Source organism: Mesorhizobium helmanticense, assembly GCF_003034915.1.
Taxonomy (GTDB): domain Bacteria; phylum Pseudomonadota; class Alphaproteobacteria; order Rhizobiales; family Rhizobiaceae; genus Mesorhizobium; species Mesorhizobium helmanticense.
Genome location: NZ_PZJX01000047.1, coordinates 1 through 111,257, shown reverse-complemented (window position 1 = coordinate 111,257; position 111,257 = coordinate 1). Strand labels below are relative to the sequence as shown.

Below are 111,257 nucleotides of genomic sequence, written 5' to 3'. Positions count from 1 at the left end.
CTGCTGCCGAATCGCTGCTTGCATGGCAAGGCAATAGAGCTTGCGGTCGGCCTGGGTCCGCGGCCCACGCACCGCCGGCCCCTTGCGGCGGTTGAGCAGCCGGAACTGGATGCCGGCCGCATCGGCGACGCGGCCCATCAGCCCGTCCATGGCGTCGATCTCGCGGACCAGATGGCCCTTGCCAAGGCCGCCGATCGCCGGATTGCAGGACATGACGCCGATCGTGTCGAAGCGCAGCGTCACCAGGGCAGTCCGCGCCCCGGCGCGCGCGGCAGCACTCGCCGCCTCGCAACCCGCGTGGCCGCCGCCCACCACAACCACATCATAGCGATCGGTCATTCCAGTGTTCCAGTTTCAGAGTGGTCGACACATGTCCCCGCTGGGCCGCGCTGTCAAGGACGCAGGGCAAGCTCGTTTCACGTGAAACAGTGCAACTTCGTCATCCTAAGGCGAAGCAAGGAGCGCAGCGACGCAGCGCAGACCCTAGCATCCATGCCGCGACATCAATGGCAAACGAAGGCCTGCCCGAATCGAGTATTTTTTCTGCGCGTCAGTTCAACGACAAAGGCGTGCTGCGGCAGAGACCATTCCGAATCGCTGCGTCGTTCGGCTGAGGTAACGGCATGGATCCTTGGGTCTGCGCTCCGCTTCGCGTTCGCTAAGCCCTAGGATGACGAGCGATAGCAGTCGCCCATGTTTCACGTGAATCCCTAACCCGCCGCCGCTCTGCAATGTTTCACGTGAGTCATTTCCCAATGCAGAACTGCGAAAAGATCACATCCAGCAAATCCTCGACGTCAACCGACCCGACGATTCGTCCAAGTCGATCCGCCGCCAGGCGCAACTCCTCCGCCCGCAACTCCTGCCCGCGCCCGTCCTCGGTCAACGCCGCCAGCAGAAAGCGCCTGGTCTCGTTAAGAAGTTCGACATGCCGCAGCCGCGACGGCAGGATATCGCCCGCTTGACTGATTTCTGCCTCAGCGCGACGTCCGATCTCTGCCAGCAACTCAGGCACACCTGTGCCATCCCTGACCGAAATCGCAGCATCATAATCTGCCGCCAGCAACTGCGGCTCGATCAAGTCAGCCTTTGTTCCAATCCTTAACACCGGCGCGTCGGTCGGTATCGCGCCGACTGGAACCGGATCGGCCATGTCCTCCAGCACGAGCAAGAGGTCGGCGCCATGGGCCTTGGCGCGCGCCTTCTCGATGCCGATCGCCTCGACCTTGTCCGGCGCTTCGCGCAGACCGGCCGTATCGGTGACCCTGACCCGCACACCACTGAGATCCAGCACCACTTCAAGCAGATCGCGGGTCGTGCCGGGCTCATCGGTGACGATCGCTGCCTCGCGCCGGGCCAGCGCATTGAACAGGCTGGATTTTCCGGCATTCGGCGCCCCGAGGATGACGACTTCGAACCCGTCGCGAATGATCTCGGCGGCCCGGAACCCTTCGACATGGCGGCCGATCTCGTCGACCATCGCCCTGACATCCTCCCAGACCGCGTCCGCCACGGAACCAGGCACATCGTCCTCGTCGGCGAAGTCGATCTCGGCTTCGATCATCGCGCGCGCATGGATGAGCCGCCGGCGCCAGCCGAGATAGAGTTCGCTCTGCGCGCCCTCGGCATTTTGTACGGCAAAGCGCCTTTGTGCCTCGGTCTCTGCGTTGACCAGATCGGCCAGCGCCTCGGTTTCGACCAGATCGACCTTGCCGTTGAGAAAGGCGCGCCGGGTGAATTCGCCGGGCTCGGCATGCCTGACACCGTCGAAGCCCGCGATCGTCTCCAGCATTTTTGCCGCGATGGCCCGTCCGCCATGAACATGGAACTCGGCGACATCCTCACCGGTAAAGCTGTTTGGAGCCGGGAAGAAGACCACCAAGCCGGTGTCGAGCAAGGTTCCATCCGCTGCCCGCAGCTTTCGCAACGTCGCGACGCGGTCCTTAACCATACCGCCGGCAATCGTTTCGACAACGAATCGAGTCCGCGCCCCCGAAATGCGGATCACGGCAATGCCGGCGGGCAGGCGGCCGCTGGAAAGAGCAACGATGGAATCGCTTGAAATCATTTGCCCGCTCTATTCAACCGCCCTAGCTTCCCGGAGAACCGTCCCACAAACCGAGTTGCTCCGTGACGTTGCCTGCGCAAAACCTGCTTGCCGAAGAAGCCAGCCCCTATCTGCAGCAGCATAGCGGCAATCCGGTACACTGGCGGGCCTGGTCGCCCGCGGCCCTTGCCGAAGCCAGGGCGCTGGACCGGCCGATCCTGCTCTCCGTCGGCTACGCCGCCTGCCACTGGTGCCACGTCATGGCGCATGAGAGCTTCGAGAACGACGGAGTGGCCGCCGTCATGAACCGTCTCTTCGTCAATATCAAGGTCGACCGCGAGGAGCGGCCCGACATCGACCAGATCTACATGGCCGCGCTGTCCTCTATGGGCGAGCAGGGCGGCTGGCCGCTGACCATGTTCCTGACCCCGGACGGCAAGCCCTTCTGGGGCGGCACCTATTTTCCGCGCGAGGCACGCTACGGCCGCCCCGGCTTCATCCAGGTGATGGAAGCGGTCGACAAGGCCTGGCGCGACAAGCGGCCGAGCCTCAACCAGAGCGCCGACGGCCTGACGAGCCATGTCGAACAGCGGTTGGCCGGTGGCCATGCCAAGACCGCGCTCGACCGCGCTACGCTGGAAAACCTAGCCAGCGGCATCGACGGTATCATCGATAGGGATCTGGGCGGCCTGCGCGGTGCGCCCAAATTCCCCAATGCGCCGTTCATGCAGACGCTCTGGCTGTCCTGGCTGCGCGACGGCGCCGCTTCCCATCGCGACGCCGTGCTGCTCAGCCTCGAAAAGATGCTGGCCGGCGGCATCTACGATCATGTCGGCGGCGGCCTGAGCCGCTATTCGACCGATGCCGAGTGGCTGGTGCCGCATTTCGAAAAGATGCTCTACGACAATGCCCAGTTGATCCGCCAGTGCAACTGGGCCTATGCGGCATCGGGCAATGATTTGTTCCGGGTACGAATCGAACAGACGGTAGGCTGGCTGCTGCGCGAGATGCGCGTCGAGGGCGGCGCCTTCGCCGCGAGCCTCGACGCCGATAGCGACGGTGAGGAGGGGCTTTTCTACACCTGGGACAGGGATGAGATCGAAACCGTCCTCGGCAACGAATCAGCCTTGTTTTTCAAATACTTCACGCTTTCTGCCCCGCATGGCTGGGAGGGCGAGCCGATCCTCCATCAGACAACGGCCCAGCAGGCGCAAAGCGTGGCCGATCGCGACCGGCTGGTTCCGCTGAAGGAACGGCTGCTGGCAACGAGAGAAAGCCGCGTCAAGCCTGGGCGCGACGGCAAGGCCCTGACCGACTGGAACGGCTTGGTGATCACGGCCTTGGCCGAGGCGGGGCGATCCTTGGACAGGCCCGACTGGATCGAAGCGGCTGAGATTGCTTTCGCCCATATCGCCAATGCCGGGCAGGACAAGCGACTGCCGCATTCGATGCTCGGCGCCAGGAAGCTGTTTCCGGCTCTGTCCAGCGATTATGCCGCCATGACCAACGCCGCGATTGCGCTGTTCGAGGCCACAGGCAACTCGAACTACGTCGATCGGGCACGGCAATTCATCGAACAGCTCGACCACTGGCACCAGGACGAGAACAAGACCGGCTACTATCTGACCGCGTCGGACAGCACCGATGTGCCGATCCGCATCAGGGGCGATGTCGACGAAGCCATTCCTTCGGCCACCGGCCAGATCATCGAGGCTCTGGTCCGGCTGTCTTCGGTCACCGGCGATCTCGACCTGCTGGAGAGGGCCTGGACAATCGCCGAACACGCGGCCGGCCGTGCAGCCCACCAGGCCCATGGCCAGGCCGGCATCGTCAACGCCTGCGCTTTGGCACTCGAACCATTGAAGCTGGTGATCGTCGACAGTCCAGTGAATCCAATGCTTGTTCCGGTTGCGAATCGAAATCCAGACCCGCGCCGGGTGGATATCGTTGTGCCCATTGGTACGGACGCGAATCGGCCAACATTGCCCGGCGGCATCCTGCCGCCAACCGACAAGCCCGGCGCCTGGTTGTGCACGGGGCAGGTCTGTTTGCCGGTGGTGAAGGAAGCCGAAGAGCTGGAGCGCCTGCTGCGCCGGTAAGCCTCGCGCCGCTCTTCCTTCTCCCCTTGTGGGAGAAGGTGGCCGACCGAAGCTCGGTCGGATGAGGGGTGTTCCAGCTTGGCACCAACAACGATCCGGCCAGCACCCCTTAACCGTCTCGGCGCTGCGCGCCGATCCACTTTCTCCCACAAGGGGAGAAGGACAGGCCGGGCACAGCCCGACCCTTACGTATTCATCGAATCGAAGAAATCCGCATTCGTCTTGGTCTGCTTCAGCTTGTCGATCAGGAACTCGATCGCGTCGGTCGTTCCCATCGGCGCGAGAATCCGGCGCAGCACGAAGACCTTCTGCAGGTCCTGCTTGGAGACCAGAAGGTCTTCCTTGCGGGTGCCGGACTTCAATATGTCCATGGCCGGGTAGATGCGCTTGTCCGCCACCTTGCGGTCGAGCTGGATTTCGCAGTTGCCGGTGCCCTTGAACTCTTCGAAGATGACTTCGTCCATGCGGCTGCCGGTGTCGATCAGCGCGGTGGCGATGATGGTCAGCGAACCGCCTTCCTCGATATTGCGGGCCGCACCAAAGAAGCGCTTCGGCCGCTGCAGCGCATTGGCGTCGACACCACCGGTCAGCACCTTGCCCGATGACGGCACCACGGTGTTGTAGGCGCGGCCGAGGCGGGTGATCGAATCGAGCAGGATGACGACGTCGCGGCCATGTTCGACCAGGCGCTTGGCCTTCTCGATCACCATTTCGGCGACCTGGACGTGGCGTACCGCCGGCTCGTCGAAGGTCGAGGAGATCACCTCGCCCTTCACCGAGCGCTGCATGTCGGTCACTTCCTCCGGCCGCTCGTCGATCAGAAGCACGATCAGGTAGCATTCCGGATGGTTGGCCGTGATCGAATGCGCGATATTCTGCATCAGCACGGTCTTGCCGGTGCGCGGCTGTGCGTTGATCAACGCGCGCTGGCCCTTGCCGATCGGCGCCACCAGGTCGATGACGCGCGCCGAGATGTCCTTGCTGGTCGGATTGTCGATCTCCATCTTCAGCCGTTTGGTCGGATAAAGCGGCGTCAGATTATCGAAGTGGATCTTGTGGCGGATCTTCTCGGGGTCATCGAAATTGATGGTGTTGACCTTGAGCAGGGCGAAATAGCGTTCGCCTTCCTTCGGGCTGCGGATCGGCCCTTCGACGGTATCGCCGGTCTTCAGCGAAAAGCGGCGTATCTGCGAGGGCGAGATATAGATATCGTCGGGACCCGGCAGATAATTGGCATTGGCCGAGCGCAGGAAGCCGAAGCCGTCCTGCAGCACCTCGACGACGCCGTCGCCGATGATCTCGATCTCCTGCGCTGCCAGCTTTTTCAGGATGGCGAACATCAGCTCCTGCTTGCGCATGACGCTGGCATTCTCGACCTCGAGCGATTCGGCATAAGCGATCAGCTCTGGTGGTTTCTTGTTCTTGAACTCGGTGAGTTTCATTTCTTGCATAGACGGACTCTGAATCGGATTTGGGAAAAAAGATCGGCGGGATGCGACAAATGCCGGGCGCGGCCGAAAGCGATGAAGGGGCGGCGCATGACGGGAAGGAAGACCCGTCTTTTATCGTCGGTCGGGTGAAAGAGCAAGCCGCCTTTTGCTGGTCACACCAGCAGCGCCATAATGCGTCAGAACGGCTTCACGATAACCAGCACGACAATGACGATCATCAGCAATGTGGGGATCTCATTGACGATCCGCCAGTGCCTCGCCGGTTTTTCGTTGCGATCCTCGGCGAATTTGCGCACGGCGCCGGCCAGATAGCCGTGAACGGCGGAGAGGCCAACCACCCCCGCTATCTTGGCATGCAGCCAGCCGCCGTGGAAACCGAAGCCCTTCCAGGCAAGCCAGAGGCCAAACGCCCAGGTGACGACCATCGCCGGATTGATGATGCCGCGCAGCAGGCGGCGCTCCATCACCTTGAAGGTCTCCGACTGCACCGAACCCTTCTGCGCATCGGCATGATAGACCATGAGCCGCGGCAGATAGAGCATGCCCGCCATCCACGAAATGACGGCAATCACATGGATCGCCTTCGCCCATGGATAGAAATCATCCGGCCCGAACAAGAACAGCAGCCCGGCAAGAACGAGGAAAACGGCAATCGCGATTGCCGCCCGGCGCATCGCCGTTCCGCCCCCATTGGCGCCGCCTTCCTGGCCGCCTTTGCCCATCATCGTCATGATGCGCTCCTCACCAGCTTCACCATCTGCTCGACATGCGCCAGCGGCGTCTCCGGCGTGATGCCATGGCCGAGGTTGAAGATCAGCGGCCCGTTGCCCAACGCCTTCAGGATCGCTTCTACGCCCTCGGCAAGCGCCTTGCCGCCGACCACCAACCGCAGCGGATCGAGATTGCCCTGGACAGCGCCATCTCGCTGCAACTCTCGCGCCGCTGTCAGCGGCACGGTCCAATCGAGACCAAGGCCGGTCACACCGGTCTTCTGCCGATAGCTGCGGTAGTGATCGCCAGCGCCCTTGGGAAAGCCGATGATCGGAACATCGGGATGAACGGCTCGAACCTGCCTGACGATCTCGGCCACCGGTTCTACGCAAAACAATTCGAAGGACGCCTCGTCGAGCACGCCGGACCAGGAGTCGAAGATCTGCACCACATCGGCGCCGGCTTCGATCTGGCGAATGAGGTAGGCGGCGGAATGATCGGCCAGCACCTTGAGAAGTCGGGAGAAAGCCGCCGGCTCTCGATAGGCGAACAGCCGCGCCGGCGCCTGGTCGGGCGTGCCGTGGCCGGCGATCATATAGGTCGCCACCGTCCACGGCGCGCCGCAGAAGCCGATCAGCGTTGTCTCTCCAGGCAATTTCGCGCGCAACCGGCGCACCGCCTCGTAGACCGGTTCGAGATTCACGTGAAACGTTTCGCCATCGAGAGCCGAAATCTCCACGGCCGAGATCGGCGTCAGCAGCGGTCCACGGCCTTCCTCGAAGCGCACGTCGCGGCCCAGCGCATGCGGCACGACCAGGATATCGGAAAACAGGATCGAGGCGTCGAAGCCGAAGCGCTCGATCGGCTGCATCGTCACCTCGACGGCAAGATCGGGATTGTAGCAAAGATCGAGGAACGAGCCGGCGCGTTTGCGCGTCTCCCGGTACTCCGGCAGGTAGCGGCCGGCCTGACGCATCATCCAGAGCGGCGGCGGCGATACCGTCCTGCCCTTCAGCACGTCCAGCATGATGCGGTTCTCAGGCATTCAGCGCTCGCCTCTCCCGGCTTCTCTATAATCAAATATTCTATTTCTAAGAATCTTCTGATTCTAAGAGTCTGTTGGTTGTGGTGGTTGTCACCTGTCCCGCTTTACCCCGGCAAAGACCAGCCAGCATATTGTCGCGTGCTTCTCCATCGGGATTGTAGGACTTTGTGGAAGGCCGGGAATCGCCCACTGGAGTCAATGGCTTATCGCCGCCCCGGGGAAAACGGCCCTGTGGATGACACGAAGGCAAAAACACTCGTCCACGGATTTGTCCCCAGCGGCCCGGCGAAGTCGACAGCGCATCGAATTGTGGACAAACTGCCATCTGATACAGTCGCCCCCGGCCGGCAGCCCTTTCCGTCCAGCCTTATCCACATCGGCCCACAGCCTGGAATGACCCCTGTGAACAAACCGCAGAGCTTCTTTCACCTCCATTTGATTTCCGATGCCACCGGCGAAACGCTGCTCGCCGCCGGCCGCGCCGCGTCGGCGCAATATAAGGACGCGCGCGCCATCGAGCATATCTACCCACTGATCCGCACCGAAAAGCAGGTGGCGAAGGTGTTCGAGGATATCGAGGAGGAGCCGGGCATCATCCTCTATACCGTCGTCGACCAGAAGCTCGCCCGCGGCATCGACGAGCGCTGCGCCACCATGGGCCTGCCTTGCGTCTCGGTGCTGGAGCCGGTGCTGACCGTGTTCCAATCCTATCTCGGCACCCCGGCCGGCCGCCGCGTCGGCGCCCAGCATGTTCTCGACGCCGACTATTTCCGCCGCATCGATGCGCTCAACTTCACCATGGAGCATGATGACGGCCAGCTGCCGGCCAATATGGATGATGCCGACATCGTGCTGATAGGCATCTCACGCACTTCCAAGACGCCGACCAGCATCTATCTCGCCAATCGCGGCATCAAGACCGCCAACATTCCGATCGTGCTTGGCGTGCCGGTGCCGGAAAGCCTGGTCAATGCCAGGACGCCGCTGATCGTCGGGCTGATCGCTACCGCCGAGCGCATCTCGCAGGTTCGCCAGAACCGCATCCTGTCCAACACCACTTCCTACGAGCCGACCGACTATGTCGACCGCGCCGCGATCAACGAGGAGCTTGCCTATGCCCGCCAGATCTGCACCCGGCATGGCTGGCCGATGATAGATGTCAGCCGCCGCTCGATCGAGGAAACGGCCGCTGCCATCGTTGCCCTGCGCGGGAAGAACAGATAGGATTCGAGCGCTTGTGCTGTGGGCGGCTCTTTCCTTCTCCCCTTGTGGGAGAAGGTGGCCGCGAAGCGGTCGGATGAGGGGTGTTCCAGCTTGACACCGATCGCTCCGTCCAGCACCCCTCAACCGTCTTGGCGCTGCGCGCCAATCCACCTTCTCCCACAAGGGGAGAAGGAAAGATCGGGCGAAAAAATGACCGAAACAATCATCCTCGCTTCGGGCAGTCCGTTCCGCAAGGCTATGCTCGTCAATGCCGGCGTTGCCATCGAGGCGGTCCCGGCAGAGGTCGATGAGCGGGCGGTGGAAGCGCCGTTGCAGGACAGCGGCATTTCGCCGGAGGATGTCGCCCTGGTGCTCGCCGAAGCCAAGGCCACCGAGGTCAGCGAGCGCAGGCCCGGCGCCCTGGTGCTCGGCTGCGACCAGACGCTGTCGCTGGGCGACGAACTGTTCCACAAGCCGGCCGATATGGAGGGCGCGCGCCGCCATCTCCTGGCGCTGTCGGGCAAGACCCATCAGTTGAACAGCGCCGCGGTGCTTGCCCGTGACGGCGATATTCTGTGGCGCCATGTCGGTGTCGCCAGCCTGACCATGCGAAAACTCGATCCGGCCTTCATCGGCCGCCATCTGGCGCGCGTCGGCGCCAAGGCGCTGGCCAGTGTCGGCGCCTATCAGATCGAGGGCGAGGGCATCCAGCTTTTCGAAAAAATCGAGGGCGATTACTTCACCATAGTAGGCCTGCCGCTGTTGCCGGTGCTGGCGAAGCTGCGCGAGCTCGGAGCCATCGATGGCTGAAGGGTCAAAAAAAGCCTTCGTCACCGGCCATCCGATCGCGCATTCGCGGTCGCCGAAGATCCATGGCCATTGGCTGGCCAAATACGGCATCGACGGCAGCTACCGGGCGATCGATGTCGCGCCGTATGACTTTGCCGAATTCGTGCAAACACTCGCGGCAAACGGCTACCGGGGCGGCAACGTCACCATTCCGCACAAGGAGGCGGCCTTTGCTCTTGTCTCGCGTCGCGACGATGCGGCCGATGCGATCGGCGCGGTCAACACGCTGTGGTTCGAGGACGGCGCCCTGTGGGGCGGCAATACCGACGGCCACGGCTTTGCCGCCAATCTCGACGAGCACGCGCCGGGCTGGGCTTCCAATGGCCCGGCCGTGGTGCTCGGCGCCGGCGGCGCGTCGCGTGCGGTCATCCACGCTCTGATCGAGCGCGGCGTCAGCGACATCCGCATCGTCAACCGGACGCTGGCGAGGGCTGAGGAGCTCAGCCATCGCTTCGGCAGCAGCGTGTCCGCGCATGGCGTGGCGGCGACAGGCGAGTTGCTGGCCGATGCCGGCCTGCTCATCAACACCACCGCGCTCGGCATGCATGGCAATGAAGGCCTTTCCGCCGACCCGGCGGGATTGCCGGCCCATGCGCTGGTCACCGACCTCGTCTATGTGCCGCTGGAGACGCCGCTTCTGGCTGCCGCCCGGGCGCGCGGCCTGAAGACGGTCGACGGGCTCGGCATGCTGCTGCACCAGGCCGTGCCCGGCTTCGAGCGCTGGTTCGGCGTGCGGCCTGAAGTCACCGCCGAACTCAGGCGGATGATCCTGGCCGATATCGGTGCCAAATGATCGTGCTCGGTCTCACCGGATCGATCGGCATGGGCAAATCGACGACGGCAAAGATGTTTGCCGAGGCGGGCGTGCCCGTCCATGATTCCGACGAGGCGGTGCACCGGCTCTATGCCGGCAAGGCCGCGCCGCTGGTTGAGGCCGCCTTTCCCGGCACCACGGTTTCCGGTGCGGTCGACCGCGCGAAGCTGGCCGGGCCCGTGCTCGGCGATGCAGCGGCGCTGAAACGGCTGGAAGCGATCATCCATCCGCTGGTGCGGGCCGATGCCGATGCCTTTCTGGCCAGGAATCGCGCCGCCGGCGCGCCGCTTGTGGTTCTCGATATCCCGCTGCTGTTCGAGACGGGCGGGCGGGGCAGGGTCGACAAGGTGGTGGTCGTCACCGCGCCGGCCGACATCCAGCGCGCCCGCGTTCTGGCGCGGCCGGGCATGAGCGAGGCCAAGCTGGCGGCGATCCTGGCCAGGCAGGTTCCCGACGCCGAAAAACGTCGGCAGGCCGATTTCATCGTCGATACCAGCCAGGGCTTTGACGTCGCGCGGGCGTCGGTGAATGCGATTATCGCCGAACTGACCGGGGATAAGTCGGGCGCCTGACGCCAGCTTTTCCATTGCCATTTTGTTCTGGTGTATGATCTGCTCGTTCAGGACGGACTGATTCGATGCGCGAGATCATCTTCGATACGGAAACCACCGGTCTCGATTCCCGCGAGGACCGCGTCATCGAGCTCGGCGGCGTCGAGCTGGTCAACCGCTTTCCGACCGGCCGCACCTTCCATCATTATATCAATCCGCAAGGCCGCCCGATCCATGCGGAGGCGCAGGCCGTGCACGGCATCAGCGCCGCCGACCTCGTCGGCAAGCCGACCTTCAGCGACATCGCCGAGGAATTTCTCGCCTTCATCGACGGCGCCAGGCTGGTCGCCCACAATGCGACGTTCGATATCGGCTTCCTCAACCTCGAATTCGGCCGGCTCGGCCACCCGGCCATCGATCCGGGTCTTGTCGTCGACACGCTGGCGCTGGCGCGCCGCAGGCATCCGATGGGTCCCAATTCGCTGGACGCGCTGTGCCGGCGCTACGGCATCGACAATGGCCGCCGCACCAAGCACGGCGCGCTGCTCGATTCGGAATTGCTGGCCGAGGTCTATATCGAGCTCATCGGCGGCAAGCAGGCAGCACTCATCCTGGATAGCGTGGCGGTGCAGGTCAACGGTGCGGGCGAGGTCGCCGACATCGACATCTCCATTGCCGCCAGGCCGACCGCCCTGCCGCCGCGCCTGACCGACGCCGAGCGCGCCGCCCATGCCGGGATGGTGGGTTCGCTGGGCGAAAAGGCGCTGTGGTTGAGGGTTGCGGCGGGGTAGGCGGCACGACGAAGCGAGGATCGTTTCGGCTAGTCTCGAACGTTGGTGCGCAATCCAGACAACAAAAAGCCCGGCGCGAAGCCGGGCTTTTCAAAAGCTACCGGGCAATCAGCCTCAGCTTACCTGGACCTTGCCGGCGGCCTGGTCTTCGGCCAGCTTCTGCTGGAACATCTGCGCGAAATCGATCGGGTCGAGCATCAGCGGCGGGAAGCCGCCATTGCGCGTCGCCTCGGCGATGATCTGCCTGGCGAACGGGAAAAGCAGCCGCGGGCATTCGATGAACAGGATCGGCAGCATATGTTCCTGTGGGAAGCCGCTGATGGCGAACACGCCGCCATAGACCAGCTCGACATTGAACAGCACTTCCTGGTCGAAGGACGCCTTGGCGTTCAGTGTCAGGTTGACGTCGAACTGCTTGTCGGAAAGCGGGTTGGCGTTGACATTGACGTTGATGGCGATGCCGGGGGCCTTGTCGCGGCCGCGCAGCGAGTTCGGCGCGCCGGGGCTTTCGAAGGAAAGATCCTTCACATACTGGGCGAGTACGTTGAGCGAGGGCTGCGCCGTGTTGCCATTGCCATTGGCCGCGCCGGTCGGCGCGTCGTCATTGCTGGCCATTAGCCGTTGTCCTTTTGCCTCGGCGGCATTGCCGCCGGATTGAAATCGGGCGTTCGCTACCATGGCCGGCATGACAAGACAAGTTTTGCAGGCGCTATTCGTCCTTGAGGCGGCGCCACGGAGAATTGTGATCGGGGCCACGGGTGTAATCGTCGCCGCGCGAATAATCGCCATCGTCCAGATCGATGACCTTGTCGCGGGGCCGGGGCCGGAACCCGCCGGCGCCGAAATCGGTGGCCACCACGATGCGGCCTTTCAGCAGCCGCCAGGCGAGATCGCGAACCATTGGCAGCAGCAGCAGAATGGCGAAAATATCGGTGATGAAGCCGGGGATGATGAGCAGGATGGCGGCCAGCACGATCATGGCGCCATGCGCGAGCTGGCGGCTTGGGTCGCGTCCGGCGTCCATTTCGGCGCGCACGCGCGCCATGACGCCAAACCCCTGGTGTCGGAGCAGCAGCATGCCCGCCACGCTCGAAGCCAGCACCAGCCCGACCGTCGCCAGCGCGCCGACCTGGCGGCCGACTACGACGAAGCCAGCGATCTCCAGCAGAGGGAGCGCAAGCAGGAAGAGGGGAAGCAGCGAAATGCGCAAGTCGTGACCGATCGTTTCCATGTTTTGCCGGCCGGCGGGCAATCGCCGCTGGCAGTGGGCCATTTAGATAGGTATGCCTGCCTTTGATTTGAATGATTGCAGCTTGCGTTCTATATGCTTTGGATGTTGAACGCTATGCGACCGCCGCTCTTGCTTGGCGCGCGGTCCGGCCGGAGTAGGGATTGATTGGCGGAAGATATGGGATTCTTCGACTTCGGCACGATTTTCTTTCTGATCGCGGCGGTGGTGATCTTTTTCCAGCTGCGCAATGTGCTCGGCCGCCGCACCGGCAGCGAGCGCCCGCCTTTCGATCCCTATACGGCAAGCCGCACGGGCGACAAGGACGCTGCCAAGAAGCCCGAGAACGTGGTCTCGCTGCCGCGCAAGCGGGCGCCGGGAGAGCCGGCGGACGACATCTATGCCGCGATCGACGCCTTCGCCAAGCCCGACACCGATCTCAACAAGGGCCTGCGCGCGATCAAGGACAATGATCCGACGTTCGAGCCGAAGACCTTCGTCGACGGCGCCAAGATGGCCTATGAGATGATCGTCATGGCCTATGCCGACGGCGACCGCAAGACGCTGAAGAACCTGTTGTCGCGCGAGGTCTATGACGGTTTTGTCGCGGCCATCGGCGAGCGCGAGGCGAAATCGGAAAAGATCCAGTCCTCCTTCGTCGGCATCAACAAGGCCGACATCGTTTCGGCCGAGATGAAGGGCGGCGAAGCGCATATTACGCTGCGCATCGTCAGCGAACTGATTTCGGCGACCCGCGACAAGGCCGGCGCGGTTGTCGACGGCGATCCCGAGACCGTCGCCGAGGTCAAGGATGTCTGGACCTTCGCCCGCGACACGCGCTCGCGCGACCCGAACTGGAAGCTCGTCGCCACCGAAGAAGAAGATTGATTCCAATGCATGTCGCCCAAAAGTGCGCAGCGGTTTTTGGGGTTAACGACATGCATCAAGCAAAGAAGCATGTCGCCCAAAGGTGCGCTTCGGTTTTGGGATGACGACATGCATGAGAGGTCGGCTGCGAGGCCTGTCGTGTCGCTATCTCAGGCTTTCAGCCAAAAAACGTTCGATGAGCTGCCCGGCTGGGCCGAAGACGATCATCTCCAAGCCTTTGCTGCCTTTCGCCGTTCTGCCTTCCATGTCCTGACCAGGCCCTATCGCTCCGGCGCCCTCGGCGTCGATTTCAGCGCCTTTGCCCAGGCCTATGCGGAAGCGCGCACCGTTTCGTTGGCGAATCGGTTGCCATCTTTGGATCGGAAGGAGGCGCGGGACTTCTTCGAGCGCCATTTTGTTCCCGCGCATATCCGGGCCGAGGATGGCGGCGCCGGCCTCGTCACCGGCTTCTACGAACCCGTGGTCGAAGCCTCGCCGGTCCGCACCGGGCGATTTGTCGTGCCGCTGCTGTCCCGCCCGGCCGATCTCATCGACATCGACGACGCCAACCGGCCCTCCGGCATGGATCCCTATCTCGCCTTCGGCCGCGACACGCCGGACGGACCGGTCGAATATTTCGACCGTGGCGAGATCGAACGCGGTGCGCTGGATGGCAAGGCCCTGGAAATCGCCTGGCTCGCCGACAAGGTCGACGCTTTCTTCATCCATGTGCAAGGATCCGCACGGCTGAAAATGACCGACGGCCGGCTTTGCCGCGTCACCTATGCCGCCAAATCCGGCCAGCGCTTTACCGGAGCGGGCAAGATCCTGGGTGCGTCAGGCGAAATCCCGCTGGAAAAGGTGACGATGCAATCGATCCGCGCCTGGTTCAAGGCGCATCCGGACCGCGTCGACGAGATCCTGTGGCAGAACCGCTCCTATATCTTCTTCCGCGAGGCAGCCGTCGACGACCGGGAGCTCGGCCCGATCGCCGCCGCCAAGGTGCCGCTGACGCCGGGGCGTTCGGTCGCGGTCGACCGTCTGCTCCATACATTCGGCACGCCCTTCTACATCGACGCGCCGTCGCTGACCGCTTTCGACGCAAAACCGTTCCGGCGGCTGATGATCGCGCAGGACACCGGCTCGGCCATCACCGGACCGGCGCGCGGCGACCTGTTCGCCGGCTCGGGCGATGCCGCCGGCGAGATCGCCGGCGTCGTCCGCAACCCCGCCGACTTTTATGCGCTGATCCCGCGCTCGCTTGTTGGGCGCGCACGATGACCAGGCGCAACGACAGGCTGAGCGAGGACGACCGGGTGCTGTGGAACCTGGTGGCGCGCACGGCCAAGCCGCTGAAGGGCAGGCTTGCCGTCGATATTCCCGAAATTGCTGCTGAGGCGAGGCCGACACCATCGCAATCGATCCAGGCCGCCGCCAGTCTGGCAGGTGCCGCAAAGCCGAAAACGCAGCATGTTTCGCACGCGCTCGACGAACCGACGCTAGACAAACTGTCCAAGGGCCGGCTGCCCATCGAAGGCCGCGTCGACCTGCATGGCCTGACCCAGGACGAAGCCTATTCGCTGTTGTTCTCCTTCCTGCACCGGGCGCATGCCGGCGGCGTCCGCTATGTGCTGGTCATCACCGGCAAGGGGTCGTCCTCGGGCGGCGACGGCGTCTTGCGGCGCGCCGTGCCGGCCTGGCTGTCGACACCGGCCTTCAGGCCGCTCGTCTCCAGCCACGACCATGCCGCGCGCAATCATGGCGGCTCGGGCGCACTCTATGTCCGCTTGCGGCGGGTGCGCTGATGACCCCGTTCGGCGAGAAGCTGCGCCAATTGCGTGGTGAACGCGGCGTCAGCCAGAAGGCCATGGCCGAGGCGATCGGCGTCAGCGCCGCCTATCTGTCGGCGCTGGAACATGGCCGTCGCGGCGCGCCGACCTGGACGCTGATCCAGAAGATCATCGGCTATTTCAACATCATCTGGGACGATGCCGAGGAATTGGCGCGGCTGGCCGAGAGCTCGCACCCGCGGGTGAAGCTCGACACGTCGGGCCTTACGCCCGCCGCCACCGAGCTTGCCAACCTCCTGGCCGAAAACATCGAAAAACTGGACGAGGCCGAGCTTCGCCGTATCACCGCATCGATCCGCGCAGCACTCGGCCGACGGCCGTAGGTTACTCCAAGGGCGCCGGCTCCACTATAAAGCGATGCCCGCCGGCGGGGAGCCAGCGGGCATGTGGCGAGATTACTTTGCGCCGGCCTGGCCGCCGCGGCCGCCACGATCGCCATGGTCGCGACCGCCGTTTCCACCGCCCAGGCAGTTCGAGTCGCCGTCACCGCAACAGCGGCCGCTCCACAGCTCGTTGGTCGAGGTCTTGCCACAGCTGGTGATGGTCTGGTCGGCCAAAGCGGATCCGGCCAGCGACGATATCGCGACGGCGGCGAGAACTGTATTTCGCAAAAGTGCAGTCATCTGAATTCTCCGTGGTTGTGTTTTCCGTCTACGGCCATGTGTCGCTGGCCAATGCGGTTTGGTTCACGGAGAGCGCGAAATTTTTCGGAGGCGATGGGATGCGTGGCTGGGGTTACGGATCGCCTTGGCCCGGTCGAGCGCGCCGCGCTTTAGCGATATGCCGAAGTGAAGGATTGCGGGTGCCTGTCCCTGCGCCGCAGCGGTTTTGGCGTCGCGGCATGTATTCCAGGGTCTGCGCCGCGTCGCTTCGCTCCTTGCTTCGCCCCAGGATGACGAGGCGCGCTACTGAACCGCGCCGACCAGAACCTGCTGGCCACCACGGATCGAGACCCAGCGGCCGGTGTTGTCGATCGCCTGCCGTTTGAGGAAGCGGTAACCGGTCTGGTCCCAGGACAGAACCTTGGTGGACAGATTGTCGAGGACGTAGTCGCCCTTGGTGGTGCGCACCGTCAGCACCGCGTGGCCCTCGCCGTCGGGCTTGCGCACGACGGTTATCAGCAGGTCGGAGAACGACACGCCGAGGCGGTTTAGCTCGCGGCGCTTTTCCAGGACATAGTCCTCACAGTCGCCGACGCCCTTGTCGGGATAGGCCCAGACCTCGTCCTTGCCATAGATGTCGTAGTCGCTCTCCGGCTTGACGGCGGCGTTGACCCTGTCGTTGACGCCGATCAACTTGCGCCAGAGCGAGTTGGTCATCGCGGCGGGATCGAGATCGGCCGGGCGGATCGAACACTCGCCCGGACTGGTCTTGCAGAAGTCGTAATGACCGATCGGTTGCGATGTCGGGCCACCCGTCACCATTGGACTGGCTGCCAGAGCCGCCGTCGCCCAACCTCCCGAAATCGCCAGCCCGGCCACGACGTACCGGCACAGCTTTCGCGCCACCCTTGAGGAAATCATTGTCCCCGCTCGTCCCTTGTTGTTAACGAAACGTTAAGGGCGATTTACACTCCGTGTCAATTATGCAAACGGCGAGAATTTCGACATGGTTACCGGCAGGGCCGAAAAAGCGGCTATTGTGCAACAGCCTACCCCCTTCGGCCTACCACGCCTTCCCTAGCGCTTGGCGGCGCGCACCAGCCTCGGTTTCACCGCAACGCGGGTCTGGCGGCCATAGCTGGTGATGAAGTCGACGATGCGCGGCACGATTTCGGAGCGGAAGCGCGAGCCGTTGAAGACGCCGTAATGGCCGACCGCCGGCTGCATGTAGTGGGCGTGCCTGTCGGCGGGGATGTTGACGCACAGATCGTGCGCGGCCTTCGTCTGGCCGAGGCCGGAGATATCGTCATTCTCGCCCTCGACCGTGAACAGGGCGACATTGCGGATGTTGGACGGATCGATTGCCACGCCGCGATGCATCATCTCGCCCTTGGGCAGGGCATGGCGGACGAACACGGTGTCGACGGTCTGCAGGTAGAACTCCGCCGTCAGGTCCATCACCGCCAGATATTCGTCGTAGAAATCGCGGTGCTTCTCGGCATTGTCGCCATCATGCTTCACCAGATGCATGAAGAAGTCCTTGTGGGCGATGATGTGGCGGTCGAGATTCATGCTCATGAAGCCCGAGAGCTGCAGGAAGCCGGGATAGACCTCGCGGCCGAAACCCGGCACCGGCCAGGGCGCCTGCAGGATGACATTGTCGCGGAACCAGTCGATGCCCTTTTCCTCGGCCAGAAGGTTGACCGCGGTCGGGTTGCGGCGGGTATCGATCGGCCCGCCCATCAGCGTCATCGTCGAGGGAACGAACGGGTCGCCCCGCGTCTCCATCAGCGCCACCGCCGCCAGCACCGGCACGGAAGGCTGGCACACCGCCATGACATGGGTGTCGGGCCCCAGCGCATGCAGCATGTCGACGATGTAATCGATATAGTCGTCGAGGTCGAAGCTGCCATCGCTGAGCGGCACCATGCGGGCGTCGACCCAGTCGGTGATATGCACGTCGGCATGGGGCAGCATCGCCTCGACCGTGCCGCGCAGAAGCGTCGCGTAGTGGCCGGACATCGGCGCCACGATCAGCAGCTTCGGATCGGGCTTGCGGCCGGCCGGAACGGCCCGCTCGAAACGGACCAGATTGCAGAAAGGCCGCGACCAGACGGTCTTTTCGCTGACCTCGACATTCTTCCAGTCGACGACCGTCTTCGCCAGGCCGAAGCGCGGCTTGGAGTAGCGGCGCGTGGTGCGTTCGAACAATTCGGCCGCCGCCGCGACCGAACGGCCCCAATGCGTGTGCGAAAACGGATTGAGCGGGTTGGTGTAGAGCAGCCGCACCGCATCGGCATAGAGGCGCGCCGGCTGCAGGGCGGCGTGGTTCAGTTCATAGAGCTGGTAGAACATCGGGAACCCCGCGGCTGCAGTACCAAGAGGACGACGGGCAGCGCCGAACCCTGAAATGTCTGCCGGGGAGGTTAGCAACAAATTGCTGCAATGCAATACGTCAAGCGCCGTGATCTATGCACTTCTTTCTGCCAAGGCCTTGGGAATCAGCGCTCGGCAGCCAGAGCCGGCTCAATGTGCGCCTGCGAAAACAGGGAGTGGTGTCCGGCGGGACTCTGCTTCTCCGCCGGAGCAGAATTTCCAGGCAGGCTCAGACGCGTGCCATGCACACGGACGTGTGACCCGAGCCGATGAAGCCGAGCCGGCTGGCGGCGCCCTTCGACAGGTCGAGCACACGCCCCTTGATGAACGGGCCGCGATCGTTGATGCGCACGACGACGCTGCGGCCATTGTTGCGGTTGGTCACCTTCAGCCTTGTGCCGAAGGGCAGGCTGCGGTGCGCCGCGGTCAATGCCGAGGGATTCATGCGCTCGCCGGATGCGGTCTTGGAATGCAGCGCGTACCAGGAGGCACGTCCGCACTGGGCGGCGGCGGAGGAGGTGGATGCGCCGACCATCAGGCCAGCCGCTATCGTCACCGCGACAAGCGCGGTCTTGTTGTTCTTCTTCATTTGGAAAGGCTCCGTTGACAGAACCGCGCCGTTAGGTGGCGAATAAGGCAGTAAATGCGGCAAACCTCCGGCAGTTCCGTGGCAAGAGCACACGTTTGGAGTCGCTGCGAAACAGTCTGTCAGAGTTTTTCCGTCATTGGAGCACGAGTCTTGGCTGATATCCGGATCGATATCGCAGATGTCTTCAGCAAGATCGCGCGCCGGAACATAAGTGTAGACGAGCGCGTTCGGATCGCTTCCTTAGGAATATCATCGCGGTCATGGCGAACGCGATCGGCAGAGCCAGGATCGACTTGGCAAGGAGATTCATAATGACCAGATTGATCAAGAACCTGCTGGCGCTGCTCGTGATCGCCATCGGCGTGGTGTGGTCGCTGCAAGGCATGGGCGTGGTCCAGGGCAGCTTCATGACCGGCCAGTCGCAATGGCTTTATGCCGGTATCGTCACCGCGCTGGTCGGCCTGGCGGGGCTGATCTGGGCGAATCGTTGACGCCCGTGAACCGGTCAGGAAGTCGGTACCTGACCCGCGCTCCGTGACCAACAACCGGAATTTCATTCCGCATCTCGCCGGGCGATTGGCACGATCTATCTTCTTTCGGACTGCAAACGGCTGGAAAAGACGATAGGCTGACCACCTCGCCGGAGGCGGTCGCTCGCCTGTTACCACGGAGCATCTGATATGAGCGAGCACAAGACCGCCGCACCCGACGCTGGCCTGCAGCGCCTGCGGCCGCCCTACGCCTCGGTCCTCGACCTGATCGGCCAGACGCCGGTCGTCGAGCTGACCAGATTCGACACCGGCAAGTGCCGGCTGTTCATCAAGCTCGAAAGCCAGAATCCCGGCGGCTCGATCAAGGACCGCATCGCGGTGTCGATGATCGCCGCCGCCGAAAAACAGGGCAAGCTCAAGCGCGGCGGCACCATCGTCGAGGCGACGGCCGGCAATACCGGCCTTGGGCTGGCCCAGGTCGGCATTCCCAAGGGCTACCGCATCATCCTGGTCGTGCCCGACAAGATGTCGCGTGAAAAGATCCAGCATCTGCGCGCGCTCGGCGCCGAAGTGCGGATGACACGCTCCGATGTCGGCAAGGGCCATGCCGAATATTATCAGGACATGGCCGAAAAGATCGCCGCCGAACTGCCCGGCGCCTTCTACGCCAACCAGTTCGCCAACCCCGCCAATCCGCTGGCCCACGAAACCACCACTGGTCCCGAGATATTTCAACAACTCGAAGGCGATGTCGACGCGGTGGTCGTCGGCGTCGGCTCCGGCGGCACGCTGACCGGGCTTGGCCGCTACTTCGCCAAGGTGTCGCCGAAGACCGAAATGGTGCTGGCCGATCCGGTCGGCTCGGTGCTGGCGCCGCTGATCAAGACCGGCAAGATGGAAGAGGCCGGCAGCTGGACCGTGGAAGGCATCGGCGAGGATTTCGTCCCGCCCAATGCCGATCTGTCGCTGGTGAAAAAGGCCTACTCCATCACCGACAAGCAGAGCATGCTGGCGGTGCGCGACCTGCTGTCGAAGGAAGGCATCCTCGCCGGCTCGTCCTCGGGCACGCTGCTTTCGGCCGCATTGCGCTATTGCCGCGAGCAGACGACGCCCAAGCGCGTCGTCACCTTCGTCTGCGACAGCGGCAACAAATATCTGTCGAAAGTGTTCGACGATTTCTGGCTGGCCGAGCAGGGCCTGGCCGAGCAGGAGCAGCATGGCGATCTGCGCGACCTGGTGATGCGCTCGCACCGCACCGGCGACACGGTGTTTGTCGGTCCGGAAGAAAGCCTGCTCAACGCCTATGGCCGCATGCGCCGCTCCGACGTTTCGCAACTGCCGGTGCTGGACGAGGGCAAGCTGGTCGGCATCGTCGACGAAAGCGATATCCTCGCCCATGTCGACGGCCCCTATGACAGCCGCTGGGACCGCTTCAAGGCCCCGGTCCGCACCGCCATGACCTCCAATCTGCACACACTGCAGGCCAGCCAGACGCTGGACGCGCTGCTGCCGGTCTTCGACCGCAACGAGGTCGCCATCATCTTCGACGGCGACGAATTCGTCGGCCTGATAACCCGCATCGACCTGATCAACCATTTGAGGCGCGCTCGATGACCATCAAAGCAACCGTATCGGGCAAGAACCGCCTGGCCTTTTCGACGCGCACCATCCATGGCGGCCAGACCCACGACCCGCTGACCGGCGCGGTGATGGTGCCGATCTACGCCACCTCGACCTATGGCCAGCAGTCGCCCGGCGTGCACAAGGGTTTTGAATATGCCCGCAGCCAGAACCCGACCCGTTTCGCCTTCGAGCGCGCGGTGGCCGATCTCGAAAGCGGCACCGCCGCCTTCGCCTTCGCTTCCGGGCTGGCGGCGATCGCCACGGTGCTCGAACTGTTCGATTCCGGCGCCCATGTCGTCGCCACCGACGATATCTATGGCGGCTCCTTCCGCCTGATGGAGCGGGTGCGCAAGCGCTCCGCCAATTTGCAGGTCAGCTTCGTCGACTTCACCGACCTTGCCGCGGTCGAGGCGGCGATCCGCCCGGAGACGAAACTGCTCTGGGTCGAGACGCCGACCAACCCGCTGCTGCGCATCGTCGACCTCGAAGGTGTCGCCGCGCTGGCCAAGCGCAAAAACCTTGTCTCGGTCGCCGACAATACCTTTTGCAGTCCCTATCTGCAACGGCCGCTGGAGCTCGGCATCGACATTGTCGTCCACTCGACGACCAAATACCTCAACGGCCATTCCGACATGGTCGGCGGCGTCGCCGTGGTCGGCGACAACAAGGATCTGGCCGACCGGTTGAAATTCCTGCAGAACGCCGTCGGCGCCATATCAGGCCCGTTCGACAGCTTTCTGGCGCTGCGCGGCATCAAGACGCTGGCGCTCAGGATGGAGCGCCATTCCACGAACGGCCTGAAGATCGCGCAGTGGCTGGAGACCCGCAAGGATGTGCGCCGCGTCATCTATCCCGGTCTCGCCAGCCACCCGCAGCACGCCATCGCCGTCCAGCAGATGCACGCCTTCGGCGGCATGATCTCCGTCGACCTCGACCGCGACTTGGCGGGCACAAAAAAGTTTCTCGAACGCACGCAGCTGTTCACCCTGGCCGAAAGCCTCGGCGGCGTCGAAAGCCTGATCGAGCACCCGGCGCTGATGACGCACGGGTCGATCCCGGCCGGGAAGCGGGCGGAGATCGGGATTTCGGATTCGCTGGTGCGCCTGTCGGCGGGGATCGAGGATGGTGATGATTTGATTGCGGATTTGGATCAGGCGCTGAGGGGTTAGAAGGCGCCAATTGGCTGTCGAAGCTGGCGCCGCCCCTCATCGCCCTGCCGGGCACTTCTCCCCGCGCGGGCAGGGTTATCGCATATGGCGCTCCCCCTCTCCGTCTCGGCTTCGCCGAGCCACCTCTCCCCCACTTTATGGGGGCGAGGAACCCAAGCTTTTCAAGCCGCGACCTCGGCGGTTGGCGTTTTCCTCGCCCCCATGGAATGGGGGAGAGGTGGCCGCGCAGCGGCCGGAGAGGGGGCAGCGCAGACGCCTCCCGACATGGATCCGCCACCACTCGGTTGACCCAAGCCGCATCTGCCTGAATTGTAGTGAGCCGATCCTCCTGGTTCCGGAAGCTATGAACAACCGACAACGCACCCAGCCTGCGGCAAACGAAGCCCCCCTCACCTTCGCCGTGCTCGTCTTCCCCGGCTTTCCGATGATGGCGTTCAGCTCGGTCATTGAGCCGTTGCGCGCCGCCAATGTGCTGGCGAAGAAGAATTGCTATCGCTGGATCATCGTCGGCGCCGACAGCGGCGCGGTCGAGGCTTCGAACGGCGTCGTCATCCAGCCCGGCTTCTTCGCCGGCGCTGCGCCGAAGGTCGACCGCATCGTCGTCTGCTCGGGCGGCGACGCCGATCATCTCGTCGCCGAGGACGCGGTGAGCTGGATCCGCAGGAGCCTGCGCGGCGGCGCCCATATCGGCGCGGTGGCCGATGCCGCGTTCTTTCTCGCCCGAGCCGGTCTGCTCGACGGCCATGCCTGCACCTTGCACTGGACCAGCCAGGCCGCCTTCACCGAGGCCTTTCCCAATATCGAGCTCAGGCGCGATCTCTATGTCATCGACCGCAAGCGCTTCACCTCGGCCGGCGGCGTCGGCAGCCTCGACATGATGCTGGAGATCGTCGCGTCGGACTATGGCGCCGAGCTTGCCGCCGGCATCGCCGAATGGTTCGTGCACAGCCCGCTTCGCTCGAGCGTCGACCGCAAGATGATGCCACTGCGCTTGCGCACCGGCGTCCGGAACGAGCTGGTGCTCTCGGCCATCGCCATCATGGAGGATGCGGTGGAGGAGCGGCTCGGCATGACCGACCTTGCCGCCAGGCTCGGCGTCTCCTCCGACAAGCTCGAGCGGAATTTCCGCGCTGAGCTCAGCATCTCGCCCAACGGCTACTACCGCCGCCTCAGGCTGAAGCGCGCCGCCGATCTCCTGGCGCACTCCAAGCTGATGGTGCGCGACGTGGCGCTGGCCTGCGGTTTTGCCTCGATGTCGAGCTTTGCGCGGGCGTTTCGTGAGGAGCATGGGCATGCGCCGAAGGTTATGCGGCGGCATTAGGTCTTGCGAGACGTCGGCGGGACAGCACCCCCCTCTGCCCTGCCGGGCATCTCCCCCTCAAGGGGGGAGATTGGACGTCACTTCAGCTTTCGCCAATCTCCAAGGTTGCTGAGTGAGCGCTGCGTGCGAAGCTGCCATCTCCCCCCTTGAGGGGGAGATGGCCGGCAGGCCAGAGGGGGGTGCTGTCCCGCCAACCTGTCTACGGCATCCGGCACGACATTTGCGGTTTTCCGCACAATGCCGGTACGTCGTTTGCGCCATGGTCTGCCTTTCCAGGAGGCGCCCATGAGCATCGTCGTTTTCGACCCCGACAGCACCGAGGATGTGGATTTCAAGGACCGTATGCGCCACCCCGCTGCGGCCGACCCCGCCGGCGGCATGTGGCTGTCCGACACCGAACCGTCCTTCATCGACGCCGACGCGCTGCGCAAGGGGCGGCTCGCCAGGCTGCGCGCCTGGATGCGCGAGGCCGGCTATGGCGGTGTCGTCCTGTTCGACCCCTATAACCAGCGCTACGCCACTGGCTCGCGGAACATGTTCGGCTATTTCCTGCGCAACTCGACGCGCTACTTCTTCATCCCCACTGAAGGGCCGATCGTGCTGTTCGAATATCCGCAGAGCTACCATGTATCCATGGTGCTCGACACGATCGACGAGGCGCGGCCCTCCAAGCTGGTCTGGTCTTCCGTATCGGGCCGCGACGACGAAACCGCCGGTCCCTTCGCCGATGAGATCACCGAACTCCTGAAGCAGCACGGCGGCGGTTCGATGAAGCTCGGGCTCGACCGCTGCAGCCATTTGCAGGCCCTCGCCTTGGAAAAGCGCGGCTGCGAGGTCAGGGATTGCCAGGGCGAAATCCTGGCGGTGCGCGCCGTCAAGACGCCGGAGGAAGTGAAATGCCTGCAAGTGTCGATGGCAGGTGCGGAAGCCGCCGTCTATGCAGTGCGCGAGGCGATCAAGCCCGGCGTGTCCGAAAACGACCTGTTCGCCATCATGTATGGCGAGGTGATCCGCCAGGGCGGCGAGTTCATCGAAACCCGGCTGCTCACCTCCGGCCAGCGCACCAATCCCTGGTTCAACGAGGCGAGCGGCCGCAAGATCAGGCCGGGCGAACTTCTGGCGCTCGATACCGACACGATCGGCTGCTACGGCTATTATTCGGACTTCTCGCGCACCTTCCGTTGCGGGCCGGGCAAGCCGACCGATTATCAGAAATCGCTCTACCGCATGGCGCATGACCAGGTTCAGCACAATATCGGGGTCGTCAGGCCTGGCATGGCGTTTCGCGAGATCGCCGAAAAGGCCTGGAAGATCCCCGATCGTTTTGTCGACCAGCGCTATACTTCCGTCATGCATGGTGTCGGCATGCATGGCGAGACGCCGTTCATTGCCCATGCCATGGACTACGAGACCTATGGCCGCGATGGTATCATCGTTCCCGGCATGGTGGTCAGCGTCGAGAGCTATATCGGTGAGAAGGGCGGCCGCGAAGGTGTCAAGCTGGAGGACGAGATCCTGATCACCGAGACCGGCACCGAACTTCTGTCGCGCTTCCCCTATGAGGACGATTTTCTGGAGAAACAGGTTTGACGCCCCATCGCTTCGTCATCCTGGGGCGCAGCAAGGAGCGCAGCGACGCAGCGCAGACCCCAGGATCCATGCCGTTACATTTCGGCTTTCCGACGGTGCAGAATTCTGTTCCGCTGCAGTCTTCGCTAGAGGTAACGGCATGGATTCCAGGGTCTTCGCGACGCCGCTTCGCGGCTGCTTCGCCCTGGAATGACGAAGTTCAGGCATCCGCATGAAAACGCCCATCGCCATCAAACGCGGCGCCGTGGCCGCCATCTTCATCGACCTGCAGGAGGAGCACCGGCAGGACCAGCGCTATCTCGTCGACGGCTATGAAAAAATCCTGGCCAATGTCCAGCGCCTGCAGGCGGCGGCGCGGGCGAGCGGCGTGCCGCTCTGGCACTGGGCCTATATCGTCGATCTCGACGCCCAGGACCGGCCGTTCCACCCGGTCGAGGCCGATGGCAAGTCGGCCTTCTCCGATAAGGACGACCCGTTGACCGCGATCTGTCACGAGGTCGCGCCAATAGATAGCGAAACCTTGCGGATCAAGGCCGAGGCCAGCGCCTTCCGCAGCGGCCCCGCCGCGGGCGAGCTCAAGGCGCGCGGCATCGAATGGCTGGTCGTTGCCGGGGTCTGGACCGAGGCCTGCATCGACGCCACCGTCAGGGATGCGGTCGCATCGGGCTTTCGCGTGCTCCTGGTCAAGGACGCCTGCGGCAGCGGCAGCGCCGCCATGCACCAGACCGCCATCCTCAACCTTGCCAACCGGCTCTATGGCGGCGCGGTCACCGACACTGACGGCGCCTGCCGGCTGCTTGCCGGCGAAAGCGTAACCGCCTGGCAGGTCGAAGGCTCGGTGCCTCTGCGCTTCACCTACGAAAATGTGGCCCGGCTCTACGGCGAGCTTTGACTCTGGTGCGGACCGCGATGGCCATGGATGTCGAGCGCCCCGGAAAGACCAGCCGAGGGAAATACGCCACCCGGCTTGATCCCGAGCTCTGGGACTACATTGACCGGGTCAATGGCTGGTACCCGCCCGAGATTTCCGGCCTGCCGATCGACAGGCAGCGCGCGGTTTATGACGCGATGTGCCGGGCGTTCCGTGAGGCCTACCCGGCCGGGGTCGAGGCCAGCGACAGCACGGTTGCCGCCGGCGACCATACCATTCCGGTTCGGCGCTACCGGATGGCGGGCGGGACGCCACAGGCGATCGTCGTCTATTATCACGGCGGCGGCTTCATCCTCGGCGGGCTCGACAGCCACGACGACATCTGCGCCGAGATCTGCGCCGGCACCGGTTTTGACGTTCTCTCAGTCGACTACCGGCTGGGGCCCGAGCATTTGCATCCGGCCGCCTTCGACGACGCACTCACCGTGTTCGAATGGGCCACTGCGACGTCAGATCTGCCGATCGTGCTCTGCGGCGAAAGCGCCGGCGGCAATCTTGCCGCAGGAGTGGCGCAGGCCTCGCGCAACCACCCTCGCCCCGCGATCGGCCAGGTGCTGATCTATCCCGGCCTCGGCGGTGACGAGAGCGCCGGCTCCTATGTCGAGCATGCCGAAGCGCCGCTGCTGACGCTGGGCGATATCGAGTTCTACCGCAACGTCCGCTCCGGCAAGACGCAGTCGCCCGATGATCCGACCTTTTCGCCGCTCCGAGACAGCAATTTCTCCGGCCTGCCGCCGACCTTCATCCTCACCGCCGAATGTGATCCGCTATCGTCTGACGGCCAGGTCTATCGCGACCGTATCCTAGCCGCCGGCGGCCGCGCCTGGTGGCGCGAGGAGCCGCGCCTGGTGCACAGTTTCCTGCGCGCCCGCAAGATCGTGCCCCGGGCCGGCGAAGCCTTTGCCCGCATCATCGCGGCCATCGCCGCGCTCGGCAAAGGCGACTGGCCGTACTGAGCGCGCTTGCGGAACGGCGCACAAGAACTGCGGAAGTCCGAACACTCCCTTGCGGCAGCCCGCCCTATCATCCCCTCCGAGGCAATGGCGCTCCGGCGATCGCACCCGTCCCCCGCGTCTGCCGGTCGGCCGGGGCGCCCAACAACAGGGGAACGACAATGAAGTTCATGTTGACCGGCAGATCATTGCATCCGCAGGCCGAACCCGTCGCCGACGGGTTCAAGAAGGGCCAGATGAACCGGCGCGAATATCTCGCCACCATGGCAGCCCTTGGCGTCAGCGCCGCCGGCGCGCTGGCGCTGGGCGGCCTGGCGCCATCTCCGGCCAGGGCCGAGGAGCCGAAGCGCGGCGGCGTGCTGCGCGTCGCCATGAACGTCAAGGGCTTCAAGGATCCGCGCACTTTCGACGGCGTCGAAATGTCCAACATCGCCCGCCAGTGCAACGAATATCTGGTCCGCTGGAACCGTGATTTCACCTTCGAGCCATGGCTGCTCGAGAGCTGGGAGACCAGCGACGATGCCAAGACGCTGACGCTGCATGTTCGCAAGGGCATCACCTGGTCGAACGGCGACACCTTCAACGCCGACGATGTCGTCCATAATCTCACGCGCTGGTGCGATGCTTCCGTCGCCGGCAATTCGGTCGCCGCGCGACTGGGCGCGCTGATCAACCCCGACACCAAGAAAGCCGTCGATGGCGGCATCGAGCGTGTCGACGACTTCACCATCAAGCTCAATTTGCCGAAGCCCGACATTTCGCTGATTGCCGGTGTGGCCGACTATCCCGGACTGATCATGCATCGCTCCTACGAGGGTGGCGACGATCCGCTGAAGGCGCTGGCGATCACCACCGGGCCTTGCGAACTGGTGTCATGGGACGCCGAGACCGGCGCCGAGGTCCGCCGCAAGGACAAGCCGTGGTGGAAGGGCGACTTCTACCTCGACGGCATCAAATGGGTCGACTACGGCTCCGATCCCAATGCCATGCTGTCAGCCTTCGAATCGGGCGAGATCGACACCAACCACGAAACCGCCGCCGATACGGTGTCGCAGACCGAACAGATGGAGCTCGAGAATTCGGAACTCGCCACCGGCTCGACCCTGGTTGCGCGCTTCAATGTCGGCAATCCGCCCTATGATGACGTCAAGGTGCGGCGCGCCGCCCAGCTCGCGGTCGACAATTCAGCGGTGCTGATGCTTGGCATCGACAATCGGGGCAAGCCGGCCGAAAACCACCATGTCGGGCCGATGCACGCCGAATATGCCGATATCGGCCCGGCCGTGCGCAAGGTCGACGAGGCCAAGAAGCTGCTCGACGAGGCCGGCAAGGCCGATCATGAATTCGATCTCATCTCGGTCGATGTCGACTGGCAGAAGACGAGCGGCGATGCGATTGCCGCGCAGATGCGCGAGGCCGGGCTGAAGGTCAAGCGCACCGTGCTGCCGGCGGCGACCTTCTGGAACGACTGGAGCAAATATCCCTTCTCCTGCACCGAATGGCTCGGCCGGCCGCTCGGCGTCCAGGTGCTGGCGCTCGCCTATAAATCAGGCGCCGCCTGGAACGAAAGCGCCTACGCCAATCCGGAATTCGACACTTTGCTCGACAAGGCGCTGGCCACCCCCGATGCCGCCGCCCGCAAGGAGATCATGGCCAGGATCGAGCAGAACCTGCGCGATTCCGGCATCATCATCCAGCCCTACTGGCGCTCGGTCTTCCGCACCTATCGCAAGGGCGTGCATGGCTGCGAGCAGCACCAGTCGCTCGAGCAGCATTTCGAGAAGGTCTGGATTGAGGCGTGATTGCGCTCTTTATTCCTTCTCCCCTTGTGGCGCGCAGCGCCAAGACGGTTGAGGGGTGCTGGACGATGCGATCGGTGCCAAGCTGGAACACCCCTCATCCGGCCGCTTCGCGTCCACCTTCTCCCATAAGGGGAGAAGGGAGAGCCACGCCCGAGTTCGAAATCTCCCGCCCAAGTCGAACCGTTTCCCGCACCAGCAGGTCCAGATCCTCGCGCCGGGTGCGGTGGTTGTTGATCGCCACCCTGAGGCAATGCTGGCCATGCACCGTCGTGTCCGAGAGGACGGCGATGCCTTCTTCCTGCAGCCTCAGCATGATCTCGGTGTTGAGCGCCTTCAGCGCCTCGCCTGTCAACTCGTCGCCAGCCAGCCCGTCGCCGCGATAGCGAAAGCAGACGATGTTGATGCTGGTCGGCGCCGTCAACTCGAGCGTCGGCTCGGCCTCGATCAGCCCGGCGAGCGTGTGGCCCTGGGCGATGTTCTGGTCGATCAGCCGGCCGAATTTCTCGACGCCGTGCTCCCTCAACGCCATCCATACTTTCAGCGCGCGAAAACCGCGCGACGTCTGCAGGCCGTAATCATGCAGCCATTGTCCGGAGGCGAGCCCGCGTGGCGTCGATTCCAGATACTCCGGCGTCACCGCAAACGTATCGCGATGCGAGGCGCCGTCCCTGACCAGGGCGCAGCCGACCTCGAACGGCGCGTGCAGCCATTTGTGCGGATCGAGCGCGATCGAGTGAGCGCGTTCGATGCCGGCGACACGCTGGGCATTTTCCGGCGCGATGGCGATCAGGGCGCCGATGCAGCCGTCGACATGGAACCAGAGGTCCTCTTCGGCCGCAACCTTTGCCAGCCCCTGCAGATCGTCGATCGCGCCGGTGTTGATGGTGCCTGCCGTGCCGATGACGCAGGCCGGCTTGAAGCCTGCCTTGCGGTCCTCGGCGATCACCCTGCGCAACGCGTCGATGTCGATCCGCAATCCGGCATCGGTCGGGATGCGCCGCAGCGCCCGGTTGCCGAGGCCGAGCGCTTCCATCGCCTTGCGGTGGCAGGAATGGATCTGGTCCGAGCCATAGAAACGCAGCGGCTTGGCGATTGCCGAGACGCCATATTCGCGCACGTCGACGCCGGCCTTGGCATTGCGCGCCACGGTTAGGCCGATGATATTGGCCATCGAGCCGCCACTGACCAGCGTGCCGCTGGCGGATTGGGGAAAGCCCAGCATCTGCTTCACCCAGTCGACCACCTGGCTGTCCATCAGGGCGGCGGCGTGGTTGCCGCCGCCGAGATTGGAGCCCTGGATCGCCGCCAGGAAATCGCCGAGTGCGCCGGTGAAATTGCTCGACCCCATGTACCAGGCCCAGAAGCGCGGATGGATATTGCCCATCGGATAGGCCATCAGTCTCTCGACGACGTCGCCATAGATTTCGGCCAGCGGCGTTGGTGATTGCGGCAGGGACGCGGTGAAGAAGTCCCTCACATCTCCAGGCATCTCCTGCCACACCGGCCGTTCCCTGACATCGCGCAGGTAAGCGACGGCATCGTCGACGATCCGATGCGACAGGACCTGCACATCGGCCCAGTCCGAGGGGTCAAGCGTTTCCTCGGTGGTCGTGGCGGTGAATCCAGACGGCGTGTCCATGCAGGTCGCTCCCTATATGCCGCCGTCACGCCGGAAACTGGCAGCCGGGCGTCGACTGCGAGAGCGCGATCTCCTCGGCGTCCATCTCGGCCTCGATGCCGTCGAAAAGCGGCGTCGTCATGTAACGCTCGCCGGTGTCGGGCAGCATGCACAGAATCACCGAACCGGGCGCTGCTTTTTCGGCGACCTGAAGCGCCACCGCGAAGGTGGCTCCGCCCGAAATGCCGGTGAAGATGCCTTCCTTCTGTGCCAGCGCCTTGGCCCATTTCATGCCTTCCGGTCCGGGAATGGGCATCACCTCGTCGTAGAGGCTGGCGTCGATCGCCTCCTGCAGCACGTCAGGGATGAAATCCGGGGTCCAGCCCTGGATCGGGTGCGGCTCGAAGGCCGGGTGGCTGGCGGCGGGGGCGCCACCGGCGCCGCGCTCCTGCGCCGTGCCGCTGCCGATGAGCTGCGCATTGGCCGGCTCGGCCAGCACGATCCGCGTCTCCGGCCGTTCGCGCCGCAGCACGCGCCCGACGCCGACGACCGTGCCGCCGGTGCCATAGCCGGTGACGAAGCAGTCGAGCCGCGCACCGGCGAAATCGTTGATGATCTCGCGCGCCGTCGTCGCCTCGTGGATGGCGGCATTGGCCTTGGTTTCGAACTGGCGGGCTAGGAACCAGCCATTGGCTTCCGCCAGCTCCACCGCCTTCTTGTACATGCCGAAGCCTTTCTGGGCGCGCGGCGTCAGCACCACCTTGGCGCCCAGCATGCGCATCAGCTTGCGCCGCTCGACAGAAAAACTGTCGGCCATCGTCACCACCAGCGGATAGCCCTTCTGCGCGCAGACCATGGCCAGCCCGATGCCGGTGTTGCCGCTGGTCGCCTCGACGACGGTCTGTCCCGGCTTGAGCGCGCCGCTGCGCTCGCCTTCCTCGATGATGTTGAGCGCCAGCCGGTCCTTCACCGAGGCCGCCGGATTGAAGAATTCGGCCTTCACATAGATCGTCGCATGGGCCGGGCCGAGATTGTTGATCCGGATCACCGGCGTATCGCCGACCGTGTCGAGAATGCTGTCGAACAGGCGGCCGCGACCGGCCGTGGTTCTGATTTTCTGTTTATGCAACATGTTGATCTCCTCGATCTTGTTGTCATGGTTCGTGGTCACGCGCCGGTTACAGACCGGCGGACTGGGCGACGAGGTTTCGAGACCTTGCCGCGCTAAGGTGACTTGACGGCATATGCCGCAACGGGCGCGTCCGGCACGGAAATACGCCGACGGGTGCACCTTGTCATTTTGAATGATAGAATATCGGCCGACGGCCAGCGTGGGAGCAGGCGTGGAAACGCACGTGGAATCCACTCGATCGAGCCTGGATGGCGGCACGGCAGGGCTTAGCGTGCGCCTGTTCGGGCCGCTGACCGTCGTCCGCGACGGCGCCACGGTGCAACTTCCGGCCTCGCGCAAGCTGCGCGCTCTCTTCGCCTATCTGGCGCTGGCCCCGCATCCCGTGGGCCGCAGTCGCTTGTGCGAGCTCTTGTGGGATGTGCCGAACGACCCGCGGGGCGAGCTTCGCTGGTGCCTGAGCAAGCTCAGAGGCATTCTCGACGACCCCGCCAGGGTCGAGACCTCGGACGATACGGTCGCGCTTGATCTCGGCGGCAGTTTCGTCGACGCGATCGACATTGCCTCGGCCGCAGCCAAGGGCGTCGAGACGCTCGATCTGGAGCGGCTGCAAGCCTTGTCCGAACAGTTCGCCGGCGATTTCCTCGAAGGCCTGGAGATCGACCGCAGCCCGTATTTCATGAGCTGGGTGACCGCGCAGCGCCGCCGCTTCTCCTCATGCCATGCCGCCATTCTGGAGCATCTCGTCAACAATCTTCCGGCGGGCTCGGGACGCGTGTCCGCCCATATCGAGAAATGGCTTGCGCAGGCGCCTTTCGACGGGCGCGCGCATGTCGCATTGCTGGAAAATCTGGCCAGGCGCGGCCAGATCGGCGCCTGCGAGGATCATCTTGCCGCCGCCGCACTGCTCTTCCAGTCCGAGGATCTGGATTTCGCTCCGGTCCGCGACGCCTGGCGGGCGATCAAGGAACGGCCATCGGTAGCCACGCCCTGCGCGCGCTCGATGGTCGCCTTGACGCCCCCGGTCGCGCTCGCCGAACCCGACGCCGTTCCGTTGCGCCGGGCTTCGCTGGCGGTGATGCCGTTTGTCGAGGAAGCCGGCATCGGCCTTCCCCGTGGAGGCCTGGCCGATGGCTTCACCCACGACATCATCACCCGCCTGGCCAAGCTCAGGGATTTCTTCGTCATCGCGCGCGGCTCGGTCTTCGCGCTGGCGGAAAGGAACATCGCGCCGGAGGATGCCGGCCGGCGGCTCAACGTCGATTATGTCGCCACCGGCACGGTGCGCAGCCAGCCGGGCCGCGTCGTCGTCAGCATCGAGCTCGTCGAGGTGCGCACCGCCAGGATCGTCTGGGCCGAGACGTTCGAGCGCCGGCCCGACGACGTCTTTGCCGTGCTGGACGAGATCGGCAACGCCATCGTTTCGTCGATCTCGAACGAGATCGAGACGGTCGAGCGCAACCGCGCCATGCTGAAGGCGCCGAACTCGCTCAACGCCTGGGAGGCCTACCATCGCGGCCTCTGGCATATGTACCGCTTCACCCGCACGGAGAACGAGCAGGCCCGGCATTTCTTCGACATGGCCTTGAAGCTCGATCCGACTTTCGCCCGCGCCTATGCCGGCCTGTCCTTCACCCATTGGCAAAGCGCCTTCCAGCGCTGGGGCGATCGCGATCAGGAAAGCGCACTGGCCTTCGAGGCGGCCGGGCAAAGCCTTCTGGTCGACGATCACAACCCGGCCGCGCACTGGGCCATGGGCCGGGCGCTGTGGCTGCGCGGCGAGCAGGACGGCTCGCTCATCGAGCTGGAACGGGCGGTCGACTTGAGCCCCAACTTCGCGCTCGGCCACTACGCTCTCTCCTTCGTGCATTCCCAGTCGGGCGACCCGAAATCGGCGATCGGCTCGTCCGATCATTCCAGGCACTTGAGCCCTTTCGACCCGCTGCTGTTCGGCATGCTCGGCTCCCGCGCCATGGCGCTTGCCCGGCTCGGCCAGTTCGACGAGGCGGCCGAGTGGGCGCTGAAGGCTGCCGCCCGTCCCAACGCCCACGTCATCATCCTGGCCATCGCCGCGCACTGCCTGGCGCTGGCCGGACGGCAGGACGAGGCCCGAAATTTCGCCGCCGCGCTGCGCAAGACGCACCCAAGCTACTGCGCCGACGATTTCATCGGCACCTTCCGCTTCGAACCCGACGCCGAGGCGCTGTTCCGGCAGGGGGCGAGAAGGATCGGGCTGGGCTGAGGCTGCGGTGGAGTGCTTGACCGTGTCCCGGTCGGGAAATCCGAGGACGCTACTGCCGTCCTATGCGCTGAAGCGCATCACGCAGCGGGCTATCCGAAACGTGGATGAATCCAAGGTACGGATGGGACATGTCGACGATCAGGAAAACCGCGCCGGCAACTGAAAGCGCGCAGACGAGCAGCGTGCAGATGACGGTCGTATTGACCGGCGCCAACAGACCGAAGGTGAAGAAGAGCAAGCCCAGCCAGAAGACCAGAATCGCAAGAAATGGCCAGGGGAGCCCTTCACCGCGCGTTTCGATCAACAGCCAATGGCCCTCGGCAATCTGCCCGCCGATCTGGATGGCTCGCGACTGCAGCGACCGTTGAGCATCGGTTAGCGGATGCAGGTCCCGCAGTTCGTCTTGCACAGGCTCGATGCCTGCTTCATCGGCCGCGGAACTGCGCGACTGGTCAGCATCGTTCGGATCGCCCCAGACATCGCGCAACCGGACCTCGACCAGCCTTCTAAGTAGCCCGCGTGCCTTTTCAGTCTCCGGGCCGTAATGCGCCATGACGCGATCAAGCAGCACCAGGCGGGCGACAGACGTCCTCAACTCCGTTTCGGCGCTGTTATGGTTGGCATTGGCGGAGGCGATCAGGAGCCCGAGTGCGAGTGCCGACAAGGTTCCGACCACCGCCGTTGCCAGCTTGATTACATCCTTGGAGTCGGCGCTCAGATGGTGGTCAGGCAGATAGGCACGCAACAGCATCCCGATCGACGCCGTACCGGAGAGGCAGAGAAATACGACCCCTCCGAGCAAGATAGCCGTCATGGATTGCCACCCCGTTGTTTCGCGACATTATCCATTCGGCGGCAGGAAAGCGACATGCTGCTTGACGCCGGCGGGCGGCAATCGGACGCCGAGGCGCTGTTCCGGCAGGGAGCGGGAGCGGAAAGGATCGGGCTGGGGTGAGGGCGGCGGTCCCGTCCCGACCAGGTCGGCGTCAACAGCTCGGCGAACCTCAAACGTATGGAAGGCACGCGCGGAACACGATCCAATCTGCGCGATTATATTAGGTAACGGAAATGTACGTGACATAATTTGTTGGGACCATGTCTGGTGGGTTTCATCGCGAGGAGGCGACGGGCATGGACAACGAAAGAGGCGATCTAGATCGCCAGAAGGAACTTCAGGCCAACGCGCTCGCCCGAGAGACCGGGGTCACCATGAACGAGGCGCTGGCGCTAATCGAGCTGGTGGGACCTCATCGAGGAGCGATGTTGCGAGTGGCGAAAATCGTGCAGGCCCGAAAGCGTGGCCGCACACCATGACAAAGCTGGCGGGCCTCTGGCGTCGCCGCATATCCCTGTCATCGCCCGTGGCCGCCGCGGCGGCGCTGCCCGACTTTACGAAAATGCCGACTGTCGCGCATATTCCGCCCGGGGTTTCGCGGCGCCAAGGCAGACGCCGCACTCCGTCGCGATTTGTTCCTCGACTTCTGCAACAACCAGGACGATGCCTTGAGGGGAGCTCTTTTCGACGAGTTCCTTTGGGTCATCGGCGAACGTGCCGAGAATCCCACCCGCAAAGCCGCCGCAGACCACGCCACCGACGACCGCCATTGCCAGCCATCCTCCTTCGAAGGGGATCGCGCCATACATCGCCAGCGACATGGCTGCAAGCAGACCAATCGAGGCGCCAAAGGCCGCTCCTACGACGGAGATGGCTGAAACGATTCCTGCTTCATCATCCGGAGGCCAGAACACGGTAATGTTTTCTCGAGGCACCCCTGCTGACAGCAGGGCTCTGACGGCGCTGACGGCGTCGAAACGAGAATCATAGACCCTGCTCACCGTTTGCGTCACTGGTCATCCACCCCTCTGGTTCCTCCATGATGCAAGCAATTTGCCCGCGGTGATCGTTTCAGGCCCTGCCGAAGGCTGGATCCGCAATTCATACAGACTCACCTTGCCGGGCTGCTGCCTTGGGTAACGACGGCTCGGGCAGGGATGGTCGACAGCGGGCGCTCGTCGGTCCCTTGATTCAGGTAGAGCGCACCACCTAGAATCAGGAACACAACGCCGATCGCCATGAGCCCGACCACCAGCACGGCAATCGCGGTGCCCAGGCCATTGCCAGTGTTGACATAGGAGGACTGCCACATTTTCTCGTCCATAAGGTCGTCGTTTAAACAGAGCCCGTAACGCCAGTCTCAGGGGAGCGTTCCCGCACCGGGCCTTTAGACCGACAGTTTCGGACTTCTGGGCATATCGAGTTAGGACCAAGGTCTGATTGTTCGCGGTTGGAAATGCCGGAAGGATCTCCGGCGAGGAACAAAGCCGGAATAAATGACGTTTCAAGTTGATTTGAGCGTTTGAAGGGTTTCCTATACAAGCGTCCAGATGGTGAATAGGGCCAGGGGACAAAGGTTCAGTGCTGGATTGGCCAATTACTATGGGGCATGGAACCGGCGGCCCGATTGTGCTTCCGTGCTCATCACGGGGAGAAGCAAAATGCCCGTTCCCTCATTGCGTTGGCTTTGCCGGCTCATCGCTCCTGCTTCGCTGGGAGCGATGCTGACATTCGTGCCCTGCATTGTTGAACTCGACCACTCAACGTTTCCTAAGGTTGGACCCGCTGCTGCTTACGCAAAGGGCGGCGCAGGCGGCAAGGGCAAAGGCAATAGCGGAAACGGCAACAACGGGAATAGCGGCAATGACAACTCTAAAGGCAATGACAGCGGTGACAGCGACGATGGAAGCAGCGGCGGGGAAACCAGGGTAAATCCGGCGACCGGCGACAAGGTGACGGTTCGGGGCAACGTTATCGAGGTTGTCCATCCCGACGGTATCAGCGAGAGAGTCGAGGCTGGGCGGTTCAGAATGAAGGACGCGCTCGGCCGCACCATTATCGATCGCGCCCTAAAAGCTTCCGACGTGAAGCGGTTAAAAGCCCTTTGATGTCTGCCCGTTCGGGAGCCTGTCGGTACAACCGCAATTCACGGGGCAGGCTGGTGCATCATGTCAACCGGCCTGTTCCTGGACTCATGCATTAAAAGCGCGGCCTCTGTGCGATTGCGAACTTTAAGTTTCGCGAGAATACGCGTCATATGATGTTTGATCGTCTTTTCCTGGAGCGCGAGCCTCTTGGCGGCTTCTTTGTTGCTCAATCCCTCCGCTACCAGCGACAGTATTCCAAATTCACGGTCCGAGAGTTGCCCGATGAGATCGACCTTCCGGGTTTCGGGCTGGATCAGCTCGTTCAACAATTGAGCCGAAAGCGTAGGCGGGATGTATTTTTCTCCGGCAGCGATGCTTTTCAATATCTCAGCCAGTGAACTCGAGCGGACCCCTTTCAGAACATAGCCACGAACACCTGTCTTGAGCGCGAGTGCCAAATCGGCATTTGCCTCCGATACAGTAAGAATCACGATCTTCTGGTTGGGGGACTTTGCCAAAATGTTCGCGGCGGCCTGCAGTCCCCCGCCAGGCATGCTGATGTCGAGCAGCATTACGTCCGGCTGCTCGATCCGGGCGAGCCTTTCAGCATCTGCAGCGGTGGCGCCTTCACCGGCGATTTCGAAGCCACCGATTTCACGGAGGCTGCGTGCGACGCCTTCGCGAAAAAGCGGATGGTCATCAACAATAGTGATGCGAACGACAGCGCTCATTGTTGTTCCTCGATCGATAGGGTGACGGTCAACCGCGTACCCTTGCTGCTGGAAGAGGTTTCGAAACGGCCTCCGATGCTTTCTATTCGCTCCCTCAGGCCGGCAAGTCCGAGCCCTTCGCTTGATGCCAAATCGAAGCCGGAGCCGCCATCCGAGACTTCAATCTGGAGCTTGCCGCCCGTCATCGAGGCTTTGACCGCCTGGTCCTTGCCGTTTGCGTGGCGCCATGCGTTGTTCAAACCCTCCTGGGCGAAACGATAGATGCTGATCTTTTCGGATGTTCCCAGTTCAGGAAGCCTGGCAGGAAGGGTAAGCGCTACCGAGGACGCTGTCCGGCGCTGGTGCTCGGTAACGGCAAGTCGCAATATGTCCCCAACTGCCGCGGTTTCGATCTGTGGAAGCACAAGGCCGTTGCAGATGGCGCGTATCTCGCGCATTGCCTCGTCCAGCGTGTGATGAATGTTCGCGATTTCTGCCTTGCGATCTTTCGACGGCGCGGCTGGATCGACCAAGTGAAGGCTGTCCACCCGAAGCGCCGCCAGTGCGACAAGCTGAGCTGGGCCGTCGTGGAGATCGGCGCCAATGCGACGCAAGTAGCGCTCGTTGATCGCCGTGGCACGCCGCGAGGCGCGCTGCACGCGATGGCGCAATTTCGAGTTTTGCGACAGCAGCTCTTGAAGTTCGGCTATTTTTGCTTCAAGCGCCAGGCGCTGCCTGTGAATTGTGCGGCTGCCGCGAAGCACGATGCCCGACAACATTGCGAGCGCCGCCGCCGTCGCTCCTCCCACGACAAGCCAGCTCGACCACAAGGCCGCGTTCAGGGTTTTCTGGAAGTCGTCGGCGACTTCATAGAATTCCGAGACGGCTACCACATCGCCCGACCATGGCTCGCGCACCGGATTGTAAATCTCAAGCAGCCGCGAAGTCGTTCCCTTCTGCTGCCGCTCGCTGTCGTCCAGTCTGTCGAATTCGGCAAAAACATCTCCCCCGAAAGCGCGTAACAGGTTCGCACTCGGCTCAAACACCTGGCCGATCAACCGTGGGTCTTTGGAGTACAGTATCTTGCCATCACGACCCCAGAGGTTGAACGAGACCAGCTTTTTTCCAAGCGCACCCTGGTCCAACGTCTCGTCAAGCGCTTGTTTGACGCTGTCGCTAAGCGCTTCGTTCTTGCGCATGTCCGGCAGAAGCGGCGCAATCACGCTGTCGACGTAAAGGGCGGTGGTGCCGGCGGAATTGCGAATAACGGCTTCCCTGATCTGCGATGTGACCCACAAGCCTACCATCAGCATTGCAGCCAAGAGAGCGATGCCGCCGGCAATGAGGAACTGCAAGGCCAGCGAAAGCCTGCTCCACCGCTGATAGAAATTCTCAACGTACCGCACGGTTCAATTGATGTCCGAGCTTCACCGGGCCGTATCCTAGCGTCCCCAGCTTGGGGCGTCTCGACATTTAGAACAGTTGGTGCTGCCAACAAGTGAAGCACTACCAGCAATGTGATGTCCGGCTTCAAACTCTATCCAGAAGCGACATTCCGTACTTGGCCCAGATTCTCGCGCATTCATTTGCGCGGAGGCTACAGTCCCCCCTCTCACCGAACGCCACAGTAGCCGAGCGCACGACGTAGCATTCGGGCGGGGCTAGTGCCACGAATTGGATCGCTTCGCCCAACCTGCGGGGCGCAAGGTTGGCGTCCTGCTTGCGGCGGACGTCGTATACGCCTGAAATCCGGGCGCCCTCATTCCTGCGTTCGAACATAGCTTCCATCAAATCATAGGACATCTCGATCTCCCGAAATCAATTTCCACCGCCACTCGAAGAAGGGCGGCGGTGGAATTATTTCACCGCACAGTTATTTCAGTCCAAGATCTTCACGATCTTGCGCGTGCCGGGATCGACCAGGACAGTCCGGTCATCAACAACCACATAGCGATATTGCACATCCGGTACTTCATACAGCTCGACCGTGTCTGGAAGGGCGGACCCTATGTTCAGTTCGACCCCTGGTATCTTGACCGAGGCGAGCGGCTTTTTCTTTACGTATTCACGTACAACCGTCTCCTGCTCAGGCGCGATGATCACGTCCTGTGCGGCAACCGCACCGACGCCCGCCAAAAGCAAAAGTCCTGCAAGTGAAGTCGAAAGGGGGATTCTCATGGTTCTCTCCTTGACGCGAGCCCACCGCTGTTTGCATCACTCGTGGCTCGCTTTCTGAACAATGGCGTTGATGCGGACACCTGGAGGCGAACGTGCCCTTGCCGACGATGTTCCCAACTTGGGCTTTGGTCCTGACGCGGTAGGACCTTTGCCGGGTTTGATTGGGGCTTAGGTCCGACATGGCACCTAAAGGGCCGAAGGTTTTGTGTCGGAAGGCGCGTTCCGCAAGTCCGTTCAAAGCAAAACAGTGAGCCCGCGCTTCTGGCGGAGAAGCGCGGGCTCGATCAGGTCTGTGACCCGATCTTGGCAGCAAGTGTAGGGGCACTACCGGCCATAACTCGAACTTTTAGAGGCCGCTAATGTTCCTCGGAATCTTAAGCCGGCGTACTTCATTCCGATAGCGCTTGCCGCCGTTCGGCGCACCCGACCCTGCATCGTCCGAATGTTGATCGCAAGGCGCGCGGCAATTGAGGGTTCGCACCACCGCTGCGGCGTGGCGGCGCGAACCCTATCGGCGCAGGAAGGGACGTAGCTGCGCAGATGCCATTGAAATCGACCCTCAGTTAACGAACATGCCAATCGCCAGGAACGTCATGGAGACAGCGACGATCGGCATCAGTAGCCAGCGGGCTTGGTAAACACTCTTGTCCATGGGGCGGGCTCCTCCCGTAACTTGCAGGGAGCAACGAGGATGAGCAGTTGCAGTTCCGGGTGGCACCATCTGCCCGCCCTTTGCGCGCGACAGGCTGGACTTAAGTCCCATGAAAGACGGGTTCGGGATGGACTGAAGGCTAACCCGAGGAACGTTCAAGGCTGTCTCAAGTTTGGGGTAGGCTTGGTGTGAAGATGATGGCGTCCATCGCGCCGTCCTCGTTGATCCAGGCGCACGCAAAGATCGTCAAGACTATGGATTGACCTGCATAGCGTGGGGAGGAGGAGAAGCCCGCCGCTTGCAGGCGGCGGGCGGCTTTCGCGCAGCCCAATACTCAATCAGAACATGAAGCAAGAAAGCCCACCGCTCACAGCGCCCTATCCGGGCATCGCCATGCGCGGCCTTAACGATCCATTTCCGATTTTGGCGGTACGCCTTGTGTCGAAGATCAATCTCGATTCATGGCGCCAGGATTATTCCGTCAATGTCAGTTGTCGCGTTCCCGATCAGTCGAGAGGTTTCCACTGTGCGGCTCATCGCCAACACCATCGACCGGCTTCATGGCGAGGACGCAGCCACATTCTGGCGCGAAACAGCCAGGCACCTGCTCTCAGTCGCGCTCGAGCGAGGCTATGAAACCGAAGCCGCGCGTCATGAAGTCCGACAGTTCTTTAACGCGGTTCAGCTCACGTTGCACAAATCGCTGCCCGAATTTGCGGACCAGGAGAAATCCTGAGCGCTAGAGCACGATGCCAAAAAGTGTGAAGCGGTTTGACCTGAAATCGTCCGGCTCTAGCAGAGCACCTGGATTAGCGAGTGCGCCCGGCGCTGGCGTGCTGGTGGCTGTCAGCAAACCCACCCTAAAAAGAGCCGCAATAAGCGTAGGTGAACGAGCGGCTCATCCCGAATTCAGTGACGCGCACGCAAGCCGGCTCGCCGGACCACAGCGTCACCAAGCGACCAGTCGCATTGGCGGCGGCTTTGAACGCCGAGGGCGCAACAATGCTTTGGGACGCTGTGACCGTACTACCATGTATTTCTTCAACAACGAATTTTGGCATTATCGATCTCCAAGCAAAGCGGCGGATGCCGCAGCGCCGACAATCAGCGAGAGGGCTCGTCGGTCATTCGCGAAGCGACGAGCCCTCCACCCCAGGCCCCAAGCCCAGCGATGCAATTGCGGTGCCAACTTTGTTGACCCATTTCGGGTCATTCCCCTGCGTAAGCAGTATCCAGCCCTCTGCGTAAGCAGTGCTCAGCCGGCGTACTTCATTCAGATGTTTCGGCTCCAATTTCTCTCAGTACATGTTCGGCGGCCGGCGCCCCCCGCCAAGATCGCTGGTCAAGGCCCTGCGGCTGTAGTGTAGTCTGCCAGCCGCAGGGCCAAGCTCAGGTCCGCCGCGCTGACCACTGAAAGTAGCCGGCGACATCGCGTGGCTTGCCCTGTTCCCCGCCAAATCACGCAATGGGCGGCACATTAGCGACAGCGAAAACACGGGATCAATATCGGAGGTTGTGGATAAACCGATCAAAAAAGATCTGTGACAAATATGCCGTAGGGGAAGGTTGCCTCGCGGAGGCCGGCGATAGGACAGTATAGTTGTCCTATCAGTCTCTTCGCTTCTACGGCATCGCGACCGCGCAGGCCAGGTTGGACTGTATGCTGCCCGACCCTAAAACTATCTCAGCTCCGCCCAATCCACCAATCCGTGGTCTTTGACAGGCTCGATCTGGTCGGGCACGGTGTGCTGACAAAATATGACAAGGTTACTGCAAGCGTAGCGGGCATTTGGGACAAGAATGCCGGACGGATCGTTCGCCTCCATTGACCCTAGAAAGTGAGCGGCTTCGCCGACCTGCTGACAAGTTGGATATTCAGCCTTCCGGTAAAGGTAGTCTAGACGTCCAAAGTTTGCGATATCGACACCAAGACGTGCCAATAAATGACGATCAGAGAGGTCGTAAATTCCGTTGAGAGAGACCTCAATTTCATGGAGCGTGTAGCGTAGCTTGGATGGGAAAACTGGTTGCCCTGCTTTGAGGTGAAAGTACATCTCGGCAATCGCACCCCTGCGCTCCAGGGATGTGTAGAGAACTTCGAATTGTCCGGTGTCCCAGCGATTTCCAGCGGAGGAACCTTGGCAGGGATCACGTCCCTCGCGAACGACGCGCCAAACGTGCCCCTGATACGGTGTAACAGGTAATTCTTCCATCGCGTCGATTAGTCGACTGTCGCGCGGAGGGAACCGGTTCAAGGTCAGAGATATCCGTCAGAATCGAGTCGATTCAATACATTTAACACGTCAATGGTACGGCCACTATGGATGAGATCAACCGCACGCTCATCCCCTAGCTGAGGGTGTCGCGAGTACAGCCAAGTACGGATTTCTTCCTCAGTATAGTAATCCTGCAACCGCCGCACGACGTAAACAAGGTCAGAGAGCACCATCTCATTACGCGGCTGAGGTCTGGCTAGGCCAGTACGCCAGCGGGAAACGGTCGCCTTCGATACTTGCGTCAAGTTAGCGATGTCCGTTCCTCGCAAGCCTCCAGCCTGCTCGATTTCCTCCAAGCTACGTGCGATAGAATTGGCAGTTGAGTTACTCATGGCCTCTGCCCACGTCTTTCATTTTCTTCAAGCCGCGATAGCCGCTGTACCGGGCGCGCTACAGGACCGAGATCGACCAGACGCTCAGACAATTCCGTCAGAGAATTAGATTGGCGACTCAATTGCTTATGATGATCCCCCATCCGTTTCATTAGTTTGTCCACATCCACAACTTTGGCTTTCGCAATCTCCGGATTGGGTATTAAGTTCTTGATTTGTTGCATACGCTCAACGGCCGGCTCGACTCGTCGCTCAACGAAATCCTTTGGCCTGTGCAAATTCGGCACGTTTGCCAAAGCTTCGAAATTGGTCACAGCCTCTTTGGAGGCGAGTATCTTAGGATCATTGGTGACGTCGCTTGGCGTTCGAACGCCCGGCAAGGCAACACTTGGAGACAAGAGACGCTTTGCGCTCTTAGCAGACAGCAATGTTTCGTACTCATTCAGCGTCAGAGACTTATTGATCAACGACAGATTTATTCTCGCTGCCCGCCCGCCCGGTTTATCCGGGTCGCGCTTCTTGGCAGGCTTGTCCCATGGGCGAGCATCAAAACGCTCGCATTCCGCGATACCATGAGCGAAGCCGGACGATGCGCCGAGTGCCATCACCGCCTCGCCAACGAGACCACCGAGGTAGTCGGTAATGATGGGCTTTCCGAGGTTGTGAAATTGGACAAGTGAAGAAATAAAGGCCACCAGAGGCTGAGCGGCAGAATCATTGCCAAAGCCAGAAGCACGAATCCACAGATTATCGAAAGGCAAATCAGATAGTGCCTGCATGATCTTCAGCCGCATCTCAGGATCATTCAGCATGAGATGCGGTAGGATCAATAAGTAATCTATCGCAATATGTTTGCCACCTTCATGGTCAAGCGCTCGGCGCAATTCAGAACAAGAGCCGCGATCAATGTCCAGCCAATCGAGCCCATTCTCTGGGTGAAGGAAGTGGCCGGGGGACAATACAGCATCGACATCATATTCAACGGCACAACGAGCAATCTGGCCAAAGATGTCGCCGGGATGGCCACGTAGAAAGCAAGGCGCGGTCACCAATTGGCCCCCGGCAACTTGCGACCATGGCGCATCTTTCGCGCTCCCACCATACTTGCTGAGCGCTGCCAATTCGGCGGCTTTGGTGTCGAGCACGATCTCTCTGCCGGCTTCCTTGAACTGCTTAATCTCACTCCTCAGAAACCGTAGGCGGGATGCGTCAATGACAACCCTTTTCGCGGCAAGGTGCCCTTCCGCGAAAAGGCTTGCCGTTCGCTTGTGCGACACCTCCCCAAGCCGGACAAACTGCGCGAGCGGCTCCACCGGCGGTGACTTCTGCGGAAAGTGAACGATGTCGGCGCTCATGGACGCTTGTTCCGTATCGGTTTCAGAGTTTAAATATATGAAACTGATACGGAACAGTCAAGGGGACATCCCTTTGTTGCGAACTTATCGTGCTTGGCTACGCAGTGCGTCGAGGGCGAACTACTCAGCCCTGTTCTGAAGCTCCTGCCAATCATGTTATGCCATCGCCACAACGAGCGGGACTGATTGGGAGGAACGTTGGCAGTGGTAAAATTCATAGAGGTTGCTCCCACGCCCGATGTATTGATGGGCGTAAAAGCTGTATGGGGTCGCTCAAGCGAGCCGGTTATGTGCTTTGGCTCCCATGGCAACGTAGCACTTAAAGACAGGGCTCACTTCTCTCTCGCCCGAACTACAGCGGAACGGTCGGTTGATCAGCCGTATTTCCTTACAATCGGGGGAGGCGATCAAGTCCCTGACGACCTGCGGGGCCGCGTATTGGAACTCGTCAGATCAACTGGTGTCTACGGCGAGACCACCGCGTTTGTGCGCGATGACGAGTTGAAGGCCCGTCTTGCCCAATGGCCAGTGGCGGTAATCATCTCCGAAGTATACTCAGTTGTGAGCGAGCCTCGTCTTGTCCAAGATCTCGGCCAGCCAGATCATCGTATTCTTACCAATGCCTTCGACCGCGTTAAGCGAGATGATGCCCAGATCCGTCTGCTATGGGAGGTCCTAAAGGACCGGGAGATTGAGAGGCGATGGGAGATACAGCTTCCATCTGGCTTCCGAGATCCGGGTCGCGTGCAGATGTTTGGCTCGATGTACCCACGCTTGGACAGCACCTCCAGCGAAGGCAAGAGAGTGTGGAAACTTCAGAGGGACATGGAACGGGACGCCGCCCTAGCTCGAGCGACCAAGGCAGCGAACCGCGCGAGAAATGGTGGCGTTATCATCTGCGAGGCGTGCGGCTACTCGGATTCGCTTAGCATGATGTTTGATGCCCATCATCGTAACCCCCTTTCCATCGGTCCCCGAGAGACCCGATTGGACGATCTGGCCGTGCTGTGCCCAACTTGTCATCGATGGTCTCATGCGAAGGCGGAGGACAAGTTGTCGCCTGTCCCTGTGCATGAAATTGCTGAGGCTATGAGGCTGGCAAGGGTCAACCCGATGGCTGCTGACGATTAACGCCTATCGATGTGAAGTTGACCGGCCCGCGACATCTGCATCCCTTGTGATCGTGCGGCAGGCGATGCCTAACTCAGGTAGAAGTGCATGTAGCGGGGTAGTCTCACCGCCAGCTAAGGCGCAATTCTGCACCTTAGCTGCTGAAAGATGGTGCCCAGAAGAGGACTCGAACCTCCACGCCTTGCGGCACACGGACCTGAACCGTGCGCGTCTACCAATTCCGCCATCTGGGCTGGTGCGGGCTCATGTAAGCGGGCAGACGATGGGTGTCAACGCGCTTTTTTGAAAGCCGCAATCCACTGCCGGCTCAGCTCTCCAGCACTTCCTTCGACGCCACCGTCGAATCGGCGTTGAGCTTGTAGATGATCGGCACGCCGGTGCCGAGTTCCAGCTTGACGATCTCCTCGCCCGATTTGCCGTCCAGCGCCATGATCAGCGCGCGCAGCGAATTGCCATGCGCCGCCACCAGCACGGTTTCGCCACGCAGCACATGCGGCTGCAGGTCGTGCAGATAATAGGGCCAGACGCGCGCGCCGGTGTCCTTCAGGCTTTCGCCGCCGGGCGGCGGCACGTCATAGGAGCGGCGCCAGACATGCACCTGCTCCTCGCCCCATTTCTTGCGCGCGTCGTCCTTGTTGAGGCCGGAGAGGTCGCCATAATCGCGTTCGTTCAGCGCCTGGTCGCGGATGGTCTCGAGCTCGCTCTGGCCGACCGCGTCGAGAATGTGCTGGCAGGTCTTCTGCGCCCGGATCAGCGCCGAGGTGAAGGCGATGTCGAATTTCAGGCCGCGTGCCCTAAGCTTCGCGCCGGCCTCCTTGGCCTCCTTGTGGCCCTGCTCGGTCAGGTCGACGTCGCGCCAGCCGGTGAACAGGTTCTTCAGGTTCCATTCGCTCTGGCCATGCCGCACGAGCACGAGAGTTCTCGACATTTCTGCTCCTTCGAGTTTGAGCAATTCCGGGAAAAGTGTGTAGCGATTTTCCGTCCGGAATTGCGTAAAGACAAATGGTTCTGGATTTCTCAGCCGAGCCCGAGCACGTCCCGCATCGAATAGAGGCCGGGCTTCTTGCCACGCGCCCAAAGTGCGGCCTTGACCGCGCCGCGGGCGAAGATCGCCCGGTCCTCGGCATGATGGGCAAGCGTGATGCGCTCGCCGGTGCCGGCCAGTATCACGGAATGATCGCCGACCACCGAGCCGCCACGCAGCGTGGCAAAGCCGATCGAGCCGGCTTTTCGCACGCCGGTGTGACCGTCGCGTGACCGGACATCGTTGCCGGCAAGTTGAATGCCGCGCCCGGCGGCCGCGGCTTCGCCGAGCAGCAGCGCCGTCCCCGACGGCGCGTCGACCTTGTGACGGTGGTGCATTTCCAGGATCTCGATGTCGAAATCGTCGGCGTCGAGCGCACGCGCCGCCTGCTCGACCAGCACCGCCAGAAGATTGACGCCAAGGCTCATATTGCCTGATTTGACGATCGTCGCGTGGCGCGCCGCCGCCGCGATCCTGGCATTGTCGTCATCCGAGCAGCCTGTCGTGCCGATGACATGGGCGATGCGTGCCTGCGCCGCGTAGCCGGCGAATTCGACTGTTGCCGCCGGCGTCGTGAAATCGAGCACGCCGTCGGCCTTGGCGAAGGCCGGCAGCGGATCGTCACCGATCGTCGCATTGATGATGCCGATGCCGGCAAGCTCGCCGGCATCCCTGCCGAGATAGGCCGAACCGGACCGCTCGACCGCGCCGGCGACGCGCGCGCCCGGGATCGTGTGGATGGCGCGGATCAGCGCCTGGCCCATGCGGCCGGCGGCACCCACCACCACCAGGCCCATATCGCTTGTGTCATTAGGAGACATGCCGCTCATAAGATTCTCCCGACCGCCTTCTTTGCGCGTCGCACCGGTGGTTGCGGCACCGGAGTTTGGATGGACTTGGCATTTTGGATAGACTTGGCGTCGTCGACAAGCCCCAGCCCCTTGTTGCCCTGTACCCGGTGGAAGCGGGCATAGACGCTGTGCGGGTCGGCCATCAGCGCGGCATGCGTGCCCTGTTCGACCAGCCGGCCCTCTTCCAGCACGATGATCTGGTCGGCATTGACCACGGTCGACAGCCGATGCGCGATCACGATGGTGGTGCGCCCTTCCATGACCTGGGTCAGTGCCTGCTGGACGCGTGCTTCCGCCTCATTGTCGAGTGCCGAGGTCGCCTCGTCGAGCAGCAGGATCGGTGCGTTGCGCACGATGGCGCGGGCGATCGACACGCGCTGGCGCTGGCCGCCCGACAGCGTCACGCCGTTTTCGCCGACCGGCGTGTCGTAGCCATCCGGCTGCTGGCGGATGAAATCGTCGGCCGCGGCCTGTTGCGCGGCGCGTTCGATCTCGGCGTCGGTGGCGCTCGGCCGGCCGTAGCGGATGTTGTCGCGGATGGTACCTTCGAACAGATAGGGCGCCTGCGAGACATAGGCGATGGAGCCGCGCAGCGACTGCTTGGTCACCCGCGAAATGTCCTCACCGTCGATCTCGATGCTGCCCTTGTCGACATCATGGAAGCGCTGCAGCAGCGCCACCAGCGTCGACTTGCCGGCGCCCGAAGCGCCGACGATCGCCGTCGTCTTGCCGGCGGCGGCAACGAAGCTCAAATCCTGGAGCACCGGCGTCTCCGCAACATAGCCGAACGACACATTGTTGAAGCGCACCTCGCCCTTGGTGAATTTCGCCGCGACCGCTCCCGGCGCGTCGCCCTGCTGCGGCTCGAGGTCGAGCAGCTCGTAGATCATGCGCGCATTGACCAGCGCCCGCTCCATGCCGACCTGCATGCGCGCCAGCCGCCGCGCCGGATCGTAGGCGAGCAGCAGCGCGGTGATGAAGGAGAAGACGGCGCCCGGCGGCTGCCCGAGCACGGTCGCCCGGTAGCCGGAATAGGCGATGACGCCGGCAACGGCGAAACCGGCCAGTATCTCGGAGATCGGCGTCAGCCGTTCCGAAACGCGGGCGATCTTGTTTGACCGTTGCTCCGCATCGTCGGCGAGCTTGCCGATACGGCGCGACAGCTCGTCCTCCATGGTGAAGGCCTTGACGATGGCGATGCCTTGCGTGGCTTCCTGCATGGCGCCGATCAGCCGCGCGTTGATCTGCACCGATTCACGCGTGATGCGCCGCACCCGCCGCATCAGATAGGTGACGGTATAGATCAGCGGCGGCCCGATCAGCAGGGAACTCAGGGATAGCACCGGATCCTGGTAGATCATGACGCAGATCAGCCCGATCAGCGTCACGCCGTCGCGGGCGATCGACGTCAGCGTCATCGACAAAAGGTCGCGGATGCCGTTGACGTTCTCGTTTATCTGCGCGGCCAGCCGGCCCGAGCGCGTGTCGTTGAAGAAACCGACGCCAAGCTTCATCAGATGGTCGAAGATGCGCTTCTGATAGCGCGCCACCAGATTGTTGCCGATCTTGGCCAGCGTCACCGCCTGGCCGTAGCCGGCCAGGCCGCGCAGGATGAAGGCGCCCAGAATCGCAGCGCAGATCCAGGCGATCAGATCGCCGCGCCGTTCGTAGAAGATCTGGTTGACCACCGGGCTCATGATCAAGGCGGTGACCGCTGTCGTTCCCGACACGGTCAGCAGGCAGACGATGGCGAAGACATACGACCCTCGGTAGTCGCGGCCGTTCTCGGTGAGGATACGGCGCACCACCGCCACGATCTCGCCGGGCTGGGCCTTCGCCTGGTGTTTGGGCGCTTGGTGTTTGGGCGATTGGTTCAAGTCGTTCCGCGCTGTCCGTTCGGCGTCGCCGCCGGTCTGATATCAGGCACTTCTCTTAGCGCCCCGGCGGCGGCTTGCCTATGGCCGAGCGCGGCGAAACTTCGTCGGGTCAGAGCATGATCCCAAAAAGTGGGAAGCGGTTTTTGAAAAGATCATGCTTAACAAAAGACTATACCCGCCAGCGCCGTCCCGCCGTCTGGACGCCGAACAGCGACGGGTTCCTGGCATAGGCGGCAAGGCCGGAAAGTGCCGCCAGCGGGTGGGTGATGACATAGACTGGCATTGTGCGCATCAGCTCGCTGTGCGGCGCCTTGTCCTCGAAAGCGGCGCGGAAATTGCCTTCCTTGAGCGCCGGCAGGATCTTCTGCGCGATGCCGCCGGTGAGAAAGACACCGCCGCGGCTCATGAACACCATCGCCAGGTCGCCGGCGGTGCGCCCCAGGCAGGTGACGAACATCTCGAGCGCTTCTTCCGACACCGGATCCGACTTCGCCAGTGCCGCGGCGGTGACCTCGGCCGGCTTGGTGAAAGGCGCCGGCTTGCCGTCGGCCTTGGCCACCGCCCGGTAGGCGTTGACGAGACCGCGTCCGGACAGGATCTGCTCGCCCGAGATGCGGCCATCCAGCTTCTCGATATGCGGAAACACCTCGAAATCGCGCGGCGTACGCGGCCCGATGTCCATGTGGCCGCCCTCGCCGGGCACCGGTATCCAATGGTTCAGCGCATAGACCAGGCCGGCGACGCCAAGCCCGGTTCCGGGACCGAGCACCACCCGTCCGGCATTGGGCTCCGGCGCATCGCCGCCGATCTTCTCCATATGCTCTTCGCCGAGCGCCACGACGGCCAGCGCCTGCGCCTCGAAATCATTGAGCACCACGACGTCGCCGATGCCGAGGTTGGCAAACATCTGCCTCGGCTTGACGATCCATGGGCAGTTGGTGAGCGGGATCTCGTCGCTGTCGACCGGGCCGGCCACCGCCAGCACGGCGGAGTTGGGCCGCACCGACGAGCGGTCGAGCACCGCCGCCTGGATCGCCTCGTCGATCGTGTTGAAACTGGCGGTCTGGACAATGGTCGGTTCGCCCGCCTCGGAATTCGCGTCGAGCACGATCGAGAAGCGCGCATTGGTGCCGCCGATATCGCCGATCAGGATCGGAAACCGCAACACGGTGTCGTCGTCGCCTGCCATGCTCTTGTCTGTCCCGCTTCCCGGCAGTCTGCCGCTGTCCTTCGTTGACTAGCGCATGACCTCGGAAAGGGAAAGCCGCTTCGGCGTTAGTTCCCCGGCCGCGGCCGCGGCAGGGGGATGCCGATCTCGGGCGTTGCCGCGAAAGCGCTCGCTGAAGCCGGGAGTGCGCCAGCTCCACTTGTAATTGCCGGTTCCGGAGCCGCCGCGACCGCGGGTTCAGCAGCAGCGGCCGCGATCGACCTGCCGTCGCCATGATAGGTCGCAGCTTCGGCCGAGGACGGAGCAGGCGCGTCGAGCACGGCCCGGCATTCCCGGGGCAGGCTAGCCATCGTCATCAGCTCGCGCGCCTTCGGCTTGTCGGGGTTCTTGGCAGGGCGCCACGGTTCGTCGGTGAACCACCAGGCCAGCGACTGGTCGCAGCCGTCGCCCCGCACCGTCGCCTCCTGCCGTTTGCAGTCTGGCGAGCCGGGCTGGCAGCCGATGCGGATGTGGAAATGATAGTCGTGCCCCCAGAACGGCCTGATCTTGCGCAGCCATGCGCGGTCGCCCTTCACCGTATCGCACAGCTTCTTCTTGATGCCGGGATTGACCAGGATGCGCTCGACCTCCGGATAGCTCGCCGCTCGCTTCAGCAGCAGCGCATGCTGCGGTTTCCACAGCGCCTCCTTCACCAGATGGGTCTTTTCGTCGACCAGCAAGGTGGCGCTCATCTTCTCGCGCTGGTTGGTCGAAAGCCTGTTGTCGGGCATCGGCGTCAGCCAGATGTCGGCGTCGAGGCCGATCTGGTGCGAGGCATGGCCGGTCAGCATCGGGCCGCCGCGCGGCTGCGAAATGTCGCCGACCAAAAGGCCTGGCCAGCCATCGGCGGCGGCGTCGCGCGACAGTTTCTCGATGAGCCCGATCATCACTGGATGGCCCCAGCGGCGGTTGCGTGAAGGCCGCATCACCTCCCAGTGCGGGCCGTCCATGGGGATGGCGACGCCGCCGGCAAAGCAGCCCTTGGAGTAGAAGCCGAAGGATTGGGGTGCCGCCACGGCCGGCAGCTTTTTGGCGCCGAACAGGTCTTTCGCCAATTCCTCGGCGCGTGCGGACTGCGCTGCAAGTGCCGTCACGACGGCGAACGCTGCCGCCATGAGCGGCGTCCATGAGCGTTGCAACATCTTCATGAGCCCCTCCGCGAATTCAAGTCGAATCATAGCACGCCGCGCGCCACGCTTCGATCACCTCATCGGGCTACGCGCTTCGCCGTCGCGCCAGTCGCCATCGGCCCACATCTGGTCGAAGGCGGCACGATAATCGGGAAAGCGGAAGCGATAGCCGGCTGCCTTGATAGCCATATTGGCGACGCGCTTGTTCTCGCCATAGAAAGACCGCGCCATGGGCGAAAGTTGGGCGGTCTCGAACGGAATTTCGGGCGGCGGTTCGATGCCCGTAAGGGAGGCCGCATAGGCGACGACGTCCTGCGGCGGCGCCGGCAAATCGTCGGTGACGTTGAAGACGCCGCCGGCGTTGCTTCCGGCGAGGTGCCAGAGCGCGCCGGCAATGTCGTCGCAATGGATGCGGTTGAACACCTGGCCCGGCTTGACCAGCCGCCGGGCAGTGCCGTTTTCCAGATTGACCAGCGCATTGCGGCCCGGCCCGTAAATGCCGGAAAGCCGCAGGATAGCGACCGGCCGGCCAATCTCCCGGCCCAGTTGCAGCCAGTCCCGTTCGGCGGCGACACGCATGATCGAGCGCTTCGACACCGGCCGGCATTCCGCCGTTTCGTCAACCCAGGCGCCGCCATAATCGCCATAGACGCCAACGGTCGAGAGATAGGCGATCCATTCGAGCGCCGGCATATCCGCCACGATCGTCCGGCGCATGGCATTCAGCACCGGGTCGCCGGCCTCGTCCGGCGCCACCGAGACGATGAGATGGGTCGTCTCTCTCAGCGCAGCGCTGATTCCAGGCGTCGGCGCGCCGTCAAACAGCAGCGGCTCGATGCCGGCCTGACGCAACGCTGTGAATTTATCCGTCGAACGGGTCGTGCCGAAGATCGTGCCGGCGCCCTCGCTGGCGCGGGCAAAGGCCTTGCCCGAATAGCCGGCGCCGAAAATGAAGAACTGCTTGCCGCTCATGCATGTGCCTCGATTGCCAGCGCCAGTCGCCATTCGTTCCGCACCGTTTCGTCGGCTTCCGTCTTTAAGCCGGCGACCGCGCATTTTGCCAATTCGCGATTCGGCACAAGCCGCGACAGCGCCCATACCGCCACACCGCGCACCAGCGGCGAGGCGTCGTCAAGCAAGGCGCGCACGGCGTTGCCGAGCGAGGAATCGCCGGAATTGCCGGCCGCGATCAGCACATTGCGGACAAAGCGGTCGCGGCCGATGCGCTTGATCGGCGAGCCGGTGAAGAAGGCGCGGAAGGCGGCATCGTCAAGGCTAAGCAGCTCGGCAAGCGGCGGCTCGCGCAGATCCGCGCGGGCGACGAGCTTCGCTTCCGAGGCGGCGCGGGCGAACTTGTTCCACGGGCAGGCGGCCAGGCAGTCGTCGCAGCCATAGATACGGTTGCCGATCCTTTCGCGGAATTCATGCGGGATCGGTCCCTTGTTCTCAATGGTGAGATAGGAAATGCAGCGCCGCGCATCGAGCCGGTAGGGCGCCGGAAAGGCGTCGGTCGGGCAGGCGTCGAGACAGGCGCGGCAGGAGCCGCAATGGTCCTCTTCCGCTGTATCCGGGGCAAGCGCGGCCGTGGTGAAGATGGTGCCGAGGAACAGCCAGGAACCGTGTTCGCGGCTGACCAGATTGGTATGCTTGCCTTGCCAGCCGAGGCCGGCGGCTTCGGCCAGCGGCTTTTCCATCACCGGGGCCGTATCGACGAACACTTTGACGTCACCGCCGGCACGCGCCACGATCTTGCCGGCGATCTCCTTCAGCCGGCCTTTCATCACCTCGTGATAGTCGCGGTTTTGCGCATAGACCGAGATCGCGCCGCAGTCGCGCCTGGCCAGCACCGCGCGTGGGTCGTGGTCGGGGCCGTAATTCATCGCCAGCACGACGATCGAGCGGACCTCGGGCCACAGCGCCGCCGGCTCGCCCCGGCGCTTGAGCGTCTCGGCGATCCAGTCCATCGAGCCGTGAAAACCGTCGGCGACGAATGCGGCCAACCGGGCCGGAGCCAGCGGGATGGCATCGGGCGTGGTCACGGCAACGGCATCGAAACCGGCGCGCTTCGCCTCGCGGTCGATCAGCGCGCGCAGGTTTTCATTCTTAGAAATCGAGGTCCGCATAATGCGACACCGGCGACAGGCCGCGCACCCTGTCGGACAGAAGCGGCCGGAACGATGGCCGCGATTTCACCCGCGTGTACCATTCGCGCGCGGCACTGTGCTCGCGCCAGTCGATCTCGCCGAGATAGTCGAGCACCGAAAGCGCCGCCGCCGCGGCGAGGTCGGCATAGGTCACCTTGTTGCCGGCCAGCCAGTGGCGGGTGCCGGCCAGCCAGTTGGTGTATTTCATGTGCTGGCGGATATTGGCGCGCGCGGCGCGGATCGCTCCCGAATCGGGCGAGCCGCCGCCCGCCGTCTCCGGCATGACCGGCTTCAGCACGCGTTCGCGCACCAGGTGCCTTGTCACCTCGCTCTCGGCCTTGCTGAGGTACCAGTCGGTCAGCCGGCGGATTTCGGCGCGCTCCATCGGGTCCTCGGCGAACAGCCGCTTGTCGCGCTTCAAGACGCCGCGCGTCTCGTCGAGATATTCGGCGATGACCATGGCGCCGACGATCGGCACGTCGCCTTCGGCCAGCAGGATCGGCAAGGTTCCGGCCGGATTCAGCGCCAAAAACTCCTTGCGCCGCGTCCACGGCTTTTCCTCGATCAGCGCCAGCTCCTCGCCATACTCGCCGAAAGCGAGGCGCACGAACCGGCAGGCGGCGAACATCGGGTGGTGAAAAAGCGTCAGCATGGTCCCGCGATAATAGAGCGCACTGGCAAATCGCCGGCTGCGCCGGTAAGTCTTGACCGCCCGATTCAGCGGGCTGTCAGGGTGCTGCGACCTATAGGGGGAGTTCCGCGCCGTGACAAGCAAGCCCTTTCGCAAGCCGTTCCTTCAAGCTCTCTCACCAACGCCGAGGTTGCCATGGAAAGCCAGACCATCGTCGAAGCGCTGCTGCTCGGCCTGCTGGAGGGGCTGACCGAGTTCATTCCTGTCTCCTCCACCGGCCATATCCTGCTTGCCGGCCATTTTCTTGGCTTTCACTCGACCGGCAAGGCCTTCGAGATCCTGATCCAGCTCGGCGCCATACTGGCGATCCTCAGCGTCTATTTCCGCCGCTTGTGGAAGATGCTGCTCGATTTGCCACACGACCGGCTGACGCGCCATTTCGTCCTTGGCATCCTCATCGCCTTCCTGCCGGCGGCCATCATCGGTGCGCTGGCGCATGATTTCATCAAGACGATCCTGTTCGAATCGCCGCGGCTGATCTGCGTCATGCTGATCATCGGCGGCGTGGTCCTGCTCCTGGTGGACCGCATGAAGCTCAAGCCGGTCTACCGCGACGTCGAGCGGTTTCCGACCAGGCTTTATCTGCAGATCGGCCTGTTCCAGTGCCTGTCGCTGATCCCCGGCACGTCGCGCTCCGGCTCGACGATCGTCGGAGCGCTGCTTTTGGGCGTCGACAAGCGGGCGGCGGCGGAATTCTCCTTCTTCCTCGCCATCCCGACCATGGTCGGCGCCTTCGCCTTCGACCTGTTCAAGAACCGCAACGTGCTGAGCAGCGCCGACCTGCCGATCATCGCCGTCGGCTTCATCGCGGCCTTCGTCACAGCGCTCATCGTCGTGCGCTTCCTGCTCGAATACGTCTCGCGCCACGGCTATTCGCTGTTCGGCTGGTGGCGGCTGGTCGTCGGCGGCGTGGGGCTGGTGGCGCTGATGATCTGGGGGTGAGGCACTCAATTGCGCCCATAAAACGCGTTCTCTACATGCACGGGCCAGCGCCAGGGCAGCACCGCCACCATGTCGAAGCGCATTGACAGCCTGCTATAGTCGGGCTGGCGCGACAGCCAGAGATCGGCCGCGCTTTCGATACGGCGCTCCGAATCGTAGCGAACAGCCTCCATCGCTTCCATCAGCGTGCGGCGCGCCTTGACCTCGACGAACAGCACAAGGTCGCCGCGCCGAGCGATCAGGTCGATCTCGCCGAACCGCGTGCGATGACGGCGGGCCAGGATGCGGTAGCCTTTCAGCATCAGCGCCGCCGACGCCAGCCATTCGCCGCGATGGCCGCGCCGATAGGCTTGTCGGCGGCTGGCGAGCGGGCGTTCAGCCATCGCCGTCCTTTCCGGGGACGTCCCCTTCCTTTTTGCTGTCCTTCAGTTCGAGCAGCCGCCGGTAAAGCGCCTGTTTCTGGCCGCCGGTCATCTTTGCCGCTTCGGCAGCTGCCTTGGAGGCCGGCATCTCGGCGGCAAGCGAAAGCAGCAGCCGGTCGATATCGGCCGGTTCGTCTGCCTTGGCCTCAGTGGGGCCGACGCAGATGACGATTTCACCCTTCGGCGTGTCGGCCGCCGCGTAGTGCTCGGCGAGCGACTGCAACGTCCCAGTCCGAATTTCCTCGAACGTCTTGGTCAGCTCGCGGCCGATCGCCGCTTGGCGTCCGCCGCCCAGCGCCTCGACCATGGCGAGAAGCGTCTCGGCCAGCCGACGCGGCGATTCGAAGAAAATCAGCGTCGCCGGCACGCTTTTCAGCGCTTCGAGCCGCGTCAGCCGCTGCCCCGATTTCACCGGCAAGAACCCGGCGAACAGGAAGGCGTCGGAAGGCAGGCCCGACGCCGTCAGCGCCGCAAGCGGCGCCGACGGGCCGGGGATCGGCACCACGCGGATGCCGCGGTCCAGCGCCTCACCGACCAGCCGGTAGCCGGGATCCGAGATCAGCGGCGTGCCGGCGTCGGAAATCAGCGCCACGCTCTGCCCGGCCTCGAGTGCCGCGATCAGTTTCGGCCCGGCCTCGCCGGCATTGTGCTCATGATAGGCCGTGGTGCGGCGGCGGATGCCGTAGCGGTCGAGGAGCACGCGGCTGACGCGGGTGTCCTCGCAGGCGACGATGTCGGCGGCGGCCAGCGTTTCCAGCGCCCGCAGCGTGATGTCGGCCAGATTGCCGATCGGCGTCGCCACCAGATAGAGCGCCGGCGCGAGCGGCCGGGCCGCCAGCTCGGTTTGCCCGATCACATAGCTGCGTTTGTCGCCGGTCACCGCTGCCCTCTAGCCGCTTGCATGCATCTGGGCCTGTTTGGCACGGCTGGCGCCCGGTTGCAAAAGCCACGCAGATGTCAAGGGCGCGCCATGCCTTCGCCACACTAGGGAACGAAACCGGTCTCGACGGATTTAATCCCTAGAGCGCCGCGCGTCCGTTGACGCGCAAAGGTCGCTCTAGAGCTTTTGATATCGCATCGTGCTTTCCGAAAATCGATTCCGATTTTCGGGCCGATGCGATCTCTCGGGAGGAGCAGGATGGACAGTCTGAAGATACAGGACGTTTTCGAGCCCTATTATGCCGGCCGCAAGCGCTTCGCCGCGCTGAAGGACAAGAGCGTGCCTGCCGAAGTCGCGAACGCTGCCGACAGCAGGGAAGCCGGCAAACGGCTTTTGCGCCGCCTCTTGGCTGACGCCAGGACCGAAACCGACAGCACGACGGAGCACTGACCGGACGATGCCCAATCGCTTCGATATCTTCATCACCCGTCTTGAAACGAAAAGCGCCCGGGAAGGCGTTCCATCACACCCGATAGGCGACCAGCACCGCGCCCGCCGCGATAAGAGCGACGCCAAGCCAGTTCGCGCCGGACAGTCGCTCGCCGAGAAAGATCGCGCCAAACACCGCCACAAGCACGACGCTTAGCTTGTCGATCGGCGCCACCTGCGCCGCATTGCCGAGTTTCAGCGCGCGAAAATAGCAGAGCCAGGAAGCGCCGGTAGCCAATCCGGACAGTCCGAGGAAAAGCCAGGTTTTCCCCGAGATTGTATCAGGCGATTGGAACTGGCCGCTGGCAGGTCGCCGACAACAGCGCCCATAACTGCCAGGAGGAAACGGTCAGGTTCATTGGCATGCCTCGCAAGTGGCGTTTCAACCCAGATATCGTGAAACCCGCGTCTCCAGAAGCGCAATTCTCGGGCTCGAAGATTGGGTACGGCATCCCCGACTTCGTCATCCTTGGGCAGAGCAGGAGCGGAGCGACGTCGCGAAGACCCGAGGATCCATGCCGTGACATGTGAGCACCGCTGCGGTGCAGAATGTGCAATACTTCGGGTGGAGAAGTCGCAACCCATGGCAAGACAAGCAGCAGGAAGAGCCCATCCTCGTTCTGGACCGTAGGACCTCTTCGCACACGTCACGGCATGGATCCTCGGGTCTGCGCTCCGCTTCGCGTCGCCCCGCCCAAGGATGACGAAAGGGGGCGCTGAGCCTCGGCGAGGAGCGTGGCCTGCTTGCCTAACGCGCCAGGTCCGCCACCACCGCGTCGAGCACGATCATGCCGGCCGGCGTGGCGCGCAGGCGGGAATTGCCGATCGGCGCCACCAGTCCTTCGCCCTGCAGCATAGACAGTCTTGCGCTCGACAGGCCGCGACCGGAAAACGCCTCGTAGCGACTGAGATCGATGCCCTCGGCCAGCCGCAACCCCATCAGCAGGAACTCGTCGGCCTCCTCCGAGCGCGTCAAGGTCTCGCCGCCGGTGACGCCATGGCCCTTGGCCTCGACCAGATTGGCCCAGGTCTCCGGCATTCTCTCTGCGATCGTCACGGTGCGGCGGCCGTTCTCGACGAAGCGGCCATGCGCGCCGGGACCGACGCCGACATATTCGCCATAGCGCCAATAGGTCAGGTTGTGCCGGCTTTCCGCGCCTGGCCTGGCGTGGTTGGAAATCTCGTAGGCCGGCAATCCGTGCGCTGAAGTGATCTCCTGCGTCAGTTGATAGAGGTCGGCGGCGTGGTCATTGTCGGGAATGGTGAATTTCTTCGCCGCATGCAGTGCGTGGAACGGCGTGCCTTCCTCGATGGTCAGCTGGTAGAGCGACAGATGGTCTGCGGCATGGCCGATCGCCTGCTCAAGCTCGGCCTGCCAGGCTTCAGGTGTCTGGCCGGGCCGCGCGTAGATCAGGTCGAAGGACAGCCGCGGGAATATTTCGCGCGCCAGCCCGATCGCATGCAGCGCTTCCTCGACATTGTGCAAGCGGCCAAGGAAGCGCAAATCCTTGTCGTTCAGCGCCTGCACGCCGAGCGACACCCGGTTGACGCCCGCCGCGCGGTAGCCGCGAAAGCGCTCGGCTTCGACGGATGAAGGGTTGGCTTCCAGCGTCACCTCTATGCCGTCGGGCACCGTCCAGTTCTTCGCCACCGCATCCAGCACCGTCGCCACGGTTTGCGGCTTCATCAGCGACGGCGTGCCGCCGCCGAGAAAGATGCTGGTCACCTCGCGCGGCCCGGTGCGGGCGCGCATCGTCGCGAGCTCGCTCTCGAAGGCGCGGGCGAAACGCTCCTGGTCGACCGGCTGGTGGCGCACATGGCTGTTGAAGTCGCAATAGGGGCACTTGGCCGCGCAGAACGGCCAGTGGACGTAGACGCCGAAGCCGGGGCTGCGGTCGAGCAGCATGGTCATGCCGAACCAAGTCGGGCTTGCGCGAATTTCTGGAAGGCGCGGGCGCGATGCGACAGCGCCTCCGGCTGGCCGGGCTTCCAGCCATGCTTTTCCGCGGCGCTCATCTCGCCGAAGGTCTTTTCGAACCCGTTCGGCAAGAACACCGGGTCGTAGCCGAAGCCAAGCTCGCCGCGCGGTGGCCACACCAGCGTGCCCTCGACCTCGCCCCGGAAATATTCGGCCGCACCATCGGGAAAGGCCAGGCAGATCACGGCGACGAAGCGGCCCTTGCGCTGTGCCGGGTCGACCGCGCCGACGTCCTGCAGCGCCACTTCGGTGCGCTGCATGGCCATGCCGAAGTCGCGCGAACCATCCGGGGTTTCGGCCCAATTGGCAGTGTAGACGCCGGGCGCGCCGTCAAGTGCGTCGACGCACAGGCCGGAATCGTCCGACAAGGCTGGCAGGCCGGTCGCCTGGGCGGCCGCAAACGCCTTGATATAGGCGTTGTCCTCGAAGGTGGTGCCGGTCTCGTCCGGTTCCGGCAGGTCAAATTCCTTTGCCGACTTCGCTTCGAAACCGAAGGGCGCCATCAGGTCGGCGAATTCGCGCAGCTTGCCTTCATTGTGGCTGGCGACGACGATTTTCTGTCCGTTCAGCGAATGCATCAGATGCCCCAGATTCTCGGTTCGGCGAATTCAATCGAATTGCCGGAGGGATCGCGAATATAGATCGAGCGGCCGCCTTGCGGCCATTCGAACTCGCTTTCGATGGCGATTTTTTTCGCCTCGAGATGGGCCTTCCAGCGGGCGATTTCGTCGGCGCTTGCGGCAAAGCACAGATGGCCTTCACCGACCGTGCCGTGCGGCGGCACTTTCAGCCTGGCGTCGGGCGCCGGCGGCACTTTCGTCGCCTCGGCATTGAAGATCAGCAGCACACCGGATCCGCAGCGAAAGAAGAGATGGCGGCCGTCGACCTTGCCGAGGAGATCGAGGCCGAGGACATCGCGATAGAAAGATTCGGCGGCGTTGAGATCGATGACATAGAGAGCGGATTCCAAGATTGCGGAGGGAGTCACGAGGCACCCCCCTCTGGCCTGCCGGCCATCTCCCCCTCAAGGGGGGAGATCAGCGGCTTCGAGGCTATCGCCCACTTTGCAACGTTGGAGATTGGCGAAAGCCGCGATGACACCCAATCTCCCCCCTTGAGGGGGAGATGGCCGGCAGGCCAGAGGGGGGTGTCCAGGCTCGGCATTGAAAGCCTACACCACGGCCATCTGCTGCAGGCTGACCAGGCGCTGGATGCCTTTCTTGGCCAGGCCCATCAGCGCCGCGAACTGCTCTTCCGAAAAAGGCTCGCCCTCGGCCGTGCCCTGGATCTCGACGATGCCGCCCTTGCCTGTCATGACGAAATTGGCGTCGGTGCCGGCCGAGGAATCCTCGATATAGTCGAGGTCGATGACCGGCTGGCCGTCATGGATGCCGCAGGAGATCGCCGCGACATGGTCCTTCAGCACCTTGGCGACGCTGGCCATCTGCCTTGCCTCCATCCAGCGCAGGCAGTCGTAAAGCGCCACCCAGCCGCCGGTGATCGAGGCGGTGCGCGTGCCGCCATCGGCCTGGATCACGTCGCAATCGACGGTGATCTGCTGCTCGCCCAACGCCTGCAGATCGACCACGGCGCGCAGCGAGCGGCCGATCAGCCGCTGGATTTCCAGCGTGCGCCCGCCCTGCTTGCCGGTGGAAGCCTCGCGGCGCATGCGCTCGCCGGTCGAACGCGGCAGCATGCCGTACTCGGCCGTAACCCAGCCCTTGCCGGAATTGCGCATCCAGCCTGGCACCTTCTCCTCGATGCTGGCCGTGCACAAAACATGCGTGTCGCCGAATTTCACCAGGCATGAGCCTTCCGCATGCTTGGAGACGCCGCGCTCGAAGGAGATCGCGCGCATTTCGTCGGGTTGGCGTTTGGAAGGGCGCATTCGGGCTTCTTTCTTGTTATTTCTGGAATCGTGGCCGGCTTGTAACCGCACGGCGCGCAGGGCGCAAAGGAAAATGGACCGGGTCTCGCGGGCGCAACCGGGTTGCGCTGACACCGCCGAACTCTATATCCTTGATATCGGAGGTTTTTGGCCCGAATGACCAAGGCAGTCGATCCCGCGTCCCAGTCGCCCGTGCTTCAGTCGCCAGCACTCCAATCGCTTGATATGCGCTCGCGCGATATTTTCCGGCGCATCGTCGATTCCTATCTCAGGGACGGCGAACCGGTTGGCTCGCGCAGCCTGTCGCGCATCCTGCCGTCGTCGCTGTCGCCGGCCACCATCCGCAACGTGATGAGCGATCTCGAGCATCTCGGCCTGATCTATGCGCCGCATATCTCGGCCGGCCGGCTGCCGACGCAGGCGGGACTGCGCTTCTTCGTCGATGCCTTCATGGAGCTTGGCGACCTCTCCGACGAGGAGCGCCGCATCATCGAGGCGCAGGTGCGGGCTTCCGGTTCGGGCGCGACGCTGGAGCATATGCTCACCGAAGCCAGCCAGATGCTGTCCGGCATGTCGCGCGGCGCCGGCCTCGTGCTCGCCGCCAAGAACGAAGTGGCGCTGAAGCACATCGAATTCATCCAGCTCGAGCCGACCAAGGCGCTGGCCGTGCTCGTCTCGCAGAATGGCGATGTCGAAAACCGCGTCGTCGACCTGCCCGCCGGCATCACCATCTCGCAATTGCACGAGGCCTCGAACTTCCTCAACGCTCATATTCGCGGCCGCACGCTGGCCGAGGCACGCATCGAGATCGCCCGCATCAAGGAAGAGACGAGAGCCGCCCTCGACACGCTGTCGCAGGATCTGGTCGAGAAGGGCCTGGCGGTGTGGGCCGGCGCCGAAAGCGGCCTGCCGTCGCGGCTCATCGTACGCGGCCGCGCCAATCTCCTGGAAAACGTCACCGCCCAGGCCGACATCGAACTGCTCAGGCATCTGTTCGAGGACCTGGAAACGCAGGACGGGCTGATCCAGTTGCTCGACCTCGCCGAGGACGGGCCGGGCGTCCGCATCTTCATCGGCTCGGAAAACAAGCTGTTTTCGCTGTCGGGCTCGTCGCTGGTCGTCGCGCCCTATCGCGACAAGGACGCTCGCGTCATCGGTGCGCTTGGCGTGATCGGCCCGACCCGGCTGAACTATGCGCGCATAGTACCGATGGTCGACTATACGGCGCAGCTTATTTCCCGGATGCTGCGGTAAGGAGAAAACAATGGCGCTGGAATCATTCAAGGCCCAGATCAGCATGTTGCTGGAAGAAATGGTCAATCAGCCCGAGGATCAGCATGAGATCCAGGAGCAGTTGCGCGAAAAGCTGCGGGAAATGCGCGCCATGGGCCTGCCATTGCCGGATGACCTCGTCACGCTGGAAAAGCGCCTTGACGATGATTTTTACGCCGCGGGGATGTGAGGCAAGGGTCGAGCGCGGAACGGCTTCTGCCCGGGCATCGTTCTAACGCATGTCGCGCAAAAGTTGCATGTGGCGCAAAGTGTGTGCGGCGATGACGACATGCATGAAAGCAGGTTGACGCTGGAGGGCAGGATGATCCGATTTGCCGGTCTTGTGGGCGCCGTCCTGCTTGTTGCGACAGCCGCTTTTGCTCAGCAGGCGGCTGAGCCGCTGCTGAAAGGCGAAGCTGCCTTCGGCGACTGGCACGCCGACCGGCCGGGGGTGCGCCGCCTGATCCGGCCTGAGGACCTGCAGGCGCCATTCATTACCGAATCCGCCTCGAACGGCCCCGGCGTGGCGCAACGGCCCGAGGAAGCAAAGCCGATCCTGCCGCCGGGCTTTTCGGCGGAAATGATCGCCTCCGGCATCATCAATCCGCGCGTTGTCCGCGTCGCCCCCAACGGCGACGTGTTCGTGGCCAACAGCAATGACAACCAGATCCGCCTCTATCGCCTCGCCGAAGGCAGCGCGAGACCCGCCGAGAAGGCGATCTTCGCCAATAATCTCACCCGGCCCTATGGCATTGCCTTTTATCCCCCGGGCGACAATCCGCAGTGGGTCTATATCGCCAACAGCAACGGCGTCGTGCGCTTTGCCTATCGCAATGGTGACCTGAAAGCCCGGGGTGAGCCGGAGACCATCGTCGATAACATTCCCAGGAAGAACCATTGGACCCGCGACATTGCCTTCTCGCCGGACGGCAAGACGCTCTATTTCTCGGTCGGCTCCTACTCGAACGTGGGCGAGGAAGGCATGGGGAAGGAACCGGAAGGCGGCCTCGACGCCTGGATGAAGTCGAAGCCGCTGGGCGCGGCCTGGGGCATGGAGGATGGCCGCGCCGACGTGCTGGCCTTCGATCCGGACGGCAAGAACAGGCGTGTCGTGGCCACCGGCCTGCGCAATTGCGCGGGTATGACCATCCAGCCGGCGACGGGCGCCTTGTGGTGCGTCGTCAACGAGCGCGACTCGCTGGGCGACAACGTGCCGTTCGAATTTGCGACAACCATAAGGGAAGGCGGCTTCTACGGCTGGCCCTGGTACTATATCGGCAACAACGAGGATCCGCGCCGCAAGGGTGAGCGGCCCGACCTCGCCGGCAAGGCCATCGTTCCCGACGTGCTGATGCAGGCGCATTCGGCGCCGCTCAACATCGCCTTCTATGACGGCAAGAGCTTCCCACCCGACTATCAGGGGGATGCTTTCGTTGCCCTGCATGGTTCGTGGAACCGCGGCGTCAGGACCGGCTATAAGGTTGTCCGGCTGAAGTTCAGGGATGGCAAGCCGACCGGCGAATATGAGGATTTTATGACCGGCTTCGTCGTCTCGGATGAAGCGGTCTGGGGCCGCCCGGTCGGCGTGGCGGTGGCCAAAGACGGCGCGCTGATCGTCACCGAGGACGGTAGCGGCACCATCTGGCGCGTGACTTACGACGCCCACCGGTCTTGACCGGCGGTTTGCACCGCTGGTGCAATCGAATCCGGCCGTCAGCGAATTCACGCCAGCCCACCTTTGTGCGACAAGGCTAACCATGACCCTTGCCGGATTTCTCGCCTACAGTGCTGCCCTCGGCATTGCCGCCGCCATTCCCGGTCCAGGCGTCACCGCGCTGGTGGCGCGTGCGCTCGGCTCCGGCTTCCGCTCGTCGCTGGCGATGTCGTTCGGGCTGATGCTCGCCGATCTCATCTATCTAACCGCCGTGGTGCTCGGCCTCGCTTTTGTCGCGCAGACCTTCGGCATGGTGTTCCTGGCGATCAAATGGTTCGGCGTTGCCTATCTTGCCTTCCTCGGCTGGCGGTTCTGGACAAGCGGCATCACGCCCGAAACGGTCGAAGCCAAGAAGAGCAAGGGCGGGCTGGCATCGAGCTTCATCGCCGGCCTTGCCGTCACCCTCGGCAATCCTAAGACGATGATCTTCTACCTCGCCATCACCCCGACCATCGTCGATCTGAAGACCATCACGCTGGCCGATTACGGCATCCTCGTCGCGATCACGATGGTAGTGCTCCTGGTGGTGCTGGTGCCCTATCTGGCGCTGGCGGCCAAGGCGCGCTGGTTCCTGAAGTCGCCGCGGGCGCTTAAAGCCCTGAACCGCACCGCCGCCGGCTTCATGGTCGGGGCTGCTGCAGCGATCGCCGCCCGCCAGTAGGTGCATCGATATTCAGGTGAGGCCGGCCTGCGAATGCCGGCTTACTGCGCTTCCGGTGCTCACGTACCGAAAAGTACGCTCCGCTGCGGTTCTCGCAAGCCAGCATTTTCGGCTAGGCCTGACCTGAATCTCAATACACCTTGATGCGCAATCAGCTCTTATTCCGCCAAACCATTCCGAATGGAGGCCTCTCCCAGAAATGGTATTCCGGTGCGCAGCTGTTTTCAGCATGCGCCCCACTCGGATATTTTCGAGCCGCAGCCTATCTTGCGCGGTTGAAAGTCCTATTCTGTCCGCTGATGCCAATTGCCTGATCTGGGAGCGAAACCAATGAACAAGCCCGTCACCCCCGCCCGCGTGCCCGGCCGCGGCCGCGTCTTCAATTCGATCACCGAGACCATCGGCGACACGCCGCTGGTGCGGCTCGACAAATTCGCCAGGGAAAAGGGCGTCGTTGCCAACCTGCTCGCCAAGCTCGAATTCTTCAACCCGATCGCCTCGGTCAAGGATCGCATCGGCGTCGCCATGATCGAGGCGCTGGAGGCATCGGGCAAGATCGCGCCCGGCCGCACCACGCTGATCGAGCCGACCTCCGGCAATACCGGCATCGCGCTCGCCTTCGCCGCCGCCGCCAAGGGCTACAAGCTGATCCTGACCATGCCGGAGACGATGTCGGTCGAACGTCGCAAGATGCTGGCGCTGCTCGGCGCCGAGCTGGTGCTGACCGAAGGGCCGAAGGGCATGAAGGGCGCCATCGCCAAGGCCGACGAGCTGGCCGCGACCTTGCCCGACGCGGTCATCCCGCAGCAATTCGAGAATCCCGCCAATCCCGAAATCCACCGCCAGACCACGGCCGAGGAAATCTGGAACGACACCCATGGCGAGGTCGACATCTTCGTCGCCGGCATCGGCACCGGCGGCACCATCACCGGTGTCGGTCAGGTGTTGAAGAAGCGCAAGCCCACGGTGCATGTCGTCGCCGTCGAGCCGGAAGCCTCGCCGGTGCTGTCGGGCGGCCAGCCCGGTCCGCATAAGATCCAGGGCATCGGCGCCGGCTTTGCGCCAAAGATCCTCGACACCACGATCTATGACGAGATCGTCAAGGTCTCGAACGAGGATTCGGTCGCCAATGCCCGCCTCGTCGCCCGCCTCGAAGGCGTGCCGGTCGGCATCTCCTCGGGCGCCGCCCTGCAGGCGGCGATCGTCGTCGGCTCGCGGCCGGAGAACAAGGGCAAGACCCTGGTGGTCGTCATCCCATCCTTCGCCGAACGCTATCTCTCGACGATCCTCTTCGAAGGGCTGGGAGCGTAGGCCCCCGGCCTGCGTCAGTTCTCACCCAGCCCCGCCCGTTTCCCCTGCAGAAAGCGCCGCACGGCCGGGTCGCGCTCCAGGCCGATCGCCCGGTCATAGGCTTCGACTGCTCGCCGTTTTTCGCCGAGCCTGGCCAGCAATCCGGCGCGGGCGGCCCAATAAGGCTGGTAGTCGGCAAGCCGCTTGTCGTCACCCAGCACGTAGAGGGCTGCCAATCCCGCCGCCGCACCCTCGGCCTCGGCAATCGCCACGGCGCGATTGATCGACACCACCGGCGAGCCTGCGATCGAAAGCAACGCGTCGTAGAGTTCGCGGATCGCCAGCCAGTCGGTGCGATCGGTCAGCCGTCGCGCCGCATGGGCGGATTGCACAGCCGCTTCGAGCTGGTAACGGCCGACCATGCCCATGCTCGCGGCGCGCCGGAGCAGCGTTTCGGCTTCATCGATCAGAACGCCGTCCCAGAGCAATAAATCCTGCTCGGCCAGTGGCACATAGTCTCCGGCGGCATTACGCCGGGCCGCCCGCCGCGCCTCGGCAAACAGCATCAGCGCCAGCAGGCCGAGCGCTTCCGGCTCGTCCGGCATCAGCGAGGCCACCAGCCGGCCGAGCCAGATGCCTTCGGTCGCGAGGTTTCGGCGCTGCGTCTCGGTGCCGGCTGGATCGGACCAGCCCTCGGCAAAGGTCGCGTAGATCGCCTCTAGCACCGCATCCAGCCGCTCGCTGAGCTCGGCTCTTTCAGGCACACGGAAGGGAATGCCGGTCTCGCGGATGCGGGCCTTGGCGCGTACCAGGCGCTGGCCCATCGTCGCTGGCGACACCAGGAATGCCGAGGCGATCGTTGCCGCATCGAAGCCCAGGATGGTCTGCAGGATCAGCGGCGCGCGCACGCTGGCCTCGATCGCCGGATGGGCGCAGGCAAACATCAGCCTGAGCCGCTCATCGGGCAGGTCCTCTTCGGTCATGCGCGCCTCCATCTCTTCGGCGATCAGCCTGAGGTGGTCTCGCGCCGCCTCGCCGGTCAGCCGCCGCCTGACCGCGTCGACCCGACGTCGACGCGCCACCGCAAGCAGCCAAGCTTGCGGCTTCTCCGGCACGCCGGTTTGCGGCCAGCGTTCGAGCGCCGCCGCGAAGGCGTCCGCCAGCGCATCCTCCACGCCGGCCACGTCGCGTGTGCGGGCGGCGAGGAAGGCAACAAGCTTGCCGTAACTCTGCCGGGCGGCCGCCTCGGCCGCCGCCCGCGCGATCTCCGGGCGACTGTCCATCACCTGGTCACTTCTCGGACGGGTACTCGGTCATTTCCCAGATCGGCCGCACCTCGATCGTGCCGGCGCTGGCACCCGGGCAGCGAGCCGCCCAGGCGATTGCTGCATCGGCGTCCTCAGCCTCGATCATGTAGAAGCCGGCGAGCTGCTCCTTGGTGTCGGCATAGGGGCCGTCGAGCACATTGGTCTTGCCGTTGGCCATGCGCACCGCGGTGGCGGCCTGGGTCGGCTTCAGCCGGTCGCCGGCCAGCCACGCTCCGGATTTCTTCAACGCCTCGGTGTAGGCGCCATAGGCCGCGCTGATCTCGTAGGTCCTCTCGGTCGGCGCTGCCGCCATCGCGGCTTCGTTCGCGTAGATCAAAAGCATGTATCGCATGGTCTTCTCCCGTTTTTCGGAGGCCGCGTCATTGCCGGCCGAACCAATGTCGTGCGGCCGCGCCCGATTTCGACAGGCGCTGCAAAAATCTTTCGGCCCCGAAACCGTCTTGCGCAAGACGGCATCTCTCGCGACGTTCCTTAACCGTTGGTCTAATGCATGCAATTGCGGGTTGGCATTTCCCGGCCGCTGTCTAAACTCGCCTCGGCTCGCGCTGGGAGGCGGTGCGGTGACCACCATTTCAGGGAGGATATGATGCTCAATTTCAGGACGAAACTTGTTGCCGCCGGCGCCGTCGCGCTATCGCTTGGCCTGGGCGCGGTGCCGGCCAAAGCGCAGGAATTCATCAACGTGCTGACCGGCGGCACTTCCGGCGTCTATTATCCGCTCGGCGTCGCGCTGTCGGAAATCTACGGCAAGGGCATCGAGGGCGCCCGCACCCAGGTGCAGGCGACGAAGGCCTCGGTCGAAAACCTCAACCTGCTGCAGCAAGGCAAGGGTGAGATCGCCTTTGCGCTCGGCGATTCGGTCAAGCTGGCGGCCGAGGGCAACACCGAGGCCGGCTACCCCGGCAAGCTCGACAAGTTGCGCGGCATCGCCGCCATCTATCCCAATTACATCCAGATCGTCGCCAGCAAGGAGTCCGGCATCAAGACGCTCGCCGACCTCAGGGGCAAGAGCCTGTCGGTCGGCGCGCCGGCCTCCGGCACCGAGCTCAACGCCCGCGCCATCTTCGCCGCCGCCGGGTTGAAATACGAGGATCTCGGCCGGGTCGAATATCTGCCCTTTGCCGAATCGGTCGAGCTGATCAAGAACCGCCAGCTCGACGCCACGCTGCAATCGGCCGGCCTCGGCGTCGCCTCGATCCGCGACCTCGCCACCTCGCTGCCGATCAACGTCGTTGCCGTGCCGGCTCAGGATGTCGCCAAGATCGGCTCGCCCTATCTTGCGGTGGTCATCCCCAAGGGCACCTATGAAGGCCAGGACGAGGATGTGGCGACCGCCGCCGTCGGCAATTTCCTCATCACCCGCGCCGATGTCTCCGACGACACCGCCTACCAGATGACCAAGCTGATGTTCGAGCACCTCGACCAGCTTGCCGCCGCCCACGCCGCCGCCAAGGCGATCGACCCGGCCAAGGCGCTCGACGGCATGCCGGTGCCGCTGCACCCCGGCGCGGAGCGGTACTACAAGGAGAAGGGGCTCATCAAGTAAGGCGCTTCCCTCCCCCTTGAGGGGAGGGTGGCCCGCAGGGCCGGGTGGGGTCCTCGGCCAAGCGCTCGACCTTTTGACACAGGTCGAGGTGGGGGTCAGTAGAGGCCGCGCACTGCCGCAACGACCCCACCCGTCCACCCGCCTTCGGCGGCTGTCCACCCTCCCCTCAAGGGGGAGGGGAACCCCGCCAGGAGCCGCCAATGACCATCACCGAAAACGCCGTTGAAGAAGAACCCCTCGAAGGCCTGCCACCGGGCTTCGGCGAAGGCTCTGCCGGCAAGGCGGCCTTCCTCATCGCCATCGCCTTTTCCGTCTTCCAGATCTACATCGCCGCCTATGGCAGCATTCCGAGCCAGGTGGTGCGCGCCATGCATGTCGGCTTCCTGCTGCTGCTCGGCTTTGCCCTGATCGCCAATCTGCGCGCCAAAAGCGTGCCGGCGAAAGCTGCGTTCTGGACGCTTGGCGTGCTCGGCTTCGGCACCGGCCTCTACAATTGGGTGTTTTACACCGACCTGATCCGCCGCTCGGGCTTCCTCACCACGCCGGACCTGATCATCGGCACGCTGCTGGTGGTGCTGGTCTTTGAGGCGGCGCGCCGGCTGATGGGGCTGCCGCTGGCGGTCATCGCCTTCATCTTCCTCGCCTATTGCTTCGTCGGCAATCATTTGCCGGCGCCCTTCATCCATCGCGGCTATGACTTCGCCCAGCTCGTCGACACCTTCGCCTTTGGCACCGAAGGCATTTACGGCACGCCGATCTATGTCTCGGCCGCCTATATCTTCATCTTCGTCGTCTTCGCCGCCTTTCTCGAACGCGCCGGCATGATCGCGCTGTTCAACGATTTCGCCCTTGGCCTGGTCGGCTCGTGGCGTGGTGGCCCGGCGCAGGTCTGCGTGCTTTCCTCGGCGCTGATGGGCACCATCTCAGGTTCTGGCGTCGCCAATGTCGTGGCCAGCGGCCAGTTCACCATTCCTTTGATGAAGCGCTTCGGCTTCCGCCCGGCTTTCGCCGGCGCAGTCGAGGCCACCTCCTCGATGGGCGGCCAGATCATGCCGCCGGTGATGGGCGCGGTCGCCTTCATCATGGCCGAGACGCTGAACATCCCCTATGCCGAAGTGGTCAAGGCGGCGATCATCCCGGCGTTGCTCTATTTCGGCGCCTGTTTCTGGCAGGTGCATCTGGAAGCCGGCAAGGCCGGCTTGCACGGCATGGCCAAGGCCGACCTGCCCAATCCATGGGACGCGGTCAGACAACACTGGCCGCTGGTGCTGCCGCTGGCGGCACTGATCTATCTGTTGTTCGCCGGCTACACGCCGATCTTCGCCGGCACCATGGGCCTGGCGCTGACCATCGTGCTGATCCTCGGTACGCCGCTGGCGGCACTGATCGGCCCGCTTGCCTTCCGCATCGTCTTCTGGCTGGCGCTCGGGCTTGCCGCCGCCTCGTTCATGAAGTTCGGCGTCAACATTCTCGCTGTGGTGATCGTCGCGCTCATTGCTGCCTGCTTCACCTTCAAGGGCGGGCGCGAGACGCTGCGGATCTGTATCGACTCGCTTGCCGAAGGCGCAAAGAACGCGCTGCCGGTCGGCATCGCCTGCGCCATCGTCGGCATCGTCATCGGTACGCTGACGCTCACTGGCATTGCGTCGACCTTCATCGGCTGGATCATCTCCATCGGCGAGAACAATTTGTTCCTGTCGCTGCTGCTGACCATGCTCACCTGCCTGGTGCTCGGCATGGGCATCCCGACCATTCCCAACTACATCATCACCTCGTCGCTGGCCGGCCCAGCCCTTTTGTCGCTTGGCGTGCCGCTGGTGGTCAGCCACATGTTCGTCTTCTATTTCGGCATCATGGCCGACCTCACCCCGCCGGTGGCGCTGGCCGCCTTTGCCGCCGCACCCATGGCCAAGGAGAGCGGCCTCAAGATCGGCATCCAGGCCACCAAGCTCGCCATCGCCGGCTTCGTCGTTCCCTTCATGGCGGTCTACACTCCGGCCCTGATGCTGCAGGATGCCGGCCCGCTCGCCGCTCAGTTCGGCTATCCCGTCGAAGTCGCCTATATCGTCGTCAAGGCCTGCATGGGCATCGTGCTCTGGGGCGCCGCCGCCGTCGGCTTCCTCGCCCGGCGCATGGCCTTGTGGGAACGCCTGGTCGCCTTCGCCGCCGGTGTGCTGCTGGTCGCGGCGCTGCCGCTCACCGACGAGGCCGGCTGGGCGCTCGCTGTCATATGGATCGGCTGGCATTGTTGGCGCGCGCGGCAGGCATCTGTCGCCGATACTGCATGAGCCTCTGCATCCTGGCCGCCGGCAAGACGGTGACGCTTTCTGTCGCCGCCTTCACGCTGTCCTGGACGCATTCGGTGGAAAGGACGCGCTGGCAGGAGGACTGGAGCGTGCTGCCGTCCGGCCTGCAGGTCGTCGAGGCGCGGGTCAAGGGATCGGGCGCCGGCATGGAGCCGCCGGAAGGCGCGGTGCTGAGAGACGGCTGGTGGGCCTATGTGCCAAAGATCGGCATTCAGCCCCGTGTCGTGCTCGCCGCCTCCGGCGCGACCGGCGAAGGCTGGACACTGTGCACGGTTGAGGGCTGCCGGGAGTTGGGCAAGGCGGCCGGCGACACGATCGTGCTGGAGCCGTGCGCTGCGGACGGTTCGAACCAGCCGCGATAGCGTACGACCGTTCCGGCTGCGGGTACCACCCACCCGCCATGTCGGGCCTGATGGAAGCCCTGCATGGATCGGACGTCAGCCGATCAGCCGCCCTCTCAGCTCGGCCGAAGGGATATCGCAACTGTCCTTCCGGCCGAACAGGGCATAACGGTTTTTGGCGATGCGATCGTAGAGCCAGTCGCGAAACCCGCGCGGCAGCAGGAGCAAGAGTTTCGCGGCCCGCCATGGCCAGCCCAGTTCGGCCATGACGGCGACGAAACTGTCCAGCCGCGTGAAGGCGGCGCCATCGATGGTGACCAGATTGGTCTCGTAGCTGTCGGTCCGCAGCCCGTATTTCCTGAACAGCGCTTCGCCGAGCGGCGACTGCGCCGTGGCGAAACGGAAGCGGCGCTTGCGGTCGAGCCTGACGACCACGCGCACGAAGCCTGAGCAAAGCACGCAGACGCCGTCGAAAACGATCAGCGGCGGATTTGCCTTTAGGGAGAGTGGTTGGGAAGCAGGGGTCGGTTCGGGCAGGTCGGTCATGTTGGCCCCGGCTGGTGGCGTCTCACGACACTAAGCCAGCCGACGGCGTCGTTAAAGTCCTGGCGTTGTCGCGCGCCGTCTGTCGGCCAGCGCGGGGCGCTCGACGCGGTAGGTGGTTGCGCGATGGTTTGCGGCCGGCCTGCAGATCCGGCTGTCATGACGGCTTTCGAAGGTCATCATCAGTGCACGCTGATGCCAAGCGAGTTGCCGCGACGGGCGCAAGCCGGGCCGGGGCCGCGCATGTAGTAGCGCTCCGGCCGATAGGTCGGCGCGACGAATTCGCGGATGGCGGCGGCATAGCCGATAAGGTGCGTCAAGAAGTTCATTTTACCTGTCCCTGTCCCTGTTTCGGATGTCCCTTCCGAATTGCGGGCATCATAGCGTCGAGGCGTGAATAGTCGGTGAACGTGATGTTAATTTTTGGTCCGAAATGCCTTGGTTCGTGGCTGGAATGCGGCTGATTCGGGGTCTTTCCATGCGGTTTGTCGACATTCCGCCCACTGTGACTTTTGCATCACATATGTTTCGTTTGGATGTCGCTTAAGCGCGGTTCTGTTTCAACCGCCGACCGCCTCGCGAAATTTCCGTGCGTGCGCAGGGAAAGCCAGGAACCCGTCCGGTATCAGCACGTTGATCGAACAAGCCGGAACGAGCCGGCCTCGCAGGCGGCAGCCTTCCGACCGGAGCTGCCGCCGGATTTCACACAGCAAGAGCAATGGAAGGCAAAAGCCATGGGCTTCTTTTCGAAAGACATCAAGACACTGGACGACCTGTTCGTACACACGCTGCGCGACATCTATTATGCCGAAAAGCAGATCGAGAAATCCTTGCCGAAGATGATCGACAAGGCGACAGATACGCAATTGAAGGCAGGTTTCGAGAAGCATCTCGATCAGACCAAAGGCCACATCGAGCGCGTCGAGCAGGTCTTTGAATTGCATGGCGTGAAGGCCAAGACCGTCAACTGCCCGGCCATTGATGGCATTCTCGAAGAAGCCGACGAAGTCAGTGGCGACATCGATGACAAGGAGGTTCTCGATGCCGCCTTGATCGCCTCGGCGCAGGCCGTCGAGCACTATGAGATGACCCGCTACGGCACGCTGATCGCCTGGGCCAAACAGCTCGGCCGCAGCGACTGCGCCAATGTGCTGGCCAAGAATCTGAAGGAAGAGCAGGCGACGGACCGTAAGCTCACCGAAATGGCGGAAAGCAAGATCAACCTGCAAGCCGCCGAATAGTGGATCGACGAGGCGAGGCGGGCGCCTAAAGCGCGTGCGGCGCGCTTTAGGTTCTTGTTTTGATGCATGTCGTTACCGCAAAACCGCTGCGCACTTTTGCGCGACAGGCATTAGAACCGCCGACCTCGCCTTCGCGGTGGGGAACCGGGATCGGGTGTCGCTCGTTCTCGGTTGAATCCACATCGCAGAGGGAGTTCGTCATGGCGCCGCGCCCAGCCTGGAAAGGCTATCTGAAACTTTCATTGGTGACCTGCGCCATCGAACTGACCAATGTCGTCACCCATACCGAAAAGGTTTCCTTCCGCATCCTCAATCGCAAGACCGGTAATACGGTCAAGCGCATCTATGTCGATGCCGAGACCGGCAAGCCGCTGGAAGAGGGCGACGAGATCAAGGGCTACGAGGTTGGCAACGGCGAGTTCATCCACATCGAGGAGGATGAGATCGAGGCGGTGCAGATCGAGTCCTCGCACACGATGAGCCTCGATGGTTTCGTCGAAAAGTCCTCGATCCAGCAGATCTATCTCGACACGCCCTATTATGTATCGCCCGCCGACAAAGTGTCCGAGGAGGCCTTTGCCGTCATCCGGGACGCCATGGCCGCGGAGAAGAAGGCAGGGCTTGCCCGCCTCGTGCTCTACAGTCGAGAACGCCCTGTGGTCGTCGAGCCTCTCGGCAAGGGCATGGTGCTGACCACCTTGCGTTACGGAGACACCGTGCGGCAGCCAGACAGCGTCTTCGGTGATATCAAGGCGACGAAGACCGAGGGCGAGATGATCGAGCTGGCCGAGCACATCATTGATAAGAAGAAAGCAAAATTCGATCCCTCGAAATTCGACGACAGATACGAGGATGCGCTGCTCGAACTGATCCGCGCCAAGAAGGCGGGCAGGAAGGCGCCGAAAGCCAAGGCAGCGCCGAAGCCGTCAAACGTGGTCAACCTGTTCGATGCGCTGAAGAAGAGCCTGTCGTCGGGCGACGGGGCAAAACCACCGGCAAAAGCCAGATCGCAGGCCAAACGCGCGAAACCGAAAGCCGCCGCCCGGCGCAAATCGGCGTAGGATTTCGGCATGGCAGGGCTCGAACAATATAACGCCAAGCGCGATTTCAAGAAGACGGCGGAGCCGGCCGGCAAGGTCGCGCGCGGTGGGGAAGGCCAGGCCGGCGGCATTTTCGTCATCCACAAACATGCCGCCACAAGGCTGCACTATGACCTTCGTCTCGAACACGACGGCGTGCTGTGGAGCTGGGCGGTGACGCGCGGCCCGAGCCTCGACCCGCACGAGAAGCGGCTGGCCGTGCATGTCGAGGACCATCCGATCGACTATGCACCTTTTGAAGGCACCATTCCCAAGGGCGAATATGGTGGCGGCACCGTCATCGTCTGGGACGAGGGCACCTGGACGCCGGAGAGCGACCCGGCCAAGGCGATGAAGAAGGGCCATATCAGCTTCGAGCTTGAGGGCCACAAACTGCATGGCCTGTGGCATCTGGTGCGGCTGAAGCCGCGTTCGGGCGAAAAGCGCGACAACTGGCTGCTGATCAAGTCCAGCGATGCCGCGGCACGCCCCGGCGAGGACATCCTTGAGGACGCGCCGCAATCGGTGAAGTCGGGCCTGACGATCGAAGAGGTCGCAAAAGGCAAGACCGCCGACGGCAGGAAGCCGAAGGTCTGGCATTCCAACAAGCCGGCGGCCGGCAAAAAGGCCAAGGCAGCGACGCGGCTCGACTTCATCGAGCCATGCCTGGCGACGCTGGAAAGGGATGCCCCGGCCGGCGAGGAATGGCTGCACGAGGTGAAGTTCGACGGCTACCGCATACAGGCGCAGCTTGCCGGCACCGAGGTGCGGCTGCTGACCCGCACCGGTCTCGACTGGACCGCGAAATTCGGCGGCGAGATCGTCGCGGAACTTGGGCGCCTGAAATGCACCGACGCCATCATCGACGGCGAGATCGTCGTGCTCGCCGATAGTGGCGTTTCTTCCTTCGCGCTGCTGCAGGCGGATCTGTCGGCGCGCCGCACCAACCGGTTTCTCTACTACGTCTTCGATCTGATGCGGCTTGACGGGCAGGATCTGCGCGCCGAGCCGCTGGTCGAACGCAAGCAGGCCTTGCTGGAATTGCTCGGCAAGCAGCCGGACAATCCGGCGGTGCGCTTCAGCGATCATTTCGCCGAACCCGGCAAGGTCATGCTGCAGCACGCCTGCCGCATGGGGCTGGAAGGCATCGTCTCCAAGCGCGCCGACGCGCCCTATCGCAGCGGCCGCGTTCTCACCTGGGTGAAGTCGAAATGCACGTTGCGCCAGGAATTCGTCATCGGCGGCTATCTGCCGTCGGACAAGACCGGACGCGGCCTGCGCTCGCTGCTGGTCGGCTATCACGAGCGCGGCAAACTGCACTATGCCGGCCGCGTCGGCACCGGCTTTTCAGTCAGGACGGCAGCCGATCTGAAGAAAAAGCTCGACGCGCTGAAGGCGACGGCCTCGCCCTTTGCTGCCGCCGTGCCGAAGGGCAAGGGGCTGGTCTGGGTGAAGCCGGAGCTGGTCGGCGAAGTGGAGTTCCGCAGCTGGACCTCGGACCGTATAATACGCCATGCCTCGTTCCAGGGATTGCGCGAGGACAAGCCGGCGGAGGAAGTCGTGCAGGAAAAGCCGAAAGCATCGACAGACAAGGCAGCGACCAAAGACAAGGCAGAGAAGGCAACGCCCGCCACGGCGAAATCCGCAGGGTCGGCGAAATCCACAGGTGCGGTAAAAACCGACGTAAAGCTCTCCCATCCGGACAAGCTTTTGTGGCCGGAGGAAAAAATATCGAAGCAGGATCTGCTCGAGCACTACGCTCTGGTCTGGCCGCGCATGCAGCAATTCATTGTCAACCGGCCGCTCAGCCTGGTGCGGGCGCCGGACGGCATTGGCGGCCAGCGCTTCTTCCAGAAGCATGCCTCGGCCGGCATGCATGACAAGATCGCCAGGATGAAGGATCCGACGGACGGCGAGGAAATCTTATTCATCAGGGATTTCGACGGCGTCGCTGCTTTGGTCCAGTATGGCGTGGTCGAGATCCACATCTGGGGCTGCACAACTGACGAGCTGGAAAAACCGGACCAGATCGTCTTCGACCTCGATCCCGACGAAGGCGTCGATGTGAAAGCCGTGCGCGCGGCGGCGCTCGACATCCACGGTCAGCTCGACGAACTGTCACTGCCGAATTTCGTCAAGACATCCGGCGGCAAGGGCTACCATGTCGTCGTGCCGCTGAAACCGTCGGCGGATTGGGACGAGGTGAAGACCTTTGCCCATGATTTCGCCCGCGCGCTGGAGCAGGCCGCACCCGACCGCTACACGGCGACGCTGTCAAAGAAGGCGCGCACCGGAAAAATCTTCGTCGACTATCTGCGCAACGGCCGCGGCTCGACCACGGTGGCGCCCTATTCGTCGCGCGCCAAGAAAGGGGCGACGGTATCGATGCCGGTAACCTGGCCGGAGATCGAGAAGGGGCTGGCGCCGAACGCTTTTCCCCTTGGCGACAAGACGACGCTGAAGCGACTCGGTGAGGCCGATCCGTGGAAGGATTTTTTCAAGATGGGCAAGTTGCTGAAACGGGGCTGATCCTCCACGATTTCGTCTTCCTGGGGTCTTCGCGACGGAGCTTCGCTCCTGCTTCGCCCCAGGATGACGAAGGTGGGGCGCGCGCCCCGCAAACTACGCCAGAAATACCTTCTCGAAAGCCTGCCTTCCCATCGGCGAAAACACCACCGCACGGCTGTCCTTCTCCCGCCTCGCCCATTTCTCAGTGAGGATCTTGTCGAGGATGGCAGCGCCCAGCGTACCGGCCAGATGCGAGCGGCGCACGCTCCAGTCGAGGCAGGCGCGGCACACCGGTCGCCGCGGCTTGTCATGGACGACAATGCCGATCGCGGCGAAATGTGACGCGGCAGACGGGCCGAGCCTGATCTCCTTGTCCTCGCGCAGGAGCACCTTTCTGTCGACGAGACGGTCGAGCATCGCCACCGCCTGTTCGCCGGCAAGATGATCGTAGCAGACCCGCGCCACGCGCATGGCCGCGTCGCGCGGTCCCGGCCGCACCCGCTTTGGGCCAACGGCTTCCGCCACGCCGGTGATGGCCTCGATCATGCCGGCCACCTGCGGCCCGGCGAGGCCGTAATAACGGTGCCGCCCTTGGCTTGCCAAAGTCAGCAATCCGCCCTCCATCAGTTTCGACAGATGCGATGAGGCGGTCGGCAGCGACACGCCGGCCTCCAGCGCCAGTTCGCTCGCCGTCAGCGCCGTGCCGCCCATCAGTGCGGAGAGCATGTTTGCCCGCGCCGGATCGCCGACCAGGCTGGCGATGCGGGCTATGTCGGGTCCTTCACGCATAGTTCGTTCCTCATCGAAGCATTCTAGTCAGGTAACCACTATTCTCCGGGGAGATCAAGGAGACGACGATGACCGCAACAACCGCTTCACCCCCTTCAGCCGTCACCTTTTCCGGTCGCCTGCTGTTCCCGTTCCTGCGCCGATTGCGCTTGCGGTTGGTGGCGAGTTGGTATGATCGCCATTTGCAGCGCCTCGACCTCGCCGAGATCGACGAACACCTGCTGCGCGACCTCGGCCTGACACGAGAAGACGTGCGCCGCGAATGCGCGAAATCCTTCTGGCAGAGATGACCGGCCAAGGGATTGCCTAGCACACCGATCCGCAGGACGTTTCGACCTCGATCGAACTATCAATGAACACGACACCCACCTGCCAGAGGAGGCAAGAAATGACCATCACCTGCTTCATCCGTTATGAGATCGACCCGTTCGGCAAGGCGGCGTTCGAGGAATATGCCCGCAACTGGGGTCAGGCCATTCCGCGCTGTGGCGCCGACCTGATCGGCTATTTCGCGCCGCATGAAGGCTCGGCCACCACTGCCTACGCCGCCTACAATATCGACAGCCTCGCCGCCTACGAAGCCTACCGCGCCAGGCTTGCCGCCGACCCGGCCGGCAAGGCAAACTATGAATTCGCCCGGCGTGAGAAATTCATCCTGAAGGAGGATCGCATGTTCCTTAAGCTCGCCTCCGGCCCGCACGCAAAGCTGATCAAGCCATGATCGCCGTCATCTTCGAGGTCGAGCCGGCGGCAGGCAAGCGCGATGCCTATCTCGGCATCGCCGCCGAGCTGCGTCCGCTGCTCGACGGCATCGACGGTTTCATCTCGATCGAGCGCTTCCAGAGTCTTGTCGATCCGGACAAGATCCTGTCGCTGTCGTTCTGGCGCGACGAGGACGCGGTGAAAGCCTGGCGCAACACCGAGGAGCACCGGCAGGCGCAGAAGGCCGGGCGCGGCGGTATCTTTGCCGGCTACCGTTTGCGCATCGCCCATGTCCTGCGCGACTACGGCCTCACCGAACGCGCCGAAGCGCCGGCGGACAGCCGGGCGTTGCATGGGTGAGCCGCTCGCTACGCATTCCCGATCAGCACGCCTGCCGCGAACACCAGCGCGCCGCCCAAGACCACCTGGAACGCGGCGCGCCAGAATGGCGTCTGCATGTAGCGGTTCTGCACGAAGGCGATGGCCCACAATTCAAAGAACACCACCACGGCGGCAACCGCGGTCGCGGTCCAGAAATAGGGGATCAGGTAGGGCAAGGCGTGGCCGAGGCCACCAAGCGCCGTCATCAATCCGGTGGTGATGCCGCGTTTGACCGGCGAGCCGCGGCCCGAAAGCTTGCCGTCGTCCGAGGCCACCTCGGTGAAGCCCATCGATATGCCGGCGCCGATCGAGGCGGCAAGCCCGACCAGGAAAGTCTGGAATGTGTCGTGCGTGGCAAACGCCGCGGCAAATATCGGCGCCAGCGTCGACACGGACCCGTCCATCAGCCCGGCCAGTCCCGGCTGCACATAGGTCAGGATGAACTGCCGCTGCTCGGCCGCCGCTTCCTCGTCCTTGACCTCGCCCGGCACATGCTCCTGTTCCAGCTGATGGGCCGAACTCTCATGACCTTGTTCGGCGGTCGCCAGATCGTTGAGCAGCTTTCTGGTCGAGGCATCGCTGGTGCGTTTGGCCGCCTCGAAATAGAACAGATAGGCCTGCCGCTCCATCGCCTCGGCTTGCCGGCGCACGGCCGCGATGCCGAGCGGCCTCACCAGCCAGTCGGGCTTGCGCTCATAATAGCCCTTCACATGCTCGCGCCGGATCAGCGGAATGCGCTCGCCGAAACGCTTGCGGTGGAGCTCGATCAGCGCGTCGCGATGGCCGTCCTCCTCCTGCGCCATCGCCTCGAACACCTTGGCCGATTGCGGAAAACTGTCCGCCAGCCCCTCGGCATAGGCACGGTAGATGCGCCCGTCATCTTCTTCCGACGAAATGGCGAGCGCCAGGATCTCCTGTTCCGACAGCGATTCGAAAGGGCGGCGGCCGAAGCCGAAGACGCGGGAAAGCATGAGCAATTCACCCTAGTTTAGAATTATTCTAAACTAGGGTTTGCCGCGCCGTGGGTCAATTTCCCCGTTCGAGTGGCAATCAAGAATTGTTGAAGTCCGGCGCAAGGCGCGCACTTCATTATCAGCAAATGTTCACCTATATAGCTGAACCTAAGCCAAGAGAAAGGAAGCCACGGATGCGGGCAAAACAGCCCCCGCAATTCGACCCGAAACCCGTTCTCGACCTGATCGCCAACATCGAGGCCGATCTCCTGCGCCTGAAAGGCCTGGTCGAGCAGCAGGTCGAAAAATTCGATCCCGCCAATTCGCACAACAAGACCCCGGAAGGCAAGCTGACCGAGGAGGGTGCCGAATGCTGCTACCGCATGTTCGATGAAGGCAAGTCGCGCTATTCGGTCGCCCAGCAGATGAAGATCTCCTTCGCCGCCGCCACCCACCGCTTCAACACCTGGCGCAAGATCGGCGGCGCCAAACGAAAAACGCTGCTTGGGTGAGGCTTCGGTCAATCGCGAAGGTTGCTGCTGAAAGAGAGCTGTTCCCAAGACTGAATTGTAACCGACACATTTTTTCGATTGTGCGCGGTGTGGTTTTCCGTGCACCATCGGCAATCACATTTCCACAGGACCACTTCATGACCACCGCCACCCTCCCCGGCATCGCCGATATCCGCAGCGCTGCGGCGCGCCTCTCCGGCCTGATCGTCGAAACGCCGCTGATCGAATCGCCTGACATCAACAAGCACTTTGGCGGCCGCATCCTGTTCAAGCCGGAGACGCTGCAGCGCACCGGCTCGTTCAAGTTCCGCGGCGCCTACAACAAGCTGTCCTCACTTTCGGCCGCGGAGCGCAGCCGCGGTGTCGTCGCCTTCTCCTCCGGCAACCATGCGCAAGGCGTCGCCGCCTCGGCGGCCATGTTCGGCGTCAGGGCGGTGATCGCCATGCCGGCCGACGCGCCGGCGATGAAAATCGGCAATGTCCGCAAGATGGGAGCGGAGGTGGTGCCATTCGACCGTTTCCGCGAGGATCGCGCGGCCGTCGTCCGACCCTATGTGGAAAAAGGCATGGTCCTGGTGCCGCCCTACGACGATCCGGCCATCATCGCCGGCCAGGGCACGATCGGCCTCGAACTGATGCGCCAGGCAAAAGCGCTCGGTGTCAGCCTCGACGCGGTCGTCATCCCCTGTGGTGGCGGTGGCCTGAGCAGCGGCATTTCGATCGCCGTCAAGGATGCCTCGCCGGGCACTTCCGTCTGGGCGGTGGAACCCGAGCATTTCGACGACACCAGCCGCTCGCTGGCCAAGGGCGAAAGGGTCGCGAACGAACCCGGTTACAAATCGATCTGCGATGCCCTGCTCGTCGCCGAGCCGGGCGCGCTCACCTTCGAGATCAACCGCCGGAACCTCGCCGGCGGCATCGCCGTCTCCGACGACGCGACAAGACAGGCTATGCGCGACGCCATGGCCCATCTCAAGCTGGTGGTCGAGCCTGGCGGTTGCGTTGGCCTGGCCGCGTTGGCGTCGGGCAAGATCGAACTGAAAGGCAAATGCGTTGCCGTGGTGCTGTCAGGCGGCAATGTCGATTTCGGCGCCTATGCTGAGATCATGGCGGCGGCTTGAGCGGCAAGCGCCTCCGGTATCTGCACGCAGGAGCGCTCCGACGCCACGAGTGCGGCGAACTAGACTAACATTCGCCGGTAGGTCCCGGGTGGTCTTATTTGGTCGAAAACTCAAAACTATCAAAACGGAAGACTGCGGTATACTCATTGCCTCGCTCCGATATCCCGGCAGGATTGCGGAAGACCGCGCCGCAGGTTGTCTGAACTTTTGGAATAGCGTCGCACAGGAAGTTCTGCTGCACCCAGCTGGTTTCTTCATCTAGCCATGCGCCTCCCCCGCGCAGTTCGCGACCAAGGATGAGAGACTTAATTTCCGAACCGGTAAGCCGGTCCTTCGCATCCAAATCGACCTCTTCAGGCAACTCCGGCAAACCGGCCTTGTTCAGGCCATCCAGCAGGCGTCCTATGTCGGCCGGGTTCTTGAACACAAAATACCTCTGAGTGACGAGCTGATTTGCCCCTCCATCCTTTCGTTCCAACATGACTTCCTTCAGCCTGTCGCTGTAGGCCGCGACCTGGTCACTGCGCCCGAGATGTGCGTAGGCCGAAACCAATACCTGCAGGCCATAGAATTTCGGCCATGGATCGGGCGATTGGAGATCAATCCTTTCAAGGTGGTCGACGGCCTCCGCGAAACGACCCTGGCCAAATTCAGCCAGCCCCGCCTGGTAGTGCCGATAGTCATTGCCGCCTGGGTCGACACGGTTGGCCGCGTCGAGATAGTCGCGCGCCTCGTTCGGCCTGCCATTGAAAGTCAGGGCGTCTGCCAGCCCGACATAGTTCAAGGGATCGCTTGGGTCGAGCGCTACTGCCTTGAACATAACCGCGACTGCCTCGTCGGACCGGTGCTCGCGAACCAGCAAACTGGCAACGAGCTGATAGTAGGACGGCGAAGGATGCTTGGCCGCCTCGTCCAGGTACTTGTAGATGTTGTAAAGAGCCCAAATGTCCGAAATGCCTAAAGCCCTGGCCCGCGGCCCGTCCATTTCCCAATAGGCCCATGCAAGCGAGGCTGCCGCCGCGCCGAAATTCGGATCGAGTTCAAGCGCCTGCTGGAAAAACCTCACCGCCTGAGAAAACTCCTCTGGAGTATTGCGCCGATTATAGATTTCCATGCCCTTGAGGTAAACTTCATAGGCTGCGGGATTGCGCGTGCCTCCCGCCAAGTCTGCCCTACCTTGAGCGCTGACGAGACGGAGCTTGAGCGCGCCTGCGATGCTGGCGACGACCTTGTCCTGTAGCGCAAAGACATCCGCCCACTGGCCGTCGAAACGCTCCGCCCAGAGATGACCAGTGGTCGAGCCATCGATCAACTGCGCGTTGATGCGCATGTCGTCGCCGACCCTACGTATCGAGCCCTCCAGTATGTACCGAACACCAAGCGCTGCGGCGATCTCTGTGGGTTTGGTCTCGTTGCCCTTGTAGGCGGAAGCCGCATTTCGCGATACGACGAAAAGGCCGGGTGTGCGTGCAAGTTCTGTGGTCAGGTCCTCGGTGAAACCGTCAGCCAGATAACCTTGCGCCTTGTCGTCGCTGAGATTGTCAAATGGAAGCACGACAAGGGATGGCCGGGTGTCGGCTTTCGCATTGGCCGTCAGAGCGGTGGGCCGAAGCGGTGGCTCCCACGGTCGCCACCACGCTGCTGCAAGGCCGACTGCGACAACAAGGACCCAAATAGCGACGGCCAGATTGCGCCTGAAGCGTGGGTGTCGATTGACAGCCATAGGCTTTCCCGCCGCCTCGGGATCGAGCAGCACCCGGTATGCTTGCACCGGTTCGGCGATGTTCTTCAGCTTCTGTTCGCCCATCGGCTCAAAGCCGAAAGCCAACTTCCTCTCGACCTCTTTGGCGACCTTTCCTGAGACGCAGATGCCGCCAGGTTCCGCTAGCTGTTGAAGCCTGGCAGCGACGTTGACGCCCTCGCCATACCGGTCCTCGCCCTCGACAATCACCTCGCCCAGATTGATCCCGATCCTGACGCGAATCCGATGATCTTCGGAAACGGCGGCGTTGCGTTCCACTAGGCCGCGCTGCAACGACACGGCACATTCGACTGCGTCCACGACGCTGCCGAATTCGGCCAGCAGTCCATCGCCTATCAGCTTGAAGATGTGGCCGTGGTGGCGGGCAATCTCGGGCTCGAACAGCTCCTTGCGTCCAGCGCGAAGGCGCTCGAACGTGCCGGCCTCGTCGCGTTCCATCTGGGTGGAATAGCCCACAACATCGGCGGCGAGAATGGCGGAAAGCTTGCGGTCCATCAATCTGGCCTGTCCCCCGTGGAGTATAGACCTGGTCACACTGAAATGAAACGACCGACCTCTTCAGCGTCCGTCGCCGGTGTATCGGGATCATCCAGCAAAAAGCCGTCGATGAAACGCGTAGTTCGCAGATACGGCCGCATCAGCGGCATCGATCTTGCCATTGAGGATGACGGAACTGTCGCTTTAATGCTGAGCCATGGCCCATCTCAAGTTGGTGGTCGAGCCCGGCGGCTGCGTCGGCCTGGCGGCACTTGCGTCGGGCAAGATCGAACTGAGACAAATGCGTCGCCGTGGTACAGTCAGGCGACAATGTCGATTTCGGTGCCTATGCGGAGATCATGGCGGCCGTATAGGATGGCGACGGGTCACGCGTCGCTCCAAAGCGTCGAATCCCCTGCTCCCCTGCGTCGCGGCTCGATGGACGTCGATGGTCGAGGAGACTTGATATGGGAGACCTTGAGATTCGAGCGGCTCTGGATCGCCACTGGGCTGCCTCCGATGCGAACGATCTCGAGGTGGAGCACCAGATTTATCGGGAGGACGCAGTGCTCGAATATCCGCAATCGGGTGAGCGCATCCGCGGGCGGAGGAAGATTCAGTCGTCTCGCGCCGCGCAGCCGAACCGCAAGCGCTTTACGGTGCGGCGCATCATCGGCGCGGGCGACCTCTGGGTCACCGAATATGTGCTGACCTATGACGGGCGGCCGTCCTACACCGTGAGCATCATGGAGTTCCTTCATGGCAAGGTGGCCCACGAGACCCAGTATTTCGCCGATCCGTTCGAGCCGGGGCCTTCGCGCGCTGAATGGGTCGAGCGGATACCCTGAAATCTGGCGGCAGTAAGATGCCCATCCACCGCCCCCTCGTGCGCGCGGAGCTGCCGACGGACACGACCTCTCTCGCCCGCTATCTCATCGGCAAGGTCGTGATGCGGGCGTTGCCTGAAGGCATGGTCAGCGGCCGGATCGTCGAGACCGAGGCCTATGTCGTCGGCGACGCCGCCGGCCACGGCTACCGGGGGATGACCCCGCGCAATCGTTCGCTGTTTCTCGAGCGTGGGCACGCCTATGTCTATCTCGCCTACGGCATCTCCTACATGCTGAATGTCTCGAGCGAGATGCCGGGGACCGGAACCGGCGTGCTGATCAGGGCGCTCGAGCCGCTCGAAGGCATCGAGATCATGCGGCTCAATCGCGGCATCGAGCGCTTGCGTGATTTGGCGCGCGGACCAGGAAGGCTCGCCGCGGCGTTGCGGATCGATCGTTCGCTCGATGGGCTCGATCTCTGCCGGAACGGTCCACTATGGCTCGGACGCGACGACCATGAGCCCGGCGACATCGGACAGAGCGTCAGGATCGGCATTTCGAAGGATGCGAACCGGCTTCTGCGATTTTATGTCAGGGGGAGTGAGTTCGTCAGCGGTCCAGGATCGCTCAACAATTGAGAGACAGCCAGAGCCGGAGCATCAAGCCCGCCCCGGCAAGCCGGAGCGGGTGTAGTGAAACATGCCGGGCGACAGCGCCCTGGCTACTTCGGCAGGATCACTTTGGGAAGCCGAACCAGTCCTCGTTGGGGAAATCGCACAGGCCGGAATAGTACTGGCAGTCCGGATCGACCCAGCCGTCATCCGGAAACGTGGTGGTGTTGACCGTCGGCGCCTTCGGGCCGGGGTTGGGATTGACGCAATGCGGCGTGCCATACTTGCACAGGACCATGACGACGCCGTCCTGCGCGGCCGGCGCCATCATCTTGCCGAGCGCCATTGCCGAGGCATGATTCGCGCCGAGCACGGAAAGCCCCGCCTGTGCGGCGAGCATAAGGGTGAAAATCAACGACTTTCTCATTTCATGTCTCCTTGAAAAAGCAGCAGTTTCAAAACCGGCGATGCAATCCACCGCCAGCCGCCATTATCCATGGCTGGCCGGGCGCGACATCTGCCGCGCGGGGGATATGGAGAAAAATCAGTCCAGCGTCCGCCTGAACCGCAACAGCGCCGTGCCGGCGAACACCGCCACGAACACCAGCAGCCAGCCGATCTCGGCCGCTACCGCATTGAAATCGGCGCCCTTGAGCATGACCGCGCGGGTGATGCGCAGGAAATGCGTGAGTGGGAAGATTTCGCCCAACACCTGCGCCCAGCCCGGCATGCCGCGATAGGGGAACATGAATCCGGAGAGCAGCAGCGACGGCAGGAAGAAGAAGAAGGTAAGCTGCATTGCCTGCATCTGCGAACGCGCCATGGTCGAGATCGTATAACCGAGCAACACCAGCGAGAGCACGAAAACAAGCACCGACGACAGAAGAAGCGTCAGGCTTCCGACGAATGGAATGCCGAACAGCAGCTTCGCCGCCACCAGCACCACCGCCACCTGCACCGCCCCGACGACCAGGAAGGGCAGCACCTTGCCCAGCATGATTTCGGCTGGGCTGGACGGCATCGCCAAAAGGTTCTCCATTGTGCCGCGTTCGGTTTCGCGCGTCAGCGCCATTGCCGTCATCATCACCATGGTCATCTGCAGGATGACGCCGAGCAGGCCGGGCACGATGTTGTATTGCGAGATGCCTTCCGGATTGTAGCGCTGGTGCACGATCACCTGCAGCTGCTCCTTGGCATTTTCGGCGGCGGCCGCCTGCATGCCTTGCGCCCGCAGCAACGCCTGGCTCGCCACCTTGCTCAACGTTGAAATGGCGCCGCTGGCAGCCGATGGATCGGTCGCGTCGGCTTCGATCAGGATTTGCGGGCTGTCACCCCGCTCGACCCGCTGGGCGAAGTCAGCCGGGATTGTGACGACGAAGGACACGGCGCCCTTGGCCATCAATGCTTCGGCCTCGGCCTCGCTCTGCGCCACATAGTCGAAACGGTAGTAACCGGTCATCTGCAAGGCGGAGACCATGGCGCGTGTGTATTGGTCGTTGCTCATCGCCACCAGCGCTGTGGGCAGGCTCTTGGGATCGCTGTTGATGGCAAATCCGAACAGCACCAACTGCATCAGCGGCACGCCCAGCATCATGGCGAAGGTGATGCGGTCGCGCCGCATCTGGATAAACTCCTTGATCAGCAGCGCGCCGAGCCGGGCGAAGGAGAATACGGCATTCATCCCTTGCTGTCCTTGGCCATATTGTCCTTCGAGCCGGACATGAACTGGATGAATACGTCCTCCAGGCTGGTCTCGCCGGGGTTCACCGTCACGCCCTTGTGTTCCTTCTCGACATCGGCGAGCGCGGCCTCTAACTTCTTCTTGTCGGAGCCCACGACATGCAGCGTCGCGCCGAACGGCGCCACCTGGTCGACGCCGGGGCTGCCTTGCAGCGCATCGGCAACTCGATCGAGCCGCGGGCCTTGCAGCACGAAAGTGGTCAGCCCGGCATTCCGCACCACCTCCTCGACCGTGCCTGACGCCAGCATCTTGCCGTAGGAAATGTAGCCTATGCGGTGGCAGCGCTCCGCCTCATCCATGTAATGGGTCGAGACCAGCACGGTCAGCCCGCCGCTGGCCAGCCGGTGGATCTCGTCCCAGAATTCGCGTCGCGCCTTCGGGTCGACGCCCGCCGTCGGCTCGTCGAGCAACAGCAGTTTCGGCTTGTGCATGATGCAGGCAGCCAGCGCCAGCCGCTGCTTCCAGCCGCCGGACAGCGTGCCGGCCAACTGGTCCCGGCGCGACGTCAGTCCGAGTTCTTCCAGCGTCCTTGCGACATGCTCGCTGACCGGCTTCAAACGGTAAAGCCGCGCCACGAATTCAAGATTCTCGCCGATCGTCAGATCCTCGTAGAACGAGAATTTCTGCGTCATGTAGCCGACTTCGCGCTTGATCCTCAGACTGTCGGTGCGGATGTTGAAGCCCAGCACCGTGCCCTCGCCCTCGTCGGGGGTTAAGAGGCCGCACATGATGCGGATGGTGGTTGTCTTGCCCGAACCGTTCGGGCCGAGGAAGCCGACGATCTCGCCCTCGGCCACCGTCATCGTCACGTGGTCGACGACGGTCTTGTCGCCGAAGCGCTTGACCAGCCCATGCACGTCGATGACGTTCATTTTCCGATGTCCGCCAGATCGACATCGACGATCTGCCCCGGCTGCAGCGGACCGGCATCGCCTTCCGGCCGCGCCTCGACCAGATAGACCAGCTTCTGCCGGTTCTCGAGCGAGTAGATCACCGGCGGCGTGAACTCAGGGTCCGGCGACACGTAGCTGACCCGCGCTTTCAAATCCGGGCCGCAGCCGTCACAATGGACGCCTAGCAGCGTGCCGACCTTCACCGACGAGAACGCGCTTTCCGGCACGTAGACGCTGAGCTTCACCGCGCCGTCCGGCAGCATTGAGATGACAGGCGCGGTCGGACCGGCCGTGTCGCCCGGATTGCGGATCACGTCGTTGACGCGGCCGGGCGACGGCGCCGCCAGCACGCGCTTCGACAGCCGCCACTTGGCCTGCCCTAACGCCGATTGCGCCTGGCTGACCAGATTGTCGGCGGCCTTGATCGTCTCCGGCCGCGCCGGCAACCCGCCAACGGCGAGATTGGCCTCCGCCTGGCCGACCTGCGCATTGGCCGTCTCCAGCGTGGCGGAGGCGGTGTCGAAATCGGCCTGCGTGCCGGTGCCGCGCTTGAACAGGTCGCTGGCGCGGCTGTATCTGCGCTTGGCGTCGGCGGCCTGGGCTTTCGCCATGTCGACTTGCGCTTTCAGCACCGCGATCTCTTCCGGCCGCTTGCCGACCTTGAGATCGGCGAGTTGCGCCTGCGCCTGAGCGAGAGCCGCCTCGGCCTGCGCGACGGCGATTTTCGCGTCGGCGCTTTCCAGCGTCACCACAGGCGTGCCCGGCATGACGCGGTCGCCGCGCCTCACCGCAACGGTCTCGACCTGCGCCACTTCAATCGGCGCCAGCAGCACATAGTCGCCCTCGACATAGCCGACGGCAAGCGGTGCTGCCGGCGCGCAGGCGCTGAACAGCTGGGCGGCTAGCGGCAGGGAGCACAGCAAACTCATGGTTCAGGATCCTTGCGGGCGGCCAATATGGCCTCAAGATTGTTCGATACCACCGCCACCACCTTGGCGGCCTCGGCGTCGCCGATCTCGCGCCAGCCCATGCGGCGCATGACGGCCTCGCGGCCGATGCGGAAATAGATGACCTGGCCGATCAGCGTGAACACGGTGAGCCGCGTCGTTTCGCTTTCGGCCGCCTCGCCCGTCGCCTGTTCCCAGATCAGGCAGAGCCTGCGATGCGTCGGCTCGAAGACGCCGTCATAGATGCGGTCGAGCGCCGCCGTCGGGTGCGAAAGTTCGCGCAGCACGAACTGGACGATCTCGCCCGCTTCCGGCCTCGCCACGACGAAGGCCACCATCCGCTCCAGTGCGGTGAGAAGTTGTGCCCGCGCGGCTTCTGCATCGCCCCCTTTGGAATCGCCCCCTTTGGAATCGCTTGCCGCACGCGGATTGCCGATCGCCTGGCCGGCAATGGTCTGGATGGTCTCGACGATATAGTCGGCCGCCGCCGCGCGCAGCCCTTCCTTGCCGCCGAAATGATAGGCGATCGAGCCGATATTGGCCTTGGCTTCGGCCGCGATTTCGCGCGTCGAGGTACCGTCGAAGCCATGCCGTCCGAACAGCTTGAGCGCCGCGCGGACCAGTGCCGCGCGTGTCATCTCGGCAGGAGATGTCTCGCGACGCGGGGTCTTGGCGTTCGGGAGTTTCTTCATATCAAGAATTTAATCAATCGAATGATTAAAGTCAAGTCGACTTTCCGGCTGCGACTCGCCTTGTCCGGTCTTGCCATGTTCGGTCCGGCGCGCTTTAGTGCGCGGCCATGGTCAAGGAAGTCGAACGCAAGTTCCTGGTCTCCGGTTCCCAGTGGCGGGACCTGGCCGAGGCGGATATCCGCATTCGCCAGTTCTACCTTGCCGCAGCGCCGGGTCGCACGGTGCGTGTGCGCATCAGCGACAATGCCTCGGCAAAGCTGACGCTCAAATTCGGCACGAAGGCCCGCGAGCGCGACGAATTCGAATTTCCGATCCCCTTGGCCGACGCGGAGGAGATGCTGGCCTTCGCCATCGGACGTGTCATCGAGAAGACACGCCACCATGTTAGGCATCGCGGCTATCTCTATGAAGTTGATGTTTTCGGCGGGGTGCTGGCGGGGCTGGTGGTTGCCGAACTCGAGACCCCGGAGGATGTGCCGGACGAGATGCTGCCAGACTGGCTCGGCCGCGAAGTCACCGGCGAGCAGGGGTTTTACAACGCGTCGCTCGCCCTTGGGGGGCTTCCGGAGATCGCGGCATGAGTTTTCGCATTGATCCACGCCTGCCGCTGACCGGCGAGGTCAGGCGGATTCTCGTCGAGGAAATCGGCAAGGCACTCATCCATCTCAACACCGCGCACGAAAGGCCGGAGCAGGCGCTGCACAAGTGCCGCAAACGGCTCAAAAGCGTCCGCGCCTTGCTGCGCCTGGTCCGTTCCGGCGACGAAACATTCTGTCAGACCGAGAACCAGTGCTACCGCCAGGTGTCGGCTCTGCTGTCAGGCCCACGCGAGGCGACCGCGCTGGTCGAGACCATCGACCGGCTGGCGGCAAGCTTTCCCGAACAGACCGCCGGCGGCGGTCTCGATGACGTCCGCGACAGGCTTGTCGCCCGCCAGCAGGAATTGCATGGCGGCGCTGGGCTTAGCGCAGCGGTGGGTGCCGCGACCGCGGCTTGCCAGGAAGGCATCAGCCGGGTCGAAAGCCTTGTCTTGCCCGACCAGCCGGAGCAGGCGGCCGATGTGCTTGCCGAGGGCGCCCGCGCCACCTTGCGCCGCGCCAGGAAGGCGCTGGACAAGGCAGGCTCGCGCGGCGAAGCCGACGATTTCCACGACCTGCGCAAGGCAGCCAAGACCCACGGCATGCATTTGTCGCTGCTTGGCAGGCTGTGGCCGACGCCGATCAAGGCGCGGCGCAAGGCGGTCGACGGATTGGGTGAGCGGCTGGGCGAGCTGCACGACGTCTTCGTCATGCGCGCGCTTCTCGATGCCGACGACCAGCCGCTTGGCTCTCGCCAGGAAACGCGGCTGCTGGGCAAGCTTCTGAAACGCTCGGAAAAAAGCCTGAGAAAGACCTGTCTTGCCGAGGCGACCGAGCTGTTCGGCGACAGCCCCAAGCGCTCGACCAGGAAACTTGCCCGCAAGGTGCGCGAGGATCTGGCCGGAGCGCCGCAGAAAGAGGTTGCCGCGCCCGGCGCCGCCGGCTGACAGAGCGCCGGCGCACTGGCGTCCCCCCGCCGGCCCATGCTAATCGCCATCCACCATGACCGAGCCCGGCGACACGCTTCTGGACCGACTTGGCCGCTGGCTTGCCGGCCGGCTGCAGGAGGAATCCTCCGGCTATGAGCCCTACACGCCGTCCGATGCCGAAACGCTGCGCCGCACGCTCGAGCCCGGCGACATCCTGCTCATCGAGGGCAATCAGAAGATCTCGGCGGCGATCAAGTACCTGACGCAGTCGACCTGGTCGCATGCGGCCTTCTATGTCGGAGATGCCTTGCCGGAACCGGCGGACGGATCGGAGCGGCGCCGCCTGATCGAGGTCACGCTTGGCGAGGGCTGCGTCGCCGTGCCGCTGTCGCGCTACCGCACCTACAACACCCGCATCTGCCGGGCGAGCGGGCTGTCGCCGGAAGACCGCGACAAGGTCGTCGCCTTCATGATCGGCAAGCTCGGCCTCAGATACGACCTGAAGAACATCTTCGACATGCTGCGCTATTTCCTGCCGACGCCACCGGTGCCGGTGCGCTGGCGGCGCCGCATGCTGGCTTTCGGATCTGGCGACCCGACCCGGGCCATCTGCTCGACGCTGATCGCCGAGGCCTATGGCCAGATCCGCTATCCGATCCTGCCCGAGATCACCCGCGCACCCGGCCGCGCCTCGGCGCAGTCGAGCTACATGCGCAAGGAAATCCTGCACATCCGCCACCATTCGCTGTACACGCCACGCGACTTCGACCTGTCGCCCTATTTCCGCATCGTCAAGCCGACGCTGGAATACGGGTTCGACTACCGGGAGATGGTCTGGGACGACAAGGCCGCCGAGCCGGAAACGAAAGTTACAGAGTAGCAGCCGTCCAAGAGACCGTTTGAAAGTGGGGCAGCGGTTTGAGGTGGCCCATGATTCAAGCTTTGATTTGGACAGCAGTGAACCGGGCCTGGATGCTGCCATGTGGACACGACCGCGCGTCCACATGGCATCATCCATCGGTGTTGGGGGGAGTAGGCGACACCTTTTGGATTGCAACGACACGTTGGAGATTGGAAACATGGCGCTCAAGCGGATGGACAACGTAGGAATCGTCGTTGAAGATCTCGGAGGGGCGATTGATTTCTTTCGCGAACTCGGCCTCGAGCTCGAAGGGCGGGCCACGATAGAAGGAGAATGGGCCGGACGTGTCACTGGACTGGGCGATCAGCATGTCGAGATTGCCATGATGCGCACACCGGACGGCCACAGCCGGCTCGAGCTCTCCCGCTTCCTCATGCCGCCTGTCGTCGCGGATCACCGGAACGCCCCGGTCAACGCCCTGGGCTACCTCCGCGTCATGTTCACCGTGGACGATATCGACGGGACGCTTGAAAGGCTCCGCACGCGCGGCGCGCAGCTCGTAGGCGAAGTAGTCGAGTACAAAGACGCGTATCGGCTCTGCTACATCCGTGGGCCTGAAGGGCTTCTCATCGGACTCGCCCAAGAACTCGGCTGAGCGCAATACGGCCGAGCTCCTCAAGCTCGCGCAGATAGAGGAACATCGAGGCCTCGCTCAAACCTTGCGCGCTACCGCCCAATCACTCATCATCGGTCACCACTTTGCGCCGCTGCAGGAAGCGCGCCACCAGCCAGCACAGCATTGCCCAGGCGAAGCCGGCGCACCAGCCGGCCAGCACGTCCGACGGCCAGTGAACGCCGAGATAGACGCGGCTGATGCCGACCAGCACCGTCGTCAGCACCGCGAGGCCGAGCACATAGGTCTTCGTCATCCGCCCATGAAGGAAGCGGGACGCCAGCGAGCCGAGCGTGAGATAGGTCACCGCCGACAGCATGGCATGGCCGCTCGGGAACGACAGCGAGGTCTCATTGACGAGGTGCGAAACCAGTTCAGGGCGGGGCCGGTCGACCCCGACCTTCAGCAGGCTCGACAGCACCTGCCCGCCCGCCACCGCCACGAATATGAGCAGCGCCGTTCCGGACTGGCGGATCAGCAGCAGATAGACGATCACCGCTGCCGTGATCAGCACCAGAACACTGGAGCTGCCGAGGCTGGTGATGTCGCGCATCGCTCCTTCCAGCCATGCCGGACCAATCGGATTGTCGGGCTGGCCCGCTTCGCGGAAGGCGAGCAGGATTTCGGTATCGAAGGCGTGCGGCGTGGTGGCGCGCGCCATTTCCATCAATTCCTCGAACCCCCACAGCCCTCCGGCAATGATCACGCCGGCCAGCAGCACCGGGAATTCGATCCAGTTGAGCAGCGAGTGCTTCATCGCGCCTGTCGTCCGCAATTCAACTACAGCCTTTGCAAATAGGGCCCGAGCGTGATCAGCGCCACGGCCGCGATGGCGAGCACGACGCCGGTCGCCTGCAAGGTGTTCAACTGCTCGCCGAAGAAGGCCAGCGCCACCACGTTCACCGACACCAGCTGGATGACGGCCGACAGGCTGAACGACACCGACATGCCGAACTCGCGGACCAGCCTCAGCATCACCAGATTGCCAAGCGAATAGAGCACGAGCGTCAGCACGATCTTGCCGAGGCTTGGCGCCAGCCCCCATTGCTTGGCGGCCGCCGCCGCCAGCAGGAAGATCAACGTTGAAATGCCGAGCTGTACCAGTCCCCAGAAACTCAATTCCCGTCCCCCTAGATGCGGTCCTACCCACGCCTGTCGCAGACCTTGTTTCCGAAGCAGCGGCCGCGGTCAAGCCGGGCTGACAGGGCACACGAAAATCGGAGCGGAAATTAGCCGGCGCGTCATCATCCTGTGATCTGCCGCCTATACGGGGTCGATCAGGTAGAATGCTCCAGCCACTCCAAGAAGCCAGAGGCAACCCATGACCGAACATCGCTCCCCCGACACCCGATTCCGCACCAGCCTGCTTGAGGAAAGCGACGGCCCGGCCACCAATCTCACCGACAACCGCACCATGGGCGAGATCATCGCCACGCGCTTCTCGCGTCGCGGTTTCCTGCAGGGATCGCTCGCGGTCACCGCCATTGCCGCCACCGTCAGCCCGCTGGCGCTGATCACCGCCGACAATGCCCGCGCCGCCGAAGGCTCGGCTTTCACCTTCGATGAGCTCGAAGCAGGCATCGACGACAAGCATCATGTGGCGCCCGGTTACGACGCCGACGTGCTGCTGCGTTGGGGCGATCCGCTGTTTGCCGATTCGCCGGACTTCGATCCGACCAAGCAGTCGGCCGAGGCCCAGGCAAGGCAGTTCGGCTACAACAACGACTATGTCGGCTATATCCCGATCGACGGCTCGGCCGAGCATGGCCTGCTCGTGGTCAACCACGAATACACCAATTCGCATCTGATGTTCCCGGGTATCGTCAAGATCGTCGAGAAGGACGGCAAGAAAGAGCTCGAAGTCGCCCCCCTCGGCAAGGAACAGGTCGATGTCGAGATGGCCGCGCACGGCGGCACCGTCGTCGAAATCCGCAAGGAGGCAGGCAAATGGCAAGTGGTGCGCGACGGCAAGCTCAACCGCCGCATCACCTCCAACACCGAGATGCAGCTGTCCGGTCCGGTCGCCGGCAACGACCGCGTCAAGACCAGCGCCGACCCGACCGGCACGAAAGTCATCGGCACCGTCAACAACTGCGCCGGCGGCGTAACGCCCTGGGGCACCTATGTCATGGCCGAGGAAAACATCCATGGCTATTTCTCGGGCGAACTGCCGGAAGGTCACAAGGAAGTCGCCAACTACAAGCGCTTGGCCATTCCCGAAGGCGCCTATGAATGGGCGGCGCATTACGACCGTTTCGACCTCGGCAAGGAGCCGAACGAGCCGAATCGTTTTGGCTGGATCGTCGAGGTCGACGTCAACGATCCGACCTCGACGCCGAAGAAGCGCACCGCCATGGGTCGCTTCAAGCACGAGGGCGCCGAATCCATCGTCGCCAAGGATGGCCGCGTCGTTTTCTATCTCGGCGACGACGAGCGCTTCGATTACGTCTATAAATTCGTCACCACGGGCACGTTCAACCCGAACGACCGCGCCGCCAACATGGATCTGCTCGACGACGGCACGCTCCACGTCGCCAAATTCGCCGAGGACGGTTCGGTCGAATGGCTGCCGGTCGTCTTTGGCCAGGGCCCGCTGACCGCCGAGAACGGCTTTGCCAGCCAGGCCGATGTGCTGATCGAGACACGTCGCGCCGCCGACCTTCTCGGCGCCACCAAGATGGACCGTCCCGAAGACATCCAGCCCAATGCCGTCAATGGCAAGGTCTATGTCATGCTGACCAACAATTCCAAGCGCAAGGCCGACCAGGTCGACGCCGCCAATCCGCGCGCCGAAAACGCCTTTGGTCACATCATCGAGATATCAGAGGACGGCGGCGACTTCACCGCCACCAAGGGCAAGTGGGAAGTGCTGCTGAAATGCGGCGATCCCTCGGTGGCCGAAGTCGGCGCCACCTTCTCGACCGCGACCACGGCCAATGGCTGGTTCGGCATGCCGGACAATTGCGCGGTCGATTCCGCCGGCCGCCTCTGGGTCGCGACCGACGGCCAGGGCCCGAAAGCCACCGGCCGCACCGATGGCTTGTGGGCGGTCGACACCGAAGGCGCGGCGCGGGCGACCTCGAAACTGTTCTTCCGCGTGCCGATCGGCGCCGAAATGTGCGGTCCGCTATTCACGCCGGACGACCAGACCGCCTTCGTCGCCGTCCAGCATCCTGCCGACGGCGGCGAGGACTGGGAGCCTTTCGGCCGCCCGTCCTATTATGAGGACCTGTCCACCCGCTGGCCCGACTTCAAGCCTGACATGCCGGTGCGGCCGTCGGTCGTCGCCATCACCAGGCAGGGCGGCGGCAAGATCGCGGTCTGACGCGCGGGGAGGCTTTGCTTGCCTTCTCAAGGAAGGGCTTCTGCAATACGAAATCCTTCCTACAGCCTTGCGCGGGATGCATCCGCCTTTATGCGCCGACCACCTGGTCGGTGCGCTGGATCACGGCCATATTCATCCTGCTTCTCAACCGGAAGCCGATGGACTCGTACAGTGTTATGGCTGCGACGTTGGTGGCGTAGGCGTGGAGATAGGGAACTTCGCCGCGCGCCATGATCCGGTTTGCCACGAACAGGGACAACAGCCTGCCCAGGCCGCCGCCGCGAAAGTCCGGATGCGAGCACACGCCGCTGAGCTCGCTATGGCCAGGCTGCTTCATGCGTTCGCCGGCCATCACCGCAAGTCGGCCCTTGATCTTCACGCCCCAGAAATCGCCGAGGCTCAGCGCCTCCAGCGTGAATGGGCCGGGCTTGGTGACTGTTGCCAGGGCGAGCATCTCGGCCGCGTCGTGTTGCGTCAGTCGTTGCACACGCTCGTCGGACACGGTCCGCACCGGCCGTTCGGCAATCATCTGCACCAGGGACGCGGTCGACGTCGCGCAAAGCTCCGCGGGCAAGGTGATTGCGTCAGCCTGGACGAGGATCGCGCTTTCGAGCGGGGGAACAAGCCGGCTCAGCGCCCGCAGGCTTTCCGCGTCGTCCGCTGCGGTTGCGGCAAAAGGAACGATCGACGGCAGGTATCGCCTGGCGAGGCTGTCACCTTGCGCAAAGGCCTGATGTCGCGTCGCAAGCGCGCTCCAGATGGGACGGTCGAGGACATGGTTCATGGCACGGCATCGATGGCATTTTGTACACGACGGTCGATAGGAGCCGCGGCGAGGCCGTCCTCGATTGCGGCCAGCTGATCGAGAAGCGGCCCTGAAAGGTCAGCGCACAAATCAGCGACGGCTTTCTCGATGCGCGGCCAGACGTCGCGCTTGGCAACATCGACAAGCCGTCGACCGTTCCCGGTGAGCGAGACAATCCTGCGCCGTTGGTCGTTGTTCGACTGGCCGACTTCGACCAGTCCCAGTTCTGCCAGCAGCGCCACGCTTCGCGTGATGCCCGGCTGCGCAATCCCGAGAGCCTGTGCCAGTTCACCAACGGGCAGAGGGCCGAGCCTGTCGAGCGCGGCCAGGAGCGGATACTGGCTCGACTGGACCGGAACCTCCAAGCGATCGAGCACCCGCTGCGTATCCGCCTGCAATTGCTCGCCTATACGCTTCAGCCTGCTGCCCAGGCACAGGAAGCCAAGAGACCGTATGATGTCTTCCATGATCAAACGCATCCAAGTTAAACAATAACATGATATATAACAGCATATGGAAAGTCAAAGGCCAGGTCACAAGGCGCTACCCGATCCGGCTGATCACTCCTCTGTGATGGGGCTGCTGCCATCCGCCGCCATTTGGCGGAGATTTCCCCTTCAGTCAGCGCCGATTGCACCCTATATGGCGCTTGCGCGATATGATCGGTAATCAATCGCGCCAAGGCGACTGATTCGAGGCCGTGGGCTGGCCTCCATTACCCAAGCGGCACGCGGACCTCGACCATGCCCTCCTTGCGCATTCATTTCGACCGCCTGCTGGAGGGCGCGGCACCCAAGGTCGAGCGGCAGGAACTGACGCATGTCGAGCGCCTGGCGCTGGTGCGCCGGCATGGGGATTTTTCGCTCGCCTATTCGACCGCCGTCCAGCAAAAGCTGTCCTATTTTGGCGACGCCGACGGCTACATCGCCTTCGGCACCAAGATGAAGCATCATTTCGCGCTCGGCGACCCGGTGGTTCATCCGCCCGATCGGCCCGATTATATCAGGCGCTTCGTGGAGGCCGCCGGCAGCCCCTGGTTCGTGCAGATCGGCGAGGAGACGGCCCGCGTGCTGGCCGGGCTCGGCTACCAAGTCAATCGTCTCGGCATCGACACACGGCTGGTCCTGCCCGCCCATGATTTTTCAGGAAAGCGCAACGAAACCGTGCGCTATTCCGAGCGCTGGCTGTTGAAGAAAGGGTTTTCCCTCGACGAGGACAAGCGCACCGTCTTTCTCGATGAAATCCAGCGGCTGTCGCAGAACTGGCGGGCCGACCGCATCGTCAAGCGCTGGGAGATGGGCTTCCTCAACCGCCCCTTCAGCGATCATCTCGGCGTCGACATGCGCCGCTTCGTCCTCCATGGTCCCGATGGCGAGCTTGTCGCCTTGCTCGACTTCGATCCCCTGTTCAGCGGCGGCAAGGTGATCGGCTACACCACCGCGTTCAAGCGCAAGCATGTCGCAGCCACGCCGCATGCCGAGATCGGCCTGACGAAATTCGCCGTCGACCGTTTTCGCGAGGAGGGCATTTCCGTCGTTACGCTCGGCCTGTCGCCGCTTGTCGACATCGAACCGAGCGGCTTTGCCGAAAACCAATTCTGGCGCAACACCTTCCAGCGCGCCTATGATTCGCCATGGGTCAACCGCAGCAAGTTCAATCTGCAGGGCCAGGCGGCCTTCAAGCGCCGCTTCCACGGCATCGAGGAGCCGGCCTACATCGCCTTCCGCAAGGGGACCTGTATCGAGATGCTGGGCCTGCTGCGCCTGATCAAGGCGATTTGAGCAGGACATGGGTTCCGTGAAGGCGGCGATTGCCCTCAGCCAATCCGTCAGTTCCTCAGCCGGTAGCCGGTCCTGAAGATCCAGGCGACGATCGCTATGCAGATGAGCAGGAACACCACCGTCATGCCGAGGCTGATGCCGACCGAGACGTCGGACTTGCCGTAGAAACTCCAGCGGAACCCGCTGATCAGATAGACCACCGGATTGAACAGCGTCACCGTGCGCCAGACGTCGGGCAGCATGTTGATCGAATAGAAGCTGCCGCCAAGAAAGGTCAGCGGCGTGATGATCAGCAGCGGCACCAGTTGCAATTGCTCGAAGCTCTTGGCCCAGATGCCGATGATGAAGCCGAACAGGCTGAAGGTCACCGCCGTCAGCACCAGGAAGGCAAGCATCCAGAACGGGTGCAGGATGGTCAGCGGCACGAACAGCGACGCGGTCGCCAGGATGATCAGGCCGAGGATGATCGACTTGGTCGCGGCACCCCCGACATAGGCGATGACGATCTCCAGATAGGACACCGGCGCCGACAGCAATTCGTAGATCGAGCCGACGAATTTCGGGAAATAGATGGCGAAGGAGGCATTGGAGATCGACTGCGTCAGGAGCGACAGCATGATCAGCCCCGGCACGATGAAGGCGCCGTAGCTGATGCCGTCGATCTCGGTGATGCGCGAGCCGATGGCCGAGCCAAAGACGACGAAATAGAGCGATGTCGAGATGACCGGCGAGATGATGCTCTGCAGCACGGTGCGGAAGGCGCGCGCCATCTCAACCCGGTAGATCGCCCAGACTGCGCGCAAATTCATGCTTCTTGCCTCAAAAGATTGACGAAGATCTCCTCGAGCGAGCTGTTTTGCGTGTCGATATCGCGGAACTGGATGCCGGCGGCTTCGAGGTCGCGGAGCAGCGAGGCCACGCCCGGGCGTTCGCTCTGGTTGTCATAGGTATAGGTCAGTTGCCCGCCGTCCGGCGACAGCTCCAGCGCATAACGCGAAAACGCCTCGGGGATGCTGGCCAGCGGCGCACGCAATTCCAGCACCAGCCGCTTGCGGCCGAGCTTGCGCATCAGTTCGGCCTTGCCGTCGACCAGCACGATCTCGCCGCGATTGATGACGCCGACACGGTCGGCCATGGCTTCGGCCTCCTCGATATAGTGCGTGGTCAGGATGATGGTGACCCCGTCCTCGCGCAGCCGGCGCACCATCGCCCACATGTCCTGGCGCAATTCGACGTCGACACCGGCGGTCGGTTCGTCGAGGAACAGCACCCGTGGTTCATGCGACAGCGCCTTGGCGATCATCAGCCGCCGCTTCATGCCGCCCGACAGCGTGATCGCCTTGGCGTCCTTCTTGTCCCACAGCGAGAGATCGCGCAGCACCTTTTCGACGAAGGCCGGGTTCGCCGGCTTGCCGAACAGGCCGCGGCTGTAATTGACCGTCGCCCATACGCTCTCGAACGCGTCGATGGTCAGCTCCTGCGGCACCAGCCCGATCAGGCTGCGCGCCGCGCGATAATCCCGGCCGATGTCATGGCCGTCCACCGTGACCGTTCCCGACGAGCGGTTGACGATACCGCAGACGATCGAGATCAGCGTCGTCTTGCCGGCGCCGTTCGGCCCGAGCAGCGCAAAGATCTCGCCGCGCTCGATATCGAGGTTGATCTCCTTCAGCGCCTTGAAGCCGGTGGCGTAGGTCTTGGTGACCCCGGAAATGGAAATGATGGAGGGCATGGCTGAAAACGGCTGCTTGAAAGGGGAACTGTTGATTTTAGTCCGCTGAATGTCGGTGCGCGAAACCGGAAGTCAATGCCGCTCCTGACAATTCTGGACATTCATTCCCTATCGCCTCGACCGATGCGCTGACGCTTTGCGCAAAATGCTGCGGCGTTCCGCCTCGCGTGACGCCACGCCGCTTTGACCGCTCAGTGTATCCGGCCTATCTTTCCGGCATAAGCAGCAGCCGGAGCCCACCATGGACCCGCTCATTTTGTCGCGCATTCAGTTCGGCGCGAATATTTCGTTTCATATCCTGTTTCCGGCGATCACTATTGCACTTGGCTGGGTGCTGCTGTTCTTCAAGCTGCGCTACAACGCAACGGGCGATTCCGCCTGGATGCGCGCCTATTTCACCTGGGTGAAGGTATTCGCGCTCTCCTTCGCCATGGGCGTGGTTTCCGGCGTCACCATGAGCTTCCAGTTCGGCACCAACTGGCCGGGCTACATGGAAACCGTTGGCAATATCGCCGGGCCGTTGCTGGCCTACGAGATCCTCACCGCCTTTTTCCTCGAGGCGGCCTTCCTCGGCATCATGCTGTTCGGCTTCCGCCGCGTCTCCAACCGCATCCACACGCTGGCGACCGTGCTGGTGGCCGGCGGCACCACCTTCTCCGCCTTCTGGATCATCGCGCTCAATTCCTGGATGCAGACGCCGGCCGGCTTCGAGATGCGCGACGGCGTCGCCCACGCGGTCGACTGGTGGGCGATCGTCTTCAACCCGTCCATGCCCTACCGGCTGGTCCACATGCTGCTGGCCTCGGGCCTGACGGTCTCCTTCCTGATCGCCGGCCTGTCGGCACTGCGCTACCTCTATGGCGACCGTTCGGAATCGATGTGGAAGGCATTGCGCACCGGCGTCTTCACCGCGGCGATCCTGATCCCCATCCAGATCTTCGCCGGCGACCAGCATGGCCTGAACACGCTGGAGCATCAGCCGCAGAAGATCGCCGCCATGGAGGCAAACTGGAACACCGGCCCCAACGTGCCGCTGGTCCTGTTCGCGCTTCCCGACGAGGCGGCCAAGGAGAACAGGTTCGAGCTCGCCATCCCCGACGGCGCCAGCCTTATCCTGCGCCACAGCAGCAGCGGCGTGGTGCCGGGCCTCAACGACTATCCCGGCAATCATCCGCCGGTCTTCCCGGTGTTCTGGGGTTTTCGCGTCATGGTCGGCACCGGCATCCTGATGCTGATCGTCTCCTGGTCGGCGGCCTTCTTCCTCAAGCGCCACCACAGCCTGCCGAAACCGCTGGCGCTGCTGATGGTGCCGATGGCGCTGTCCGGCTGGCTGGCGACGCTGGCCGGCTGGTACACCACCGAGATCGGCCGCCAGCCCTGGCTGGTCACCGGCGTGCTGAAGACCGCTGACGCGGTCGGCCCGGTCGCCGGCAGCCATGTCGCGCTGACGCTTGCCGTCTATCTCGTCCTCTATGTGCTGCTTTTGATCGCCTATCTCGGCGTGCTGGTGCATCTGGCGCTGAAGGCGGCGAAGGATGGCGACGCCTCGCCACTGCCCGGCGTCATGAACGCGGCGCTGTCGCAACCGGCGGCCGAGGAGTAGGGAGATATCCATGAGCTACGACTGGCCAACCCTGCTGCCCCTCATCTTCGCCGGCCTGATGGGCCTCGCCATCCTGATCTACGTCATCCTCGACGGCTTCGACCTCGGCATCGGCATCCTGTTCGCCGCCGCCGATGATGCCGAGCAGGACACGATGATCGCGGCAATAGGCCCGTTCTGGGACGCCAACGAGACCTGGCTGGTGCTGGCCGTCGGCCTTTTGCTGGTCGCCTTCCCGCTGGCGCACGGCACCATCCTCACCGCGCTCTACATTCCGGTGTTCCTGCTGCTGCTCGGCCTCATCCTGCGCGGCGTTGCCTTCGATTTCCGCGCCAAGGTGCCGGCCGGCAAGAAGCATCGCTGGAACCGCATCTTCCTCATCGGCTCGCTCATCGCCTCGCTGGCGCAAGGCTATATGCTCGGCGTCTATGTGCTCGGCCTCGATGTCGGCTTGGGCGGCATGGCCTTCGGCGCGCTGGTGGCGCTCTGCCTCGCCGCCGCCTATGCGGCTATGGGCGCGGCCTGGCTGATCTACAAGACCGAAGGCGAATTGCAGAAGAAGGCGGTGCGGTGGCTGCGTACCGCGCTCGTGCTGGCGGCGCTTGGCATGGCCGCGGTGTCGCTCGCCACCCCCTTCGCCAGCCCGCGCATCTTCGACAAATGGTTCCTCTGGCCTGAAATGCTCTATCTGTCGCCGCTGCCGATCCTGTCGGCGGTGCTGTTCGCCTGGCTGTGGCGGCAGACCTTCCATCTGCCGAAGCCCGATGACCGCCATGCGCTGACGCCGTTCCTGACCCTGGCGGCGATCTTCGCGCTCGGTTTCGCCGGGCTCGCCTGGTCGTTCTACCCCTTCGTCGTGCCCGATCGTCTGACCATCTGGCAGGCGGCTTCCGCGCCCGAAAGCCTCGCCATCATCCTGGCCGGCACGGTGGTCGTGCTGCCGATCATCATCTTCTATTCCTTCTATGCCTATCGCGTCTTTGGCGGCAAGGCGACGGACCTGACCTACGACTAGAGCAACAACACCCACGCTTACCCGCCGCGGGGCTCGGCGCAGTATCGCGAGCCCGACCCGACATCGGCCGGGGCCAGGGCGACGCTGGAAAAGGTGCGCTGTAGCCTGCCGTGGAAAAAGGGGCGTAGGCCGCGTCCGGTCGCGCCGACCCCCCTCTGCCCTGCCCTCAAGGGGGAGATTACTCGCTCGGCCGGCTTCGCGAGTCGCTAAAGCTGCAGAGTGCGCACAACGCGGGAACAGCTGATCTCCCCCCTTGAGGGGGAGATGGCCGGCAGGCCAGAGGGGGGTACTGTCCCGCCGGCGTTCGGCGAACCTCAGCTCTTGTTGGCGGCCATCACCAGCACCGGCTTGTCGCTGTAGAGCTGCGGGAACAGCGACTTCAGATTCTCGACCTTGGGCAGGTCGTTGTAGACGATGTAGGGATAGGTCGGATTCAGCGTCAGAAAGTCCTGGTGGTAGTCCTCGGCCGGGTAGAAGGTCTTGCCCGTCTCCAGCGTGGTCACGATCGGCTTCGGAAACACCTTCGCCTTGTCGAGCTGGGCGATGTAGTTCTCGGCGATTTTCTTCTGCGCGTCGTTTTCGGCAAAGACCGTCGAGCGGTACTGGGTGCCGCTGTCCGGACCCTGGAAGTTCAGCTGCGTCGGGTTGTGCGCGACCGAGAAATACACCTGCAGCAACTGGCCGTAGGTCACCTCCGACGGCTTATAGGTGATCTCCACGGATTCGGCGTGCCCGGTGCGGCCGCTGCCGACCGTCTCGTAGACGGCAGTGTCCTTTTCGCCGCCGGCATAGCCGGAGACCGCCCTGGTCACGCCCTTGACGTGCTGGAACACGCCCTGCACGCCCCAGAAGCAGCCGCCGGCGAAGACCGCCTTTTCGGTGCCGGGGGCGGCTTTCTCGTCCATCGCCGGCGGCGGGATCACCACCGCCTCCTCGGCCGAGATCGCCGGCGTCTGCCAGAAGGCGGCGGCCGCCGCCGCAAGCACCAGCGCAGCCAGCGCGCTCTTTGCGAAGGTTCCGTTCACTGGTTTTCCGGACATGTCATGATCTCCCATGATGGTGGATGACTATACGATAGCGCGATGCGCCGCGGTTTCACATTGCCGTGCGTATTGGCCGTGCGTGCGGGGCCGTGCGCGCCAGCCTGCCCGGGCAGGGAACCCCCGGCCCGGACAGGGAGCGCCTCGCGCTTACTTGGCCGGCGCCATTGCGTCGGCGGGCTTCATTGCGTCGGTTGCCATCGGGTCGGCTGGCTTCATCGCGTCCGTTGCCATCGGGTCGGCCGGTTTCATGGCATCCGTCTTCGGCTTCATGGCATTCGTTGCCATCGGGTCGGCCGGCTTCATCGCATCCGTTGCCGGCTTCATGGCTTCGGTGGCCATCGCATCGGCCGGCTTCATCGCATCTTCGGCGCGTGCGGCCGTTCCGGCAAACAGCGCGGTCGAGCACAGCGCGAAAGCGAGTGCCGGCAGGGTCAGGCGGTTGGTCATGGTGGTCTCCTAGGGGTTGATGGCACTGCGGCCGGGTGGATGCGGCGCCGCTCCTGCGGCGTTGCGCAATCTTGGTTGAGCGTGATCTTGTCCTGACGGATTCAGTTGGTCGCCGCGGCAAGGATCGGCCCGCCGCCCGGCGTCTGCACCAGCACCGCGCTGCTCAGGCCGCCGGATGTTGCGGGCAGCGCCAGCGTCTTGGCGTCGCCGGTCCAACTGCCCAGTTTCGTCAGCGAATGCACGACATTGGCGTGCGGCAGCGTGCGGCCGGTGTTTTCGCCACGCGCCACCGGCACCTCGACGACGCCGCTGGCGTAGCGCACCAGCCAGACATCGGCCTTGCCGCCGGGCGCCGAGCCGGCGCCGATGCTGATCGTGCCGCCGTCAAGCGACAGCGCCGGCCCCTTTGGGTGGCCGCTGCTGGAAATAAGCTGCTCGATCTCGCCGGGCGCGGCGCCGACCGCGTCAGTGTTGCCATTGACCACCACTTGCGGTGTGAAGGGGCCCGAACGGCCGAGCGAGGGCTCGTAGGTGACCTGGCGCTGGGTGAATTCCTTTTTGCCGAAAGTGTCCTTCCAGCCGAGATAGTCCCAGTAGGTGACGTTGAAGGACAGCGCCAGCACGCCGGGTTTGTCCCTGACCTTGATCAGGTTGGCGTTGGCGGGAGGGCAGGACGAGCAGCCCTGGCTGGTGAACAGCTCGACCACGGTGAGCGGCTGCGCGGCCGCCGCGCCGATCGAGGACAATATCGAGGCGGCGAGCACGCCGGCGACGAGCGTTCTGCGTTGTGATCCCGACAATGGCTTGCTCCGTGGGTGCGCGGCGCCTGGATGCGCCGCTCATATCCCCACTTCGTCGTCGCCACGGATTTCGTTACAGCGCTCACCGCTTCGTGATCGGGCGCGCGCCTTGCCTTCTCCCCTTGTGGGAGAAGGTGGATCGGCGCGCAGCGCCGAGACGGATGAGGGGTGCTGGACAGAACGCAGGGGCCGGTTAACCTGAATCCATGCCGCATCAGCCCGTTCCGCCAGCCAAACGCAGCTTTGCCCGCTCACTTCGGCGTGAAATGACGGAAGCGGAAGGCAGACTGTGGCACGAGTTACGTGACCGCAGGCTCGATCGGATAAAATTCCGGCGCCAGGTTCCGGTCGGGAAGTACATCGCGGATTTCGTTTGCCTCGAAGCCGGCCTGATCGTCGAGATCGATGGCAGCCAGCACGCCGAGTCGGAGCCTGACAAGATCCGCCAGGCTGAGCTAGAGGCGAGGGGGTTTCGCGTGCTGCGCTTTTGGAACGACGATGTTCTGAAGGACTTGAACGCCGTCTGCGATACGATTATCGCCTATGTGCGCGACGTTGGCTTGCAGCCGTGGCGCTAAGCCGGAGCAAACGCCAGCGCCAGGCTGGAGCACCCCTCATCCGTCTCGGCGCTTCGCGCCGATCCACCTTCTCCCACAAGGGGAGAAGGCAAGAAGTGGCCCCTTACTGCGTAAGCACCGTCTCCGACTGCCGCTGGTTGAAGGCGCACTTGCCGGTCACGGTGTAGAAGAAGTCGGCGTTCGTAACGTCTGGCAGTGGCGGATTGTTGCCGCCGTCTTCCCATGCCTGGTCGCTGGTCTCGCCGCAGGGCACAGCGGCGAAGATGTCGACGACCGTGTTGTTCTTGACCTCGACGGGGAGGTATTTGGAAGGGTTCAGGGCCTTTTGTGCATCGGTCGTGTACCCGGCGCCGAGGTAGAGCCGGTTCGACGTTTTGTCATCGTTCGACTTGAGCGGGTTGACCGGTCCGGACGGCACATTCATCTGTAGATAGAGTTTGTCCATCATGCTCACGTCGATTTTTGCGCCACTGCTGTTTCCGGCGGCATTCGTGGTCGCGCACGTCGTCTTGAAATAGATGGTGGAACCGTTCGTATTTCCGCTTTTTGCTACCGCGGTGCTTTTGTAAACGCCCGCAGTGGGTGTGAAATTGGTTGTTGATCCTGTTGTCGTGCACACCTGGGTCTGAACCAGCTTCTCGGTTGTACCCGACACAGTGGAAATAGTTGTCGTGCCGTAACCTTTCGGGTCGTTGGCGGTATAAGTCTTGCTCCCGCTCTTATAGGAATAACTATACGCCTTGTATTTATAGTCGACCTTCATCATGGCTGTTGCTAGGGTCGAGGAGGTCCACCCGAACGGAAGGCCGTACAGGGTCATCGTCTTGTTCCAGTAGCCTGAAACGTGGTCGACGTTGAACGTAGCTTCGATCAGGGCCGGCGTCTTGCGCACCGACGACGCGACGTCGACCTGCACATTGTCGATGCGGGCGATCGACATGAAAGTCGTCGGCATGGGGAAGCTCGCCGAAGCATTGATATGGGCGGTGCCGTCGCTATCTACGACGAAGGTGTCGAGCGTCGCTGTGCCTTGCCCGCTATTGGCCGCGTAGGATTCCCGCATCTTCGTCTGACGGTCCGCCTTTGACGTGTTTGTCGGCAGCGTCGTGATCGACAGCGCCGCCGCGTCGAGCGCGCTCTGCATCGACGACCTGGTCGAGACCGCCGATGTATAGTCGACCGAAAAGCCTATGGCGGCGACGATCGGAACGGCCAGGAAAACGAGGAGCGGCGCAAAGGAGCCCTTCTCCGACTTGAGAAAATGGCAGATTGAAGACGGCATTTCTTTATTCCCCCAGGGGCATGACGTGCATTAGCTATCACGCAGCAAGCAAACTATGCTCTAATCCGGTGGATCAAACTTTAACGATCTTGCGCGGCCATCCTGGCGTTTGCGCCCGCCCCGCCAACCTCTCAGGACTTGGGTTCCTCGCCCTCCGCGAAGCGGGGGAGAGGTGGCCGCGAAGCGGACGGAGAGGGGGCTTCGTAGGGCGCAGTCCCCCTCTCCGTCTCGGCTTTGCCGAGCCACCTCTCCCCCACTTCCGTGGGGGCGAGGAACTCAAGCTGGAACGAAGCCGCGACTTTTGCCAATCATCAAGGCAAGGGGCGCGCAAGCTCAAAGCCCCACCGCCCGCCGCTTGCCCCCTTAACCCGCCCCTGCTAAAGCGCGCGGCATGACCACGCCGCTCGACCACATCCGCAATTTCTCCATCGTCGCCCATATCGACCATGGCAAATCCACGCTTGCCGACCGGCTGATCCAGTCCACCGGCGGGCTGGAGCTGCGCGACATGAAGGAGCAGGTGCTGGACTCGATGGATATCGAGCGCGAGCGCGGCATCACCATCAAGGCGCAGACGGTGCGGCTGAAATACCGCGCCAACAATGGCGAGGACTATATCCTCAACCTCATCGACACGCCCGGCCATGTCGACTTTGCCTATGAAGTGTCGCGGTCGCTGGCCGCCTGCGAGGGCTCGCTGCTGGTCGTCGACGCCAGCCAGGGCGTCGAGGCGCAGACGCTGGCCAATGTCTACCAGGCCATCGACAACAACCACGAGATCGTCGTGGTGCTGAACAAGGTCGACCTGCCGGCCGCCGAGCCCGAGCGCATCCGCGAGCAGGTCGAGGAAGTCATCGGCATCGACGCTTCCAACGCCGTGCTGATCTCGGCCAAGACCGGCCTCGGCATTCCGGACGTCTTGGAGGCCATCGTCCACCAATTGCCGCCGCCGCGCGAGGGCGACATATCAGCCCCGCTGAAAGCCATGCTGGTCGATAGCTGGTACGACGCCTATCTCGGCGTCATCGTGCTGGTCCGCATCATCGACGGCGTGCTGAAAAAGGGCCAGACCATCCGCATGATGGGCACCGGCGCCAAGTATCTGGTCGAGCGCACCGGCGTCTTCACGCCCGCCCGCATCAATGTCGACGAGCTCGGCCCCGGCGAGTTCGGCTTCTTCACCGGCTCGATCAAGGAGGTGGCCGACACCCGCGTCGGCGACACCATCACCGAGGACAAGCGCGCCACCGCCCATGCCCTGCCCGGCTTCAAGCCGGCGCAGCCGGTGGTGTTCTGCGGCCTGTTCCCGGTCGACGCCGCCGATTTCGAGGATCTGCGCGCCGCCGTCGGCAAGCTGCGCCTCAACGACGCGTCCTTCTCATACGAGATGGAAACCAGCGCCGCCCTCGGCTTCGGCTATCGCTGCGGTTTCCTTGGCTTGCTGCATCTCGAAATCATCCAGGAGCGGCTGGAGCGCGAGTTCAACCTCGACCTCATCGCCACCGCTCCCTCCGTCGTCTACCGTCTGGCTCTGACAGACGGCACAGTCAAGGAACTGCACAACCCGGCCGACATGCCCGACGTGGTCAAGATTGCAGCCATCGAGGAGCCCTGGATCCGCGCCACCATCCTCACCCCCGACGATTATCTCGGCGGCATCCTGAAGCTCTGCCAGGACAGGCGCGGCATCCAGGCCGACCTCTCCTATGTCGGCAAGCGCGCCATGCTGACCTACGACCTGCCGCTCAACGAAGTCGTCTTTGACTTTTATGATCGCCTGAAGTCGATCTCCAAGGGCTACGCCTCCTTCGACTATCATTTGACCGACTACAAGGAAGGCGACCTGGTCAAGATGTCGATCCTGGTCAATGAGGAGCCGGTCGACGCGCTGTCGATGCTAGTCCACCGCACGGCGGCGGAAAAGCGCGGCCGTCAGATGTGCGAGAAGCTGAAGGAACTGATCCCGCACCATTTGTTCAAGATCCCGATCCAGGCCGCCATCGGCGGCAAGGTCATCGCCCGCGAAACCATCTCGGCGCTGCGCAAGGACGTCACCGCCAAATGCTACGGCGGCGACGTCTCGCGCAAACGCAAGCTGCTCGACAAGCAGAAAGAGGGCAAGAAGCGGATGAGGCAGTTCGGCAAGGTGGATATCCCGCAGGAAGCGTTTATCCAGGCGCTGAAGATGGGGGATTGAGGGGTGCGCCCGCTTGGTCGCGAAAGGGGTTTGGACGCGAATTCCAGGCGCGCGGCACCGTCGATAGCGACGCCAGCGACGATGACCATCGAAGACAATGTCCAATCGTTGACCGCACTGAAAGGCGCAAGGAAGGTCTAATCCACCATTGCTAAGTTTCGCAGCGCAAAAACGCAAACGTCGTCAAAGTCGACTCACTTCAAAATTGACTTCACCGCAATTCATTCACGTGAAACAGTCATCCTAGGTCTGGTGGCATTAGCCCGGGAAGGCGGCGCGAAAGCGTCTGCGTCACCAACCTAAAACGAAAGGGCGGACAATCCGCCCGCCCTTTCAGGGGTATCGTCAGATACCCGGCAGCCTAGGCTGAATTGGTGGTTTCCGACGAACTTTGATTGGAAACGCTTTCAGCCCAAACTGCGAAGCGAATATCCGTTTTCCATTTCGGAGGCGGATAGACGCGACAAAGATGAGTTCCCCTTCTGGGGTGGACATCTTTGCTGCTCCTTGGTTTGGAGACTAGCCTGTCCCTTGCGCCTTTAGTTGGTAGCTGCTGAGCGCAAGGGACAGCCTTCACAAGGGCCAGGATCATCCTAAGAGGCCCTTTGAAGCTGGGTGCGGATGGACATTAGATGTCCATCCCGTTGAATTAGGGTTTTCAGGCTCAATACCTTTCAACCGGTATCTGTCGTTGTCATACGTGATGGTTCCATCGCTCTTAAGTCGCGACAGGAGACTAGATGCGCTTCCGCGTTCGAGTTTCTGGCCGCGCTTTTCAGCCATCTCGACAGCGATCGCTGCGTTCAGGCCTGCTGTGCCGGTTTCCTGAAGCAAGGCAAGAATGAGATTCTTCACGTTGGAACGTGGAGCCCTCTTTCTTGCTACGGTTGGATCTGGATCACCGTTGGCTCTGGCCAGAAGTGATCGCAATAGGTTGATTTCCGCCTGAAGAATGCGAAGTTGTTCTTCCTTGGCGGTTAGTTCCTCCTGTATCATCTTCATCGTCTTACCAGCCATTTCCTGTTACCTTTCATAGGTTTGGTGGCCCCGGCGGGCTTCGAACCCGCATTGCCCGGGAAGGCTTCGGCTTTAAAGGCCGCTGCGTCTACCAATTCCGCCACGGGGCCTGGCAATGCAAATGGAACACGGAAGCCGATTCGTGTCTATCGCAATTTGCGTAATTGTGGATAGCGCATGAAAAACATAACAAAATCAACAGATTTTGGTGAAACAAGCTGTTAACACATGCAAGCAAATGCCTTGATAACGACGTCCGGCAATGAAAAATCTAGCACCTTCGAGATCTGGAACAGCCATCCCAACGCCGTTCGCGTCGAACTCTACAGCCAGGACCGCGACTTCTCCCCCTTGTGGGAAAAGGTGTCGCCGAAGGCGACGGATGAGGGGTGCTGGACGGATCGCGGCGTTGAGTTTCTTCCAACACCCCTCATCCGTCTCGGCGCTGCGCGCCGATCCACCTTCTCCCACAGGGGGAGAAGGCAAGAGCGCGCACTGCCAGCTTGACGCCGTCCTGACCCCCGGCCATAGCGTAACCCGACAGGAGACCCCACCCATGGCAGGCACGGTCGAAGGCGAGAAAATCGATGTCGGCTTTTCCGGCCGGCGCTGCATCCATTCGCGCAATTGCGTGCTGGGCGATCCGCATGTCTTCGTGCCCAACGCGCCCGGCCAGTGGATCCATCCCGAGGCGGCCAGCGTCGAGAAGATCGTGGCGATCGCCGAAAGCTGCCCGTCCGGCGCCATCACCTATGTCAGGAAGGATGGCGGCCCGCAGGAAAAGCCGCCGGTGGTCAACACCGTGCGGGTGAGGGAAAACGGCCCGCTGGCCGTGCATGCCGAGATCGTGCTTGGCGGCGAGACGTTCTTTCGCGCCACGCTCTGCCGCTGCGGCCTGTCGCAGAATAAGCCGTTCTGCGACAACAGTCACATCAAGGCCGGCTTCGCCGCCACCGGCGAGCCGCCGCTGAAGGAGGCGCAGGTGCTGGAGGCGCATGACGGGCCGCTGACGGTTACGCCCACCGCCAACGGCCCGCTGAAGCTCGAAGGCAATGCCGAGATCGTCACCGGTACCGGCCACACCATCGCACGCACCACCAAGGTCTTCCTCTGCCGCTGCGGCCATTCGGCCAACAAGCCGTTCTGCGATGGCAGCCACAAACGCGTGGGGTTTGTGGGGTAGGCGGCAAAGGTCGCGATCCGTCACACCCCCCTCTGTCCTGCCGGACATCTCCTCCGCAAGGGGGGAGATTGGCAGCTTCGCCGGCGACTCACTCTTTGCAGCGTTGAAAATTTGCGAAAGCATGGGCGACATCCGATCTCCCCCCCTTG

General features: G+C 63.2%; 113 protein-coding genes, 1 tRNA gene and 2 pseudogenes (1 of these 116 running past the window's edge). 55 read left to right on the top strand and 61 right to left on the bottom strand.

The window, feature by feature from the left end; translation table 11 throughout:
* On the bottom strand, window positions 1-339 hold the 5' portion of the coding sequence (mnmG, locus tag C9427_RS25785) for a tRNA uridine-5-carboxymethylaminomethyl(34) synthesis enzyme MnmG (protein WP_107651884.1). 1,533 nt of this gene lie to the left of the window's left edge; 339 of the gene's 1,872 nt are visible here — the first part of the coding sequence; the start codon lies at window positions 337-339; the stop codon falls past the left edge of the window.
* Between the two features lie 406 nt (window positions 340-745).
* On the bottom strand, window positions 746-2,068 hold the full coding sequence (gene mnmE / locus C9427_RS25780) for a tRNA uridine-5-carboxymethylaminomethyl(34) synthesis GTPase MnmE (protein ID WP_107651883.1): 1,323 nt from the start codon (window positions 2,066-2,068) through the stop codon (window positions 746-748).
* A gap of 62 nt (window positions 2,069-2,130) precedes the next feature.
* Between mnmE and C9427_RS25775 the strand changes: the two genes are divergently transcribed.
* Window positions 2,131-4,146, top strand: coding sequence for a thioredoxin domain-containing protein (locus tag C9427_RS25775; RefSeq protein ID WP_107651882.1), 2,016 nt, complete (start codon window positions 2,131-2,133; stop codon window positions 4,144-4,146).
* Between the two features lie 185 nt (window positions 4,147-4,331).
* On the opposite strand, the gene rho is transcribed toward C9427_RS25775, so the two are convergent.
* The 3 genes from rho to hemE form a co-directional block, all read right to left on the bottom strand.
* Entirely contained in the window at window positions 4,332-5,597 is a 1,266-nt protein-coding gene (rho, locus tag C9427_RS25770) for a transcription termination factor Rho (protein WP_006326593.1), read from the bottom strand.
* Window positions 5,598-5,773: 176 nt separating this feature from the next.
* Window positions 5,774-6,328 (bottom strand): protoporphyrinogen oxidase HemJ, encoded by a 555-nt coding sequence (gene hemJ, locus C9427_RS25765; RefSeq protein WP_107651881.1) that lies wholly within the window; start codon window positions 6,326-6,328, stop codon window positions 5,774-5,776.
* Complete coding sequence (gene hemE, locus C9427_RS25760; RefSeq protein ID WP_107651880.1) at window positions 6,325-7,353, bottom strand: uroporphyrinogen decarboxylase; 1,029 nt, start codon at window positions 7,351-7,353, stop codon at window positions 6,325-6,327. The genes hemJ and hemE overlap by 4 nt, the downstream gene beginning before the upstream one ends.
* Before the next feature lie 309 nt (window positions 7,354-7,662).
* On the opposite strand from hemE, the gene C9427_RS25755 reads away from it, so the two are divergent.
* The 5 genes from C9427_RS25755 to dnaQ all read left to right on the top strand — a co-directional run bounded on the left by C9427_RS25755 (window position 7,663) and on the right by dnaQ (window position 11,561).
* A complete protein-coding gene (locus C9427_RS25755; RefSeq protein ID WP_425351680.1) occupies window positions 7,663-8,577 on the top strand; it encodes a pyruvate, water dikinase regulatory protein in 915 nt (304 codons plus the stop codon).
* 189 nt (window positions 8,578-8,766) lie between these two features.
* Window positions 8,767-9,366 carry a Maf-like protein gene (locus tag C9427_RS25750; protein ID WP_107651879.1) on the top strand — a complete coding sequence of 200 codons (600 nt, stop codon included), beginning with the start codon at window positions 8,767-8,769 and terminating at the stop codon, window positions 9,364-9,366.
* Window positions 9,359-10,198, top strand: coding sequence for a shikimate dehydrogenase (locus C9427_RS25745; RefSeq protein WP_107651878.1), 840 nt, complete (start codon window positions 9,359-9,361; stop codon window positions 10,196-10,198). Before C9427_RS25750 ends, C9427_RS25745 begins: the two co-directional genes overlap by 8 nt.
* On the top strand, window positions 10,195-10,791 hold the full coding sequence (gene coaE / locus C9427_RS25740) for a dephospho-CoA kinase (protein ID WP_107651877.1): 597 nt from the start codon (window positions 10,195-10,197) through the stop codon (window positions 10,789-10,791). The genes C9427_RS25745 and coaE overlap by 4 nt, the downstream gene beginning before the upstream one ends.
* 65 nt (window positions 10,792-10,856) lie before the next feature.
* On the top strand, window positions 10,857-11,561 hold the full coding sequence (dnaQ, locus tag C9427_RS25735) for a DNA polymerase III subunit epsilon (protein ID WP_107651876.1): 705 nt from the start codon (window positions 10,857-10,859) through the stop codon (window positions 11,559-11,561).
* A gap of 114 nt (window positions 11,562-11,675) precedes the next feature.
* Here the strand turns inward: dnaQ and secB are convergent, their stop codons facing one another.
* Window positions 11,676-12,176, bottom strand: a complete 501-nt coding sequence (gene secB / locus C9427_RS25730) for a protein-export chaperone SecB (protein ID WP_097575244.1) — start codon at window positions 12,174-12,176, stop codon at window positions 11,676-11,678.
* A 94-nt stretch (window positions 12,177-12,270) separates the two neighbouring features.
* Complete coding sequence (locus C9427_RS25725) at window positions 12,271-12,792, bottom strand: FxsA family protein (RefSeq protein WP_167434482.1); 522 nt, start codon at window positions 12,790-12,792, stop codon at window positions 12,271-12,273.
* Window positions 12,793-12,969: 177 nt separating this feature from the next.
* Between C9427_RS25725 and C9427_RS25720 the strand changes: the two genes are divergently transcribed.
* From C9427_RS25720 to C9427_RS25705, 4 genes are all read left to right on the top strand, one after another.
* On the top strand, window positions 12,970-13,677 hold the full coding sequence (locus C9427_RS25720) for a Tim44/TimA family putative adaptor protein (protein ID WP_107651875.1): 708 nt from the start codon (window positions 12,970-12,972) through the stop codon (window positions 13,675-13,677).
* A 108-nt stretch (window positions 13,678-13,785) separates the two neighbouring features.
* Window positions 13,786-14,937, top strand: coding sequence for a murein transglycosylase A (mltA, locus tag C9427_RS25715; protein WP_425351679.1), 1,152 nt, complete (start codon window positions 13,786-13,788; stop codon window positions 14,935-14,937).
* Window positions 14,934-15,461 carry a Smr/MutS family protein gene (locus C9427_RS25710; RefSeq protein WP_107651874.1) on the top strand — a complete coding sequence of 176 codons (528 nt, stop codon included), beginning with the start codon at window positions 14,934-14,936 and terminating at the stop codon, window positions 15,459-15,461. Before mltA ends, C9427_RS25710 begins: the two co-directional genes overlap by 4 nt.
* The gene (locus C9427_RS25705; protein ID WP_107651873.1) at window positions 15,461-15,829 is read left to right on the top strand and encodes a helix-turn-helix domain-containing protein; all 369 of its coding nucleotides are present in this window, start codon (window positions 15,461-15,463) and stop codon (window positions 15,827-15,829) included. The genes C9427_RS25710 and C9427_RS25705 overlap by 1 nt, the downstream gene beginning before the upstream one ends.
* 72 nt (window positions 15,830-15,901) lie before the next feature.
* Here the strand turns inward: C9427_RS25705 and C9427_RS25700 are convergent, their stop codons facing one another.
* From C9427_RS25700 to C9427_RS25685, 4 genes are all read right to left on the bottom strand, one after another.
* Window positions 15,902-16,129, bottom strand: coding sequence for a hypothetical protein (locus C9427_RS25700; protein ID WP_107651872.1), 228 nt, complete (start codon window positions 16,127-16,129; stop codon window positions 15,902-15,904).
* Between the two features lie 282 nt (window positions 16,130-16,411).
* Entirely contained in the window at window positions 16,412-17,029 is a 618-nt protein-coding gene (locus tag C9427_RS25695; RefSeq protein WP_107651871.1) for a transglutaminase-like cysteine peptidase, read from the bottom strand.
* Window positions 17,030-17,185: 156 nt separating this feature from the next.
* Window positions 17,186-18,463 carry a polyhydroxyalkanoate depolymerase gene (locus C9427_RS25690; RefSeq protein ID WP_107651870.1) on the bottom strand — a complete coding sequence of 426 codons (1,278 nt, stop codon included), beginning with the start codon at window positions 18,461-18,463 and terminating at the stop codon, window positions 17,186-17,188.
* A 250-nt stretch (window positions 18,464-18,713) separates the two neighbouring features.
* Entirely contained in the window at window positions 18,714-19,073 is a 360-nt protein-coding gene (locus C9427_RS25685) for a septal ring lytic transglycosylase RlpA family protein (RefSeq protein WP_107651869.1), read from the bottom strand.
* Between the two features lie 311 nt (window positions 19,074-19,384).
* Here C9427_RS25685 and C9427_RS34195 point away from each other — a divergent pair, with 311 nt between their 5' ends.
* The 8 genes from C9427_RS34195 to C9427_RS25635 all read left to right on the top strand — a co-directional run bounded on the left by C9427_RS34195 (window position 19,385) and on the right by C9427_RS25635 (window position 28,953).
* On the top strand, window positions 19,385-19,564 hold the full coding sequence (locus tag C9427_RS34195; RefSeq protein WP_167434481.1) for a hypothetical protein: 180 nt from the start codon (window positions 19,385-19,387) through the stop codon (window positions 19,562-19,564).
* A 189-nt stretch (window positions 19,565-19,753) separates the two neighbouring features.
* Window positions 19,754-21,178, top strand: a complete 1,425-nt coding sequence (locus tag C9427_RS25675; RefSeq protein ID WP_107651868.1) for a pyridoxal-phosphate dependent enzyme — start codon at window positions 19,754-19,756, stop codon at window positions 21,176-21,178.
* A complete protein-coding gene (locus C9427_RS25670) occupies window positions 21,175-22,356 on the top strand; it encodes a trans-sulfuration enzyme family protein (RefSeq protein ID WP_107651867.1) in 1,182 nt (393 codons plus the stop codon). The genes C9427_RS25675 and C9427_RS25670 overlap by 4 nt, the downstream gene beginning before the upstream one ends.
* Window positions 22,357-22,699: 343 nt before the next feature.
* Window positions 22,700-23,677: a GlxA family transcriptional regulator gene (locus tag C9427_RS25665; RefSeq protein WP_107651866.1), complete on the top strand. Its 978-nt coding sequence runs from the start codon at window positions 22,700-22,702 to the stop codon at window positions 23,675-23,677.
* Window positions 23,678-23,962: 285 nt separating this feature from the next.
* Window positions 23,963-25,267, top strand: coding sequence for a M24 family metallopeptidase (locus C9427_RS25655; protein ID WP_107651865.1), 1,305 nt, complete (start codon window positions 23,963-23,965; stop codon window positions 25,265-25,267).
* A gap of 211 nt (window positions 25,268-25,478) precedes the next feature.
* A complete protein-coding gene (locus C9427_RS25645) occupies window positions 25,479-26,159 on the top strand; it encodes an isochorismatase family protein (protein WP_107651864.1) in 681 nt (226 codons plus the stop codon).
* Window positions 26,160-26,182: 23 nt separating this feature from the next.
* Window positions 26,183-27,154 (top strand): alpha/beta hydrolase, encoded by a 972-nt coding sequence (locus C9427_RS25640; protein ID WP_107651985.1) that lies wholly within the window; start codon window positions 26,183-26,185, stop codon window positions 27,152-27,154.
* A gap of 158 nt (window positions 27,155-27,312) precedes the next feature.
* Window positions 27,313-28,953: an ABC transporter substrate-binding protein gene (locus C9427_RS25635; RefSeq protein WP_107651863.1), complete on the top strand. Its 1,641-nt coding sequence runs from the start codon at window positions 27,313-27,315 to the stop codon at window positions 28,951-28,953.
* 94 nt (window positions 28,954-29,047) lie between these two features.
* Here C9427_RS25635 and C9427_RS25630 read toward each other — a convergent pair whose 3' ends face one another.
* Window positions 29,048-30,592: a pyridoxal phosphate-dependent decarboxylase family protein gene (locus C9427_RS25630; RefSeq protein ID WP_107651862.1), complete on the bottom strand. Its 1,545-nt coding sequence runs from the start codon at window positions 30,590-30,592 to the stop codon at window positions 29,048-29,050.
* A 25-nt stretch (window positions 30,593-30,617) separates the two neighbouring features.
* Window positions 30,618-31,703, bottom strand: a complete 1,086-nt coding sequence (locus C9427_RS25625; protein WP_107651984.1) for a PLP-dependent cysteine synthase family protein — start codon at window positions 31,701-31,703, stop codon at window positions 30,618-30,620.
* 172 nt (window positions 31,704-31,875) lie between these two features.
* On the opposite strand from C9427_RS25625, the gene C9427_RS25620 reads away from it, so the two are divergent.
* Window positions 31,876-33,942: a transcriptional regulator gene (locus C9427_RS25620; RefSeq protein ID WP_425351678.1), complete on the top strand. Its 2,067-nt coding sequence runs from the start codon at window positions 31,876-31,878 to the stop codon at window positions 33,940-33,942.
* A gap of 49 nt (window positions 33,943-33,991) precedes the next feature.
* Here C9427_RS25620 and C9427_RS25615 read toward each other — a convergent pair whose 3' ends face one another.
* Window positions 33,992-34,756, bottom strand: coding sequence for a bestrophin-like domain (locus tag C9427_RS25615; protein ID WP_107651861.1), 765 nt, complete (start codon window positions 34,754-34,756; stop codon window positions 33,992-33,994).
* A 317-nt stretch (window positions 34,757-35,073) separates the two neighbouring features.
* On the opposite strand from C9427_RS25615, the gene C9427_RS25610 reads away from it, so the two are divergent.
* Window positions 35,074-35,256 carry a hypothetical protein gene (locus tag C9427_RS25610; RefSeq protein WP_245437175.1) on the top strand — a complete coding sequence of 61 codons (183 nt, stop codon included), beginning with the start codon at window positions 35,074-35,076 and terminating at the stop codon, window positions 35,254-35,256.
* A gap of 75 nt (window positions 35,257-35,331) precedes the next feature.
* Here the strand turns inward: C9427_RS25610 and C9427_RS33890 are convergent, their stop codons facing one another.
* Both C9427_RS33890 and C9427_RS25600 read right to left on the bottom strand, forming a co-directional pair.
* A complete protein-coding gene (locus C9427_RS33890; protein ID WP_146172598.1) occupies window positions 35,332-35,790 on the bottom strand; it encodes a hypothetical protein in 459 nt (152 codons plus the stop codon).
* A 98-nt stretch (window positions 35,791-35,888) separates the two neighbouring features.
* Window positions 35,889-36,101 carry a hypothetical protein gene (locus C9427_RS25600; protein WP_245437174.1) on the bottom strand — a complete coding sequence of 71 codons (213 nt, stop codon included), beginning with the start codon at window positions 36,099-36,101 and terminating at the stop codon, window positions 35,889-35,891.
* A gap of 337 nt (window positions 36,102-36,438) precedes the next feature.
* On the opposite strand from C9427_RS25600, the gene C9427_RS25595 reads away from it, so the two are divergent.
* Window positions 36,439-36,885 (top strand): hypothetical protein, encoded by a 447-nt coding sequence (locus C9427_RS25595; protein ID WP_146172597.1) that lies wholly within the window; start codon window positions 36,439-36,441, stop codon window positions 36,883-36,885.
* Window positions 36,886-36,923: 38 nt separating this feature from the next.
* Here the strand turns inward: C9427_RS25595 and C9427_RS25590 are convergent, their stop codons facing one another.
* The 3 genes from C9427_RS25590 to C9427_RS25575 form a co-directional block, all read right to left on the bottom strand.
* Complete coding sequence (locus tag C9427_RS25590; RefSeq protein WP_107651857.1) at window positions 36,924-37,595, bottom strand: response regulator; 672 nt, start codon at window positions 37,593-37,595, stop codon at window positions 36,924-36,926.
* Window positions 37,592-38,929, bottom strand: a complete 1,338-nt coding sequence (locus C9427_RS25585; protein ID WP_107651856.1) for a sensor histidine kinase — start codon at window positions 38,927-38,929, stop codon at window positions 37,592-37,594. Before C9427_RS25585 ends, C9427_RS25590 begins: the two co-directional genes overlap by 4 nt.
* A 523-nt stretch (window positions 38,930-39,452) precedes the next feature.
* Window positions 39,453-39,752 carry a DUF1236 domain-containing protein gene (locus C9427_RS25575; protein ID WP_107651854.1) on the bottom strand — a complete coding sequence of 100 codons (300 nt, stop codon included), beginning with the start codon at window positions 39,750-39,752 and terminating at the stop codon, window positions 39,453-39,455.
* Between the two features lie 1,136 nt (window positions 39,753-40,888).
* On the opposite strand from C9427_RS25575, the gene C9427_RS25570 reads away from it, so the two are divergent.
* Window positions 40,889-41,140: a DUF6074 family protein gene (locus tag C9427_RS25570; RefSeq protein WP_107651853.1), complete on the top strand. Its 252-nt coding sequence runs from the start codon at window positions 40,889-40,891 to the stop codon at window positions 41,138-41,140.
* A 124-nt stretch (window positions 41,141-41,264) separates the two neighbouring features.
* Here C9427_RS25570 and C9427_RS25565 read toward each other — a convergent pair whose 3' ends face one another.
* The 3 genes from C9427_RS25565 to C9427_RS25550 all read right to left on the bottom strand — a co-directional run bounded on the left by C9427_RS25565 (window position 41,265) and on the right by C9427_RS25550 (window position 44,367).
* Window positions 41,265-41,465: a hypothetical protein gene (locus C9427_RS25565; RefSeq protein ID WP_107651852.1), complete on the bottom strand. Its 201-nt coding sequence runs from the start codon at window positions 41,463-41,465 to the stop codon at window positions 41,265-41,267.
* Window positions 41,466-42,083: 618 nt separating this feature from the next.
* The gene (locus C9427_RS25560; RefSeq protein WP_107651851.1) at window positions 42,084-42,659 is read right to left on the bottom strand and encodes an RES family NAD+ phosphorylase; all 576 of its coding nucleotides are present in this window, start codon (window positions 42,657-42,659) and stop codon (window positions 42,084-42,086) included.
* A gap of 349 nt (window positions 42,660-43,008) precedes the next feature.
* Entirely contained in the window at window positions 43,009-44,367 is a 1,359-nt protein-coding gene (locus tag C9427_RS25550; protein ID WP_107651849.1) for a hypothetical protein, read from the bottom strand.
* A gap of 204 nt (window positions 44,368-44,571) precedes the next feature.
* On the opposite strand from C9427_RS25550, the gene C9427_RS25545 reads away from it, so the two are divergent.
* On the top strand, window positions 44,572-45,498 hold the full coding sequence (locus C9427_RS25545; protein ID WP_245437179.1) for an HNH endonuclease signature motif containing protein: 927 nt from the start codon (window positions 44,572-44,574) through the stop codon (window positions 45,496-45,498).
* Between the two features lie 148 nt (window positions 45,499-45,646).
* On the opposite strand, the gene C9427_RS25540 is transcribed toward C9427_RS25545, so the two are convergent.
* From C9427_RS25540 to C9427_RS25500, 9 genes are all read right to left on the bottom strand, one after another.
* Window positions 45,647-45,731: transfer RNA gene (locus C9427_RS25540), tRNA-Leu, on the bottom strand.
* 74 nt (window positions 45,732-45,805) lie between these two features.
* Window positions 45,806-46,426, bottom strand: a complete 621-nt coding sequence (locus C9427_RS25535; protein ID WP_107651847.1) for a 2,3-bisphosphoglycerate-dependent phosphoglycerate mutase — start codon at window positions 46,424-46,426, stop codon at window positions 45,806-45,808.
* Window positions 46,427-46,515: 89 nt separating this feature from the next.
* The gene (gene dapB, locus C9427_RS25530) at window positions 46,516-47,352 is read right to left on the bottom strand and encodes a 4-hydroxy-tetrahydrodipicolinate reductase (protein WP_107651846.1); all 837 of its coding nucleotides are present in this window, start codon (window positions 47,350-47,352) and stop codon (window positions 46,516-46,518) included.
* Window positions 47,349-49,250, bottom strand: a complete 1,902-nt coding sequence (locus C9427_RS25525) for an ABC transporter ATP-binding protein (protein WP_107651845.1) — start codon at window positions 49,248-49,250, stop codon at window positions 47,349-47,351. The genes dapB and C9427_RS25525 overlap by 4 nt, the downstream gene beginning before the upstream one ends.
* Before the next feature lie 169 nt (window positions 49,251-49,419).
* Complete coding sequence (locus tag C9427_RS25520) at window positions 49,420-50,439, bottom strand: glucokinase (protein ID WP_107651844.1); 1,020 nt, start codon at window positions 50,437-50,439, stop codon at window positions 49,420-49,422.
* 86 nt (window positions 50,440-50,525) lie between these two features.
* On the bottom strand, window positions 50,526-51,599 hold the full coding sequence (gene mepA, locus C9427_RS25515) for a penicillin-insensitive murein endopeptidase (protein WP_342587264.1): 1,074 nt from the start codon (window positions 51,597-51,599) through the stop codon (window positions 50,526-50,528).
* A gap of 60 nt (window positions 51,600-51,659) precedes the next feature.
* Window positions 51,660-52,559 (bottom strand): SDR family oxidoreductase, encoded by a 900-nt coding sequence (locus tag C9427_RS25510; protein WP_107651842.1) that lies wholly within the window; start codon window positions 52,557-52,559, stop codon window positions 51,660-51,662.
* Entirely contained in the window at window positions 52,556-53,710 is a 1,155-nt protein-coding gene (gene queG / locus C9427_RS25505; protein WP_107651841.1) for a tRNA epoxyqueuosine(34) reductase QueG, read from the bottom strand. Before queG ends, C9427_RS25510 begins: the two co-directional genes overlap by 4 nt.
* A complete protein-coding gene (locus C9427_RS25500) occupies window positions 53,691-54,383 on the bottom strand; it encodes a glutathione S-transferase family protein (RefSeq protein WP_107651840.1) in 693 nt (230 codons plus the stop codon). Before C9427_RS25500 ends, queG begins: the two co-directional genes overlap by 20 nt.
* A 174-nt stretch (window positions 54,384-54,557) precedes the next feature.
* Here C9427_RS25500 and C9427_RS25495 point away from each other — a divergent pair, with 174 nt between their 5' ends.
* Window positions 54,558-55,364 carry an undecaprenyl-diphosphate phosphatase gene (locus C9427_RS25495; RefSeq protein WP_107651839.1) on the top strand — a complete coding sequence of 269 codons (807 nt, stop codon included), beginning with the start codon at window positions 54,558-54,560 and terminating at the stop codon, window positions 55,362-55,364.
* A 5-nt stretch (window positions 55,365-55,369) separates the two neighbouring features.
* Here C9427_RS25495 and C9427_RS25490 read toward each other — a convergent pair whose 3' ends face one another.
* Together C9427_RS25490 and rsmI are read right to left on the bottom strand one after the other, a co-directional pair.
* On the bottom strand, window positions 55,370-55,747 hold the full coding sequence (locus tag C9427_RS25490; protein ID WP_107651838.1) for a YraN family protein: 378 nt from the start codon (window positions 55,745-55,747) through the stop codon (window positions 55,370-55,372).
* Window positions 55,740-56,666, bottom strand: a complete 927-nt coding sequence (gene rsmI, locus C9427_RS25485; RefSeq protein ID WP_107651837.1) for a 16S rRNA (cytidine(1402)-2'-O)-methyltransferase — start codon at window positions 56,664-56,666, stop codon at window positions 55,740-55,742. Before rsmI ends, C9427_RS25490 begins: the two co-directional genes overlap by 8 nt.
* Before the next feature lie 258 nt (window positions 56,667-56,924).
* Here rsmI and C9427_RS25480 point away from each other — a divergent pair, with 258 nt between their 5' ends.
* Window positions 56,925-57,116 carry a hypothetical protein gene (locus C9427_RS25480; RefSeq protein ID WP_107651836.1) on the top strand — a complete coding sequence of 64 codons (192 nt, stop codon included), beginning with the start codon at window positions 56,925-56,927 and terminating at the stop codon, window positions 57,114-57,116.
* Between the two features lie 73 nt (window positions 57,117-57,189).
* On the opposite strand, the pseudogene C9427_RS34920 reads toward C9427_RS25480, so the two are convergent.
* The 5 genes and pseudogenes from C9427_RS34920 to rph all read right to left on the bottom strand — a co-directional run.
* Window positions 57,190-57,459, bottom strand: a pseudogene (locus C9427_RS34920) (EamA family transporter); the annotation flags it as partial.
* 444 nt (window positions 57,460-57,903) lie between these two features.
* Window positions 57,904-59,067 (bottom strand): radical SAM family heme chaperone HemW, encoded by a 1,164-nt coding sequence (gene hemW, locus C9427_RS25470; RefSeq protein WP_107651835.1) that lies wholly within the window; start codon window positions 59,065-59,067, stop codon window positions 57,904-57,906.
* Window positions 59,064-59,711 (bottom strand): RdgB/HAM1 family non-canonical purine NTP pyrophosphatase, encoded by a 648-nt coding sequence (gene rdgB / locus C9427_RS25465; protein WP_107651834.1) that lies wholly within the window; start codon window positions 59,709-59,711, stop codon window positions 59,064-59,066. Before rdgB ends, hemW begins: the two co-directional genes overlap by 4 nt.
* Window positions 59,711-60,121 (bottom strand): VOC family protein, encoded by a 411-nt coding sequence (locus C9427_RS25460; protein WP_107651833.1) that lies wholly within the window; start codon window positions 60,119-60,121, stop codon window positions 59,711-59,713. The genes rdgB and C9427_RS25460 overlap by 1 nt, the downstream gene beginning before the upstream one ends.
* 183 nt (window positions 60,122-60,304) lie before the next feature.
* Entirely contained in the window at window positions 60,305-61,021 is a 717-nt protein-coding gene (gene rph / locus C9427_RS25450) for a ribonuclease PH (protein ID WP_107651831.1), read from the bottom strand.
* Between the two features lie 156 nt (window positions 61,022-61,177).
* Between rph and hrcA the strand changes: the two genes are divergently transcribed.
* The 5 genes from hrcA (at window position 61,178) to cysK (ending at window position 65,979) form a co-directional block, all read left to right on the top strand.
* On the top strand, window positions 61,178-62,275 hold the full coding sequence (gene hrcA, locus C9427_RS25445) for a heat-inducible transcriptional repressor HrcA (protein WP_107651830.1): 1,098 nt from the start codon (window positions 61,178-61,180) through the stop codon (window positions 62,273-62,275).
* Between the two features lie 10 nt (window positions 62,276-62,285).
* The gene (locus C9427_RS25440; protein ID WP_107651829.1) at window positions 62,286-62,483 is read left to right on the top strand and encodes a hypothetical protein; all 198 of its coding nucleotides are present in this window, start codon (window positions 62,286-62,288) and stop codon (window positions 62,481-62,483) included.
* 132 nt (window positions 62,484-62,615) lie between these two features.
* Window positions 62,616-63,968 carry a PQQ-dependent sugar dehydrogenase gene (locus tag C9427_RS25435; protein ID WP_107651981.1) on the top strand — a complete coding sequence of 451 codons (1,353 nt, stop codon included), beginning with the start codon at window positions 62,616-62,618 and terminating at the stop codon, window positions 63,966-63,968.
* A gap of 82 nt (window positions 63,969-64,050) precedes the next feature.
* Complete coding sequence (locus tag C9427_RS25430) at window positions 64,051-64,668, top strand: LysE family translocator (protein WP_107651828.1); 618 nt, start codon at window positions 64,051-64,053, stop codon at window positions 64,666-64,668.
* A 330-nt stretch (window positions 64,669-64,998) separates the two neighbouring features.
* Window positions 64,999-65,979, top strand: a complete 981-nt coding sequence (cysK, locus tag C9427_RS25425; RefSeq protein ID WP_107651827.1) for a cysteine synthase A — start codon at window positions 64,999-65,001, stop codon at window positions 65,977-65,979.
* A gap of 14 nt (window positions 65,980-65,993) precedes the next feature.
* On the opposite strand, the gene C9427_RS25420 is transcribed toward cysK, so the two are convergent.
* Window positions 65,994-67,241, bottom strand: coding sequence for an RNA polymerase sigma factor (locus tag C9427_RS25420; protein ID WP_107651826.1), 1,248 nt, complete (start codon window positions 67,239-67,241; stop codon window positions 65,994-65,996).
* Between the two features lie 7 nt (window positions 67,242-67,248).
* Entirely contained in the window at window positions 67,249-67,617 is a 369-nt protein-coding gene (locus C9427_RS25415) for a YciI family protein (protein ID WP_107651980.1), read from the bottom strand.
* A gap of 255 nt (window positions 67,618-67,872) precedes the next feature.
* On the opposite strand from C9427_RS25415, the gene C9427_RS25410 reads away from it, so the two are divergent.
* From C9427_RS25410 to C9427_RS25400, 3 genes are all read left to right on the top strand, one after another.
* Complete coding sequence (locus tag C9427_RS25410; protein ID WP_107651979.1) at window positions 67,873-68,832, top strand: TAXI family TRAP transporter solute-binding subunit; 960 nt, start codon at window positions 67,873-67,875, stop codon at window positions 68,830-68,832.
* A 200-nt stretch (window positions 68,833-69,032) separates the two neighbouring features.
* A complete protein-coding gene (locus C9427_RS25405; RefSeq protein WP_107651825.1) occupies window positions 69,033-71,120 on the top strand; it encodes a TRAP transporter permease in 2,088 nt (695 codons plus the stop codon).
* A complete protein-coding gene (locus tag C9427_RS25400) occupies window positions 71,117-71,500 on the top strand; it encodes a DUF1850 domain-containing protein (protein ID WP_107651824.1) in 384 nt (127 codons plus the stop codon). The genes C9427_RS25405 and C9427_RS25400 overlap by 4 nt, the downstream gene beginning before the upstream one ends.
* Before the next feature lie 75 nt (window positions 71,501-71,575).
* On the opposite strand, the gene C9427_RS25395 is transcribed toward C9427_RS25400, so the two are convergent.
* Together C9427_RS25395 and C9427_RS25390 are read right to left on the bottom strand one after the other, a co-directional pair.
* Complete coding sequence (locus tag C9427_RS25395; RefSeq protein WP_107651823.1) at window positions 71,576-72,025, bottom strand: thiol-disulfide oxidoreductase DCC family protein; 450 nt, start codon at window positions 72,023-72,025, stop codon at window positions 71,576-71,578.
* A 179-nt stretch (window positions 72,026-72,204) separates the two neighbouring features.
* Complete coding sequence (locus C9427_RS25390; protein WP_107651822.1) at window positions 72,205-72,351, bottom strand: hypothetical protein; 147 nt, start codon at window positions 72,349-72,351, stop codon at window positions 72,205-72,207.
* Window positions 72,352-72,756: 405 nt separating this feature from the next.
* On the opposite strand from C9427_RS25390, the gene C9427_RS25385 reads away from it, so the two are divergent.
* The 3 genes from C9427_RS25385 to ligD all read left to right on the top strand — a co-directional run bounded on the left by C9427_RS25385 (window position 72,757) and on the right by ligD (window position 76,871).
* Window positions 72,757-73,263: a YciE/YciF ferroxidase family protein gene (locus C9427_RS25385; protein ID WP_107651821.1), complete on the top strand. Its 507-nt coding sequence runs from the start codon at window positions 72,757-72,759 to the stop codon at window positions 73,261-73,263.
* 200 nt (window positions 73,264-73,463) lie between these two features.
* Window positions 73,464-74,324, top strand: coding sequence for a non-homologous end joining protein Ku (ku, locus tag C9427_RS25380; RefSeq protein WP_107651820.1), 861 nt, complete (start codon window positions 73,464-73,466; stop codon window positions 74,322-74,324).
* A gap of 9 nt (window positions 74,325-74,333) precedes the next feature.
* Window positions 74,334-76,871, top strand: coding sequence for a DNA ligase D (gene ligD, locus C9427_RS25375; protein ID WP_107651819.1), 2,538 nt, complete (start codon window positions 74,334-74,336; stop codon window positions 76,869-76,871).
* Between the two features lie 93 nt (window positions 76,872-76,964).
* Here ligD and C9427_RS25370 read toward each other — a convergent pair whose 3' ends face one another.
* On the bottom strand, window positions 76,965-77,639 hold the full coding sequence (locus C9427_RS25370) for an ArsR/SmtB family transcription factor (RefSeq protein ID WP_107651818.1): 675 nt from the start codon (window positions 77,637-77,639) through the stop codon (window positions 76,965-76,967).
* 68 nt (window positions 77,640-77,707) lie between these two features.
* Between C9427_RS25370 and C9427_RS25365 the strand changes: the two genes are divergently transcribed.
* The 3 genes from C9427_RS25365 to C9427_RS25355 all read left to right on the top strand — a co-directional run bounded on the left by C9427_RS25365 (window position 77,708) and on the right by C9427_RS25355 (window position 78,701).
* Complete coding sequence (locus tag C9427_RS25365; RefSeq protein ID WP_107651817.1) at window positions 77,708-77,929, top strand: DUF1127 domain-containing protein; 222 nt, start codon at window positions 77,708-77,710, stop codon at window positions 77,927-77,929.
* Window positions 77,930-78,027: 98 nt separating this feature from the next.
* Window positions 78,028-78,360: an NIPSNAP family protein gene (locus C9427_RS25360; protein ID WP_107651816.1), complete on the top strand. Its 333-nt coding sequence runs from the start codon at window positions 78,028-78,030 to the stop codon at window positions 78,358-78,360.
* Window positions 78,357-78,701: an antibiotic biosynthesis monooxygenase family protein gene (locus tag C9427_RS25355; RefSeq protein ID WP_107651815.1), complete on the top strand. Its 345-nt coding sequence runs from the start codon at window positions 78,357-78,359 to the stop codon at window positions 78,699-78,701. Before C9427_RS25360 ends, C9427_RS25355 begins: the two co-directional genes overlap by 4 nt.
* An 8-nt stretch (window positions 78,702-78,709) precedes the next feature.
* Here C9427_RS25355 and mbfA read toward each other — a convergent pair whose 3' ends face one another.
* Window positions 78,710-79,693, bottom strand: a complete 984-nt coding sequence (mbfA, locus tag C9427_RS25350; protein WP_107651814.1) for an iron exporter MbfA — start codon at window positions 79,691-79,693, stop codon at window positions 78,710-78,712.
* Window positions 79,694-79,869: 176 nt separating this feature from the next.
* Here mbfA and C9427_RS25345 point away from each other — a divergent pair, with 176 nt between their 5' ends.
* A complete protein-coding gene (locus C9427_RS25345) occupies window positions 79,870-80,187 on the top strand; it encodes a hypothetical protein (protein ID WP_107651813.1) in 318 nt (105 codons plus the stop codon).
* Between the two features lie 137 nt (window positions 80,188-80,324).
* On the top strand, window positions 80,325-81,308 hold the full coding sequence (locus C9427_RS25340; RefSeq protein WP_107651812.1) for a threonine/serine dehydratase family protein: 984 nt from the start codon (window positions 80,325-80,327) through the stop codon (window positions 81,306-81,308).
* A 94-nt stretch (window positions 81,309-81,402) separates the two neighbouring features.
* Here the strand turns inward: C9427_RS25340 and C9427_RS25335 are convergent, their stop codons facing one another.
* Window positions 81,403-83,565, bottom strand: a complete 2,163-nt coding sequence (locus tag C9427_RS25335) for a tetratricopeptide repeat protein (protein ID WP_107651811.1) — start codon at window positions 83,563-83,565, stop codon at window positions 81,403-81,405.
* A 196-nt stretch (window positions 83,566-83,761) separates the two neighbouring features.
* On the opposite strand from C9427_RS25335, the pseudogene C9427_RS34915 reads away from it, so the two are divergent.
* From C9427_RS34915 to C9427_RS25320, 3 genes and pseudogenes are all read left to right on the top strand, one after another.
* Window positions 83,762-83,921, top strand: a pseudogene (locus C9427_RS34915) (pyridoxal-5'-phosphate-dependent protein); the annotation flags it as partial.
* Window positions 83,922-84,014: 93 nt separating this feature from the next.
* Window positions 84,015-84,395 carry a nuclear transport factor 2 family protein gene (locus tag C9427_RS25325; RefSeq protein WP_107651810.1) on the top strand — a complete coding sequence of 127 codons (381 nt, stop codon included), beginning with the start codon at window positions 84,015-84,017 and terminating at the stop codon, window positions 84,393-84,395.
* Window positions 84,396-84,412: 17 nt separating this feature from the next.
* Complete coding sequence (locus tag C9427_RS25320; RefSeq protein ID WP_107651809.1) at window positions 84,413-85,012, top strand: DNA-3-methyladenine glycosylase; 600 nt, start codon at window positions 84,413-84,415, stop codon at window positions 85,010-85,012.
* 97 nt (window positions 85,013-85,109) lie between these two features.
* Here C9427_RS25320 and C9427_RS25315 read toward each other — a convergent pair whose 3' ends face one another.
* From C9427_RS25315 to C9427_RS25295, 5 genes are all read right to left on the bottom strand, one after another.
* Entirely contained in the window at window positions 85,110-85,412 is a 303-nt protein-coding gene (locus C9427_RS25315) for a hypothetical protein (RefSeq protein ID WP_146172595.1), read from the bottom strand.
* Window positions 85,413-85,529: 117 nt separating this feature from the next.
* Window positions 85,530-86,666: an ABC transporter permease gene (locus C9427_RS25310; protein ID WP_107651807.1), complete on the bottom strand. Its 1,137-nt coding sequence runs from the start codon at window positions 86,664-86,666 to the stop codon at window positions 85,530-85,532.
* Window positions 86,663-87,598 carry an ABC transporter ATP-binding protein gene (locus C9427_RS25305; RefSeq protein ID WP_107651806.1) on the bottom strand — a complete coding sequence of 312 codons (936 nt, stop codon included), beginning with the start codon at window positions 87,596-87,598 and terminating at the stop codon, window positions 86,663-86,665. The genes C9427_RS25310 and C9427_RS25305 overlap by 4 nt, the downstream gene beginning before the upstream one ends.
* The gene (locus tag C9427_RS25300; RefSeq protein WP_107651805.1) at window positions 87,595-88,548 is read right to left on the bottom strand and encodes an HlyD family secretion protein; all 954 of its coding nucleotides are present in this window, start codon (window positions 88,546-88,548) and stop codon (window positions 87,595-87,597) included. The genes C9427_RS25305 and C9427_RS25300 overlap by 4 nt, the downstream gene beginning before the upstream one ends.
* Complete coding sequence (locus C9427_RS25295; protein WP_107651804.1) at window positions 88,545-89,258, bottom strand: CerR family C-terminal domain-containing protein; 714 nt, start codon at window positions 89,256-89,258, stop codon at window positions 88,545-88,547. Before C9427_RS25295 ends, C9427_RS25300 begins: the two co-directional genes overlap by 4 nt.
* Window positions 89,259-89,365: 107 nt before the next feature.
* Here C9427_RS25295 and C9427_RS25290 point away from each other — a divergent pair, with 107 nt between their 5' ends.
* The 4 genes from C9427_RS25290 to C9427_RS25275 all read left to right on the top strand — a co-directional run bounded on the left by C9427_RS25290 (window position 89,366) and on the right by C9427_RS25275 (window position 92,282).
* On the top strand, window positions 89,366-89,839 hold the full coding sequence (locus C9427_RS25290; RefSeq protein ID WP_107651803.1) for a CYTH domain-containing protein: 474 nt from the start codon (window positions 89,366-89,368) through the stop codon (window positions 89,837-89,839).
* Window positions 89,836-90,783, top strand: a complete 948-nt coding sequence (locus tag C9427_RS25285) for a CHAD domain-containing protein (RefSeq protein WP_107651802.1) — start codon at window positions 89,836-89,838, stop codon at window positions 90,781-90,783. The genes C9427_RS25290 and C9427_RS25285 overlap by 4 nt, the downstream gene beginning before the upstream one ends.
* A 55-nt stretch (window positions 90,784-90,838) precedes the next feature.
* Complete coding sequence (locus C9427_RS25280; RefSeq protein ID WP_107651801.1) at window positions 90,839-91,645, top strand: C40 family peptidase; 807 nt, start codon at window positions 90,839-90,841, stop codon at window positions 91,643-91,645.
* Window positions 91,646-91,844: 199 nt separating this feature from the next.
* Window positions 91,845-92,282 (top strand): VOC family protein, encoded by a 438-nt coding sequence (locus C9427_RS25275; protein WP_107651800.1) that lies wholly within the window; start codon window positions 91,845-91,847, stop codon window positions 92,280-92,282.
* Between the two features lie 82 nt (window positions 92,283-92,364).
* Here C9427_RS25275 and C9427_RS25265 read toward each other — a convergent pair whose 3' ends face one another.
* Window positions 92,365-93,057, bottom strand: a complete 693-nt coding sequence (locus tag C9427_RS25265) for a phosphatase PAP2 family protein (RefSeq protein ID WP_107651799.1) — start codon at window positions 93,055-93,057, stop codon at window positions 92,365-92,367.
* Window positions 93,058-93,080: 23 nt separating this feature from the next.
* The gene (locus C9427_RS25260) at window positions 93,081-93,419 is read right to left on the bottom strand and encodes a hypothetical protein (RefSeq protein ID WP_107651798.1); all 339 of its coding nucleotides are present in this window, start codon (window positions 93,417-93,419) and stop codon (window positions 93,081-93,083) included.
* A 202-nt stretch (window positions 93,420-93,621) separates the two neighbouring features.
* Here C9427_RS25260 and C9427_RS25255 point away from each other — a divergent pair, with 202 nt between their 5' ends.
* Window positions 93,622-95,625, top strand: coding sequence for a PhoX family protein (locus C9427_RS25255; RefSeq protein ID WP_107651797.1), 2,004 nt, complete (start codon window positions 93,622-93,624; stop codon window positions 95,623-95,625).
* Between the two features lie 88 nt (window positions 95,626-95,713).
* On the opposite strand, the gene C9427_RS25250 is transcribed toward C9427_RS25255, so the two are convergent.
* Complete coding sequence (locus tag C9427_RS25250; protein ID WP_107651796.1) at window positions 95,714-96,409, bottom strand: GNAT family N-acetyltransferase; 696 nt, start codon at window positions 96,407-96,409, stop codon at window positions 95,714-95,716.
* Window positions 96,406-96,897: a MarR family winged helix-turn-helix transcriptional regulator gene (locus tag C9427_RS25245; protein ID WP_107651978.1), complete on the bottom strand. Its 492-nt coding sequence runs from the start codon at window positions 96,895-96,897 to the stop codon at window positions 96,406-96,408. The genes C9427_RS25250 and C9427_RS25245 overlap by 4 nt, the downstream gene beginning before the upstream one ends.
* Window positions 96,898-97,173: 276 nt before the next feature.
* Between C9427_RS25245 and C9427_RS25240 the strand changes: the two genes are divergently transcribed.
* Window positions 97,174-98,211 (top strand): phosphatidylglycerol lysyltransferase domain-containing protein, encoded by a 1,038-nt coding sequence (locus tag C9427_RS25240; protein WP_107651795.1) that lies wholly within the window; start codon window positions 97,174-97,176, stop codon window positions 98,209-98,211.
* Window positions 98,212-98,258: 47 nt separating this feature from the next.
* Here the strand turns inward: C9427_RS25240 and C9427_RS25235 are convergent, their stop codons facing one another.
* Window positions 98,259-99,020 (bottom strand): ABC transporter permease, encoded by a 762-nt coding sequence (locus tag C9427_RS25235; RefSeq protein WP_107651794.1) that lies wholly within the window; start codon window positions 99,018-99,020, stop codon window positions 98,259-98,261.
* The gene (locus tag C9427_RS25230; protein WP_107651793.1) at window positions 99,017-99,943 is read right to left on the bottom strand and encodes an ABC transporter ATP-binding protein; all 927 of its coding nucleotides are present in this window, start codon (window positions 99,941-99,943) and stop codon (window positions 99,017-99,019) included. The genes C9427_RS25235 and C9427_RS25230 overlap by 4 nt, the downstream gene beginning before the upstream one ends.
* A gap of 241 nt (window positions 99,944-100,184) precedes the next feature.
* On the opposite strand from C9427_RS25230, the gene C9427_RS25225 reads away from it, so the two are divergent.
* Together C9427_RS25225 and C9427_RS25220 are read left to right on the top strand one after the other, a co-directional pair.
* Window positions 100,185-101,546: a cytochrome ubiquinol oxidase subunit I gene (locus C9427_RS25225; RefSeq protein WP_107651792.1), complete on the top strand. Its 1,362-nt coding sequence runs from the start codon at window positions 100,185-100,187 to the stop codon at window positions 101,544-101,546.
* A 10-nt stretch (window positions 101,547-101,556) separates the two neighbouring features.
* Window positions 101,557-102,561, top strand: a complete 1,005-nt coding sequence (locus C9427_RS25220; RefSeq protein ID WP_097577185.1) for a cytochrome d ubiquinol oxidase subunit II — start codon at window positions 101,557-101,559, stop codon at window positions 102,559-102,561.
* A 314-nt stretch (window positions 102,562-102,875) separates the two neighbouring features.
* On the opposite strand, the gene msrA is transcribed toward C9427_RS25220, so the two are convergent.
* From msrA to C9427_RS25205, 3 genes are all read right to left on the bottom strand, one after another.
* Complete coding sequence (gene msrA, locus C9427_RS25215) at window positions 102,876-103,601, bottom strand: peptide-methionine (S)-S-oxide reductase MsrA (protein ID WP_208636418.1); 726 nt, start codon at window positions 103,599-103,601, stop codon at window positions 102,876-102,878.
* 150 nt (window positions 103,602-103,751) lie between these two features.
* A complete protein-coding gene (locus C9427_RS25210; protein ID WP_107651790.1) occupies window positions 103,752-104,051 on the bottom strand; it encodes a hypothetical protein in 300 nt (99 codons plus the stop codon).
* 101 nt (window positions 104,052-104,152) lie between these two features.
* Complete coding sequence (locus C9427_RS25205) at window positions 104,153-104,851, bottom strand: DUF1223 domain-containing protein (protein WP_107651789.1); 699 nt, start codon at window positions 104,849-104,851, stop codon at window positions 104,153-104,155.
* A gap of 206 nt (window positions 104,852-105,057) precedes the next feature.
* On the opposite strand from C9427_RS25205, the gene C9427_RS25200 reads away from it, so the two are divergent.
* Window positions 105,058-105,429, top strand: coding sequence for an endonuclease domain-containing protein (locus tag C9427_RS25200; protein WP_107651788.1), 372 nt, complete (start codon window positions 105,058-105,060; stop codon window positions 105,427-105,429).
* Window positions 105,430-105,532: 103 nt separating this feature from the next.
* On the opposite strand, the gene C9427_RS25195 is transcribed toward C9427_RS25200, so the two are convergent.
* On the bottom strand, window positions 105,533-106,711 hold the full coding sequence (locus C9427_RS25195; protein WP_107651787.1) for a TadE/TadG family type IV pilus assembly protein: 1,179 nt from the start codon (window positions 106,709-106,711) through the stop codon (window positions 105,533-105,535).
* A gap of 391 nt (window positions 106,712-107,102) precedes the next feature.
* On the opposite strand from C9427_RS25195, the gene lepA reads away from it, so the two are divergent.
* Entirely contained in the window at window positions 107,103-108,908 is a 1,806-nt protein-coding gene (gene lepA, locus C9427_RS25190) for a translation elongation factor 4 (protein ID WP_107651786.1), read from the top strand.
* Window positions 108,909-109,496: 588 nt separating this feature from the next.
* Here lepA and C9427_RS33880 read toward each other — a convergent pair.
* Window positions 109,497-109,925 (bottom strand): hypothetical protein, encoded by a 429-nt coding sequence (locus C9427_RS33880; protein WP_146172593.1) that lies wholly within the window; start codon window positions 109,923-109,925, stop codon window positions 109,497-109,499.
* 556 nt (window positions 109,926-110,481) lie between these two features.
* Here C9427_RS33880 and C9427_RS25180 point away from each other — a divergent pair.
* Window positions 110,482-111,108 (top strand): CDGSH iron-sulfur domain-containing protein, encoded by a 627-nt coding sequence (locus C9427_RS25180; protein WP_107651784.1) that lies wholly within the window; start codon window positions 110,482-110,484, stop codon window positions 111,106-111,108.
* The last annotated feature ends 149 nt before the right edge of the window (window positions 111,109-111,257 follow it).

Coding starts and splice junctions, on each gene's coding strand:
- C9427_RS25360 (WP_107651816.1), top strand. CDS start 78,028: ATGACCATCACCTGCTTCATCCGTTATGAGATCGACCCGTTCGGCAAG.
- C9427_RS25200 (WP_107651788.1), top strand. CDS start 105,058: ATGCCGCATCAGCCCGTTCCGCCAGCCAAACGCAGCTTTGCCCGCTCA.
- coaE (WP_107651877.1), top strand. CDS start 10,195: ATGATCGTGCTCGGTCTCACCGGATCGATCGGCATGGGCAAATCGACG.
- C9427_RS25370 (WP_107651818.1), bottom strand. CDS start 77,639: ATGCGTGAAGGACCCGACATAGCCCGCATCGCCAGCCTGGTCGGCGAT.
- C9427_RS25520 (WP_107651844.1), bottom strand. CDS start 50,439: ATGGCAGGCGACGACGACACCGTGTTGCGGTTTCCGATCCTGATCGGC.
- C9427_RS25510 (WP_107651842.1), bottom strand. CDS start 52,559: ATGAGCGGCAAGCAGTTCTTCATTTTCGGCGCCGGCTATTCGGGCAAG.
- C9427_RS25745 (WP_107651878.1), top strand. CDS start 9,359: ATGGCTGAAGGGTCAAAAAAAGCCTTCGTCACCGGCCATCCGATCGCG.
- C9427_RS25385 (WP_107651821.1), top strand. CDS start 72,757: ATGGGCTTCTTTTCGAAAGACATCAAGACACTGGACGACCTGTTCGTA.
- ku (WP_107651820.1), top strand. CDS start 73,464: ATGGCGCCGCGCCCAGCCTGGAAAGGCTATCTGAAACTTTCATTGGTG.
- C9427_RS25395 (WP_107651823.1), bottom strand. CDS start 72,025: ATGACCGACCTGCCCGAACCGACCCCTGCTTCCCAACCACTCTCCCTA.
- C9427_RS25565 (WP_107651852.1), bottom strand. CDS start 41,465: ATGCCAAAATTCGTTGTTGAAGAAATACATGGTAGTACGGTCACAGCG.
- C9427_RS25615 (WP_107651861.1), bottom strand. CDS start 34,756: ATGACGGCTATCTTGCTCGGAGGGGTCGTATTTCTCTGCCTCTCCGGT.
- C9427_RS25690 (WP_107651870.1), bottom strand. CDS start 18,463: ATGTTCTACCAGCTCTATGAACTGAACCACGCCGCCCTGCAGCCGGCG.
- C9427_RS25315 (WP_146172595.1), bottom strand. CDS start 85,412: ATGAGAAAGTCGTTGATTTTCACCCTTATGCTCGCCGCACAGGCGGGG.
- dnaQ (WP_107651876.1), top strand. CDS start 10,857: ATGCGCGAGATCATCTTCGATACGGAAACCACCGGTCTCGATTCCCGC.
- C9427_RS25235 (WP_107651794.1), bottom strand. CDS start 99,020: ATGAATTTGCGCGCAGTCTGGGCGATCTACCGGGTTGAGATGGCGCGC.
- C9427_RS25305 (WP_107651806.1), bottom strand. CDS start 87,598: ATGAACGTCATCGACGTGCATGGGCTGGTCAAGCGCTTCGGCGACAAG.
- C9427_RS25595 (WP_146172597.1), top strand. CDS start 36,439: ATGCCCGTTCCCTCATTGCGTTGGCTTTGCCGGCTCATCGCTCCTGCT.
- C9427_RS25325 (WP_107651810.1), top strand. CDS start 84,015: ATGGGAGACCTTGAGATTCGAGCGGCTCTGGATCGCCACTGGGCTGCC.
- dapB (WP_107651846.1), bottom strand. CDS start 47,352: ATGAGCGGCATGTCTCCTAATGACACAAGCGATATGGGCCTGGTGGTG.
- C9427_RS25685 (WP_107651869.1), bottom strand. CDS start 19,073: ATGAAGAAGAACAACAAGACCGCGCTTGTCGCGGTGACGATAGCGGCT.
- C9427_RS25415 (WP_107651980.1), bottom strand. CDS start 67,617: ATGCGATACATGCTTTTGATCTACGCGAACGAAGCCGCGATGGCGGCA.
- C9427_RS25225 (WP_107651792.1), top strand. CDS start 100,185: ATGGACCCGCTCATTTTGTCGCGCATTCAGTTCGGCGCGAATATTTCG.
- C9427_RS25535 (WP_107651847.1), bottom strand. CDS start 46,426: ATGTCGAGAACTCTCGTGCTCGTGCGGCATGGCCAGAGCGAATGGAAC.
- C9427_RS25490 (WP_107651838.1), bottom strand. CDS start 55,747: ATGGCTGAACGCCCGCTCGCCAGCCGCCGACAAGCCTATCGGCGCGGC.
- hemE (WP_107651880.1), bottom strand. CDS start 7,353: ATGCCTGAGAACCGCATCATGCTGGACGTGCTGAAGGGCAGGACGGTA.
- C9427_RS25400 (WP_107651824.1), top strand. CDS start 71,117: ATGAGCCTCTGCATCCTGGCCGCCGGCAAGACGGTGACGCTTTCTGTC.
- C9427_RS25245 (WP_107651978.1), bottom strand. CDS start 96,897: ATGGAAGACATCATACGGTCTCTTGGCTTCCTGTGCCTGGGCAGCAGG.
- mbfA (WP_107651814.1), bottom strand. CDS start 79,693: ATGCTTTCCCGCGTCTTCGGCTTCGGCCGCCGCCCTTTCGAATCGCTG.
- queG (WP_107651841.1), bottom strand. CDS start 53,710: ATGCGGACCTCGATTTCTAAGAATGAAAACCTGCGCGCGCTGATCGAC.
- C9427_RS25230 (WP_107651793.1), bottom strand. CDS start 99,943: ATGCCCTCCATCATTTCCATTTCCGGGGTCACCAAGACCTACGCCACC.
- hemJ (WP_107651881.1), bottom strand. CDS start 6,328: ATGACGATGATGGGCAAAGGCGGCCAGGAAGGCGGCGCCAATGGGGGC.
- C9427_RS25655 (WP_107651865.1), top strand. CDS start 23,963: ATGAGCATCGTCGTTTTCGACCCCGACAGCACCGAGGATGTGGATTTC.
- C9427_RS25570 (WP_107651853.1), top strand. CDS start 40,889: ATGTCAGTTGTCGCGTTCCCGATCAGTCGAGAGGTTTCCACTGTGCGG.
- C9427_RS25640 (WP_107651985.1), top strand. CDS start 26,183: ATGGATGTCGAGCGCCCCGGAAAGACCAGCCGAGGGAAATACGCCACC.
- C9427_RS25420 (WP_107651826.1), bottom strand. CDS start 67,241: ATGGACAGTCGCCCGGAGATCGCGCGGGCGGCGGCCGAGGCGGCCGCC.
- C9427_RS25220 (WP_097577185.1), top strand. CDS start 101,557: ATGAGCTACGACTGGCCAACCCTGCTGCCCCTCATCTTCGCCGGCCTG.
- C9427_RS25440 (WP_107651829.1), top strand. CDS start 62,286: ATGGCGCTGGAATCATTCAAGGCCCAGATCAGCATGTTGCTGGAAGAA.
- C9427_RS25575 (WP_107651854.1), bottom strand. CDS start 39,752: ATGAGAATCCCCCTTTCGACTTCACTTGCAGGACTTTTGCTTTTGGCG.
- C9427_RS25410 (WP_107651979.1), top strand. CDS start 67,873: ATGCTCAATTTCAGGACGAAACTTGTTGCCGCCGGCGCCGTCGCGCTA.
- cysK (WP_107651827.1), top strand. CDS start 64,999: ATGAACAAGCCCGTCACCCCCGCCCGCGTGCCCGGCCGCGGCCGCGTC.
- C9427_RS25625 (WP_107651984.1), bottom strand. CDS start 31,703: ATGTTGCATAAACAGAAAATCAGAACCACGGCCGGTCGCGGCCGCCTG.
- C9427_RS25495 (WP_107651839.1), top strand. CDS start 54,558: ATGGAAAGCCAGACCATCGTCGAAGCGCTGCTGCTCGGCCTGCTGGAG.
- mnmE (WP_107651883.1), bottom strand. CDS start 2,068: ATGATTTCAAGCGATTCCATCGTTGCTCTTTCCAGCGGCCGCCTGCCC.
- rho (WP_006326593.1), bottom strand. CDS start 5,597: ATGCAAGAAATGAAACTCACCGAGTTCAAGAACAAGAAACCACCAGAG.
- C9427_RS25345 (WP_107651813.1), top strand. CDS start 79,870: ATGCGGGCAAAACAGCCCCCGCAATTCGACCCGAAACCCGTTCTCGAC.
- C9427_RS25725 (WP_167434482.1), bottom strand. CDS start 12,792: ATGGAAACGATCGGTCACGACTTGCGCATTTCGCTGCTTCCCCTCTTC.
- C9427_RS25705 (WP_107651873.1), top strand. CDS start 15,461: ATGACCCCGTTCGGCGAGAAGCTGCGCCAATTGCGTGGTGAACGCGGC.
- C9427_RS25590 (WP_107651857.1), bottom strand. CDS start 37,595: ATGAGCGCTGTCGTTCGCATCACTATTGTTGATGACCATCCGCTTTTT.
- C9427_RS25670 (WP_107651867.1), top strand. CDS start 21,175: ATGACCATCAAAGCAACCGTATCGGGCAAGAACCGCCTGGCCTTTTCG.
- C9427_RS25480 (WP_107651836.1), top strand. CDS start 56,925: ATGGACAGTCTGAAGATACAGGACGTTTTCGAGCCCTATTATGCCGGC.
- C9427_RS25750 (WP_107651879.1), top strand. CDS start 8,767: ATGACCGAAACAATCATCCTCGCTTCGGGCAGTCCGTTCCGCAAGGCT.
- C9427_RS25240 (WP_107651795.1), top strand. CDS start 97,174: ATGCCCTCCTTGCGCATTCATTTCGACCGCCTGCTGGAGGGCGCGGCA.
- C9427_RS25430 (WP_107651828.1), top strand. CDS start 64,051: ATGACCCTTGCCGGATTTCTCGCCTACAGTGCTGCCCTCGGCATTGCC.
- C9427_RS25335 (WP_107651811.1), bottom strand. CDS start 83,565: ATGGACCGCAAGCTTTCCGCCATTCTCGCCGCCGATGTTGTGGGCTAT.
- lepA (WP_107651786.1), top strand. CDS start 107,103: ATGACCACGCCGCTCGACCACATCCGCAATTTCTCCATCGTCGCCCAT.
- C9427_RS25280 (WP_107651801.1), top strand. CDS start 90,839: ATGACCGAGCCCGGCGACACGCTTCTGGACCGACTTGGCCGCTGGCTT.
- C9427_RS25550 (WP_107651849.1), bottom strand. CDS start 44,367: ATGAGCGCCGACATCGTTCACTTTCCGCAGAAGTCACCGCCGGTGGAG.
- C9427_RS25700 (WP_107651872.1), bottom strand. CDS start 16,129: ATGACTGCACTTTTGCGAAATACAGTTCTCGCCGCCGTCGCGATATCG.
- C9427_RS25405 (WP_107651825.1), top strand. CDS start 69,033: ATGACCATCACCGAAAACGCCGTTGAAGAAGAACCCCTCGAAGGCCTG.
- C9427_RS34195 (WP_167434481.1), top strand. CDS start 19,385: ATGACCAGATTGATCAAGAACCTGCTGGCGCTGCTCGTGATCGCCATC.
- C9427_RS25210 (WP_107651790.1), bottom strand. CDS start 104,051: ATGACCAACCGCCTGACCCTGCCGGCACTCGCTTTCGCGCTGTGCTCG.
- hrcA (WP_107651830.1), top strand. CDS start 61,178: ATGACCAAGGCAGTCGATCCCGCGTCCCAGTCGCCCGTGCTTCAGTCG.
- C9427_RS33880 (WP_146172593.1), bottom strand. CDS start 109,925: ATGGCTGGTAAGACGATGAAGATGATACAGGAGGAACTAACCGCCAAG.
- C9427_RS25195 (WP_107651787.1), bottom strand. CDS start 106,711: ATGCCGTCTTCAATCTGCCATTTTCTCAAGTCGGAGAAGGGCTCCTTT.
- C9427_RS25355 (WP_107651815.1), top strand. CDS start 78,357: ATGATCGCCGTCATCTTCGAGGTCGAGCCGGCGGCAGGCAAGCGCGAT.
- C9427_RS25390 (WP_107651822.1), bottom strand. CDS start 72,351: ATGAACTTCTTGACGCACCTTATCGGCTATGCCGCCGCCATCCGCGAA.
- C9427_RS25500 (WP_107651840.1), bottom strand. CDS start 54,383: ATGCTGACGCTTTTTCACCACCCGATGTTCGCCGCCTGCCGGTTCGTG.
- C9427_RS25300 (WP_107651805.1), bottom strand. CDS start 88,548: ATGAGTTTGCTGTGCTCCCTGCCGCTAGCCGCCCAGCTGTTCAGCGCC.
- C9427_RS25675 (WP_107651868.1), top strand. CDS start 19,754: ATGAGCGAGCACAAGACCGCCGCACCCGACGCTGGCCTGCAGCGCCTG.
- C9427_RS25275 (WP_107651800.1), top strand. CDS start 91,845: ATGGCGCTCAAGCGGATGGACAACGTAGGAATCGTCGTTGAAGATCTC.
- C9427_RS25250 (WP_107651796.1), bottom strand. CDS start 96,409: ATGAACCATGTCCTCGACCGTCCCATCTGGAGCGCGCTTGCGACGCGA.
- C9427_RS25665 (WP_107651866.1), top strand. CDS start 22,700: ATGAACAACCGACAACGCACCCAGCCTGCGGCAAACGAAGCCCCCCTC.
- C9427_RS25620 (WP_425351678.1), top strand. CDS start 31,876: ATGATAGAATATCGGCCGACGGCCAGCGTGGGAGCAGGCGTGGAAACG.
- mepA (WP_342587264.1), bottom strand. CDS start 51,599: ATGTTGCAACGCTCATGGACGCCGCTCATGGCGGCAGCGTTCGCCGTC.
- C9427_RS25180 (WP_107651784.1), top strand. CDS start 110,482: ATGGCAGGCACGGTCGAAGGCGAGAAAATCGATGTCGGCTTTTCCGGC.
- rph (WP_107651831.1), bottom strand. CDS start 61,021: ATGCGCCCTTCCAAACGCCAACCCGACGAAATGCGCGCGATCTCCTTC.
- C9427_RS25600 (WP_245437174.1), bottom strand. CDS start 36,101: ATGGACGAGAAAATGTGGCAGTCCTCCTATGTCAACACTGGCAATGGC.
- C9427_RS25695 (WP_107651871.1), bottom strand. CDS start 17,029: ATGATTTCCTCAAGGGTGGCGCGAAAGCTGTGCCGGTACGTCGTGGCC.
- C9427_RS25710 (WP_107651874.1), top strand. CDS start 14,934: ATGACCAGGCGCAACGACAGGCTGAGCGAGGACGACCGGGTGCTGTGG.
- C9427_RS25630 (WP_107651862.1), bottom strand. CDS start 30,592: ATGGACACGCCGTCTGGATTCACCGCCACGACCACCGAGGAAACGCTT.
- C9427_RS25365 (WP_107651817.1), top strand. CDS start 77,708: ATGACCGCAACAACCGCTTCACCCCCTTCAGCCGTCACCTTTTCCGGT.
- C9427_RS25310 (WP_107651807.1), bottom strand. CDS start 86,666: ATGAATGCCGTATTCTCCTTCGCCCGGCTCGGCGCGCTGCTGATCAAG.
- C9427_RS25610 (WP_245437175.1), top strand. CDS start 35,074: ATGGACAACGAAAGAGGCGATCTAGATCGCCAGAAGGAACTTCAGGCC.
- C9427_RS25265 (WP_107651799.1), bottom strand. CDS start 93,057: ATGAAGCACTCGCTGCTCAACTGGATCGAATTCCCGGTGCTGCTGGCC.
- C9427_RS25435 (WP_107651981.1), top strand. CDS start 62,616: ATGATCCGATTTGCCGGTCTTGTGGGCGCCGTCCTGCTTGTTGCGACA.
- hemW (WP_107651835.1), bottom strand. CDS start 59,067: ATGACCATGCTGCTCGACCGCAGCCCCGGCTTCGGCGTCTACGTCCAC.
- C9427_RS25635 (WP_107651863.1), top strand. CDS start 27,313: ATGAAGTTCATGTTGACCGGCAGATCATTGCATCCGCAGGCCGAACCC.
- msrA (WP_208636418.1), bottom strand. CDS start 103,601: ATGTCCGGAAAACCAGTGAACGGAACCTTCGCAAAGAGCGCGCTGGCT.
- C9427_RS25340 (WP_107651812.1), top strand. CDS start 80,325: ATGACCACCGCCACCCTCCCCGGCATCGCCGATATCCGCAGCGCTGCG.
- C9427_RS25290 (WP_107651803.1), top strand. CDS start 89,366: ATGGTCAAGGAAGTCGAACGCAAGTTCCTGGTCTCCGGTTCCCAGTGG.
- secB (WP_097575244.1), bottom strand. CDS start 12,176: ATGGCCAGCAATGACGACGCGCCGACCGGCGCGGCCAATGGCAATGGC.
- mltA (WP_425351679.1), top strand. CDS start 13,786: ATGCATGAGAGGTCGGCTGCGAGGCCTGTCGTGTCGCTATCTCAGGCT.
- rdgB (WP_107651834.1), bottom strand. CDS start 59,711: ATGCATTCGCTGAACGGACAGAAAATCGTCGTCGCCAGCCACAATGAA.
- C9427_RS25645 (WP_107651864.1), top strand. CDS start 25,479: ATGAAAACGCCCATCGCCATCAAACGCGGCGCCGTGGCCGCCATCTTC.
- C9427_RS25255 (WP_107651797.1), top strand. CDS start 93,622: ATGACCGAACATCGCTCCCCCGACACCCGATTCCGCACCAGCCTGCTT.
- C9427_RS25295 (WP_107651804.1), bottom strand. CDS start 89,258: ATGAAGAAACTCCCGAACGCCAAGACCCCGCGTCGCGAGACATCTCCT.
- C9427_RS25320 (WP_107651809.1), top strand. CDS start 84,413: ATGCCCATCCACCGCCCCCTCGTGCGCGCGGAGCTGCCGACGGACACG.
- ligD (WP_107651819.1), top strand. CDS start 74,334: ATGGCAGGGCTCGAACAATATAACGCCAAGCGCGATTTCAAGAAGACG.
- C9427_RS25720 (WP_107651875.1), top strand. CDS start 12,970: ATGGGATTCTTCGACTTCGGCACGATTTTCTTTCTGATCGCGGCGGTG.
- C9427_RS25285 (WP_107651802.1), top strand. CDS start 89,836: ATGAGTTTTCGCATTGATCCACGCCTGCCGCTGACCGGCGAGGTCAGG.